This window comes from Kribbella sp. NPDC050820 (genome assembly GCF_040653975.1).
In the GTDB taxonomy this organism is placed as follows: domain Bacteria; phylum Actinomycetota; class Actinomycetes; order Propionibacteriales; family Kribbellaceae; genus Kribbella.
Genome location: NZ_JBFAHB010000009.1, coordinates 1 through 115,343 on the forward strand (window position 1 = coordinate 1; position 115,343 = coordinate 115,343).

The 115,343-nt window shown below is 69.6% G+C and carries 90 protein-coding genes and 2 pseudogenes (1 of these 92 running past the window's edge); 51 read left to right on the plus strand and 41 right to left on the minus strand.

Annotation, left to right across the window (positions count from 1 at the left end):
- Window positions 1–511, plus strand: a pseudogene (locus AB0H36_RS10755) (ATP-dependent DNA helicase RecQ); the annotation flags it as partial.
- A gap of 8 nt (window positions 512–519) precedes the next feature.
- Here the strand turns inward: AB0H36_RS10755 and AB0H36_RS10760 are convergent.
- Complete coding sequence (locus tag AB0H36_RS10760; protein ID WP_360519868.1) at window positions 520–1,326, minus strand: metalloregulator ArsR/SmtB family transcription factor; 807 nt, start codon at window positions 1,324–1,326, stop codon at window positions 520–522.
- A gap of 112 nt (window positions 1,327–1,438) precedes the next feature.
- On the opposite strand from AB0H36_RS10760, the gene AB0H36_RS10765 reads away from it, so the two are divergent.
- Together AB0H36_RS10765 and AB0H36_RS10770 are read left to right on the plus strand one after the other, a co-directional pair.
- The gene (locus AB0H36_RS10765) at window positions 1,439–2,245 is read left to right on the plus strand and encodes a GNAT family N-acetyltransferase (RefSeq protein WP_360519870.1); all 807 of its coding nucleotides are present in this window, start codon (window positions 1,439–1,441) and stop codon (window positions 2,243–2,245) included.
- Window positions 2,242–2,994, plus strand: coding sequence for an SDR family oxidoreductase (locus tag AB0H36_RS10770; protein ID WP_360519872.1), 753 nt, complete (start codon window positions 2,242–2,244; stop codon window positions 2,992–2,994). Before AB0H36_RS10765 ends, AB0H36_RS10770 begins: the two co-directional genes overlap by 4 nt.
- A gap of 116 nt (window positions 2,995–3,110) precedes the next feature.
- Here AB0H36_RS10770 and AB0H36_RS10775 read toward each other — a convergent pair whose 3' ends face one another.
- Genes AB0H36_RS10775 through AB0H36_RS10795 form a run of 5 tightly spaced genes read right to left on the minus strand, consistent with a single transcriptional unit; the run spans window position 3,111 to window position 6,499 of the window.
- On the minus strand, window positions 3,111–3,509 hold the full coding sequence (locus tag AB0H36_RS10775) for a VOC family protein (protein ID WP_360519874.1): 399 nt from the start codon (window positions 3,507–3,509) through the stop codon (window positions 3,111–3,113).
- Entirely contained in the window at window positions 3,506–3,976 is a 471-nt protein-coding gene (locus AB0H36_RS10780) for a MaoC family dehydratase (RefSeq protein WP_360519876.1), read from the minus strand. The genes AB0H36_RS10775 and AB0H36_RS10780 overlap by 4 nt, the downstream gene beginning before the upstream one ends.
- Window positions 3,973–4,743, minus strand: a complete 771-nt coding sequence (locus tag AB0H36_RS10785) for a PIG-L deacetylase family protein (protein ID WP_360519878.1) — start codon at window positions 4,741–4,743, stop codon at window positions 3,973–3,975. Before AB0H36_RS10785 ends, AB0H36_RS10780 begins: the two co-directional genes overlap by 4 nt.
- The gene (locus AB0H36_RS10790; RefSeq protein ID WP_360519880.1) at window positions 4,740–5,306 is read right to left on the minus strand and encodes an OsmC family protein; all 567 of its coding nucleotides are present in this window, start codon (window positions 5,304–5,306) and stop codon (window positions 4,740–4,742) included. Before AB0H36_RS10790 ends, AB0H36_RS10785 begins: the two co-directional genes overlap by 4 nt.
- Window positions 5,307–5,329: 23 nt before the next feature.
- Entirely contained in the window at window positions 5,330–6,499 is a 1,170-nt protein-coding gene (locus tag AB0H36_RS10795; RefSeq protein ID WP_360519882.1) for an NAD(P)/FAD-dependent oxidoreductase, read from the minus strand.
- 108 nt (window positions 6,500–6,607) lie between these two features.
- On the opposite strand from AB0H36_RS10795, the gene AB0H36_RS10800 reads away from it, so the two are divergent.
- Entirely contained in the window at window positions 6,608–9,178 is a 2,571-nt protein-coding gene (locus tag AB0H36_RS10800) for an AAA family ATPase (protein WP_360519884.1), read from the plus strand.
- 45 nt (window positions 9,179–9,223) lie between these two features.
- Window positions 9,224–9,940, plus strand: a complete 717-nt coding sequence (locus AB0H36_RS10805; protein WP_360519886.1) for a MerR family transcriptional regulator — start codon at window positions 9,224–9,226, stop codon at window positions 9,938–9,940.
- On the opposite strand, the gene AB0H36_RS10810 is transcribed toward AB0H36_RS10805, so the two are convergent.
- Entirely contained in the window at window positions 9,923–11,479 is a 1,557-nt protein-coding gene (locus AB0H36_RS10810; RefSeq protein ID WP_360519888.1) for an adenylate/guanylate cyclase domain-containing protein, read from the minus strand. The two genes, AB0H36_RS10805 and AB0H36_RS10810, sit on opposite strands and share 18 nt — an antisense overlap.
- A gap of 69 nt (window positions 11,480–11,548) precedes the next feature.
- Between AB0H36_RS10810 and AB0H36_RS10815 the strand changes: the two genes are divergently transcribed.
- Window positions 11,549–12,964: a CapA family protein gene (locus AB0H36_RS10815; RefSeq protein ID WP_360519890.1), complete on the plus strand. Its 1,416-nt coding sequence runs from the start codon at window positions 11,549–11,551 to the stop codon at window positions 12,962–12,964.
- Here AB0H36_RS10815 and AB0H36_RS10820 read toward each other — a convergent pair.
- Window positions 12,961–13,719 carry a M28 family peptidase gene (locus tag AB0H36_RS10820; RefSeq protein ID WP_360519892.1) on the minus strand — a complete coding sequence of 253 codons (759 nt, stop codon included), beginning with the start codon at window positions 13,717–13,719 and terminating at the stop codon, window positions 12,961–12,963. The two genes, AB0H36_RS10815 and AB0H36_RS10820, sit on opposite strands and share 4 nt — an antisense overlap.
- Window positions 13,720–14,088: 369 nt before the next feature.
- Between AB0H36_RS10820 and AB0H36_RS10825 the strand changes: the two genes are divergently transcribed.
- Both AB0H36_RS10825 and AB0H36_RS10830 read left to right on the plus strand, forming a co-directional pair.
- Window positions 14,089–15,852 carry a M1 family metallopeptidase gene (locus AB0H36_RS10825; protein WP_360519894.1) on the plus strand — a complete coding sequence of 588 codons (1,764 nt, stop codon included), beginning with the start codon at window positions 14,089–14,091 and terminating at the stop codon, window positions 15,850–15,852.
- A 58-nt stretch (window positions 15,853–15,910) separates the two neighbouring features.
- The gene (locus AB0H36_RS10830) at window positions 15,911–16,267 is read left to right on the plus strand and encodes a hypothetical protein (RefSeq protein WP_360519896.1); all 357 of its coding nucleotides are present in this window, start codon (window positions 15,911–15,913) and stop codon (window positions 16,265–16,267) included.
- Here AB0H36_RS10830 and AB0H36_RS10835 read toward each other — a convergent pair.
- Complete coding sequence (locus AB0H36_RS10835; protein ID WP_360519898.1) at window positions 16,262–17,125, minus strand: GNAT family N-acetyltransferase; 864 nt, start codon at window positions 17,123–17,125, stop codon at window positions 16,262–16,264. The genes AB0H36_RS10830 and AB0H36_RS10835 overlap by 6 nt on opposite strands.
- Window positions 17,126–17,223: 98 nt before the next feature.
- On the opposite strand from AB0H36_RS10835, the gene AB0H36_RS10840 reads away from it, so the two are divergent.
- Window positions 17,224–17,904: a GntR family transcriptional regulator gene (locus tag AB0H36_RS10840; protein ID WP_360519900.1), complete on the plus strand. Its 681-nt coding sequence runs from the start codon at window positions 17,224–17,226 to the stop codon at window positions 17,902–17,904.
- Here AB0H36_RS10840 and AB0H36_RS10845 read toward each other — a convergent pair.
- The 10 genes from AB0H36_RS10845 to AB0H36_RS10890 form a co-directional block, all read right to left on the minus strand.
- Window positions 17,886–19,643 (minus strand): gamma-glutamyltransferase, encoded by a 1,758-nt coding sequence (locus tag AB0H36_RS10845; RefSeq protein WP_360519902.1) that lies wholly within the window; start codon window positions 19,641–19,643, stop codon window positions 17,886–17,888. The genes AB0H36_RS10840 and AB0H36_RS10845 overlap by 19 nt on opposite strands.
- On the minus strand, window positions 19,640–20,623 hold the full coding sequence (locus AB0H36_RS10850; protein ID WP_360519904.1) for an oligopeptide/dipeptide ABC transporter ATP-binding protein: 984 nt from the start codon (window positions 20,621–20,623) through the stop codon (window positions 19,640–19,642). Before AB0H36_RS10850 ends, AB0H36_RS10845 begins: the two co-directional genes overlap by 4 nt.
- The gene (locus tag AB0H36_RS10855; protein ID WP_360519906.1) at window positions 20,620–21,630 is read right to left on the minus strand and encodes an ABC transporter ATP-binding protein; all 1,011 of its coding nucleotides are present in this window, start codon (window positions 21,628–21,630) and stop codon (window positions 20,620–20,622) included. Before AB0H36_RS10855 ends, AB0H36_RS10850 begins: the two co-directional genes overlap by 4 nt.
- Window positions 21,627–22,511 carry an ABC transporter permease gene (locus AB0H36_RS10860; protein ID WP_360519908.1) on the minus strand — a complete coding sequence of 295 codons (885 nt, stop codon included), beginning with the start codon at window positions 22,509–22,511 and terminating at the stop codon, window positions 21,627–21,629. The genes AB0H36_RS10855 and AB0H36_RS10860 overlap by 4 nt, the downstream gene beginning before the upstream one ends.
- Window positions 22,511–23,464, minus strand: coding sequence for an ABC transporter permease (locus AB0H36_RS10865; protein WP_360519910.1), 954 nt, complete (start codon window positions 23,462–23,464; stop codon window positions 22,511–22,513). The genes AB0H36_RS10860 and AB0H36_RS10865 overlap by 1 nt, the downstream gene beginning before the upstream one ends.
- On the minus strand, window positions 23,461–25,152 hold the full coding sequence (locus AB0H36_RS10870; RefSeq protein WP_360519912.1) for an ABC transporter substrate-binding protein: 1,692 nt from the start codon (window positions 25,150–25,152) through the stop codon (window positions 23,461–23,463). The genes AB0H36_RS10865 and AB0H36_RS10870 overlap by 4 nt, the downstream gene beginning before the upstream one ends.
- 211 nt (window positions 25,153–25,363) lie before the next feature.
- The gene (locus AB0H36_RS10875; RefSeq protein WP_360519914.1) at window positions 25,364–25,852 is read right to left on the minus strand and encodes an N-acetyltransferase; all 489 of its coding nucleotides are present in this window, start codon (window positions 25,850–25,852) and stop codon (window positions 25,364–25,366) included.
- 182 nt (window positions 25,853–26,034) lie between these two features.
- A complete protein-coding gene (locus AB0H36_RS10880; RefSeq protein ID WP_360519916.1) occupies window positions 26,035–27,198 on the minus strand; it encodes a hypothetical protein in 1,164 nt (387 codons plus the stop codon).
- Window positions 27,195–30,215: a DEAD/DEAH box helicase gene (locus AB0H36_RS10885; protein ID WP_360519918.1), complete on the minus strand. Its 3,021-nt coding sequence runs from the start codon at window positions 30,213–30,215 to the stop codon at window positions 27,195–27,197. Before AB0H36_RS10885 ends, AB0H36_RS10880 begins: the two co-directional genes overlap by 4 nt.
- A 52-nt stretch (window positions 30,216–30,267) precedes the next feature.
- Complete coding sequence (locus AB0H36_RS10890; RefSeq protein ID WP_360520191.1) at window positions 30,268–32,154, minus strand: ABC transporter ATP-binding protein; 1,887 nt, start codon at window positions 32,152–32,154, stop codon at window positions 30,268–30,270.
- Between the two features lie 171 nt (window positions 32,155–32,325).
- On the opposite strand from AB0H36_RS10890, the gene AB0H36_RS10895 reads away from it, so the two are divergent.
- The 4 genes from AB0H36_RS10895 (at window position 32,326) to AB0H36_RS10910 (ending at window position 37,659) form a co-directional block, all read left to right on the plus strand.
- The gene (locus AB0H36_RS10895) at window positions 32,326–33,096 is read left to right on the plus strand and encodes a TetR/AcrR family transcriptional regulator (protein ID WP_360519920.1); all 771 of its coding nucleotides are present in this window, start codon (window positions 32,326–32,328) and stop codon (window positions 33,094–33,096) included.
- Between the two features lie 42 nt (window positions 33,097–33,138).
- The gene (locus AB0H36_RS10900) at window positions 33,139–33,804 is read left to right on the plus strand and encodes a helix-turn-helix domain-containing protein (protein WP_360519922.1); all 666 of its coding nucleotides are present in this window, start codon (window positions 33,139–33,141) and stop codon (window positions 33,802–33,804) included.
- Window positions 33,804–35,537, plus strand: coding sequence for an ABC transporter ATP-binding protein (locus AB0H36_RS10905; protein ID WP_360519924.1), 1,734 nt, complete (start codon window positions 33,804–33,806; stop codon window positions 35,535–35,537). Before AB0H36_RS10900 ends, AB0H36_RS10905 begins: the two co-directional genes overlap by 1 nt.
- 76 nt (window positions 35,538–35,613) lie before the next feature.
- Entirely contained in the window at window positions 35,614–37,659 is a 2,046-nt protein-coding gene (locus tag AB0H36_RS10910; RefSeq protein ID WP_360519926.1) for an ABC transporter ATP-binding protein, read from the plus strand.
- 39 nt (window positions 37,660–37,698) lie between these two features.
- Here AB0H36_RS10910 and AB0H36_RS10915 read toward each other — a convergent pair whose 3' ends face one another.
- On the minus strand, window positions 37,699–38,322 hold the full coding sequence (locus tag AB0H36_RS10915) for a hypothetical protein (protein ID WP_360519928.1): 624 nt from the start codon (window positions 38,320–38,322) through the stop codon (window positions 37,699–37,701).
- A gap of 151 nt (window positions 38,323–38,473) precedes the next feature.
- Here AB0H36_RS10915 and AB0H36_RS10920 point away from each other — a divergent pair, with 151 nt between their 5' ends.
- The 5 genes from AB0H36_RS10920 (at window position 38,474) to AB0H36_RS10940 (ending at window position 43,978) form a co-directional block, all read left to right on the plus strand.
- Complete coding sequence (locus AB0H36_RS10920) at window positions 38,474–40,513, plus strand: sensor histidine kinase (protein WP_360519930.1); 2,040 nt, start codon at window positions 38,474–38,476, stop codon at window positions 40,511–40,513.
- Window positions 40,506–41,156, plus strand: a complete 651-nt coding sequence (locus AB0H36_RS10925) for a response regulator transcription factor (RefSeq protein ID WP_360519932.1) — start codon at window positions 40,506–40,508, stop codon at window positions 41,154–41,156. Before AB0H36_RS10920 ends, AB0H36_RS10925 begins: the two co-directional genes overlap by 8 nt.
- A gap of 126 nt (window positions 41,157–41,282) precedes the next feature.
- Window positions 41,283–42,215 (plus strand): haloalkane dehalogenase, encoded by a 933-nt coding sequence (locus AB0H36_RS10930; protein WP_360519934.1) that lies wholly within the window; start codon window positions 41,283–41,285, stop codon window positions 42,213–42,215.
- Window positions 42,216–42,257: 42 nt separating this feature from the next.
- Window positions 42,258–42,839, plus strand: coding sequence for a TetR/AcrR family transcriptional regulator (locus tag AB0H36_RS10935; protein WP_360519936.1), 582 nt, complete (start codon window positions 42,258–42,260; stop codon window positions 42,837–42,839).
- On the plus strand, window positions 42,839–43,978 hold the full coding sequence (locus AB0H36_RS10940; protein ID WP_360519938.1) for an MFS transporter: 1,140 nt from the start codon (window positions 42,839–42,841) through the stop codon (window positions 43,976–43,978). The genes AB0H36_RS10935 and AB0H36_RS10940 overlap by 1 nt, the downstream gene beginning before the upstream one ends.
- Here the strand turns inward: AB0H36_RS10940 and AB0H36_RS10945 are convergent.
- Window positions 43,975–45,168, minus strand: coding sequence for a M20 family metallopeptidase (locus AB0H36_RS10945; protein WP_360519940.1), 1,194 nt, complete (start codon window positions 45,166–45,168; stop codon window positions 43,975–43,977). The two genes, AB0H36_RS10940 and AB0H36_RS10945, sit on opposite strands and share 4 nt — an antisense overlap.
- Before the next feature lie 110 nt (window positions 45,169–45,278).
- The gene (locus tag AB0H36_RS10950) at window positions 45,279–46,199 is read right to left on the minus strand and encodes a 5'-3' exonuclease H3TH domain-containing protein (protein WP_360520193.1); all 921 of its coding nucleotides are present in this window, start codon (window positions 46,197–46,199) and stop codon (window positions 45,279–45,281) included.
- Window positions 46,200–46,333: 134 nt separating this feature from the next.
- Here AB0H36_RS10950 and AB0H36_RS10955 point away from each other — a divergent pair, with 134 nt between their 5' ends.
- From AB0H36_RS10955 to AB0H36_RS10970, 4 genes are all read left to right on the plus strand, one after another.
- Entirely contained in the window at window positions 46,334–47,518 is a 1,185-nt protein-coding gene (locus AB0H36_RS10955) for an endonuclease/exonuclease/phosphatase family protein (RefSeq protein ID WP_360519942.1), read from the plus strand.
- A gap of 43 nt (window positions 47,519–47,561) precedes the next feature.
- Window positions 47,562–48,002 (plus strand): Lrp/AsnC family transcriptional regulator, encoded by a 441-nt coding sequence (locus AB0H36_RS10960; RefSeq protein WP_360519944.1) that lies wholly within the window; start codon window positions 47,562–47,564, stop codon window positions 48,000–48,002.
- Entirely contained in the window at window positions 47,999–48,667 is a 669-nt protein-coding gene (locus AB0H36_RS10965) for an HAD family hydrolase (RefSeq protein ID WP_360519946.1), read from the plus strand. Before AB0H36_RS10960 ends, AB0H36_RS10965 begins: the two co-directional genes overlap by 4 nt.
- Before the next feature lie 69 nt (window positions 48,668–48,736).
- A complete protein-coding gene (locus AB0H36_RS10970) occupies window positions 48,737–49,627 on the plus strand; it encodes a S41 family peptidase (RefSeq protein ID WP_360519948.1) in 891 nt (296 codons plus the stop codon).
- Between the two features lie 59 nt (window positions 49,628–49,686).
- Here AB0H36_RS10970 and AB0H36_RS10975 read toward each other — a convergent pair.
- From AB0H36_RS10975 to AB0H36_RS10985, 3 genes and pseudogenes are all read right to left on the minus strand, one after another.
- Window positions 49,687–49,938: pseudogene (locus tag AB0H36_RS10975) on the minus strand (MOSC domain-containing protein); the annotation flags it as partial.
- A gap of 21 nt (window positions 49,939–49,959) precedes the next feature.
- Window positions 49,960–51,795: a hypothetical protein gene (locus tag AB0H36_RS10980; RefSeq protein WP_360519950.1), complete on the minus strand. Its 1,836-nt coding sequence runs from the start codon at window positions 51,793–51,795 to the stop codon at window positions 49,960–49,962.
- A 177-nt stretch (window positions 51,796–51,972) separates the two neighbouring features.
- On the minus strand, window positions 51,973–53,436 hold the full coding sequence (locus AB0H36_RS10985; protein WP_360520195.1) for a lysine 2,3-aminomutase: 1,464 nt from the start codon (window positions 53,434–53,436) through the stop codon (window positions 51,973–51,975).
- A 169-nt stretch (window positions 53,437–53,605) separates the two neighbouring features.
- Here AB0H36_RS10985 and AB0H36_RS10990 point away from each other — a divergent pair, with 169 nt between their 5' ends.
- The 10 genes from AB0H36_RS10990 (at window position 53,606) to AB0H36_RS11035 (ending at window position 66,856) form a co-directional block, all read left to right on the plus strand.
- On the plus strand, window positions 53,606–54,649 hold the full coding sequence (locus AB0H36_RS10990) for an L-erythro-3,5-diaminohexanoate dehydrogenase (protein ID WP_360519952.1): 1,044 nt from the start codon (window positions 53,606–53,608) through the stop codon (window positions 54,647–54,649).
- A gap of 3 nt (window positions 54,650–54,652) precedes the next feature.
- Window positions 54,653–56,248, plus strand: coding sequence for an amidohydrolase (locus AB0H36_RS10995; RefSeq protein WP_360519954.1), 1,596 nt, complete (start codon window positions 54,653–54,655; stop codon window positions 56,246–56,248).
- Window positions 56,236–57,801, plus strand: a complete 1,566-nt coding sequence (locus AB0H36_RS11000; RefSeq protein ID WP_360519956.1) for a lysine 5,6-aminomutase subunit alpha — start codon at window positions 56,236–56,238, stop codon at window positions 57,799–57,801. Before AB0H36_RS10995 ends, AB0H36_RS11000 begins: the two co-directional genes overlap by 13 nt.
- Window positions 57,798–58,556: an OAM dimerization domain-containing protein gene (locus AB0H36_RS11005; RefSeq protein ID WP_360519958.1), complete on the plus strand. Its 759-nt coding sequence runs from the start codon at window positions 57,798–57,800 to the stop codon at window positions 58,554–58,556. The genes AB0H36_RS11000 and AB0H36_RS11005 overlap by 4 nt, the downstream gene beginning before the upstream one ends.
- A complete protein-coding gene (locus tag AB0H36_RS11010; protein ID WP_360519960.1) occupies window positions 58,557–58,946 on the plus strand; it encodes a hotdog domain-containing protein in 390 nt (129 codons plus the stop codon).
- A 579-nt stretch (window positions 58,947–59,525) separates the two neighbouring features.
- Window positions 59,526–61,091: an apolipoprotein N-acyltransferase gene (gene lnt, locus AB0H36_RS11015; RefSeq protein WP_360519962.1), complete on the plus strand. Its 1,566-nt coding sequence runs from the start codon at window positions 59,526–59,528 to the stop codon at window positions 61,089–61,091.
- Between the two features lie 55 nt (window positions 61,092–61,146).
- Window positions 61,147–61,926 carry a polyprenol monophosphomannose synthase gene (locus AB0H36_RS11020; RefSeq protein WP_360519964.1) on the plus strand — a complete coding sequence of 260 codons (780 nt, stop codon included), beginning with the start codon at window positions 61,147–61,149 and terminating at the stop codon, window positions 61,924–61,926.
- 3 nt (window positions 61,927–61,929) lie between these two features.
- Window positions 61,930–62,421, plus strand: coding sequence for an FxsA family protein (locus AB0H36_RS11025; protein WP_360519966.1), 492 nt, complete (start codon window positions 61,930–61,932; stop codon window positions 62,419–62,421).
- Between the two features lie 727 nt (window positions 62,422–63,148).
- Complete coding sequence (locus tag AB0H36_RS11030) at window positions 63,149–63,523, plus strand: hypothetical protein (RefSeq protein WP_360519968.1); 375 nt, start codon at window positions 63,149–63,151, stop codon at window positions 63,521–63,523.
- A 669-nt stretch (window positions 63,524–64,192) separates the two neighbouring features.
- Window positions 64,193–66,856: a P-loop NTPase fold protein gene (locus AB0H36_RS11035; RefSeq protein ID WP_360519970.1), complete on the plus strand. Its 2,664-nt coding sequence runs from the start codon at window positions 64,193–64,195 to the stop codon at window positions 66,854–66,856.
- 9 nt (window positions 66,857–66,865) lie between these two features.
- Here the strand turns inward: AB0H36_RS11035 and AB0H36_RS11040 are convergent, their stop codons facing one another.
- Window positions 66,866–68,011: a GDSL-type esterase/lipase family protein gene (locus AB0H36_RS11040; RefSeq protein ID WP_360519972.1), complete on the minus strand. Its 1,146-nt coding sequence runs from the start codon at window positions 68,009–68,011 to the stop codon at window positions 66,866–66,868.
- 107 nt (window positions 68,012–68,118) lie between these two features.
- Between AB0H36_RS11040 and AB0H36_RS11045 the strand changes: the two genes are divergently transcribed.
- Window positions 68,119–69,333, plus strand: a complete 1,215-nt coding sequence (locus AB0H36_RS11045; protein ID WP_360519974.1) for an MFS transporter — start codon at window positions 68,119–68,121, stop codon at window positions 69,331–69,333.
- Window positions 69,281–80,608 (plus strand): MupA/Atu3671 family FMN-dependent luciferase-like monooxygenase, encoded by an 11,328-nt coding sequence (locus AB0H36_RS11050; RefSeq protein ID WP_360519976.1) that lies wholly within the window; start codon window positions 69,281–69,283, stop codon window positions 80,606–80,608. The genes AB0H36_RS11045 and AB0H36_RS11050 overlap by 53 nt, the downstream gene beginning before the upstream one ends.
- Window positions 80,609–80,671: 63 nt before the next feature.
- Here AB0H36_RS11050 and AB0H36_RS11055 read toward each other — a convergent pair whose 3' ends face one another.
- The gene (locus tag AB0H36_RS11055; RefSeq protein WP_130448290.1) at window positions 80,672–81,043 is read right to left on the minus strand and encodes an RNA polymerase-binding protein RbpA; all 372 of its coding nucleotides are present in this window, start codon (window positions 81,041–81,043) and stop codon (window positions 80,672–80,674) included.
- A 289-nt stretch (window positions 81,044–81,332) separates the two neighbouring features.
- Here AB0H36_RS11055 and AB0H36_RS11060 point away from each other — a divergent pair, with 289 nt between their 5' ends.
- From AB0H36_RS11060 to AB0H36_RS11080, 5 genes are read left to right on the plus strand one after another with little or no spacing between them, the layout of a single operon-like run.
- Window positions 81,333–82,646, plus strand: coding sequence for an HlyD family efflux transporter periplasmic adaptor subunit (locus AB0H36_RS11060; RefSeq protein WP_360519978.1), 1,314 nt, complete (start codon window positions 81,333–81,335; stop codon window positions 82,644–82,646).
- Window positions 82,636–83,328, plus strand: coding sequence for an ABC transporter ATP-binding protein (locus tag AB0H36_RS11065; RefSeq protein WP_360519980.1), 693 nt, complete (start codon window positions 82,636–82,638; stop codon window positions 83,326–83,328). Before AB0H36_RS11060 ends, AB0H36_RS11065 begins: the two co-directional genes overlap by 11 nt.
- A complete protein-coding gene (locus tag AB0H36_RS11070) occupies window positions 83,328–84,557 on the plus strand; it encodes an ABC transporter permease (protein WP_360519982.1) in 1,230 nt (409 codons plus the stop codon). Before AB0H36_RS11065 ends, AB0H36_RS11070 begins: the two co-directional genes overlap by 1 nt.
- Window positions 84,558–84,570: 13 nt before the next feature.
- A complete protein-coding gene (locus tag AB0H36_RS11075) occupies window positions 84,571–85,107 on the plus strand; it encodes a hypothetical protein (protein ID WP_360519984.1) in 537 nt (178 codons plus the stop codon).
- 20 nt (window positions 85,108–85,127) lie between these two features.
- A complete protein-coding gene (locus AB0H36_RS11080) occupies window positions 85,128–85,520 on the plus strand; it encodes a VOC family protein (RefSeq protein ID WP_360519986.1) in 393 nt (130 codons plus the stop codon).
- On the opposite strand, the gene AB0H36_RS11085 is transcribed toward AB0H36_RS11080, so the two are convergent.
- The gene (locus AB0H36_RS11085; RefSeq protein ID WP_360519988.1) at window positions 85,513–86,886 is read right to left on the minus strand and encodes an MFS transporter; all 1,374 of its coding nucleotides are present in this window, start codon (window positions 86,884–86,886) and stop codon (window positions 85,513–85,515) included. The two genes, AB0H36_RS11080 and AB0H36_RS11085, sit on opposite strands and share 8 nt — an antisense overlap.
- A 65-nt stretch (window positions 86,887–86,951) precedes the next feature.
- Window positions 86,952–87,704 (minus strand): glycerophosphodiester phosphodiesterase, encoded by a 753-nt coding sequence (locus AB0H36_RS11090; RefSeq protein ID WP_360519990.1) that lies wholly within the window; start codon window positions 87,702–87,704, stop codon window positions 86,952–86,954.
- A 26-nt stretch (window positions 87,705–87,730) separates the two neighbouring features.
- Here AB0H36_RS11090 and AB0H36_RS11095 point away from each other — a divergent pair, with 26 nt between their 5' ends.
- Entirely contained in the window at window positions 87,731–88,867 is a 1,137-nt protein-coding gene (locus AB0H36_RS11095; protein ID WP_360519992.1) for an aminotransferase class V-fold PLP-dependent enzyme, read from the plus strand.
- Between the two features lie 354 nt (window positions 88,868–89,221).
- Here AB0H36_RS11095 and AB0H36_RS11100 read toward each other — a convergent pair whose 3' ends face one another.
- The 4 genes from AB0H36_RS11100 to AB0H36_RS11115 form a co-directional block, all read right to left on the minus strand.
- Window positions 89,222–90,073, minus strand: a complete 852-nt coding sequence (locus AB0H36_RS11100) for a carbohydrate ABC transporter permease (protein WP_360519994.1) — start codon at window positions 90,071–90,073, stop codon at window positions 89,222–89,224.
- Window positions 90,070–90,993: a sugar ABC transporter permease gene (locus tag AB0H36_RS11105; protein ID WP_360519996.1), complete on the minus strand. Its 924-nt coding sequence runs from the start codon at window positions 90,991–90,993 to the stop codon at window positions 90,070–90,072. The genes AB0H36_RS11100 and AB0H36_RS11105 overlap by 4 nt, the downstream gene beginning before the upstream one ends.
- A gap of 6 nt (window positions 90,994–90,999) precedes the next feature.
- Window positions 91,000–92,331 (minus strand): ABC transporter substrate-binding protein, encoded by a 1,332-nt coding sequence (locus AB0H36_RS11110; protein WP_360519998.1) that lies wholly within the window; start codon window positions 92,329–92,331, stop codon window positions 91,000–91,002.
- Window positions 92,332–92,395: 64 nt separating this feature from the next.
- Window positions 92,396–95,218 carry a family 78 glycoside hydrolase catalytic domain gene (locus AB0H36_RS11115; protein ID WP_360520000.1) on the minus strand — a complete coding sequence of 941 codons (2,823 nt, stop codon included), beginning with the start codon at window positions 95,216–95,218 and terminating at the stop codon, window positions 92,396–92,398.
- Window positions 95,219–95,410: 192 nt separating this feature from the next.
- Here AB0H36_RS11115 and AB0H36_RS11120 point away from each other — a divergent pair, with 192 nt between their 5' ends.
- Entirely contained in the window at window positions 95,411–96,307 is an 897-nt protein-coding gene (locus tag AB0H36_RS11120) for an AraC family transcriptional regulator (RefSeq protein WP_360520002.1), read from the plus strand.
- On the opposite strand, the gene AB0H36_RS11125 is transcribed toward AB0H36_RS11120, so the two are convergent.
- Window positions 96,288–96,962 (minus strand): TetR/AcrR family transcriptional regulator, encoded by a 675-nt coding sequence (locus tag AB0H36_RS11125; protein ID WP_360520004.1) that lies wholly within the window; start codon window positions 96,960–96,962, stop codon window positions 96,288–96,290. The genes AB0H36_RS11120 and AB0H36_RS11125 overlap by 20 nt on opposite strands.
- A gap of 100 nt (window positions 96,963–97,062) precedes the next feature.
- On the opposite strand from AB0H36_RS11125, the gene AB0H36_RS11130 reads away from it, so the two are divergent.
- A complete protein-coding gene (locus AB0H36_RS11130; RefSeq protein ID WP_360520006.1) occupies window positions 97,063–98,268 on the plus strand; it encodes an FAD-dependent monooxygenase in 1,206 nt (401 codons plus the stop codon).
- Here the strand turns inward: AB0H36_RS11130 and AB0H36_RS11135 are convergent.
- Together AB0H36_RS11135 and lpdA are read right to left on the minus strand one after the other, a co-directional pair.
- Window positions 98,236–98,694, minus strand: coding sequence for a PGPGW domain-containing protein (locus AB0H36_RS11135; RefSeq protein ID WP_360520008.1), 459 nt, complete (start codon window positions 98,692–98,694; stop codon window positions 98,236–98,238). The genes AB0H36_RS11130 and AB0H36_RS11135 overlap by 33 nt on opposite strands.
- Before the next feature lie 103 nt (window positions 98,695–98,797).
- Window positions 98,798–100,195, minus strand: coding sequence for a dihydrolipoyl dehydrogenase (lpdA, locus tag AB0H36_RS11140; RefSeq protein WP_360520010.1), 1,398 nt, complete (start codon window positions 100,193–100,195; stop codon window positions 98,798–98,800).
- Between the two features lie 156 nt (window positions 100,196–100,351).
- Between lpdA and AB0H36_RS11145 the strand changes: the two genes are divergently transcribed.
- Both AB0H36_RS11145 and AB0H36_RS11150 read left to right on the plus strand, forming a co-directional pair.
- On the plus strand, window positions 100,352–102,478 hold the full coding sequence (locus AB0H36_RS11145) for a peptidoglycan DD-metalloendopeptidase family protein (protein WP_360520012.1): 2,127 nt from the start codon (window positions 100,352–100,354) through the stop codon (window positions 102,476–102,478).
- Window positions 102,479–102,523: 45 nt separating this feature from the next.
- The gene (locus tag AB0H36_RS11150) at window positions 102,524–103,261 is read left to right on the plus strand and encodes a class I SAM-dependent methyltransferase (RefSeq protein WP_360520014.1); all 738 of its coding nucleotides are present in this window, start codon (window positions 102,524–102,526) and stop codon (window positions 103,259–103,261) included.
- On the opposite strand, the gene AB0H36_RS11155 is transcribed toward AB0H36_RS11150, so the two are convergent.
- From AB0H36_RS11155 to AB0H36_RS11170, 4 genes are read right to left on the minus strand one after another with little or no spacing between them, the layout of a single operon-like run.
- A complete protein-coding gene (locus tag AB0H36_RS11155) occupies window positions 103,217–104,641 on the minus strand; it encodes an MFS transporter (protein WP_360520016.1) in 1,425 nt (474 codons plus the stop codon). The two genes, AB0H36_RS11150 and AB0H36_RS11155, sit on opposite strands and share 45 nt — an antisense overlap.
- Before the next feature lie 38 nt (window positions 104,642–104,679).
- Window positions 104,680–105,084 (minus strand): tRNA (N6-threonylcarbamoyladenosine(37)-N6)-methyltransferase TrmO, encoded by a 405-nt coding sequence (gene tsaA / locus AB0H36_RS11160; RefSeq protein WP_360520197.1) that lies wholly within the window; start codon window positions 105,082–105,084, stop codon window positions 104,680–104,682.
- Window positions 105,084–105,839 (minus strand): metallophosphoesterase, encoded by a 756-nt coding sequence (locus tag AB0H36_RS11165; RefSeq protein ID WP_360520018.1) that lies wholly within the window; start codon window positions 105,837–105,839, stop codon window positions 105,084–105,086. The genes tsaA and AB0H36_RS11165 overlap by 1 nt, the downstream gene beginning before the upstream one ends.
- 9 nt (window positions 105,840–105,848) lie before the next feature.
- Entirely contained in the window at window positions 105,849–107,351 is a 1,503-nt protein-coding gene (locus AB0H36_RS11170; RefSeq protein WP_360520020.1) for a substrate-binding domain-containing protein, read from the minus strand.
- Window positions 107,352–107,463: 112 nt separating this feature from the next.
- Between AB0H36_RS11170 and AB0H36_RS11175 the strand changes: the two genes are divergently transcribed.
- From AB0H36_RS11175 to AB0H36_RS11190, 4 genes are read left to right on the plus strand one after another with little or no spacing between them, the layout of a single operon-like run.
- A complete protein-coding gene (locus AB0H36_RS11175; protein ID WP_360520022.1) occupies window positions 107,464–108,822 on the plus strand; it encodes an NAD(P)/FAD-dependent oxidoreductase in 1,359 nt (452 codons plus the stop codon).
- A 43-nt stretch (window positions 108,823–108,865) separates the two neighbouring features.
- Window positions 108,866–109,885 carry an energy-coupling factor ABC transporter permease gene (locus AB0H36_RS11180; protein ID WP_360520024.1) on the plus strand — a complete coding sequence of 340 codons (1,020 nt, stop codon included), beginning with the start codon at window positions 108,866–108,868 and terminating at the stop codon, window positions 109,883–109,885.
- 23 nt (window positions 109,886–109,908) lie between these two features.
- Complete coding sequence (gene cbiQ / locus AB0H36_RS11185; protein ID WP_360520026.1) at window positions 109,909–110,640, plus strand: cobalt ECF transporter T component CbiQ; 732 nt, start codon at window positions 109,909–109,911, stop codon at window positions 110,638–110,640.
- Entirely contained in the window at window positions 110,637–111,407 is a 771-nt protein-coding gene (locus tag AB0H36_RS11190) for an ABC transporter ATP-binding protein (protein ID WP_360520028.1), read from the plus strand. The genes cbiQ and AB0H36_RS11190 overlap by 4 nt, the downstream gene beginning before the upstream one ends.
- On the opposite strand, the gene AB0H36_RS11195 is transcribed toward AB0H36_RS11190, so the two are convergent.
- Complete coding sequence (locus tag AB0H36_RS11195) at window positions 111,408–112,091, minus strand: GntR family transcriptional regulator (protein WP_360520030.1); 684 nt, start codon at window positions 112,089–112,091, stop codon at window positions 111,408–111,410.
- 137 nt (window positions 112,092–112,228) lie between these two features.
- Between AB0H36_RS11195 and AB0H36_RS11200 the strand changes: the two genes are divergently transcribed.
- The 3 genes in view from AB0H36_RS11200 to AB0H36_RS11210 are tightly spaced (at most 31 nt apart) and all read left to right on the plus strand, a layout consistent with a single transcriptional unit that may run on beyond the window.
- Window positions 112,229–113,242 (plus strand): Ldh family oxidoreductase, encoded by a 1,014-nt coding sequence (locus AB0H36_RS11200; RefSeq protein ID WP_360520032.1) that lies wholly within the window; start codon window positions 112,229–112,231, stop codon window positions 113,240–113,242.
- 31 nt (window positions 113,243–113,273) lie between these two features.
- Window positions 113,274–114,533: an iron-containing alcohol dehydrogenase gene (locus AB0H36_RS11205; RefSeq protein ID WP_360520034.1), complete on the plus strand. Its 1,260-nt coding sequence runs from the start codon at window positions 113,274–113,276 to the stop codon at window positions 114,531–114,533.
- A gap of 22 nt (window positions 114,534–114,555) precedes the next feature.
- Window positions 114,556–115,343, plus strand: the 5' portion of a protein-coding gene (locus tag AB0H36_RS11210; RefSeq protein WP_360520036.1) for an NAD-dependent succinate-semialdehyde dehydrogenase. The gene runs 640 nt beyond the window's last position; only the first 788 of its 1,428 coding nucleotides appear in the window; the start codon lies at window positions 114,556–114,558; the stop codon falls past the right edge of the window.

A 115,343-nucleotide genomic window follows, 5' to 3' on the forward strand; every position in this document is an offset into this window, starting at 1 on the left:
CGCCGCCGCCCCCGCCCCCCCCCCCGGCCGGACGATCATCTACGCCGACGCCCCAGAGTGGCGCGAGGTGCTCCGGAGCACGTTCACCGACGGTCCGCCGGATCCCGACGCGCTCGAGGCGCTCAAGGCGGGCGCAGTCGCGGCGCTGTCCCGGTGGCGCGGCTCCTGGTCGAGCCGCCCCGAGGTCGTCGTACCGCTCCCAGCCGCCGGCTACGGCCGCCTGACCGCCGAGATCGCGGATCATGTCGCTGGGGTAGGCCGCCTCGACAAGGCCGAGCTGACCCTGAACCCCGCTGGCTTCACCGACGACCTCTCCTCGGCTGAGGAGGCGAAGGTCTGGCGAGACGGCATCCAGGTGGACGGTCCAGCCGCCCAGGCGGTCGCGGGGCGCACGGTCCTATTGCTGGCCGACGCGTCGTCCTCGCAGTGGCCGATCACCGTCGCCGCCGCCAAGCTCCGCGAGTCCGGCGCCGCCGCAGTCCTTCCCCTCCTCATCCACAAACGTCCATGACGCCGGGCTCAGCTGGCCGAGGAAGCGTCCCGCCGTAGCTCAGGGGTGGACTCGACGAAGGACTTGAGGTCGGAGATCAGCTCGACCCAGCCTTCGCTGACCAGCTCGCGGATCGCGCTGCCCGGTTCGAAGCCGCTGTGGACGACGGTGAGCTTGACCTTGTCGCCGACGGGCTCGAGGTCGAAGCTCGCCTGCGACAGCGGCTCCCGGCTGGCCCGCTGGTAGATCTCGTCGTCCAGCCCGACAGACTTGGCGAATTCCGGCGTGATGTGGTGCCACGTGTACGCGAGCCGCCGGTACGGGTCGTGCTCGAGGACCACCTGGCCCGCTCCGGCCACCGCGACGTCGCCGTGGCGCCAGACGATGTCGGAGCCGACCTTCCAGTCGGTATCGAGCTGGACACCCCAGTACTCCTGGGTGAACTTCGGGTCGGTCAGGGCCTGCCACAGCCGCTCCGGCGTGGTCTTGATGTAGGTGGTGTAGACGAAGTCGGTGTCACTCATGGGTTCGGCCTCCAGAGCCGTCTTGAGGTCGGCGAACAGTTGCACCCGCCGCCGGTCGTACTGGTTGATCCAGCGGTCGGCGATGGCGTTGATCGGCTCGGCGTTGAGGTAGTGCAGCTTCTCCCGGCCGCGCCACACGGTGGTGACGAGGTTCGCGGACTCCAGGACGGTGAGGTGCTTGCTCACCGACTGCCGGGCCATGTCGAGGCCGGCGCAGAGCTCGCGCAGGGTCTGGCCGGTGCGCGCGTTCAGCATGTCGAGCAGTTGCCGGCGGCTCGGGTCGGCCAGTGCGCGGAACACCTCGTCGTCCATCGCCCTCCGATCAAGTCAGGCAGCCAACCGGCTGCATTTCGACAATAGGCAGCCGTGCGGCTGCATGTCAAGCGGACCGCAATGCGGTTGACGGCACGCGGACGATGAACAGGTGAAGATCGAGAACCTGGGATGGCGGACCGAGTTGCTGGTCCTCGAGCTCAGCGGCAGCGTGCTCGAGGACGTCGGCGACCACGTCATCGTGCGCACCCCGGACAACCCCGGCTACTGGTGGGGCAACTTCCTGCTGTTCCGGACGCCGTTCGCGCCCGGCGACTTCCAGCACCGGCTGGCCGCGTTCCGCGCCGAGTTCCCGGCGGCCGGACATGTTGCCTTCGGCATCGACAATGTCGACGGGGTGATCGGCGCCGAGGAGGAGCTGGCCGGCTACGACCTGGAGCGGGACGTGGTGATGACGACCAGCGAGGTCGTGCCACCCCGCCGGCCGAACGAGCGCTCGACGTACCGGTTCCTGAGCAGTGACGACGACTGGGAGCAGTCGCTGCAGCTCAACCTGGCGACCGCTCCGATGCGGGTCGACGACGGCTACATCCGGTTCGCCCGGGCCAAGGTCGCGTCGCGGCGGGCCCTGGTGGACGCCGGGCACGGGCACTGGTTCGGCGCGTTCGACGGTGACAACCTGCAGAGCTCGCTGGGGCTGGTGTTCGACGGCAACGGGCTCGCGCGGTTCCAGGCCGTGCAGACGCATCCGGACCACCGCAACCGTGGGATCGCGAGCACGCTGGTCCACCACGCGTCGACGTACGGCCTGACCGAGGGTGGGGCGACCAAGCTGGTGATGGTGGCGGATCCGGACTACCTCGCGATCCGGCTGTACCGGGCGCTGGGCTTCACCGACACGGAGATGAAGGTGCAGATCACGCTGCCGCCGGACGACGTGGCAGGGTTGGAGACATGACTGAGACAGACGTACGGCGTGGGGTCGTGCTGGTCACCGGTGGGAGTCGAGGGATCGGGGCCGCCGCCGCGGTCGCGCTGGCGGCCGACGGCTGGGACGTCGGCGTGAACTACCGGACCCGGGCCGACGAGGCCGCGCGGGTCGTGAAGGCCTGCGAGGAGCTAGGCCGGCGGGCGATTGCCGTCCAGGCCGACGTGGCCGAGGCCGACGAGATCGAGAAGCTGTTCGACACGGTGACCGCCGAGCTCGGGCCGATCGGTGCCGTGATCAACAATGCCGGCGTGGTTTCACCGGCCGGCCGGGTCGCGGAGTACGACGCCGCCCGGCTGGAGCGGGTGTTCCGGATCAACTCGGTCAGCGCTGTCCTGGTCGCCGGCGCGGCGGTCCGGCGGATGTCCACGGCGTACGGCGGTTCCGGGGGAGTGATCGTCAACGTCTCGTCCCGGGCCGCGGTGCTCGGGTCGGCCGGTGAGTACGTCGACTACGCGGCCAGCAAGGCAGCCGTGGACGCGCTCACCACCGGGCTCGGCAACGAGGTCGCGAAGGAAGGCGTCCGCGTGCTGGGTGTCCGGCCGGGGCTGATCGAGACCGACATCCACGAGGAGGGCCGGTTGGACCGGCTCGGTGCGACTCCGCCGCTCGGTCGACCGGGGAAGCCCGAGGAGGTTGCGGCGCTGATCGCGTTCCTCGCCTCCGATCGGTCGTCCTACATGACCGGGACGACGCTCGACGTGTCCGGCGGCCGGTAGGAGCGACCGGCCGCCCGCCGGGGCGGAGTGCCTGGGGGGTGCGCCGGGTGTGGGGAACCCGGATCGGCGGGACACCGGGCTGTGGGGGCCCGGGGATGGTGGGTGGCAGGTGAGACCTAGCTCGCTGGTGGGGCGAAGAACTCGAGGGCGATGCCGTCGGGGTCCTTGAAGGACAGGCCCGAGCCGTAGTGGGCGTCGACGATGCCGCCGTGCTTGACGCCCAGGTCGTCGAGCCGGTCCTGCCAGCTCACGAGCTCGGCACGGTCGGCACAGGCGAACGAAACGTGGTCGAGACCAGGCCGACGCGGGCTGAACTCACTGGCCCACTCGCCGTCGGGGAAGAAGTGCAGCCCGAACAGCTGGCTGTCGCCGACCGCGTACACCACGTGCCGGAACGGCCCGGTGTCCTCGTCCAGCACGGGGTCGGCCTCGAACAGCTCCGTGTACCACGGGACGCTGAGCTCGAGGTCGGCCACGGTCACGGCCACGTGGGTGATCGCTGGGAATGTGCTCACCGGACAACTCCTGTCTGTCGATCGTTCCCCGGTGCGGTCGCACCGGAGTCGTTGCCGGATCCCGCACCGACGGGCACCTGGTAGACCTGCGCGTCGCCGTCGAGGACGACGACACCGTCGCCGTTGGTGATCGTCGTGCGGATCCGGAAAACCGGCTTGCTGGCGTGGACTTCGAGCACCTCGACCTCGGCGGTGATCTCGTCACCCGGCCGGACCGGCGCCAGGAAGTTCCAGGCCACGCGGAGGAACACGCTGCCGGGACCGGGCAGGTCCTCGGCGACGACGGCGTTCAGCAGGCCGGACGTGACGCCGCCCTGCACGATCAGGCCGCCGAAGCGGGTGCCGGCTGCGAGCTCCTCGTCGTAGTGCAGCGGATTGCGGTCCCCGGTCAGCTCGGTGAACAGCTCGATGTCGCGCCGCGACACGACCCGCGTCCGCCGGGCGGTGCTCCCGACTTGGACTGTCATCGCACACGTCCCACAACCGCGGACGAGGGCTCGGCAAGCGATGCGGTGGCGGCGACGAAGGCTTCGGCGGACCACCAACGGCGGAAGGTGTCGAGGCCGACCAGGTCGACCAGGCCGGTGGCCTGGGAGACGTGCGCCCGCACCGCGTCGATCTTGCGTTCGAGGTCGGTTCCGGCGAGGGCGACGTACAGCGCGAGGTCCTCGTCGGGCGTCTCGGGTGGGCTGCCCGACATCCACAGGCCGACCTGGTCGTTGAGCGGACCCCACTCGGCGTGGAATCCCTGCGTGAGCGTCGCGTACAACAGCCGCGCCCGGGCGCCGGAGGCTCGCCACGCCTCGGTCGTCCAGGCCGAGATCGTGCGATGGTCGGAGTGCCCGGTCATGCCGTCCGGGCCGAACGTCAGGATGGTGTCCGGCTCGACTTCTTCGATCAGCTCCGCGACCGACGCAACCCCTCCGACTGCGTCGGCGCACTCACCGTCGTGGTAGCCGAGCCAGCGATGTTCCCAGACGCCGACGATCGCGAGGCTGCTGACCATCTCGTCCTGCCGGATCTCGGCCAGCCGGTCCGGCGGCATCTCGACCGGGTCCGGCGTTCCGTTCTCGCCGAACGTCGCGGTCGCCACGACGACCCGGTGTCCGGCATCGCGCAGGGCGCCCATCAGGCCGGCGGACAGGTACGCCTCGTCGTCCGGGTGCGCCCAGACCCCCAGGACGGTGCCCAGGTCTTCGGTGACCGGGCGGACGATCTCTTCTGGGACGGTCATGCGGTCTCCACCTCGATCTTGACCGGCACCTGATTGGTGATGACGTCGTAGACGGCTGACCGGGCCTGGGACTGGGCGACCAGCTCGCGCAGCTTCTCCGCCGGGGCGTCGCCCTTCACGGTGAAGCGGACGGTGAGTTGCTGGTAGCCGTTCCGCACGTCCGGGTCGAGGCCGAGGATGCCGTTCAGGTCGATGTCGCCGGCAACGGTCGAGTGCACCTCGGTGAGCCGGATGCCGCGGGCGGCGGCGATGTTGGCGAGCCCCGCGGTCAGGCAGGCGGCGAGCGCGTGCAGCATGTACTCGACCGGGGTCGGGCCGTTGTCGCGTCCGACCAGTACGGCGGGGTGGTCGGCGTCGAAGTGGAACGTGCGCTCGTGCGTGCGCTCCTCGCCGACCCCGAAGTACCCGTGGATGGTGCTGCGGTTGTGGGTGCCGCTGAGCCACTGGTTGCGGGCCCGGAACTGGAACTTGGCCGCCTCCGGCGCGGCCTTGACCGCGTCGAGGGTGGCGAACAGCGTCGCGGTGTCGACACCGTTGCGGGTCGACTCGTCGGTGGTGGTCATGATGGTTCTCCTTGAGGTGTCGGTCAGACTGCGGCGAGCAGGCTGAGGTCAGCGAGCTCGAACGCTTCGGCGTCGAGAGCACGGCTGAGTTCTTTCTGCAGCTCTACGAATTCAGGAGCCGGCGGATAGGCGGCCAGCGCGACGGTCAGCTCGAAGATCGGCCGCAGTGCGCGATCACGTGCCTGCTGGTAGTCGGCCAGCGCCGATTGGTCGCCGTACAGGGCGCGGTCGAGGGCGTCGGCCAGCAGCTCGGCATCGCGGTATGCGTCGGACATGCCGTGACCGGTGACCGGGTCCCGGTGGTAGCCGGCGTCCCCGACCAGCGCCCATCCCGGGCCGGACGCTTGGCGGATGACGTTCGGAGCCCGGAGCATGCCGCGCACAGGCGACGTACGGCGTCCCTCCCAAAGCCGCTCGGCCAGCGTCGGAGCGACCCGCCACAGGTACGACGTGAACGCGTCCTCGCGGGTGGCGGCCTCTCGACGCGACTGGTGCGCGTCCGCGATCGGGCTGCAGATCCAGATGCAGGCCTCGCCGTTGTGGGTCGGAAACACTCCGGTGAGCGCCCGGTCGGCGACGATGAGTTCGATCCCGTCCCACGGCAGCCCGTCGTAGTACGCGTACTGCGCCGCACCCGAGGCACCGCGGTCCTCGGTGATCTCGGCGCCCAGCGAGCGCGCGACGCGGGAGCCGAGTCCGTCGGCCCCGACCACGAAGCGCGCAGCCAACTCCACCGGCGCGCCGGTGCGGTCATGCCCGTGCACCCCGGTGGCGCGACCGGTCTGGTCGACGGTGACGCCGTCGATCGTGACGCCGGTCTGCACAGAGGCGCCGGCGCGGACAGCGGCCTCGATCACGAGCGCGTCGAGGATGTGTCGCCGCGGCGCGAGCAGCATGTCGACGCCCGCCTTCTCCTTCACCGGACGGACGACCGACTCGCCGCCGGCGGTGAAGTGCACCTTCCGGAGCGGCGGCGCTCCACTCTCGAGTACGGCGTCCAGCAAACCCCAGCGGTGCAACTGCACGACACCCGGTCGGGCGAGCTGGTGCGTCGACAGCGTGTCGGACGGGAACTCGTCCCGGTCGACCACAACGACGTCGTGGCCTTGGCGGGCCAGCAGGAGCGAGGTCGCGGCTCCGGCGGCCCGCGCGCCAACGATCACGACGTCGTGACGATGACTGAATGACTGCATGTCTCGTTTGTAGGTCCGCGCCGCACGCCGGCGGATCCGTCACGACTACGTAGATCGGCCACCGGCGCTACCGAGGTCGGGTGCACAATCGGGTGGGGGTGGGTTTGCATGCTCGAACGTGAGCGGGAGCTGGCGGAGCTCGCCGCGGCCGCTGAGGAGGCCAGGGCGGGTGACGGCTCGGTGGTGCTGATCGCCGGTGAGGCCGGCATCGGCAAGTCGAGCCTCGTCGGCGCCCTGCCGAGGGTCTTGCCGTCCGACACCCGCCTGCTGGTCGGGTACTGCGACGACCTCGCCACTCCCCGTGTCCTAGGGCCGCTCCGGGACCTGGTCGGCAGCGTCGGAGGAGCGCTCAGCAGGGCGCTCGAGTCAGGCGACCGGACCGCGGTGAGCGACGCCCTCAGAGCCGAGCTGGACCGGCCCGACGACCCGGCCGTGCTGGTCATGGAAGACATCCACTGGGCCGACGAAGCGACTCTCGACGTACTGCGCTTCCTCGTACGGCGGATCGCCAGTCTGCCCGCCGTACTCGTGCTGTCCTACCGGGACGTGGAGCTGACCAGGGACCACCCGCTGCAGCAGTTGCTGGGGCTGGCGTCGAGCACACCGCGGCTGCGACGGCTGCGGCCGGCGCGGCTGTCGGCGGGAGCGGTGGACCAGCTCGGTGCGCACACTGGGATGGACACCGAGCGCGTGTTCGCGGTGACGGGCGGCAACCCGTTCTTCGTCACGGAGATCTACGCGTCGGGCGACCTGGACGCCGTACCGGACACGGTTGCGGAGGCGGTCGGTGCCCGGCTGGCCGGTCTCGATGGAGCAACCAGGGACGCACTCGAGCTGCTGGCTGTGGTGCCGTCCAGCACAGAGCGCTGGCTCGTCGAGGCAGTCGTCCCCGGCGGACTCGCCTCGCTCGCGGCGGCCGAGCGACGCGGCGTCCTCGTCGTCTCGCCGACCGGAGTCGCGTACACACACGAGCTGGCCCGCCGTGCGGTTGTGGACTCGATGCCTGCCGCCCGTCGGGTGTACTGCAACCAGGCTGTGCTGGCCGCTCTGCTCAAGCGCTTCGACGAATGCGACCTGTCGCGCATCGTGCACCACGCGGCCGAGGCGGGTGCCGCGGAGGTGATCCTCGCCCATGGTCCCGCAGCGGCGCGGGAGGCGGCCGCGGCCGGGTCGCACCGGGAGGCGGTCGCGCACTACCGGCTGCTGCTGGATCAGCGGGACGTGTTCTCGTCGGAGGAGCTGGCCGACATCCTGGACGGGTTCGCGGTCGAGTGCTACACGGTCGGTTCGGCCGATCTCGCCGTACATGCCGAGGAGGAGGCTGTCGCGCTGCGTCGGGAGCTCGGCGACCCGCGGAAGCTCGGGCTGAGTCTGCGGTGGCTGTCGCGGGTGCAGTGGTGGGCGGGTGACCGGGCCAGTGCGGAGGTCAGTGGGGCGGACGCGATCGCCGTACTCGAGCACGCGGGGGACCGGCGCGCGCTGGCGCTTGCCTTGAGCAACCAGTCTCAGCTGCACATGCTCGCCGGGCACTGGACCGACTGCGTCAACGTCGGGCTGCGGGCCGTCGCGATGGCGCGGGACATCGGCGATGCGGGCCTGTTGTCGCATGCCCTGAACAACGTCGGTACGGCGCTCTGGGACCACGGCCGGCCAGAGGGGCAGGGGCTCCTGGAGGAGAGCCTCGCGGTGGCGCTGGCGGCCAACGAGTTCGAGCATGCCTGCCGCGCGTACGTGAACATCATCTGGCACCTGATGGACGTGCTCGCGCTCGCGGAGGCCGAGCACCTGCTGGAGGACGCCATCTGCCTGGCTGGTGACGCCGAGTTCCACGGCTTCCTGCGCTACCTGCAAGTGACGCGAAGCATGGTCTACCTGGACCTCGGGCGCTGGGACGAGGCCGAGCGGGAGGCCGGGTGCGCGGGCGACTCCGAAGTGATCACCCGCGGTCCCGCGCTCGTCGTCGCCGGGATCGTGCGGGCCCGGCGGGGCGAGCCGGACGACGGGTTGCTCGACGAGGCGTGGCAGATCGCGCAGCGTCTCGGTGAGGCCCAGCGGACCGGTCCGGCCGGGGCGGCGATGCTCGAGGCCGCGTGGTTGCGGGAGGAGGACGCGTCCGACGTCGTCGAACCGGCGTACGAGGACGTGTACCGCTTCGGGCGGACCTCATCGGCGGCCGCGTTCGGGTACTGGATGCGCGTCGCCGGGCGGCCGGTGCCGATGAACGCGTCCGACCATCCGTTCCGCTTGCTCGCGGCGGGTCGGTGGCAGGAGGCGGCTCAGGCCTGGCACAAAGCCGGTTGTCCGTACGAGCACGCGCTCGCGCTCTCTCACAGCACCGACCCCGCAGATCTGCTGTCCGCGCTCAGCACCCTTGACGGACTCGGCGCCGAGCCGCTGGCCCGGCGCGTACGCGGCCGGCTGCGAGAGCTTGGCGTCAGTCGCATCCCACGCGGCCGGGTGCAGGCGACCAGGGACAACCCGGCCGGACTCACCGAGCGGCAGACCGACGTCGTACGGCTGCTCGCCGAAGGGCTGACCAACGCCGAGATCGCCGCCCGCCTGGTGCTGTCGGTGCGCACGGTGGACACGCACGTGGCCGCGATCCTGGACAAACTGGGCGCCAAGACCCGACGCGACGCCGCGACCCGCGCCAAGGCTCTCGGCCTCCTGCCCGCCTGAGTGGCAGGCTTGCGGGGAGTCAGAGTCTGAAGACGGAGGTACGGCGTGGGACTGCGGCCGGTGGATCTGGCGCGACGGGCCTCGATCTCGACGCAACTGGTGCGCAACTACGAGGCGGCCGGGATCCTGCCGCCGGCGCCACGGTCGGCGACCGGGTACCGCCAGTACGGCGAGGAGCACCTGTCGGCGCTGCTCACGTACCGGGCGCTCGCGCCGGGGTTCGGTCCGGAGGTCGCGACGGAGATCATGCAGGCGGTGCACACCGGTGACGAGGCGCAGGCCTACCGGTTGGTGGACGCGTCGCATGCCGGGCTGCATCAGCAGCGGCTGGCGACCGATGCGATGAGCGAGGCGCTGGGTGCGGCTGCTGCGGAGTTCCTGGACGAGCCTGCTGCCGCGGGTCCGTCGTTGCTGGTGGGGGAGTTAGCGCACCAGTTGGGTGTGCGCACGTCAGCCCTGCGTGTCTGGGAGGCGGCCGGGTTGCTGACGCCGACGCGGGAGCCGGGGACGAAGTACCGGCGGTACGGGCCGGAGGAGGTGCGGGACGCGCGGATCATCCACATGCTGCGGCAAGGGCGCTACTACTTCGAGCAGATCAAGCCGGTGCTCGACGGACTTCGCCGTACCGGGAGCACCGAGGCGTTGCGGGCAGCGATCGCGGAACGCCGGGCTGCGCACGACAACCGTACCAAGGCGATGCTGTACGGCGCCGCGCTTCTGCATCAACTCATTGAGGAGAAGCGGTCACTGCGGGACGGCTAGCTGAGTCGGCTCGCTGCGGCCGCGCACCGTCACCTGGGAGTCGGGATTCCAGTGCGCTGCTTCGGCCGGCGCCGCCTCGTTGACCGCGGCCATGGACGCGATGAGTCGGGCTGGGGTGGACTTGGCAAGCTCGGTGAGGCGAGCGGCCTCGTTGACCGGGTCCCCGATCACGGTGTACTCGTGCCGCCGTACGTCGCCCACCGTGCCCGCCACCACGATGCCCGCGGTGACCCCGATCCCGGCGGTTGCCTCAGGCAACTCCTCGGCCAGCCGCCGGGCCAGCGCGCGACCGGCCCGCAGCGCACTGCCGGCGGCGTCCGGAAGCTCGGCCGGCGCACCGAAGACGGCCAGCGCGGCGTCACCGGCGAACTTGTTCACGAACCCGCCTTGCCGGACCACCTCGTCGACCACGATCGCGAAGAACCGGTTGAGCAGCTGGACCACCTCGGCCGGCGGCCGCTCCGCCGCGAGCTGGGTCGAGCCGACCAGGTCGACGAACAGTACGGCGGCGAATCGCTCCTCGCCGCCGAGCCGGTCACTGCTCAACGCCTCCTGGACGACTTCCGGACCGACGTACCGGCCGAAGACGTCCCGGATTCGCTCCCGCTCCCGCAGGCCCTCGGCCATCTTGTTGAACCCGGCCTGCAGCGACCCGAGCTCGGTGCCGTCGAACACCGGGATCCGGACGTCCAGCTGCCCGTCGCCGATCAGCGTCAGCGCGTTCCGCACCGAGCGGACCGGCGCGACCACCGACTTGGCCGACAACATGGTGAGCAGCCAGCCGTTGAGCAGCACGACCATGCCCAGGGCAAGGATCATCACCGAGAGCCGGGTAGGGGAGACGTCCTGCTCGATCAGCGCGAGTACGGCGGCCAGCATCAGCCCGGCCACCGGGACGCCCGAGCCGACGGCCCAGAAGAACACGGTCCGCGCCTTCAGCCCGGCCGACAGCAGACGCCTCGGGGGCGGTGAGTCGGCGAGCGCCCGCGCGGCGACCGGTCGGAGGGCGAACTCGGTCAGCAGGTAGGACACCGAGCACGTGATGATTGTGCCGTCGACGATGGTGACCGCGATCCGCAGCGCGTTCTCAGGCTGCAGCGCCAGCGTCATCACGGTGAAGATCAGGCACGCCAGCATCCACAGGAACACCTCGATGAGGGTCAGCCGCAGTGGCAGCTGCAGAGTGGCGATCTGCTCCTTGCGGGTGGCCGGCCGGTCCTCGTCCACCCAGCGGGTCACCCGCTTGGTGAGCCGCACGCTCGACCAGCAGCCGATCACCACGGCGACCAGGAAGTACGAGGGGATGAAGATCGCCTCGAGAACCTTGAGCTGGTCGACGAGCGGCGGCCCCGGCAGCACGAACACCGCCAGCACGAACACGACCACGGCCCCGATCAGGTTCGTCCCGATCGAGAAAGTTGTCATCAGCACCCGAAGCCGCACCCGAAGCAGCCGCGGACTCTGGTCGGCAGGCCCAAGCAGCCAAGACCCGAACGGACGCTGCTTGAGCACCAGCTCAGGCTTTCCCTCGGGCAGCATGTTCACAGTCTGCTAGCAATGGCCCCACATCGTGCAGCCGGCTTACCAGTTGAGAGCTACCGTGGCGCCATGGCTGCTCGGTGGCAGATCCCGCTGGCTGCTCTTGCGGCGGCGGTGCTGGTCGCCTGCTCCGAGAGCGGCTCTGCCCAGCCATCACCGGGTACGACGGCCGGCCCTACGCCAGCCAGCCCCGCGTCCAGCCAAGCGCCTGCCAGCCCGACGCAGCCGAGCACGCCGTCTGCCACCAGTCCGCCCTTGTCCCGGACGACTCCAGCCACCACCCCGGTGCCGACTCAGCCGCTGGTGCTCGCGGTCCACCCGACTCGCGCTGCGCAGGACGTTCCCCTGACCATCGCCCGGTCCATCGCCCGGGGCTCCTTGAAGTCCTGGCGGGGCTTTCAGGTCGGCTCATTGCGTCAGGCGCAACGCTCGACTACCACCCTCGCCCTGGTCCCCGCCTCCGCGGCCGGCCCGTCCGTCCGCCCGCTCACGGTGGCCGGGACGGACCCGTTCAAAGACCCCGCCCGCTACCCGATCCGAACGCCTGGCGCCCAACCGAGGGCGCCCGTCATCGACCTGACTGTCGGTGGCGACGTCATGCTCGGCCGCCGAGTAGCGACCGCCGCTGCGCAGTCCGGCGACGTCTCCCATCCACTGCGTGCCATCGGCCCCCGCCTGGCCGCCGCGGATCTGACCGTGCTCAACCTGGAGAGCACACTGTCCCGAGCCGGTGCACCACAACAGGGAGGCGACTCCTTCGCAGCCCCACCCGGTGTTGTGGCCGGGCTGCGGGACGCCGGCGTCGACGTACTCTCGCTGGCCAACAACCACACCGGTGACTTCCAGCAGCGTGCCCTGCTCGAGACCGTCCGGCTGGTGCGGGCGGGTGGCATCCAGCCGGTAGGGGCCGGGAGCAACCTCACCGGAGCGGCCCGCCCGGCGATCGTCGAGCGCGACGGTGTCCGCTTCGGCTTCCTGGCGTTCAACGCGATCGGCGAGACTCCGCGAGCGACCGCAACGAGCGCCGGAGCGTTCAGCATCCGCATGCCGCCGCGGACCGGTCCGCTGAACACCAGTGACCTGGCCACGATGACGCGGGCCATTCGTACGCTGAAGGCTGCCGTCGACGTGGTCGTCGTACTGCCGCACTGGGGTCAGCAGTACACGCACACGCCGGTGCCGGCACAGCACACCGTCGCGACTGCGCTCACCCAGGCCGGAGCGGACCTGGTGATCGGTGGGCACCCGCACTGGGTGCAGAGCGTGCTGTTCCCGCCGGGCAAGGTGGTGGCGCACTCGCTGGGGAACCTGGTGTTCGACATGGACTTCATGCAGCAGACGCAGGAGGGCGTGCTGCTTGAGCTCACCTACTGGGGCAAGACGCTGAAGGCTGCCCGGCTGACGCCGTACGTGATCGGGAGCGACTTCAGCCCGCGGGTCGTGACCGGTACGCGGGCCGAGCAGATCCTGGCCGACATCCGCTAGCCGGCGAGCCAGGCGCTCACCACTCGCCCCATCCGGCCGAGCTGGGCCGGTGACACGACGCGGGGCAGGTCGCGGGCGGAGTGGTACTCGGCGTACGGCGTGCTGCCGAGCCGGACTCCTGGCAGTCCGGAGCGGACGAACGACCAGTGATCACTCGACCGGTTCACACACGCCCTGCTTGGTACGCCGGCCCGAGCGGCCACCGCACGGACTTCGTTGCGCAGGGCGACGTCGTCGGCTTGTGCGGAGCAGATCGGTACGACGGTGCCGACGCCGACGCGATCGAGCGAGACCATGCCGCGGAGGGCGTTGCGCTGCGCGGGCGGTAGCGAGGCGACGTACGCGCGGGAGCCGTAGTGGTGGCGGTTGTCGCCGTCGCCGCGGGGTTCTTCGGCGCCGAAGGCAACGAACACGGTGGGAGAGCGTGGCGACAACTGGGCGGTGCCGAGGAGTACTGCGACGCCGGAAGCGTTGTCCTCGGCGCCGGGGGCCTGCGGGACGGTGTCGAGGTGGGCGCCGACGATTCGGTGGGGTGCGGCGGGGTTGAAGCCGGGTTTGGTGGCGATCAGGTTCCAGGTGGTGCCTGCGCGGACCGGGACGCCCCAGGAGATGCCGGCTGGGACGCGCAGGGCTTGGCGGCGGGTCTGGTAGCCGGCGGCGCGGAAGCGTTGCTCCAGCCAGGTCAGGGCTTGCAGGTAGGCGGGACTCGTGGCTTCGCGAGGGCCGAGGCCCGCCAGGTAGCGCACTGTGCTCATGGCGGCGGCGCTGTTGAAGGCCGTGGGCCGCGGTGACGGGGGCGCGGTGGCGGAGGTCGGAGGCGGCGCCGCAGCGGTGGTTGGCGGGGGCGGAGCGGCGGTGGTTGGCGGGGGTGGAGCGGCGGTGGTGGGAGGTGGCGCGGTCGACGGGGTCGGGTCGCGCGTGGTGGTCGGGCTGGTGCACGCGGCGGTGGCCAGCAGGGTGAGGACGGCGGCCAGTGGCCGGGTGGCGGCCCACATGCCTCCATGGTGCCTGTCTGATCAAAACTGGGCCTTTTGGCACGGTGGTGCGGATGGCTCAGATTGGCCGCCGGAACCCGGCTCGCCGTGGGTACTGTTCGTCGGACCACCTGACTCGGGGAGCAATCCGTGACGCACGACCGCCACTCCTACGCCGAACCTGCGCTGGTTCGGACCACGCACCTGGAGCTGGACCTGACGCTGGACTTCGAGCAGAAGGTGCTGGCCGGCTCTGCCACGCACACCCTGGCCTGGACCGGAGCCGGTGACCGGTTCGTGCTCGACACCCGTGACCTCACAGTGCTCGCGGTCGAGGGTGCGACGGCGGATGGCTGGGAGCCGCTCGAGTACAGCCTGGCGGTGCCCGACCCGGAGCTCGGGTCGGCGCTGAACATCCGCACCGACCGGCACGAGCGGGTGCGGGTCAGCTACCGCACCGCGCCGACCGCGACCGGCCTGCAGTGGCTGGAGCCGTCGATGACCGCGGGCGGCGTGATGCCGTTCATGTTCAGCCAGTCGCAGGCGATCCACGCGCGCAGCTGGGTGCCGGTGCAGGACACTCCGGGCGTCCGGTTCAGCTACGCCGCGAACGTCACCGCTCCGCCGGAGCTGATGGTGCTGATGAGTGCGGACAACGGCACGATATCCCGCCGTACCGGCTCATACGACGTGGTGATGCCCGAGCCGATCCCGTCGTACCTGCTGGCCATCGCCGCGGGAGATCTGGTGTTCGAGCCGATCGGTGAGCGGTCGGGCGTGTGGGCCGAGCCGGAGATGGCCAAGCGGGCGGCGACCGAGTTCGCCGACACCGAGGAGATGATGCGGGTCACCGAGGCGCTGTTCGGCCCGTACCGCTGGGGGCGTTACGACCTGCTCGTGCTGCCGCCGTCCTTCCCGTACGGCGGGATGGAGAACCCGCGGATGACGTTCGCGACGCCGACCGTGGTGATCGGGGACAAGTCGCTCGTCAGCGTTGTCGCGCACGAGCTGGCGCACAGTTGGTCGGGCAACCTGGTCACCCAGGACAGCTGGGACGACATCTGGCTGAACGAGGGCTTCACGTCGTACGTCGAGAACCGGATCGTCGAGGCGGTCTACGGCACCGAGTTCGCGGTGATGGAGACGGCGATCAAGGAGCACGCGACCGTGGTCAAGCTGGACCCGCTGACCCCGGCCGAGCTGGCGGTGGAGCTGCCCGGGCTGAACCACGGCACGGAGTACCACGGGACGACGTCGTGCGGTCCGCTGAAGGGGTCGTGGTTCCTGTCCTGGCTGGAGGAGCGGTTCTCCCGGGAGGTGTTCGACCCGTTCCTGCGCGGGTACTTCGACCGCTTCGCGTTCCGGAGCATCAACTCCGGGGACTTCGTCGCGCACCTGCGCGCGCATTTGCTGAGCCCGAATCCCGGTGTGGTGACGGATGCCGAGCTGGCGGCCTGGCTGGATGAGCCCGGGATCCCGGCGTTCGCGCGCCGCGCGGTGTCGGAACGGTTCGAGGCCGTCGACGAGGCGCGCGACCGCTGGCTCGCGACCGGTGAGCTGCCGGCCGCGGGAGGCTGGACGACGCAGGAGTGGCTGCGCTTCCTGGACGCGGCGCCGGACGTGCTCGGCGCGAACCAGCTGCAGCAGCTCGACCGCGCCTTCCAGCTGACCGGTACGGCGAACGGCGAGATCGCCCGGCGCTGGTACCAGATCGTTGCCGCCAGCAGCTATGAGGCGTCGTACGCCGATCTGGCGTCGTTCCTCACTCGGGTCGGCCGGATGAAGCTGGTGCTGCCGGTCTACCGGGCACTGGCCGGGACGGACCGGGCGTTCGCGGCGGAGGTGTTCGCGAAGGCGCGGCCCGGGTACCACCCGATCACGACCGCCGCGGTGCAGAAGATCCTGGGCCAGTAGTCGCGTATCCTGACCGGATGAACGAGATCTCTGTCGGGAGGGTCGTCCCGGCCGCTCGATGAGCGGCCCGCAGGTCCGGGTGCGGAGCCCGAAGGACCTCAGACGCCAACGCCGCACCAGGTCCCACTCCTGCTGGGATCACCTGCTGATCGCGCCACTGTGGCCCAAGCACGACGTCAACCTCGGCACGCTGCTGCGCACGTGCGATGCGGTCGGCGCATGTCTCGCCGTACCCAAGCTGCCGTGGGTGCCGGATGCACTCGCCCGCGGCAACACGCTCAAACGGCGCACCTGTGTGCACTGGACCGGCCACGACCCGGTTCGCTGGCTGATCGACCAGAAGGCTCGCGACGGGACCACGATCGTCGGGGTCGAGCTCGCCGAGGAATCGGTCCGCCTGGCCGACCTGCTATAGGTCGAGCCGACGGCGATGGTCGGTGTGGGTGGGCTCGTAGCCGAGGCGTTTGTTGATGCGTTGCATCGGAGTGTTGGTGCTGACGGTGTCGGTCAGCAGGCCGTCGAGGGCGGGGAAGCGGTCGCGCGTCTGGCGGATCTGCTCGGCCTTCATCCACAGGGCGAGGCCGTGGCCGCGATGGGCAGGGAGTACGGCGGTGCCGTAGTGCTGGGCGTCGCCGCTGCCGTCGGCGGGTACGACGAGCTCGGAGAAGCCGGCGAACGCGCCGGTGGACTCGTCGACGGCCGCGACCGTGGTCAGGTGCTCACCGCGCTGCTCGATCACCTGGGCGGCGTAGCGGGTCCGCTCCACGTCCCAGGCGTCCTCGCCGTACTCGATCCCGCCCGTCGGCGCGTCGTCCATCCCGGCCCGCGCATCGGTGAACGTCTGCGCCCACTCGTCCGGTACGACGCCCACCCACGACACCAACCGATAACCCGGAGCCGCGGGTACGGCGGGCTGCGCGTCGGCCAGCCGCAGTCGCGCGTAGATCAGCGTCATCCCGATCGTGAACCCGTGGTGCTCGAGGAAGTGGTCGGCCGGTGAGTCGGCTCGGGCGTCGGCGAGGACCAGGCGGACGTCATGGTCGCGAGCCGCGGCGACGGCTGCGTCGAGCAACTGCGAGCCGACGCCGCGCCGGCGCTCGGCCGGGTGCACGTTGACCTCGAGCTCGGCCAGGTGCTCCTGGGACTTGCGGCTGTTCAGCCGGAGGAACGCCGAGCCGACCGGGTTGCCGTCGGGGTCGGCGGCAAGCCAGCCGATCCGGCGGCTGAACGGCCGGAAGTCGGGATCGGTCAGGGGCGTCAGTCGGATGCTCAAGCCGCCAACATAACGCCGCCCCGGGAGCACGTGCCGGTCCGGCGCCGGATCGGTTAGCGTGCTGCGAACACGGCGAGCGGGGGAGAGGAGACGGTGGGGTGGACCACACGGGCGAGGTACGGACGATCGGCGCCGACCATGTCGCGTTGCGCGAGCAGGTGCTCGCCGAGTTGCGCCGGCGGATCGTGGACGGCGACTACGCCCAGGGCGAGCGGTTGACCGAGACCCGGCTGGCCGACGACTTCGGTGTCTCCCGGAACCCGGTCCGCGAGGCCCTGCGGGTGGTCGAGGCCGAGGGGTTCGTCCGGATCCTGCCCCGGCGGGGAGCCGTGGTGGTGACGCTGGACGAGGTCGCGGTCCGGGACCTGTTCGCCGTACGGGAGCAGTTGGAGACGCTGGCCGCCGGGCTCGCGGCCGAGCGGGCGACGCCGCGGGACGTGGAGCGACTGAGGCGATTGCTCGCCGAGGCCAGCGAGGCGACCGAGGCCAAGGACTTCGACCGGGTCGCCGAGCTGAACAGCGCCTTCCACCGCGCCGTCATCACGGTCAGTGGCAACCGCTGGCTGCTGTCGATGTCGGCCGCGATGTACCACCACGTCCACTGGGTCTTCCGCGTCGGCGCAGCCCAACGTGCCCCGCACTCCTGGGAAGAACACATCCGCCTGGTCGATGCCATTGCCGCCGGCGACCGCGAAGCCGCCAGCGGGGCCGCCCGCCTCCACGTCGAAGCCGCCGCCAAGGCAGCCCTCAACGGCCAGACTTACCGGCCGACCGCGTAGCCCTGCATACCGCGCGGGTTGGCGGCCGCGGCCAGGACGCCGTCAGCTTCCTTGCGTACGGCGCATAGGCGGCCGAGGCTCCACGCGTCGCTTTCGGTGACGACGTGGCCGCGTCGGATGAGCTCATCGCGGATGCCGGAGCCTAGGCGGCTTTCGATCACCAGGCCGCCTGGCTCGGTTGCGCGAGGGTAGAAGGAGGACGGGAAGCCGGTGGTGTGCCAGGCCGGGGCGTCGATGGCTTCCTGGAGGTCCATGCCGGAGCCGAGGTGGCGGAGCAGGAAGAGCAGCTGCCACTGGTCTTGCTGGTCGCCGCCGGGCGAACCACAGGCGAGGACCGGCTGTCCGTCACGCAGCACCAGCGTCGGCGTGAGCGTGGTCCGTGGCCGCCGGCCAGGTGCGAGCGAGGACGCCAGACCCTCTTCCAGCCAGAACATCTGCAGCCGGCTCCCGAGGCAGAAACCGAGCTCGGGAATCGTCGGCGAGGATTGCAGCCAGCCGCCGCTCGGCGTCGCCGAGATGACGTTGCCCCACCGGTCGATCACGTCGACGTGACAGGTGTCGCCTCGGGTCACCCCCTCCGAGGAGACGGTCGGCTCGCCGGTCGTTGCGTCGCCGAGGTCGTTGCTCACAGCAATCGACGGCAAGATCGGCTCGCGACCGTCCGGCCGGCCGGGCCTCAGCTCCTTCGAGGCGTCCGGACCGACGAGCTTGGCCCGTTCGGCGGCGTACGCGCGGGAGAGCAGGGTCTTCAGCGGTACGTCGGCGCCGTCGCCGTACCAGGCCTCGCGGTCGGCGTAGGACAGCTTCATCACCTCGACCGTGGTGTGCACGCCCTCCGCGCTGTCCAGGTCGACGTCACCGAGCTCGTTCAGTACGGCGAGCGACTGCAGTAGTCCCGGCCCCTGGCCCCACGGTCCGGTTTTGGCGACCGTGTACCCGTTCCAGTCGAGTGTGGCCGGCTCCTCCCAGCTCGCTTCGAAGCCAGCCATGTCGTCGCCGGTGATCAGCCCAGCGTGGTCCGCGCCGCTGGAGTCCCGGTGCGGCAGCCGCGAGAACTTGTCGACCGCCTCGGCGACGAAGCCCTCCCGCCACGCCGTCCGAGCTCGTTCGACCTGCTGCACGCGATCCGCACCGGCCGCCTCGGCCTCCGAGACGAGTCGCTCGAGCGTGGCGGCGTACGCCTCGTTGCGGAACATCCCGCTCGGCGGACGCCCACCCTGCAGCCACAGCGCGGCCGACGTCGGCCAGTGCTCTTCGAACAGTCCCTGCACCGTCCCCACCGTCTCGCCGACCCGCGGCACGAGCGGGTGCCCCTTGCGGGCATAGTCGATCGCAGGCTCCAGTACGACGCGCAGCGGCATGCTGCCGTGGTCACGCAGCAGGAGCAGCCACGCGTCGACCGCACCGGGCACAGCCGCCGCGAGCGGTCCGGAGCCGGGGACGAGAGACAGGCCGAGGGACCGGAAGTGCTCGATCGTCGCACCGGCCGGCGCGACACCCTGACCGCACAGCACGCGCGGGGTCGGGTCGTCGGCGGTGGCGATGATTGCCGGCACCTCACCGCCCGGCCCGTTGAGGTGCGGCTCCACCACGTGCAGGACGAACCCGGCAGCAGCCCCGGCGTCGAACGCGTTCCCGCCGAGCTCCAGGATCCGCATCGCCGACTGCGACGCCAGCCAGTGCGTGGACGAAACCATCCCGAACGTGCCGCGCAGCGTGGGCCGGGTGGTGAAGGTCATGGGGCAACTCCTTCTACTGTGCGTACGTCGGGGCCGGTGCCGTCGTCGCGGACCAGATGACAGGCGACCTGGTGTCCACCTTCTCCGATCACGCGTTGCTCCGGCACCACTGTCCGGCATGTGTCGATCGCGACCGGGCACCTGGTGTGGAAGCGGCACCCGGACGGCGGGTCGATCGCCGAGGGCAGGTCGTCACCGAGCAGCACCGGCTTGCGCCCCCGCTGCTCGGCCGGGTTTGGTACGGGCGCTGCCGAGAGCAAAGCCTGGGTGTAGGGGTGGGAAGGCGCACCGAAGATGCGTGCACGCGGGCCGTGCTCGACCAGTTGCCCCAGGTACATCACGGCAACCTCGTCGGCCAGGTACTCCACCGCTGACAGGTCATGCGTGATGAACAGACAGGCAAAGCCGAGGTCCCTCTGAAGGTCAGCCAGCAGATTGAGTACTGCGGCCTGCACTGACACGTCCAGCGCACTCGTGGGCTCGTCCGCCACGAGCAGACGCGGCTCCGAGATCAGCGCGCGTGCAATGCTCACTCGCTGGCGCTGACCGCCCGACAGCTCGTGCGGAGAACGCTGTGCGACCTCTGGTCGCAGCCCGACTCGGCGCAGCGACTCGGAAACCTTTGCTGCGATGTCCCTACGACGCATGAGCCGTAGCGGCTCGCCGACGATGTCGCCGACCGACAGCCGCGGGTCGAGTGAGCCCGCGGGGTCCTGGAACACGATGGACACGTCGCGCCGGTGCGGACGCAGTTGCCGGCGGTTGAGGTGCGTGATGTCCGCACCGGCGAGCCGTACGGTCCCGTCGGTCGGCTCCAGCAGCCGGACGATGCACCGGCCGACTGTGGACTTGCCAGACCCGCTCTCACCGACCAGCGCGACCACAGACCCCTGCCGGATCCGTAGCGTCACGCCGTCCACGGCCCGCACCGGCCCGAAGTGCATGACGAGGTCCTCGACCTCGAGAGCGAGCTCGGTCATGACACCACCTCGACGGGCTCTCGGACCGGGTTCCAGCAGGCGACTCGGTGGTGACCGGGTGTCAGTTGGGGTTGGGACGCCGTACAGGTGTCTGTTGCTCTTGGGCAGCGGTCGGCGAAGGTGCAGGCGTCGGGCTGTTCGGACAGGACCGGCACGAGGCCGGGGATCTCGTTGAGGCGGTGCGTCTCGGCGTGCCGACCGGCGGCCGGTGACGCGCCGAGGAGGCCGGCCGTGTACGGGTGCTGCGGGTGGGCGAACAGTTCATGCACCTCCGCGGTCTCGACGACGCGGCCGGCGTACATGACGGCGACTCGGTCGGCCAGGTCGGCGACGACGCCGAGGTCGTGCGTGATCAGGACGATGCTGGTCCCGAGCCGCTCGCGCAGTTCCCGCAGTACGTCGAGGATGCCTGCCTGGATCGTGACGTCGAGGGCCGTGGTCGGCTCGTCGGCGATCAGCACCTTGGGGTCGCAGGCAACGGCCATCGCGATCATCACGCGCTGCCGCATGCCGCCGGACAGTTGGTGCGGGTAGTCGCCGACGCGGCGCTCGGCGGACGGGATCCCGACCAGTCTGAGCAACTCGATCGACCGGTCCCGCGCGGCCTGGCGGCTGAGGCCGACGTGCGTCCGCAGGACTTCGCCGATCTGGTGGCCGACGGTGAAGACCGGGTTCAGCGACGTCATCGGCTCCTGGAAGATGTACGCCACCTCACGGCCGCGGATCGAGCGCAGCGTCCGCTTGTCGGCGCCGATCAGCTCAAGACCGTCGAGCTTCACTGACCCGTCGACCGTCGCCGTCCGGGGGAGCAGGCCGGCCAGGCTCATCGCTGTGACGCTCTTGCCGCAGCCGGACTCGCCGACCACGGCCAGCACTTCGCTCTCGCCGACCTGGAAGCCGGCCCGGTCGACGGCCGACAACGTGCCGTCCTCGGTCCGGAAGCTGACGGACAGGTCCGTGACCTCGAGAACCGTCCGCATCCGGTCCTTGTTCATCGAGCTGTTCAACGGCGGCTCACTTTCGGGTCGAGCGCGTCGCGCAGGCTGTCGCCGACGATGTTGAACGCCAGCGTCAGCAGCATGATCGCGAGGCCGGGCATCACGGCGGCCCAGGGAGCGCGGGCCGCGAACTGCTGGGCGTCGGACAGCATCGTGCCCAGGCTCGGCGCCGGCGGCTGGATGCCGAGGCCGAGGAAGGACAGCACCGCCTCGCCGAGGATCGCGGCCGGGATCGCGACCGTGGCCTGGACGATGATGACCGAGGCGGCGTTCGGCAGGATGTGCCGGCCCAGCACCCACAGGTCGCCGGCGCCCTCGACGATCGCGGCGGCGACGAAGTCGAGCGACTTCAGCCGCAGCGTCTCGGACCGGACGATCCGGATCACGCCGGGGATCTGGGCGATGCCGATCGCGATCGCCGCGTTGCCGAGGCTGGCGCCGCGGATCGCGGCCAGCCCGACCGCGAGAATCAGGAATGGGAACGCGAGCACCAGGTCGGTGAACCGCGAGATCAGCGCGTCGATCGCCCGGAAGTACCCGGCCATCAGTCCCAGTGGCACGCCGACCACCAGCGACGTGGCGACCGCGAGTACGCCGACGTGCAGCGACGCCCGCAGTCCGTACATGATTCGCGCGAGCACGTCCCGGCCGAGGTCGTCGGTGCCGAGGATGTAACCGGGCGTTCCGGGAGGTGCGAACGCACGGTCGAGCTGGGTCTGGGTCGGCTCGTGCGGTGCGAGCCACGGCGCGAACACCGCGAGGATCACCGCGATCCCGAGGACGACGAGGCCCGTGATCGCGAGCGGGTTGCGGAGCATCCGCCGTACCACTCGGCGCCGGTTGCTGCGCAGCGGCGTGCCTGCGGTGACGGTGACGTCGGTGATGGCCATCAGGCATCACCCCGGACCCGGATCCGCGGGTCGATCACCGAGTACAGCAGGTCGACGAGCAGGTTGATCACGATGTACGCCGTCGCGGTCACCAGGACGACGGCCTGGATGACCGGGTAGTCGCGCTGGAAGACCGCGTCCACTGTCAGCTTGCCGAAACCGGGCAGCGCGAAGATCCGCTCGGTCACCACGGCGCCCGAGATCAGTGCGCCGAGTTGCAGGCCGACGATCGTGATCACCACGATCAGGCTGTTGCGCAGCGCGTGCCGGCCGATCACCGCGCGCGGCGAGAGCCCTTTCGCCTCCGCCGTACGGATGTAATCGGCGCTCAGCGCGTCCAGCATCGACGACCGGGTCTGGCGCATGATCACCGCGGCCAGGCCGGTGCCGAGGATCAGCGCCGGCAGGATCAGGTGGTGCAGGTTGTCGATCGGGTTGCTGAAGAACGGCACGAACCCCGACGCCGGGAACAGGCCGAGCGCGACGGACAGGTAGAGGATCGCCATCAGGCCGAGCCAGAAGTTCGGCACCGACAGGCCGAGCAGGGCGAGCGCGTTGGCGGCCCACTCGGCCGGGCGGCCGCGCCGTACGGCGGCGACGACGCCCGCGCCGACCCCGATCACGCTGGCGATCAGGATCGCCAGGATGGACAGCTCGATCGTCACCGGCAGGGCGCTCGCGATCATCGTGGTGACCGACTCGCCGGTGCGGATCGACTGGCCGAGGTCGCCGCGCGCGGCGTGGCTGACGAACTGCCAGAACTGCACCAGCATCGAGTCGTCCAGCCCGTACTGCTCCCGGATCGCCCGCAGCGACTCCGGGTCCCGGTCCTCGCCGGCCAGGGCGAGGGCCGGGTCACCCGGCAGCGCGCGGACTCCGGCGAACACCACGATCGTTGCCAGGATCAACGTGACGATCGACTGCCACAACCGGTCGAGGAGATACCGATTCACTGGGCGAACCCTGCGAAGGCTGCCCGGAGGACACCGTCGGGGTAGACCTGGATGCCGAGGATCTTCTTCGAGACGCCGGTCAGGTTGCGCTGGCGGTACATGTAGATCAGCGGGTCGTCCTGCTGCAGCTTGGTGACGACGTCGCCGTACAGCTTGATCCGCTCGGCCTTGTCGGTCGACTGGCGGGCGTCGGTGAGCAGCTTGTCGATCTCGGGGCTGCTGTAGCCGGCCACGTTCTGGCTGCCCTCGGAACCGACGAAGTTGTAGATGTTCGCGTCCGGGTCGACCCGGCCGGACCAGCCGAGCTGGAGCAGTTCGAAGTCACCGCGGTCCTGCTGGTCGAGCAGTGAGGCGTACTCGACCGGCTTGATCACCAGGTCGAACCCACCCTCCTTGACCATCGCCTGCAGGGCCTGCGCGAGCCGCAGGCTGTCGGGGTTGTTCGAGGTGATCATCGTGACCTTGTACGGCGTCGTGACGCCGGCCTCGGACAGCAGTTGCTTCGCCTTCGCCGGGTCATGCGGCGGGCAGACCTGGGCCGCCTCCGAGGTGAACTCGCTCTTCGGCGAGACCGGTGAGCAGGCGACCGTGTTCAGGTTGTTGAAGATCGACTTCACCAGCGCCTCGCGGTCGATCGACAGCGCGATCGCCTGCCGGACCTTCGGCTCCTTCGCGATCGGGGTGTCTAGCTGCTTGAGCGGGTTCCCGATGCCGTTCGAGTTGGCGATGTTGACCGTCAGGCCCTGGTAGCCGAGCGACTGCGACTGCAGCACGGTCATGCTGCTGTCGCCCTGCAGCGACGGCGCGTCCTGGGTCGACAGCGAGTCGGCGACCTGGGCGTCACCGGACTTCAGGTTCGCCGAGCGGATGCTCGAGTCGGTGATGATCCGATACTCGATCGCGTCCAGGTGCACCTTCGCGGCGTCGTAGTACAGCGGATCCTTGACCACCTTGATCGAGTTCTGCGCCACCCGGCTGGCGAACTTGAACGGGCCGGCGCAGACCGGCGCGGTGGAGAAGTTCGCGCCCAGCTTGGACACCGCGGCCGGGCTGAGCACCATGCCGGCCCGGTCGGCCAGCGCGGCGGTCAGCGGCGCGAACGGCTTGGACAGCTTGATCACCACGGTGTTCGGGTCGGGCGTCTCGACCTTGTCGATCGGGCCGAGCTCGCTCTTGCGGCCGGAACCGGCCAGGGTCAGGCCACGCTCGATCGAGACCTTCACCGCGTTCGAGTCCATGGTGCCGCCGTCGGCGAACTTCACGCCCTGCTTGAGCGGGATCGTGAGGCTCAGGCCGTCGGGGGAGATGGTCGGCAGCGCCGTCGCGAGCTGGGGCACGATCTTCGCGTCCGGGCCGAGGTCGTACAGCTTCTCGCACATCGTGTGGAAGACGTAGCGCGAGTACAGGCTGCGCGACAGCGTCGGGTCCAGCTTGTCCGGGTCCGCGGACAGGGCAACGGTCAGCGTGCCGCCCGGCTTCACCTTCGCCGGGTCCGCCGGGTCGCCGAAGACGTCCTGCCCGGTGGACGGCTGGGCACTGCCCCCTGAGTCGCTCCCGGCCGGCTCGACGGGGGAGCAGGCGGTCCCGATCAGGGCCAGGGCGATCACCCCGACTGCCGCTCCGGCGTACCGCGGGCCACGGCTCCAGCTGGAGCGGTTCAGCAAGGACAGAAGTCGGCGAGTAGTCATCAGGTGCTCCTGAGTAGGCGGTCTCGTCGACTGTTTCATGTATACAAGGCACGTGCGCAAGTGAAACGGCGAGTTTGTGTGAACCTTTTACCGGTTCCGGCCGTACTTCGTTCTGAACGTTCAAGTGCCGACCGCCGACGGGCCGCCGGAGGGTGGTTCACGCCCTCGCGGCGGCCGTCTCGCGGCCCCAGGGGTTGGCTGGGCGGGTTGGCTAGGCGTTCACCGGATAGCGGAGCTCGCCTTGCGGCAGCGGGGCGCCGGTGAGCGACAGGGCCATCAGGTTCGGCCCGTCGTACTCGGGGTGATGGATGCCGAACTCGGTGGCCTGCCGGAAGCCGAACCGCGGGTAGTACTCGGCGTGCCCGAGCACGACCACGGACTGCTCACCACGATCACGCGCCGTGTCGAGCGCCGCTCGGATGGCCGCGCTGCCGGCCCCTTTGCGCTGGTACGGCGGCAGCACTGCCACCGGCCCGAGTGACAGCACCGGTGCGTCACCGACGTGACAGCGAGTCAGCAACGCATGCGCAACCGGCCGGTCGTCGTGCGTCGCGACGAACGACAGCCCGTCGATCCAGGCGATCGGGTCGGCACGCAACGCGTCGAGGAAGTCAACCTCGAACTGCCGCCCGAACGCCTGCCGGGTCAGCTCCCGGATGGTCTCGATCTCCGCGCTCGTCTCGGCTCGGGTCTTCCACATGAAGGACAACGGAATCCCTTTCGGGCAAGGGGCCCCGCGTCACGGGGCCCTAGGTGAGTTGGATGACCGGAATGGCTGCCGCGCACGCGACAGCGCCCGCTGACACGGTCATCAACCCACCTCCTCGAGACTCCGAAGTCGGGGACAAGTTAGCTGGTCGGGGTGGTTCTGTGCACGTGGTTTTACCAATCCGTCAGCGCAGCCAGTGGGTCGGTGGATGGTGGGGCTGTGGGGGTCCAGGTGTTGTCGATGCGGTGGTAGGGGTGCCAGCGGCCGTGGTGGTCCAGGCGGAGTTGGGTGTTGGCGCCGACGGTGATGCGGTTGTCGCGGATTTCGACGGTGAGCTCGGCGGCGGTGAGCTCGGTGCGGGCGCGGGCCAGCTCTGCCGGGTCCGGGGTCCAGGTGTGTTCGAGCACGTCGAGGCCGGGTGCGCCGCCGTACCTCCAGGCTTGGATGCCCAGAGCAAGTTTCTCGTCGGCGAGCGCGTCGGCGAGCTCGGGGAAGTCGGCGGCCAGGCGTACGCCGTCCTGCCACTCGTCGAGCACCTGCGGCTCCGGCGTCCCGTGCAGCAGCGCGTTGAGCAGCGCCCGCGCTCGCCGAGACGCATCAAGCACCAGCAGTGCCAACGTGCCCGGCGGCATCCCCTGCGGCACCTCGATCCCACTCACCGCCAACTCATCCACCGTCACCTTCCCCGGCAACCCAGGCACCTCAGGCAAAGCACCAACCGACGTGCCAAGCACCTGATCCGGTGACAGCCCCGGCTGCTGGACCTCGGCGGCCGGTGGTTGACTCCGGCTCTGGAGTTGGTTCAGGAGGGATTCTCGGGAGCGGCCGCGGAGGAGGAGTAGGACGAAGGGGTCGGAGTCGAGGAGCCAGGCCGCCTGGTAGGAGAGGCCGGCGGCGTGCTGGCAGGGCAGCTCCCAGCCGTCACACGTGCAGTTGGAGTCGAGATCCCCGATGCCCGGCAGCAGCGGCACCCCGGCATCGGCCGCCGCCTCGACCAGGTCGTGCGGCATCTCGCCGTCCAGCAACGCCGCGATGTGACCGGCGCGTTCGGCGACCTGGTCGAGGAAGCGGCTCCACTCGTCCGCGCTCAACTCGTCGACCGTCACGACGGCTTCATAGGTGTCCTCGGGCGCGTAGACCGTCGCCGCGATCCGCCCCGGGCTGATCGTGATCGTCCCGACCTGCCCGGAGTTCGCGTACCGCCGGCCCTTCCGCAGCTGGTCCGAGTCCAGCGATGTGTCCTCCAGCGCCTGCACCCACGCCCGCGCCCACCACGACCGTCCGCGCGTGCTCCGCCGCTGCGCCTCGAACGGCGGGAACCCTCGTGCCTCAGTCATCGCAGCCCACCTCGCAGCTCGACCAGGTCGGCCAGCTCGGCATCGGACAGCTCGGTCAGCGCAGCCTCGCCACCCGCGAGGACGGCCTCGGCCAGCTCGCGTTTGCTCGCCAGCATGGCCGCGATCCGGTCCTCGATGGTGCCCTCGGCAATCAACCGGTGCACCTGGACCGGCTTGGTCTGACCGATCCGGTACGCCCGGTCGGTCGCCTGGTCCTCGACCGCCGGATTCCACCACCGGTCGTAGTGCACGACGTGATCGGCCCGGGTCAGGTTGAGCCCCGTCCCGGCCGCCTTCAGCGACAGCAGGAACACCGGTACGTCGCCCGCCTGGAACCGCTCGACCATCTCCTCGCGCTTCGGCACCGGCGTCCCGCCGTGCAGCAACTGCGTGCCGATGCCACGGTCGGCCAGATGCCGCTCGAGCAGTCTCGCCATCGCGACGTACTGCGTGAAGACGAGGACGGCGCCGTCCTCCGCCACGATCGTCTCGAGCAGCTCGTCGAGCAGCTCGAGCTTGCCGGAGCGGCCGGTCAGCCGGGCTTCGACGTTCTCCTTCAGGTACTGCGCCGGGTGGTTGCAGATCTGCTTCAGCCCGGTCAGCAGCTTCACGATCAGCCCGCGCCGCGCCATCCGGTCGCTGGCCTGCACCTCGGCCATCAGCTCGCGAACCGTTGCCTCGTACAACACAGCCTGCTCACGGGTGAGCGAGACCGGCTGATCCGTCTCGGTCTTCGGCGGCAGCTCCGGCGCGATGCCCGGGTCGGACTTGCGCCGGCGGAGCAGGAACGGGCGGACGAGCTTGGCCAGCCGCTCGGCGACCTCTTCGTCCTTGTCGGCTTCGATCGGCGTGGCCCACTGGTTCCGGAACGTGCCGAGCCGGCCGAGCAGCCCGGGCGTGGTCCAGTCGAGGATCGCCCACAACTCGGAGAGGTTGTTCTCCACCGGCGTACCGGTCAGAGCCACTCGTGCTTGCGACGGCACCGTCCGCAGCGCCTTCGCCGTACTGGACGATGGATTCTTTACGTGCTGCGCCTCGTCCGCGACGACGAGCGCCCAGGGGTGAGCAGCGAGCCGTACGGCGTCTCGCCGCAAGGTGCCGTACGTCGTCAGCACGAAGCCGTCATCGGCGCCGTCGAGGGACCGAGCCGACCCGTGGAAGCGGCGTACCGGTGTGCCCGGCGCGAAGCGTTGGACCTCGCGCTCCCAGTTGCCGAGCAGCGAGGCCGGGCAGACGACGAGCGTCGGGCCGGCGGTGTCGGGGGAGTTCTGGCGGTGGAGGTGGAGTGAGATGAGGGTGATCGTCTTGCCCAGACCCATGTCGTCGGCGAGGCAGCCGCCGAGGCCGAGCGAAGTCATCCGGGCCAGCCAGCGGAGGCCGCGGAGCTGGTAGTCGCGCAGGGTGGCCCGCAGGTTGTCCGGCGCTTCGATGAGCTCGTCGGCGCGGTCGGGGTCGGCGATCCGGGCGCGGAGCTCCTCGAGCCATTGAGTCGGCTTGACCGCGATCTGGCGGCCGTCGATCTCGGTGCTGCCGGTGAGCGCGGCGCCGAGTGCGTCGATCGCGGTCACCGGTTTGAGGATCCGCTCGCGGGCCTTGCGGGCCAGGTCGGGGTCGATCAGCATCCACTGGTCGCGCAGCCGGACCACCGGGCGGGTCGCCTCGGCCAGCTGGTCCATCTCGGCCGCGGTCAGGGGGTCGTTGCCGAGCGCAACCTGCCAGCTGAAGTCGAGGGTTGCGTCGCCGCCGAAGAATCTCGGGAGATCGCTGGGCGGACCGTCCGACGAGGTGATCGCAGCGCGCGCGGTGAGGGCTCGCCCCAGGCTGCGCGGCCAGTGCAGGTCGACCCCGGCCGCGGCGAGGCGCTGCGCCCCGCCCGCGAGCAGGTCAGCGACCTCTTCGTCGGACAACTCCATCCTATCCGGTACGGCGGAATCCAGCAGCCGGGCCAACGGCGCCCACACCCGCCCGGCCCGCCGAATCGCGAGCGTCGCGTCGATCCGCGCCCGCGGCCCGAACCCGGCGACGTCCTCCGCCCACACGTCATCCGCATCCCGCACCAGCGTCGGATCCTGCAGGCTATGCAGCTGCACAACCGCCCGGAACGCCATCGTCTCCGGCAACTCGACCCGCAACGAGATCCGAACCCCACTGTCCAGCCCGACTGCCACCTCATCAGCCCACGACCGCAGTCGGTCGGCTCGCTGAGGCACGGTGCTGGTGAACAGCTGAGTCTTGTGAGCCTTGGCCGCAGCCGGTGACCGAGGCATCCCATCCGCCACAGCATCGAGAAAACTCCGAACCAACTCCTCAGCCACCGGCAACCGCACCCCGGCAACCCCACCGGAGCCGGAACCACCGCCCTCGCCGGTCGCCGCACCGGCGACACCACCCGTCGTGGAAGCACCGGCCTCGCCAGTTGCAGCACCGGCGACACCGCTCGTCGTGGAAGCAACGCCAGTTGCAGCACGGGTGGTGCCGCCCGTCGGGGACGCACCGGGTTCGGTGGCTGCAGCACCAACAACCGCGTGTGAGGTGGGAGCGCCTGCGGTCGAGCTGCCGACGGTCGCGCCGGGATGTGGTTCCAGGGGGAGGGATCGGGCAGTAGGAGGCATGGCTTCGGCCAGCGACAGCACGCGGTTGATGTCGGTGGTGTCGAGGGGGCCTACTCGCCAGGCGTCGTGGCCGGTGGGGGAGACGCCGGGGAGGAGCTTGCCCCGGGCGACGAGTTGGAGGGCGATCAGGGCGGCGCCGCCCCAGAAGGCTGCTGAGGGATGGGCGGCGGTGGCTTGGCGACAGCGGCCGAGGACCGGGACGGCTTCCGCTACCGGGAGCTCGATCGCGCGGACCGAGCGCAGCTCGGAGTCGACGACCAGTTGGAGGTGGGTCTGCTCGCCGACACCGAGTGGGAGCTCACCGCCGTCCGGGTTCCAGAAGCACACTCGGCCGTCTCGTGGTGGGTCGGCCGGTTTGAAGACCACCGCACAACCCGCCAACTCCTGCTGTCCCGCTACCGCCAACCCCAACACCCTCCTAGCTCATGGCACTCCTGACACCGGATCCCGCCGTACCTCAGACCGTGAGCACCTCCGCGTCGGTCGGACCGGCGCCCGGCTGGTCGAACTGGGTGCGGTACAGCTCCTCGTACCGACCGCCCGCAGCCAGCAGATCCGCATGCGTGCCCTGCTCCACGATCTGCCCGGCCTCGATCACGAGGATCTGGTCGGCCGCCCGGATCGTCGACAGCCGGTGCGCGATGACTACTGCAGTCCGGCCCTCCAGCGCTTCGGTGAGCGCCGCCTGGACAGCGGCCTCGTTGGTCGAGTCGAGCGCCGCGGTCGCCTCGTCGAGAATCACGACCCGCGGCTGCGCCAGCAGGAGCCGCGCGATCGTCAACCGCTGCCGCTCACCACCGGACAACCGGTACCCGCGCTCGCCGACGACCGTGTCCAGCTGATCCGGCAACGACCTGATCAGGTCACCCAACCGGGCCCGAGACAGCGCGTCCCACAGCTCGTCCTCGGCCGCCTCCGGCCGCGCGAGCAGCAGGTTCTCCCGGATGCTGTCGTGGAACAGGTGCCCGTCCTGTGTCACCATGCCGAGCGTCTCCCGCAACGACTCCGCGCTTACATCCCGTACGTCGACGCCCGCCAGCTTCACCGTCCCGGAGTCAACGTCGTACAACCGCGGAATGAGCTGAGCGATCGTCGACTTGCCGGCGCCGGACGAGCCGACCAGCGCGACCATCTGACCAGGCTCGGCGCGGAACGATACGTCGTGCAGCACCTCGACCCCGCCGCGGGTGTCGAGCTTCGCGACCTCCTCGAGCGACGCCAGCGAGACCTTGTCGGCCGACGGGTACGCGAAGTGCACATGCGAGAACTCGACCGAAACCGGTCCGGCAGGCACCTTCCCGGCGTCCGGCTTGTCCTTGATCAGCGGCTCGAGGTCGAGCACCTCGAATACCCGCTCGAAGCTGACCAGCGCGGTCATTACCTCGAGTCGCGCACTCGCCAGCGCGGTCAGCGGTGAGTACAGCCGGGTCAGCAGCAGCGCCATCGACACCACGGCGCCCGCGTCGAGTTGGTCGCGCAACGCGTAGAACCCGCCCAGCCCGTAGACCACGGCCAGCGCGAGCGCCGACACCAGCGTCAGCGAGGTCACGAAGACCCACTGCACCATCGCCGTCCGCACGCCGATGTCCCGCACCCGCCGCGCCCGGATCGCGAACTCCGCCGACTCCCGCGCCGGCCGGCCGAACAGCTTGACCAGCGTCGCGCCCGGCGCGGAGAACCGCTCGGTCATCTGCGTGCTCATCGTGGCGTTGTAGTTCGCCGCCTCGCGCTCCAGCGCGGCCAGCCGGTTCCCGATCCGGCGCGCCGGTACGACGAAGATCGGCAGGATCACCAGCGCCAGCAGAGTGATCTGCCACGACACGCGCAGCATCACGACCAGCGTCAGCACCAGCATCACGAGGTTGCTGACCACGCCCGAGAGCGTGTCGCTGAACGCGCGCTGTGCGCCGATCACGTCGTTGTTGAGCCGCGACACCAGCGCACCGGTCCGGGTGCGGGTGAAGAAGGCGATCGGCATCCGCTGGATGTGGTCGAACACCGCGGTGCGCAGGTCGAGGATCAGCCCTTCACCGATCCGCGCGGACAGCCACCGGGTCAGCAGGCCCAGCCCGGCCTCGGCGACGGCGATGATCGCGATCAGGACGGCCAGCCACAGCACCGTGCTGACGGCCTCCCCACCGACGATCGCGTCGACCACCCGCCCGGCCAGCACCGGCGTGGCGACCGCGAGGACCGCCGCGCCGACACTCAGCAGCAGGAACATGACGAGCGCGCGCCGGTGCGGCCGCGCGAACGCGAGGATCCGTTTCAGCGTCGCGCGCGAGAAGGGTCGCTTCTCGTCCTGTCGGTGCATCGCGTGGTACATCGACGTCCACGCGGTCATTTCCATACTCACGGCGAGACTCCGGCAGCTCGGTGGTCGGGGAGTGCCGATGATCTCGCAGACCACCGACAGTTTCCGACGCTAGAACCTCAACAATCCTTGAGGTCAACTCGGGACCTAACTGGGTACACTGTACGAAGTAACTGTAGCCGGTCCGGGAGAGCCATGCACATGAATACCGAGCACAGCGGCAGCGGCGACCCGGCGAGGAGCCTCGAGCTGCTCTGGCGCCGCCGCCGGCAGCCGACCCGCGGACCCAAGCCGGCGCTCACCGTCGAGGGCATCGTCGAGGCCGCGCTGCGCATAGCCGACGCCGAGGGGATCGGCGGCATGTCGATGCGCCGGGTCGCGGACGAGCTCGGCGTCGGCGCGATGACGCTGTACCGCTACGTCCCGGGCAAGGCCGAGCTCCTCGACGTCATGCTCGACACCGTGTACGGCGAGCTGCCGCGACGCGACGTGGACGGCGACTGGCGCGCCAAGCTCGACGAGGTCGCCCGGGAGAACCGCGAGCTGTACCTGCGTCACCCGTGGCTGCTCCAGGTCGCGATCAGCCGGCCACCGCTCGGCCCGCACGTGATGGCGAAGTACGAGTACGAGTTGTCGGCCGTCGAGGGGATCGGCCTGACCGACATCGAGATGGACGACACGGTCGCCCTGGTCAACGGGTACGTGCATGGCGCCGTACGGACCGCGGTGGAGGCGCGGCAGGTGATCCAGCGGTCGGGGATGACCGACAAGGAGTGGTGGCTGGCGCACGTGCCGCACCTGGACAAGATCGGCGACGCGCAGAAGTTCCCGCTCGCGTCGCGGGTCGGGACCGCGGTCGGGAATGAGTTCGAGGCGCCGTACGACTCCGATCATGCGTTCGAGTACGGTCTGGCGCGGCTCCTGGACGGCGTATCCGCGCTGGTGGAGAACCGGTCTGGGCCGAAAGATTAATTGTAGTTGTGAGTGAGTACTCACTCAGTTAACCTCGAACGCGTGACACCACGAGCGACCCCACTGCCACCGGACGAGCGACGCGCGGCCATCGTCAAAGCTGCGCTGCCGTTGCTCGAGGAGTTCGGCGTGGAGGTGAGCACCAAGCAGATCGCCGAGGCGGCCGGGATCGCCGAGGGCACCATCTTCCGTGCCTTCGGCAGCAAGGACGCGCTCGTCGACGCGGCGATGGCGACCGCGTTCGACAGCTCCGACCTGATCACCGCGCTGGAGCAGGTCGACCGCTCGCTGCCGTTGCGGGAGCGGATGGTTGCCGCCGTCGAGATCAGCCAGAACCGGCTGCGGAGTGTCTTCAAGCTGTTGTTCGCGCTGCGGATGCGGCGCCCGCCGGAGTTCAAGGGCTCGGCGTTCGACGAGGCTCGCCGCAAACGGCAGTCCGACCTGGCCAACCTGGCCTTCGCCGACCTGCTCCGGCCGGACGCGGACCAGTTGCGCTTCCCGCCCGAGGAGGTGGTCCGCCGGATCGGGCTGATCACCTTCTCGGCAACCCACCCAATGATTTCGGGCGGCACGGTGCTGTCCGCCGAGGAGATCGTCGACTTCGCCCTCGACGGTCTTCGGCAGCGCGACAGCGACCGGCCGGCCGCCCGTGAGGTCGCCGAGCTCGCACTCGACGGCCCTCGCACCAACGACTCTGGGGATGCCTGATGTTATTGCGACTCTTGCGTACGCACCTGCGGCCGTACGCGGGAAACCTGACCATGGTGGTCGTCCTGCAACTGATCGGGACGATCGCCTCCCTCTACCTGCCCAGCCTGAACGCCGACATCATCGACAACGGCGTGGCCAAGGGCGACACCGGCTACATCATGGAGACCGGCGGCTGGATGCTTGCCGTCAGCCTGGTGCAGATCATCTGCACGGTGTTCGCCGTCTACTTCGGCGCCAAGACGGCCGCGCTGCTGGGCCGGGACCTGCGCTCCGCGGTGTTCCACCGGGTCGGGGAGTTCTCCGCCCGTGAGGTGAACCAGTTCGGCGCGCCGACGCTGATCTCCCGCAGCACCAACGACGTCACCCAGATCCAGATGCTGGTGGTCACCACCTGCACGCTGTTGGTGGCCGCGCCGATCACGATGGTCGGCGGCGTGGTGATGGCGGTCCGCGAGGACGTCGGCCTGTCCTGGCTGGTGGCGGTCGCGGTGCCGTTGCTGGCGGCGTCGGTCGGCTTCATCGCCAGCCGGATGGTCCCGCAGTTCCGCCGGATGCAGAAGAACGTCGACGGCGTGAACCGGGTGCTGCGCGAGCAGATCACCGGGATCCGGGTGGTCCGCGCGTTCGTCCGCGAGCCGCACGAGGTGGAGCGGTTCGGCGAGGCGAACGAGAACCTCACCGACACCGCGATCAAGGCCGGCCGGCTGATGGCGCTGGTCTTCCCGGTGGTGATGCTGATCCTGAACCTGTCCAGCATCGCGGTGCTGTGGTTCGGCGCCTCCCGGGTGGAGAACGGGACGATGGAGGTCGGCGCGCTGACCGCGTTCCTGAGCTACCTGATCCAGATCCTGTTCTCGGTGATGATGGCGACGTTCGTGATGATCATGGTGCCGCGCGCCTCGGTGTGCGCGGACCGGATCGGCGAGGTGCTCGACACCGAGTCCTCGGTGCGGCCGCCGGTCACCCCGATCCGGACCTTCACCGGTCGCGGGCAGCTGGTCTTCGAGAACGCCTCGTTCCAGTATCCGGGCGCGGCCGAGCCGGTGCTGCGCGACATCAGCTTCGTCGCCTCGCCGGGCCGGACGACTGCGATCATCGGCAGCACCGGCGCCGGCAAGACCACGCTGCTGTCGCTGGTTCCCCGGTTGTTCGACGCGACCGCGGGCCGGGTCCTGGTGGATGGCATCGATGTCCGTGACATCGAGCCGGAGGCCCTGTGGGAGCGGATCGGCCTGGTGCCGCAACGCCCGTACCTGTTCTCCGGGACCGTCGCCAGCAACCTGCGCTACGGCAACCCGGACGCTACCGACGAGGAGCTCTGGACGGCGCTGGAGATTGCCCAGGGCAAGGACTTCGTCGAGGCGATGGCGGAGGGGCTGGACGCGCCGATCGCGCAGGGCGGCACGAACGTGTCCGGCGGTCAGCGGCAGCGGCTCGCGATCGCCCGGGCGCTGGTCCGCAAACCGGAAATCTACCTGTTCGACGACTCGTTCTCCGCTCTCGACCTGGCCACCGACGCCCGGTTGCGGGCAGCGCTGCGACCGGTCACGGCCGAGGCATGCGTGGTGATCGTGGCGCAACGCGTGTCGACGATCGTGGACGCCGACCAGATCGTCGTGATCGAGGACGGCGCGATCGTCGGCACCGGCACGCATGACGAGCTGCTCGAGAGCTGCCCGACGTACGTCGAGATCGTCGAGTCCCAGCGATCCGCGGAGGAGGCGGCGTGAAGGAGCGGAGCGAGTTCACCATTGAGCACAGTGCGCCTCGAGCCTCATCGGCGCCCGGAGCGAAGCGAGGACGTCGATGAGCGAGGAGAAGACGACACCGCCGTCTCCCAATGGGCAGGGGCCGGCCACGGTGAAGGCGACCGAGCGGCCGACGACCGGGCGGGCGTTCGGGCCGCCGGGCGGGATCCCGGGGGACAAGTCGCTGGACTTCCTGCCGTCGGCGAAGCGGCTGCTGGCCCGGCTGCGCCCGCACCGGACCCAGGTGTTCGGCGTCATCCTGCTCGCGATCGGCAGCGTCACGCTGTCAGTGCTCGGCCCGAAGATCCTCGGCCGGGCGACCGACATCATCTTCGCCGGCGCGATCGGCAAGGGGCTGCCGAGCGGAATGAGCAAGGAGCAGGTGATCGAGCAGACCCGGGCCTCCGGCAACGGCCGGCTCGCCGACCTGCTGCAGGGGATCGACCTGATCCCCGGCGTCGGCATCGACTTCGATGCCCTGCGCAATGTCCTGCTGCTGGTGCTGTGCCTGTACGCCGGGTCGTTCGTGCTGTCCTGGATGCAGGGCTACATCCTGAACGGGATCGTCCAGCGCACCATCTTCGACCTGCGATCCGAGGTGGAGGACAAGCTCAACCGGCTGCCGCTGAGCTACTTCGACGGCGCGCCGCGCGGTGAGCTGCTGAGCCGGGTGACCAACGACATCGACAACATCTCGACCAGCCTGCAGCAGACGTTGAGCCAGCTCCTCACCTCGCTGCTGACGGTGATCGGCGTGGTGACGATGATGTTCGTGGTCTCGCCGCTGCTGGCGCTGATCGCGCTCGTCACGATCCCGATCTCGATGATCGTGACCGCGGCGATCGCGAAGCGGTCGCAGACCCGGTTCGTGGCGCAGTGGCGGCACACCGGCGCGCTGAACGGCCAGATCGAGGAGGCGTTCACCGGGCACGAGCTGGTCAAGGTGTTCGGCCGGCAGAAGGAGATCGAGGCGGACTTCGCGAAGAAGAACGAGGAGCTGTACCAGGCCGCGTTCGGCGCGCAGTTCATCTCCGGCCTGATCATGCCGCTGATGATGTTCATCGGGAACCTGAACTACGTGGTGATCGCGGTGGTCGGCGGTCTGCGGGTCGCCTCCGGCACGATGTCGCTGGGCGACGTCCAGGCGTTCATCCAGTACTCGCGCCAGTTCACCCAGCCGCTCACCCAGGTGGCCTCGATGGCGAACCTCCTGCAGTCCGGGGTGGCGTCGGCCGAGCGGGTCTTCGAGGTGCTGGACGCGAAGGAGCAGGTGCCGGACGACGAGACGCCGGAGAAGGTCACCGACGCCCGTGGCCGGGTCGAGTTCGAGCACGTCTCGTTCTCGTACGACCCGGACAAGCCGCTGATCACCGACCTGAGCCTGGTCGCCGAACCCGGCCAGACGGTTGCGATCGTCGGCCCGACCGGGGCCGGCAAGACCACGCTGGTCAACCTGATCATGCGGTTCTACGAGCTGAACGGCGGCCGGATCACGCTGGACGGCGTCGACATCACCGAGCTGACCCGGTACGACCTGCGGTCGCGGATCGGCATGGTGCTGCAGGACACCTGGCTGTTCGGTGGCACGATCCGGGACAACCTGCTGTACGGCAACCTGAACGCGACCGAGGAGGACATGCTCGCTGCGGCCAAGGCGACGTACGTCGACCGGTTCGTCCACAGCCTGCCGGACGGGTACGACACGGTGATCGACGAGGAGGGCAGCAACGTCAGCGCCGGTGAGAAGCAGCTGCTGACCATCGCCAGGGCGTTCCTGGCCGACCCGCAGCTGCTGATCCTGGACGAGGCGACCAGCTCGGTCGACACCCGCACCGAGGTGCTGGTGCAACGGGCGATGGCCGCCCTGCGCTCAGATCGGACCAGCTTCGTGATCGCCCACCGCCTGTCCACGATCCGCGACGCGGACCTGATCCTGGTCATGGAGGACGGCGCGATCGTCGAGCAGGGCAACCATCAGGAGCTCCTCACAGTGGACGGCGCCTACGCCCGCCTCTACAACGCGCAGTTCAGCGGAGCGGTCGTCGACATCGACCAGGAAGCCCCCGCGCCCGCCGCCCCACCCGGCGGCGCAGTCCGGGTCTGATGGCTGAAGGGGGTGCCACCGAGTGGCACCCCCTTCGGCTTACTTCGGGACGACGAGGTGGGGCTTCAGGGCGATCAGGATGCCGAGGGTGGCGTAGCCGATCAGCAGGTGCGTACCGCCTACCCAGCGGGAGGCCTGGTCGCCGAAGAGGATCATGGACGGGACCGTCACGACCGCCCAGCTCTCGGCGATCAGGGGCCACCACCGGAGTACGCCGCGCCAGCGGCCGGCGAAGGCGATCTTCACGGCGATCACCGCCATTCCGAGCATCGAGAGCGGCCAGCAGATGTCCAGCGGCACCAGCCAGGCCGCGTCCTGGTGCGGCTCGGGCAGCACCCCGTGGAGCAGCGACCAGACGCTCGCGATCCCGAGGATGACGGCCTCAACCTTGAGCAGGACGAGTGAGCGGCCGGTGGCGCGCGTCTTGAACTGGATCGCCAGCAGGCAGAACACGCCGAGCTGGAACGCCAGCCCGGTCAGGTCCCCGATCCGCTCGGGCACCCCGTCGTTCACCGTGGTGAACGCGAAGATGCTCGCGGCCCACGTCAGCGTCCCCGCGGTCAGTCCCAGACCCAGTCGCCGGATCGACCGTTCTGCTGGGCCGGTGGTCGAGCGCAGCGTCGGTGCTACGTCGGTGCGAGCCCTGGCAGGCGTGGTAGTCATTGCAGTTCCTCCCCCTGAGGTTTGTCTTGCCAACGAGTCTTCGGGGCCGGCCGACCCGGGAGGCAGGGCCTGCGGTCCCCGGCGGTGTCCCGAGTCGGGACGGGACAGCTGACCCGCGACGGCGGGACACACTCTGGGTGACAATGCAGCGGTGGGGGAGGACACACGGAGGGGATGGGGGCCGGCTGTACTCGGGGCAGCCGCGCTTCTGCTGGTCGCTGCCACGGTGGCGCTCGACCTCCGGAACGCCGATCCTCCGCCCGCGGCCGAGCTGGACGCGGGCTGGACCGCCGCCCTGTCCGGGCTCGCGCAGCTCATACCCGGTCTGTTGCTCCTGCAGCGTCTCCCGCGGCACCCGATCGCCTGGATCCTGACCGGCTCCGGCCTGTTGTGGATCATCGACGGGTTCGCCTCGAGCTGGGCGACGTACGCGATCTACACGTCTCCAGGGCTGCCCGGCGCGTCGGCGGCGTACTGGTTCTACTCCCGCTTCGGTGCGTTCCTGTTGCTTGGGTTGCCGTTGCTCATCCTGCTCTTCCCGGATGGAAGGCTGCCCACCGCTCGGCTCTGGCGGTGGCTGTCGATCGTCAGCCTCGCGCTGACCGTGCTGCTCCCGCTTCTGCTGCTGGTCGCGCCCATGGAGACCTTGGAGCGCTACCACAACGCCGCGCTACCGCCCGAAATCACCCAGCTGTCACTGGACCCGTTCAGCATCGACCTGCCGTACGGTGTCTGGGAGCCGCTGCTGCAGGTCGCCTACACGGCCGTGCTCGTGAGTCTCGTTGTTCCGTTCGCCGTGACCGTGCACCGCTACCGGGCGGCCGCGCGGGAGCGGCGGGCGCAGATCCGCTGGCTGATGTGGGCCGCGCTGGTCGACATGATCGTGCTGCTCGTCCCGTTCGAGAACCCGCCCGCGGTCTCGGCGATCATGTTCGGCCTGGCGATCGCGCTCACCTCGGCCGCGATCGTCGTCGCGGTCAACAAGCACCGCCTGTACGACGTGGATCGGTTGCTCTCGGCGACGTTCCTGTACGGCGTCCTCGCGGTGCTCGTGGTCGGCGTCGACCTGGCTGTGTTCGCGATCGCCGGTGGGGTCCTCGGCGAGCGGGATGCCGCCCTGGTCGCGATCGCCGTCGTTGCCGTGGTCTACGCACCACTGCGGAGCCGGCTCTGGCGATGGGTACGCCGCCTCGTCCGGGGCTCACGCGATGACCCGTACGCCACGATGTCCACGCTGGCCGAGCGGCTGGAGTCGGCCGCCGACCCGGACGAGCAGCTCCGCGCGGTCGCCCGCACGCTGGCCGAGGCGTTCCGGCTGCCGTACGTCCGCGTGGAGATCGAAGGGTTCGCCATCGTGGAGCACGGACGGGAGTCGGAACCGCTGCACGCGCTGCCGGTCGGTTATCGCGGTGAGCCGGTCGGGCGGCTGGTGTTCTCTCCCGGCGGCGGTACGGCGTTGTCCGAGCGGGACCAACGACTGCTCGGTGATCTGGTCAGGCAGGCGGCCGCGGCGGCGCGAGCCAGTGAGTTGAGCACCGAGCTCCAGCAGAGCCGGAGTCGCCTGGTCGCCGCCCGCGAGGAGGAACGCCGCCGGCTGCGCCGCGATCTGCACGACAGCCTGGGGCCGAGCCTCGGCGCGGTCGCGCTGCGGATCGAGACCGCCCGCAACCTGGCGAAGTCCGCGCCGGAGGAGGCCGATCGGATGCTCGACCAGGCGACGACCGAGGTTGCGGCCGCGTTGGCCGACGTACGGCGGCTGGTCTACGACCTGCGTCCGCCGTCGTTGGACGAGCTCGGGCTGGTACGCGCGATCGAGCAGCAGGCAGAGCGCTTCCGGCTCGGCGGGTTGGCTGTGTCGGTCGACGCGGATGCGCTCGGCCCGTTGCCGGCCGGCGTCGAGGTGGCGGCGTACCGGATCGCCTCGGAGGCGTTGACGAACGTTGCCCGCCACGCCGAAGCGAGCCGGTGTGACATCACGCTGCGGGTGGACGGGACGGCGTTGGAGTTGTCGGTGAGCGATGACGGAGTCGGGATCGGTGCGGAGGTGGCGGCGGGCGTGGGGATGCTGTCGGTGCGGGAACGGGCCGCCGAGCTCGGCGGAGTCTGCAGCGTCACGTGCCCGGCGAGTGGTGGCACCGTCGTCCGGGTGACCTTGCCGTTGGACGCCGTACCGGAGGTCGTCCATGGCTGAGCCGGTGCGGGTGCTGCTGGCCGACGACCATCCCGTCTACCGCGACGGGCTGGCCGCGTTGCTCGGCTCGCTGGACGGCGTCGAGGTCGTCGGTACGGCGGCCGACGGCGTGGAGGCCGTGGACCGGGCGCGCGAGCTGCAGCCCGATGTCGTGGTGATGGACGTGCAGATGCCGCGGCTGGACGGGATCGAGGCGACCCGGGCCATCACGGCGGACAGTCCGCACATCGGCATCGTCGTACTCACGATGGCCGAGGAGGACCAGACCCTGTTCGCCGCCATGCGCGCCGGGGCCCGCGGCTACTTGCTGAAGGGCGCGAACCAGGCCGAGATCGTCCGCGCGATCACCGCGGTCGCGCAGGGCGAGGCGATTTTCGGCCCGGCCATCGCCCGCCGGGTCGCCGAGTTCTTCTCGGCCGCCCCGGCCGCGACGCCCGGCAGTCCGTTCCCGCAGCTGACCGCACGCGAGCATGAGATCCTCGCCCTCGTCGCGGCCGGCCGCTCCAACGCTCAGATCGCCGCCGAGCTCTACCTGTCGCCGAAGACGGTCCGCAACAACGTGTCGAACATCTTCGCCAAACTGCACGTCGCCGACCGCGCCGAGGCCATCATCCGGGCCCGCGACGCTGGACTGGGTCACTGAAGGGTTGCTGACGACAACCTTAGGTGCGAGCTGCGTCACAAGCCGGCCCGGCGATGTCACACCGGGCCGCCGTTTTCCCTCTCAGGACGCGTCAACTGAGAGAAGGGAAGCGAAATGATGACGGTGGTGCGTACACCTGAAGAGCGGTTCGCGGAATTGCCGGACTACCCGTTCGAGCCGCACTACGCAGAGGTCAGGCTCGGCAATGGGTCCGGCGACGTGGTGCGGATGCATTACGTCGACGAGCGCCCGAGCGATCCGGCAGAGGCATCGGGCGAGACCGTGGTGCTGCTGCACGGCAACCCGTCGTGGAGCTACCTGTACCGGCACGTCATCCCGCCCTTGGTCGCGGCCGGGCATCGCTGTGTGGCCGTCGACCTGATCGGCTTCGGCAAGTCGGACAAGGTGGTCGACCGGTTCGCCTACACCTACGCGAACCACGTCCGCTGGCTGCGCGAGACCCTGTTCGACCACCTCGGGCTGCGAGACGTGACCCTGGTGTGCCACGACTGGGGCGGGACGCTCGGACTGCTCCTGCTCGCGCAGAACCCGACCCGCTTCCGTCGTGTGGTCGCGTCGAACACCGGTCTCCGGGCCGGCGGCGGCGACCTCGGCCCGGGCTGGCGGTCCGTCGCCGAGTGGCTGCAGTACACCCAGCGCACCAGGGACTTGCAGCCGGGCCTGATCGTCGACGGCTTCGCGCAGACCGCGCTGGCACCGGCCGTGCGGGCGGCGTACGACGCGCCGTACCCGGGCGACGAGTACCTGCACGGCGTACGCCGGTTCGCCGTACTCATCCCGATCACGGCCCAGGACGACTCGAACCCGCTGATCGTGGACGCGTGGAAGGTGCTGGAGAAGCTGCGGACACCGTTCCTGTGCGCCTTCAGCGCGCAGGACCACGTCAGCCGCGGCAACCATGAAGCGTTGTCCGGCCGCATCCCAGGGGCGCAGGGCCAGCCGCACGTCGCCATCCCGAACGCCGCGCACTTCGTGCAGGAAGACCGGCCGGCCGAGTTCGCCGCGGCCGTCACCTCGTTCATCGCGGCTACCCCCTGAGAGTTTTTGACTGAACAGTCAAGAATGGGTTAGCGTCGGGTCATGGCCAGGCCCCGGAAGTTCAGTGACAGTGCCGTCCTCGACGCGGCGATGGAGGTGTTCTGGGAGAAGGGGTACGAAGCGACCACGACGCAGGACCTGTGTGAGCGCACCGGGTTGCAGCGGGGGAGTCTCTACAATGCGTACGCGAGCAAGCACGCGATCTACGAAGAGGCGATCAAGCGGTACGCCGCCACGCGCGCAGCACAGCAGCTGGACGAGCTGGCGCCCACCGACGGCTCGGTTCGCGACCGGCTGCGGAGCCTGATGCTCAGCATGGTCGAGCTCGACCTGAACGATCCCGGTCGGCGTGGCTGCCTCGCCCTCAACGCCGCGACCGAGACCAGCGGCCGGACCGGCGAGGTCGCCGGGCTGGTCCATCGACAGTTCAAGGACCTCGAGGAGGCACTTGTCGCCCTGATCACGATCGGGCAGGAGTCCGGTGAGCTGTCGGCGGACCGGTCGCCGACGCAGGTCGCTCGCATGTTCCAGAGCGCGTACTACGGCCTGCGCGTGCTGGCCAAGGTCACCGACGACCGGCAGGCGCTGCTCGACGTGGTCGACGGCACCGTCGCAGCGCTCTGATGCGCGGCCCGCTGCCGGCACTGCTGGTCTGCGTCTTCGGCGTCACCACCGGCGAGTTCGTCCTGGCCGGGATCCTGCCCGCGGTCGCCGACGACCTGGCGGTGTCGATCCCCGCCGCCGGTTTGCTCGTGACGGCGTACGCGCTCGGCATGATCGTCGGGGGACCGTTGCTCACGGCCCTCACTGCAGGCCGGCCACGCAAGCCGGTGGTGCTCGCCCTGCTGGCCGTCGCGGTCGCCGGCAACCTGCTCTCGGCGCTCGCTCCCGGGTACGGCGTCCTGTTCGCGGCGCGGATCGTGACCGCGCTGGTCACCTCGACCTTCTTCGCCAACGCCATCGTGATCGCCGTCTCCGCCGCACCCCCGGAGAAGCAAGGCACCACAGTCGCGAAGCTTGCCTTCGGCATGAACCTGGCCATGATCCTCGGTGCGCCGCTCGGCACGTGGATCGGTGCCGCCTTCGGCTGGCGAGCCACCTTCGGAGGGATCACTCTCGTCTGCGCGGTCGGCCTGTTGCTGGTCAGCAGGCTCGTGCCGTCGGATCAGCCCGGGACGCGAGGTGGTGCACTCACCGAGCTCGCTGCCTTCCGCCACCGCGATCTGCAGTTGGCGATCGCGGTGACCGCGGTTGCCAACATCGGGCTCTTGATGGTGTTCACCTACCTCTCGCCGCTGCTGACCGAGGTCAGCTCGTTCGGCGCCGGCGCGATCGCTCCCATGCTCCTGCTGTACGGCGTCGGCGCCACGGTCGGCAACCTGGTCGGCGGCTGGCTGGCCGATCGTGCTCTGCTGCCGTCACAACTCGGTGCCTTGACCGTGCTCGTCGCGATCTTCCTCGGGCTGTGGATGACCACCGGCACGACGATGACGGCGGTCCTGGTCTTCGCCGCGGGGGCGGTCGGCTTCTCCGTGATCCCGGGCATGCAGACACGCGTCCTCGCCACCGCAGTCGCGGCGCCGACGCTGGCGATTGCCGTCAACGCCTCGGCGTACCAGGTCGCGGCCGCCTTCGCCGGGTGGCTCGGCGGACGCGTGATCGGCGGGCCAGGGCTGTCGACGGTCTACCTCGCCGCGGCGCTGACCACGGTGCTGGGCATCGGCCTGTCCGCGCTGGCCTGGACTCGCGCGAAGGCGGGTTAGCCGCGGGCGAGGCGTCGTACGGCGAGCTCGGCCAGCAGGGCGGACGCGTCCGGGAGGATCGAGTCGTCGAAGTCGGCCAGCGGCGAGTGGTTGTCGGGAGCGGCGTCCGGGTCGGCGGACCGGCAGGCGCTGATGTTGAGGTAGACGCCGGGGACCTCTTGCAGGACGTACGACATGTCCTCGGCGCCGCACCGCGGATTGGGACGCTCGCGGAACCGGTCGGCGCCGAAGAGGTCGACGATCGTGCTCCGGGCGAACTCGTACTCCGCGGCGTTGTTGACCGTCACCGGGTAGCCGAGCTGGTACTTCACCTCGGCTGTCAGCCCGTGCGCGGCCGCCATCCCCTCGACCAGCTGGGTCGCGGCTTGCTGGACCTTGGTCCGGGCCGCCTCGGAGAAGGTCCGGACCGTCGCGTCGAAGAACGCGTCGTCCGGGATGATGTTCTCCTTCGTCCCGCCCGCGATCCGCCCGACGGTGAGCACGACCGGGTCGAACACGTCGAACTGCCGCGTCACCATGGCCTGCAAGGCGCCGACGATCTCGCAGAGCACCGGGATCGGGTCCTTGCCGCGGTACGGCGTCGCGCCGTGCGTGCCGGCGCCGACGACGCGGACGTGCAACTGGTCGGCCGCGGCCATGAACGGGCCGGGCCTGCTGCTCCACATCCCCAGCGGCTGGTTGGCGGACCCGACATGCAGCCCGTACGCCGCGTCCGCACGCCGTCCGGCCGCGTCGAGGACACCTTCGCGGATCATGATCGGCGCGCCGCCGCTGGTCTCTTCACCAGGCTGGAACATGAACACGACGTCGCCGGGGAGCTCGTCCTTCAACGCGGACAGTATCTTCGCCGCGCCGACCAGGCCGGCAACGTGCAGGTCGTGGCCGCAGGCATGCATCATCCCGGGGTGCTGGGAGATGTACGGAACGGCGGTCCGCTCGGTGACCGGAAGCGCGTCCATGTCTCCACGCAGCAGCACGACCGGCCCTGGTCCACGGCCGCCGCGCAGCACGGCCGTCACCGAGGACAGCTCCTTGCCGAGGGTGATCTCGAGCGGCAGGCCCTCGAGCGCGTTCAGGACCAGCTGCTGCGTCTTGGGCAGGTCGAGGTCGTACTCCGGGACCTGATGCAGGGCACGACGCAACTCGACGATCTCACCGCGGAACTGCTCGGCGAGCTGGCGCCTGGTCATGGGGCCTCCCGGCCTGGACTGAGGAACGGAGGGAGCGAAGCGACCGGAGAGACGAGGGAAGGCCGGGAGGCCCCATGACCCGCCGCGACGGAGTCGCGGCATCAGCACAGTCATGCCTTGGGACCCAGCTTCAGCGCGGACATCACGCGTTGCGCGCTGCTGCCGAGCTCGAGGAGCTCGACCAGGTCGAGCCAGCGCTCGGGGTCCTTCACCTCGTGCGGAATGGTCGCGTCGAACGTCCCGACCGGGGCGTCCTTGGCCACCGCGACGACCTTCGTGGCGACATCGAGGTAGTCGCTCGCGTCCAGGATCTTCCGTTTCACCGACGGCGCCATCGGTGTGCTCGGGTCGGCGGCCGCCGCGCGGATGCCGTCCAGGTCGCCGTACGCGGTGACGAGGGAGGCGGCCGTCTTCTCACCGACGCCCTTGACGCCGGGCAGGCCGTCCGAGGCGTCGCCGCGGAGCGTGGCGAAGTCGGCGTACCGGTTGGCGGGGATCTCGTACTTGGCGAGCAGCGCCTTCTCGTCGTACACGTCCGCCCGGCCGACGCCGCGTGCGGCGGTGTAGACGACGCGGATGCCGCGGCTGTCGTCGATGAGCTGGAACAGGTCGCGGTCACCGGTGACCACGTCCACCGGCATGGTCGCCTGGTGGCACAGCGTGCCGATCACGTCGTCCGCCTCGTGGTCCGCGGCGCCGACGACGGCGATCCCGAGCGCCTCCAGGCAGGCCCGGATGTAGGGCACCTGGACCTCGAGCCGGTCCGGCACGTCCTCGACCTGCTCACCCTTCGCGGTGACGAACTCGACCCGCTGCGCCTTGTACGACGGGATCAGCGCGACCCGCCAGGACGGCCGCCAGTTGTCGTCCCAGCAGGCGACCAGGTGGGTCGGCCGGTGGTTCTCGGTCAGCCGGGCGATGAAGTCGAGCAGGCCGCGGACCGCGTTGGTCGGCGTCCCGTCGGCGGCCTTCATCGTGTCCGGCACGCCGAAGAACGCGCGGAAGTACAGCGACGCGGTGTCCAGCAGCATCAGGCGCTGCGCCGTCTCAGCCATGGGGTGATGCTTTCACAGCCCTCCGACAGACCGCGATCACCGCCACGAGCCCTTGCCAGAACGCCGCGACGCCCCAAGGATCAGTTCAGGGTGTCCGGGGAGGGGATCGCATGCACAGGTCGTTGCCGTCCAGATTGATCGGGCTCGCGTCGGCGTTGGCGTTGCTCGCCGTACCGCTGCACGCCGCTCCCGCCCTGGCCGAGCCGAACAAGCCGGTCACCGTGATGACCCGCAACATCTACCTGGGTGCGGACATCCAGCGGCCGATCCGGGCCACCGCCGGACTCACCGGGGCCGCGGCGTTCGTCGCGCTCGGCAACGCGAACCACGTCACCCGGCAGATCGTCGACCGCACGAACTTCCCGCGCCGCAGCGAGTTGCTCGCGGCGGAGATCGCCGGCGCGAAGCCGGACCTGATCGGCGTCCAGGAGGTCGCGCTGTGGCGGCACGGGCCGCTCGAACTGCCGGGCGCGGGAAGCCCGGGGGCGCTCAACGCCACAACGGTCGACTACGACTTCCTGGCGATCCTCCTCCAGGATCTCCGCCAGGCCGGCGTACCTTACAAGGCTGTCGTCGTACAGCGGGAGTCCGACGTGGAGGCGCCCGCCTTCGTCGGCAACCCGTTCACAGGTATGGCGACCCAGGGGCGCGATGTGCGACTCACGGTCAGCGATGTCGTGCTGCTCCGGGCCTCCAGCAATCTCCGCGTCATCGACTCGGGCAGCGGACAGTACGACGCCCGGCTCGTGCTCGACGTCGCGGGTCTGCCGGCCACGACCATTCGTGGTTTCAACTGGGTCGACGTCGCGCACGGGTCGGGCCGGTCGTTCCGGTTCGTCAACACCCATCTGGAGGCCTTCAGCTCCGACCTGGCCCTGGCCCAGGCGATGGAGATGCTGAGCGGTCCGGCGGGCGACCGCGGACGGACCACGATCATCGGCTGCGACTGCAACTCCGATCCCCTGAACAGCACCGTCAAACCGACCGATCCGCTCGGCACGCCACACAACGGGCCGTACAACTTCATCACCGGACCGGGCGGGTTCACCGATCTCTGGCTGACCTGGCGACCTGCGGAGCAGGGGTGGACGTCCGGCCTGAACGAGACCGTCGACGAACCGGCGCCACCGTCGTTCGACCACCGGATCGACATGATCTTCGCCCGCCCGGCGCCCGGCGAACAGGTCCGGGTCGTCGCCGGGGAGGTCACCGGGGCCACCAGCGCGGCCAAGGATCCGGTCACCGGGCTCTGGCCCTCGGACCACGCCGGGGTGGTGCTGACCCTGTCCCGGTGAGAACGTCTGCGGGCGGGCGCCTTGCTCCAGTAAGGTCATCACCGTGGAGGACCTGGACCGCAAGATCGTGGGGTTGCTGGCGACCGACGGCCGGATGAGTTTCACCGACCTGGGCAAGGCGACCGGCCTGTCCACCTCGGCCGTGCACCAGCGGGTCAAGCGGCTGGAGCAGCGCGGCATCATCCAGGGGTACGCGGCAACGGTCGACCACACCGCCCTCGACCTGCCGCTCACCGCGCTGATCTCGATCCGGCCGATCGACCCCTCCCAGCCGGACGACTCGCCCGAGCGGCTCCGCGAGGTCCGCGAGATCGAATCCTGCTACTCGGTGGCCGGCGACTCCAGCTACATCCTGGTCGTCCGGGTCGCCTCACCGGCCGCGCTGGAGAACCTGCTGGCCGTCATCCGCGCCCGCGCCAACGTCTCGACCACAACCACAATCGTCCTCAGCACGCCGTACGAACGCCGTCCCCCGGCGCTGTGAAGGCGCTGCTGGTTGATCTGTTCAGCACGCTCGTGCCGGGTGGGGACGCCGAGCGCGAGGTGGTGAACCAGGCGATGTGTGAGGTGCTCGGGGTGGATGCCGAGGCGTTCACGCGGGAGTTCGCCGCGACGTCGTACGAGCGTTTCATCGGCGCGTACGGCGACCTGCCGAGCACGTTGCGCGTGATCGCCCGCCGCACTGGCGCCGATCCGTCGGACAAGCAGGTGCTCGACGCCACCGCCATGCGCCGCGACCTGTCCCGGCGCCTGCTCAGCGCCGCCCCTGCGGGCACCCTGGCTGCGTTGGAGGCTTTGCGTTCAGCGGATTGGCGGCTCGGTCTGGTCAGCAACATCACGTCGGAGACCCAGCTCCAGTGGGCCCACAGTCCGCTGCCGCCGTACTTCGAGACCACCGCCTTCTCCGCCGAGGTCGGCGCCGCCAAACCGGAGCCCAAGATCTACCTGGCCGCCTGCAACGCCCTCGAAGTCGAGCCGACCGACTGCATCTACATCGGCGACGGCAACGACAAGGAACTCCCCGGCGCCGCGGCCCTCGGTATGCACGCCATCCGCACCACCGAGCACTCCGACAGCGACCCCACCTGGACCGGCCCCACGGTCAGGTCCTTCACCGAGTTGCCCAGCCTGATCGGCGCACCTGCCTGACCTTCAACGACTCGGTCCGCTGGAAATTCGGTGGCCGTGCGGCTGGTTCACGGTCTAGCGTGGCTCGCCGTGCTCACAAACGAACAGATCGTCGGTCAGGCTCTGGACAGAATCGAGGCTGGGTATGTCTTTCCTGAGCTGACCGCGGACATCGACGCCGCGATCCGGCACCGTCTCGCGGCTGGGGAGTACGACAACCTGGACGGACAGGTGCTCTGCGAGCTGGTGACCACGCACCTTCAGGAGGTGTGCCCGGACAAGCATCTGCGGCTGCTCTGGGTGGACGAGCCGCAGTCACTGGATCCGGCGGACGCAGATGAAGGGCGAGCCGCGTTCCTTGCGCTCCTCAGGGCAGAGAACCAGGGGATCCGCCGGGTCGAGCAGTTGGACGGGAACGTCGGGCTCATCGACGTCAGGCGCATCGCGTTCGCCGACGAGGGCGCCGGCGCGATCGGCGCGGCGATGCAGCTGGTCGCCCACAGCGCTGCACTCATCCTGGACCTGCGCGCATGTCGCGGCGGTGCACCGGAGGGGGCAGCGATGTGGTGCAGCTACTTCTTCCGCGACGACCAGGTGCACCTCAACGACATCTACGAGCGGTCCACCGGCACCACCCGCCAGTACTGGACGAGCGCGCACCTTCCTGCGCCGCGCTATGTGGACCACCCGGTCTATGTACTCACCAGCGAGATCACGTTCTCTGGGGGCGAGGACGTGGCGTACACCCTTCAAGCGCACGGCCGAGCCGTCATCGTTGGTGAGACGACACGCGGCGGCGCGCATCCGACGGCCCGCCACGCGGTGACCGAACATATCCTCGTGACCGTGCCGACCGCCCGGACCATCAACAGCGTGACCGGCACCAACTGGGAAGGCGTCGGAGTGATCCCCGATGTTCCCGTCCCAGCCGACCACGCACTCGACACGGCCCTCAAGGCTGCACTGGAACGACTCGGCTGATAGACCACGTCGAGCGGCACGTGCGGGGCGGCGGGTAGGTCCACCACGATCGGGTCGTCGGGGTGGATGACTCCATCGGTCACCACGACGGACATGATGCCGGTTTTGCGCACGACGGCGCCGTCGGGGTCGGTGTGGATGAGCTCCTTGAGCAGGCCGGGGGTGAAGGTGTTGATCTGCTGACACGAGCTGCGGAGGCCGGTGACTTCGAGGACTGCCGCGGGGCCGATGCGCAGCCGCGTGCCCTGGGGGAGTCCGAGGAGGTCGATGCCGCGGGTGGTGATGTTCTCACCCAGTTCGCCCGGCTTCACGTCGTCCCACGGGGCGGACCGTCAGTAGCCGCCGGCGTCGATCAGCTGGGACTCGAGGGAGACGAGCCGGATCTTGCCGCCGCCCTTCGGCGGGATCAGCAGCGCGGCATCGACGAGGGACTTCTTCGTCAAGGCGTTGTCGTGCCGCACCGTGCTCGGGCTGAACGCGACGACCGGCCCGCTCACCCACCTGAGCCAGGAGTTCGGTTGAGCCGTCGCGAGGTAGTCCCTGGTGAGATAGACGAAGACCAGGGCGGTGCCGGACTTGGTCACGAAGGACGTCGGCGGTTCGCTGACGGTGGTGGTGACGGTGGCGGTGCGGAAGTACTGCGGCTCGTCGAGCGCCTCGGCCTTGTCCCGCGCGACATTTGCGAGGTATTCGGTGATCTCCGTGGAGGGTGCGAACGACGCGGCGCGGGCGGACTTGGCGCCGGCGGTCAGGTACTCGGCGAGGGCCTTTGCGGCTGCTTGTGGAGCGGCGACGAGTTTGGCGTCGTCGGACTTCGTTGCCGGCCGGACGCCGGCGAGGTCGGGTAGCTGGACGGCCTTCTTCGGGCCCGCGGAGAACGTGAGCAGCCAGGGGCTGCCGGCGGTCTCGCGTTCCCAGACACCCAGGTGCCTGTACTCCGAGGTGCCGGACATCTCGGCCGAGGAGACGAACCGCATCGGGTAGCTGCCGAAGGACGGCGCACCGACCACCGGCTCGGTGTAGGGGTACGGCGTGGTCAGCTCCTTGCCGGCCTTGTCGAGGGCCCGGCTGATCGTGAAGCTGGCCTGGCTCTGGCGGAGCACGTTGCCGCCTTCGACGGTGGCGATCAGCTTGCCGTCGCGCTTGCTGCTGGCGGCGTTGTTGACCTCGTTGTAGTGCTCGATGACGGCAGTTGCGGTCTCGTCGGTGACCGCCGGGCGGGTCAGCGTCCGGACGGTGTTCGGCTCCGGGATCGCCGCGCAACCACTGACCAATGCGAACACCGCCGTCAGCGCCACACCCCGGCGGAGGGGACCGGCCGGCGACTGCTGAGGCGGAGGCTGCGGACCGGGGTACTGCGGACCGGGGTACTGCGGACCGGGGTACTGCGGACCGGGGTACTGCGGACCGGGGTGCTGCGGGCCGGGGTGCTGCGGGCCGGGGTGCTGCGGACCGGGGTACTGCGCGCCGGAGGACCAAGGACCGGGCGACTGCGGGCCGTGCTGCGGCGGGCCGTAGCCGCCCTGCGCGGCGGGGACCGGGTTCGGGGTGGAGGTACGGCGGCCGCGGAACAGGATCAGGAAGATGCCCAGGGCAAGCAGCACCAGCCCGACCGCGAACACGACCAGGGAGGTCAGGAACGCGTCCGGGATCTCGATGCCCAGGTCGGCCTGGACGTCGGGTGCGGTTTTCCCGTCGGCGCTCATGATCACCACGGAGTACGGTCCGTCGGCGATCGGCCAGGTGAGCTCCTGGGTGCCGGCGCCCGAGGCCTTGGCGACCCACCAGTCGAGAGTGTCGGGGGCCGCCAGCGGACCGGCGGCGCCTTTGACGTCCTGGGTGGAGAGCGAGATCGGGTACTCGACCTGCACCAGTTCGGTGTGGGCGCGCCCCTTGAGGTAGCTGGCGGCATCGAAGTCGCGAGCCACGCCGACGAACACCGGTTTGCCGTCGGTCGACCGTGCGTTGACGTGCAGTGTGGGACCGTGCCGGTCCAGCAGCGAGGGAGCGGAGGCGATGGCCAGGCCCTTGCTGGTGAGGTGCTGTTCACCGGAGTAGATCGTGTCGTCCGGACCGACCAGCCAGAAGGCGGCAACAGCTCCGGCGGCACCGATGATCAGGCCGAGCAGGGCGAATAGGACACCAAGAACAGAGCGGACTACCCGCACACGAACTCCCGAGATCGCGGCAAGCCCCAGGCCGGCCGGACGGTTGACCAGCCGCGATGCTAGCGGTTGTGCAGGGCACTGGAGCGGTTCGGGTCTCGGGTCGCCGGAAGTTGCCGCGCCCAGCGGAACGCCTCCGATGCCACCCCCTGCATTGGTGGCACCGAAGACGGGATCGGGTTAGTTGATCTGCAGGAGCTTCTGGGACTCGGCGGCCTCGCGGGAGGCGGCGGCGCGCTTCTCGGCTTCGGCGAGGGAGGTGCCGGCGTGCTGCTTCCACCACTCCTGGCCGGCGGCGGGCAGGGAGTCGATCGGGTCGTAGTACTCGTAGGTGCGGTTCAGTGCCTCCGGGTCCTGGTGCTCGATCCCGGTGCGGTAGTTCTTCTTCCAGTACGAGATGCCGCGGACCTCGTCGTACTCGGACAGTTGGTGCACCCAGCGCTTGCCGACGTACGGGACGTCGCAGACGATGCGCGGGGTGGCGAAGCCGGGCAGGTAGCCGAGCATGCCGTGCTGCAGGTGCTGCGCGTCGCGCACCGACACTCGCCAGTGCTCCGAGAACGGGATCATGTCGCACATGTAGAAGTAGTACGGCGTGATCGTCGCGCCATCGAGCAGCGCGAAGCACAGGTCGAGCAACTGCGGCACCGAGTCGTTCACGCCGCGCATCAGCACACCCTGGTTGCGCACGTCCCGGATGCCGGCCTCGAACATCGCCTTCGTTGCCTCGGCCACCAACGGCGTCACCGACTGCGCCGCGTTCACGTGGGTGTGGATGGCCATCATCACGCCGCGCTCGCGCGCGGTCCGGCTGACCCGCTCGACACCCGCCCGGACGTCGTCCGACAGCCAGTGCTGCGGCATCCCCATCAGCGCCTTGGTGGCCAGCCTGATGTCGCGGATGTTCTCGATCTCCAGCAGGCTGCTGAGGAACGCCTCCAGCCGCGGCCACGGCATGTTCGCCACGTCACCGCCGGACACGACGACGTCGCGGACTCCCGGCGTACGGCGCAGGTAGTCGAGCATCGCGTCGAGCCGGGCCTGCGGCTTGGCGACGAACTTCAGCTTGTCGATGACCGGCGTGGAGTTGCCGACCAGGTCCATCCGGGTGCAGTGACCGCAGTACTGCGGACAGGTCGGCAGGACCTCCGCCAGCACCTTCGTCGGGTAGCGGTGGGTCAACCCCTCCGTGGCCCACATCTCGTGCTCGTGCAGCGAGTCCCGAGTCGCGTGCGGGTGCGACGGCCAGTCGGTACGACGGTCACTGAACACCGGAAGCATGTAGCGGCGGACCGGGTCGGCGTAGAACGCGTCGGTGAAGGTCCCCGCGTAGTCGTCGTCGGGAACGATCGTGTTGAGCATCTGCGGCGGCAGCAGCATCGACATCGTCGCCCGCTCGGCCTGGTCCCGGGCGAGGTCCTCGTAGAGCCGCTCCTCGAGCAGGTCGCCCATCACGTCGCGCAGCTGCTTGACGTTCTTCACGCAGTGCGCGCGCTGCCACTGCACCGACCGCCACTCCTCGGTGGTCACGTCCTTCCATCCCGGGATGCGAGTCCAGTCCGGCTCCACCAGCTCGGCTCGCCGGTACGCGTACGGCTGGCCGGCGAGGTCGTCCGGCTGCGGTACGGCGCCACCCTCGGGCAGCACGGCGGGGCTGATCAGGTCGGTCACAGAGGCCTCCGGGGCTTCAGGGGCGATGCGGTCTAGTGTGAGGATAGCGATAGAACTTCCCTCAGATCCAACAGTACGCCGCAAGAATTCTCGTCATACCGCGATCTGAGTAGTATTTTGCCTTACTCGTGAAGGAGGCCCCGTGTCGTCTAGCCCGGTAGGACTGCACCGTGTGATCACCCCGTCCGGCGTGTTGCCGCAGGCGGCGGAGAAACTCGACGCGCGTCCCGAGATCTGGCCGGACGAGGTCCGCATCGCGGTCGAGCGGCTGAACCTGGACGCCGCGTCGTACCGCCAGCTCGCCGAGGCGCACGGCGGCGACGGTACGGCGGTCCGCCAGGCGGTGCTCGACATCGTCGAGGCGCGCGGCAAGATGCAGAACCCGGTCACCGGGTCCGGCGGCATGCTCGTCGGAGTGGTCGACGAGGTCGGCCCGGAGTCGCCGCTCGGCGTCGCGCCCGGTGACCGCGTCGCGACCTTGGTCTCGCTCACGCTGACGCCGCTGCAGATCACCGACGCACTGGCGAGCTGGGACGGCAAGAGCGAGCAGGTGCCGGCCCAGGGACACGCGATTCTGTTCGCCCGGTCGATCGTCGCGAAGCTCCCGGACGACCTGAAGCCGGAGCTGTCGCTGGCTGTCATGGACGTATGCGGCGCACCGGCGCTGACCGCCCGCGTGGTGCGCCAGTATGTCGACAAAGGCACAAAGCCTGTCGTGTCAGTAATTGGCGGCGCAGGTAAAAGTGGGTCGCTGTCGCTTGCTGCAGCGCGGCACGCGGGTGCGGCCCGGACTATCGGGATCGTGCCGGTCCAGCACGAGGCCGAGAAGCTGAACGCAGCAGGGCCGGCCGACGTGGTCGCGCTTGCCGACGCGCGTGATCCGGTGGCCCTCGCTGCAGCGGTTGAGCAGGCCGGGGGACCGGCGGACATCACCGTGGTGTGCGTCGACGTACCAGGGTGCGAGCATGGCGCCGTACTGGCGACTGCGGCTGGTGGCACTGTGATCTTCTTCTCGATGGCGACGTCGTTCTCCGCCGCTGCGCTCGGTGCGGAAGGCCTGGCGGCGGACGTGACCATGCTGGTCGGCAACGGGTACGTGCCGGGGCATGCGGACTACGCGATGGAGCTGTTGCGCAGTGAGCCGGGTGTCCGCGAACTGTTCGAAAGCAGGCTGGCGGAGGATTGAGCCGTGCGCACACTTCTGACGAACGGTTCCGTCTACTCTCCCGCCGACCCGCACGCGACCGCGATCGCGTTCGACGACGGTGTGGTCACCTGGCTCGGTGACGACACCGGCGCCTCGTCGTACGCCGACGGCGCGGACGAGGTGATCGACCTCGACGGCAAGCTGGTCACGCCGGCCTTCGTCGACGCCCACGTCCACACCGCCCAGACCGGCGCGCTGCTGACCGGCCTCGACCTCACCGGTACGGCGTCGCTCACCGAAGCGCTCGACAAGCTCTCGGCGTTCGCGGCCAACCTGCCGGCCGACGCGGTGATCGACGGCGCCGGCTGGGACGAGACCAACTGGCCCGAGGGCCGCCCGCCGACGGCGGAGGAACTGGACCGGGCGGCCGGCGGTCGCCGCGTCTACGTCTCCCGAGTCGACGGCCACTCCGGCGTGATCTCGTCGGCTCTGGTGCCCGCCGCTACAGGAGTTGGGTACGACGCGACCGGCCGTGTGGAGCGCGACGCGCATCACGCCGTACGTGATCTGCTGAGCGAGCTGATCGGGCCCGACCAGCGGCGTGCCGATGTGAAGGCGGCGCTGCAGGTGATGGCGTCCCGCGGCATCGGGGCATTCCACGAGATGGCCGCGCCGCACATCGGGCCGCTGTGGGAGCTGCCGATCATTCGCGAGGTGGCCGACGAGGTCGGCCTGTCGGCGACCCTGTACTGGGGCGAGCCGGGCGCCTTCGAGCACGTGGCGACGTACGGCCTGGCCGGTCTTGCCGGCGACCTCAACGCGGACGGCGCCCTCGGATCACGTACGGCGGCCCTTCGCGAGACGTACGCCGATCGCGCCGACCACCGCGGGCATGCCTACCTGACGGCCGAGGAGATCGCCGAGCACGTCATCGCGGCGACCGAACGGAACGTGCAGGCGGGCTTCCACTGCATCGGCGACCAGGCCCTCGACAACATCGCGCGCGGCTTCGAGCTCGCCGCGGAGAAGGTGGGCGTGCAGGCTCTCGTCGCCGCGCGGCACCGGCTCGAACATGTCGAGATGCCCAGCGCGGACGTGATCGCGACGCTCGCGCGCTGTGGTGTCGTCGCGAGCGTGCAGCCGATGTTCGACGCGCACTGGGGTGGGCCGGACGACATGTACGCCGAGCGCGTGGGGGACCGGTGGCAGGGGATGAACCCGTTCGGGTCGCTGGCCCGCGCGGGCGTCGTACTGGCCTTCGGGTCGGACGCGCCGGTGACCGAGCTCGGCGGCTGGGAGGCTGTGCGGGCGGCCGCGTTCCACCACGAGCAGAGTGAGCGGATCACCGTGCGGGCGGCATTCCAGGCGCACACCCGTGGGGGTTGGCGGGCGGCCGGTATCGACGATGCCGGCGTACTCGCGCCCAGCACCGCGGCGACGTACGCGATCTGGGAGAGCGATGCAGAGCTGGTCGTCCAGACACCCGACTCGCGGGTCGCGGCCTGGTCGACTGATCCGCGGGCGGGCGTGCCGGTGCTCCCGGACCTGACTGCGGGAATTCCGACTTGCCTGCGGACGGTCGTCGGTGGCCGTGTCGTCTACGAAGCCGAGGGATGGTCCCAGAAGTGGTCACAGTGAAGAAGCTCGACCTGGATCCGGTCACCGTCCGGAAGGCGCGCAGCCTGGCGCGCAAGGCCGGGCGGCCGATCGTCAACCTGGCGCGGCAGCACACCACGGTGTCTGTCGAGCGGGCGGTCCTGCGGCTGGCCGGGCTGGCCGGCGCCGACTCCGAAGGCATCCCGTGGGTCAACCGGCTCGCGGACACGGTCCGTGCAGATGTAGGGCTCGAGCACGGTATCGCGCTCCCGGTGTGGGACGCGCTGGTGCGTGGTGACGCCGAGGACCTGAGTGTCCTTGCGCAGAAGGCGGCCTCGGGGTCCGTGACGTTCCGGTTGCCTGAAGGGCGGGACGCCGTACGGGCGCGGTCCGCGGCGCGGAAGGCGGCGGCGGCCGGGCTGAAGCGGATCGACGCGCGGCGGCGGGAGCGGGACCGGCTGATCAAGCGGCACGGGGATCCGGAGCAGCGGCCGTGGATCTACCTGATCGTTGCCACCGGCGACATCTACGAGGACATCCCGCAGGCGCAGGCGGCCGCGCGCGAGGGCGCGGACATCATCGCGGTGATCCGGTCGACCGGGCAGTCCCTGCTCGACTACGTGCCCGAAGGGGCCACCCGGGAGGGGTTCGCCGGGACCTACGCGACGCAGGAGAACTTCCGGCTGATGCGGGCCGCGCTGGACGAGTCCTCGCGCGAGCTGGGGCGGTACGTCCGGCTGACCAACTACGCGTCCGGGCTGTGCATGCCAGAGATCGCGACGCTGGCCGGGCTGGAGCGGCTGGACATGATGCTGAACGACTCGATGTACGGGATCCTGTTCCGCGACATCAACCCGATCCGCACTTTCGTCGACCAACGGTTCAGCCGACAGATCCACGCCCGCGCCGGGATCATCATCAACACCGGCGAGGACAACTACCTGACCACCGCGGACGCGGTCGAGGCCGCGCACACCGTGACCGTGTCGCAGCTGCTGAACGAGTACTTCGCCAAGGAGGCCGGGCTCGAGGACTGGCAGCTCGGGCTCGGGCACGCGTTCGAGATCAACCCGGACCTGCCGGACTCGTTCCGGCTCGAGCTCGCGCACGCGATGCTGGCCCGGCAGCTGTTCCCTGCCGCGCCGCTGAAGTGGATGCCGCCGACCCGGCACATGACCGGCGACGTGTTCCGCGGCTACCTGCTGGACGGGTTCTTCAACCTGGTCGGGGCGATGACGGGGCAGGGCATCCTGCTGGTCGGCATGATGACCGAGGCGGTGGTGACGCCGTGGATCTCCGACCGCGACCTCGCGCTGCAGAACGTCCGCTACGTGCTGGGTGCCGCCGGCAACCTTCACGAGGACTTCCGGCCGGAGCCGAACGGGTTCATCGCCTCCCGCGCCCGCCAGGTGCTGGCCGAGTCGGTCGAGCTGCTGGAGGAGATCGTCGACGACGGCCTGCTGAACGCGATCGGCGACGGCACCTTCGGCCTGATGAAGCGCCCCTCCGACGCGGGCCGCGGCCTGGATGGCGTCGCGCGCAAGTCGGGGGAGTACTACAACCCGGCGATCGAGCTGATGGAGGAGACCCAGTGACCATCATCCGGCCGTACGGCGACACCACGGGCGACGGCATGGTGCAGCTGTCGTTCACGTTGCCGGTCCCGCACGACAAGCGGGCCGAGGGCGCCGCCGTACAACTGGCGAACAAGATGGGCATGGACCCGGCGCTGGTCGTGCATGCCAAGGCGATGGGACCGGACTTCACCTTCTTCGTCGTGTACGGGCCGGTGAACCACCTGGTCGACACCAGCAAGGTCGAGGTGATCGAGCGCGACTATCCGCTGCTGTCGCCGAAGGAGGTCAACCTCGCGATCCGCAAGACGCTGCGCCGCCGGCTGACCATCGTCGGCGCATGCATCGGCACCGACGCGCACACGGTCGGCATCGACGCGATCATGAACATCAAGGGATTCGCCGGCGAGAAGGGCCTGGAGTACTACCGCGAGCTGAAGGTGGTGAACCTCGGCGCACAGGTCGCCGTACCGGAGCTGGTACGGCGGGCCCGGGCGGAGAAGGCGGACGCGATCCTGGTGTCGCAGGTGGTCACCCAGCGGGAGGCGCACGTGCTGAACACCAAGGAGATGTCGGCCGCGTTCCGCGAGGCCTACCCCGAGGACGCCCGGCCGGTACTGGTTGCCGGTGGCCCCCGTTTCACCGAGCAGATGGCCGGCGAGCTCGGGGTGGACCGGGTGTTCGGCCGCGGCACCACCCCTGGCGAGGTGGCCAGTTACCTGGTCGACGCACTCGTGACCCGACGCAAGCAGACGACCGGCAAGAGGAGCGCATAGGTGTCAAAGGCAACTATCGGGTTGAGTGTCACGCACCGGCGGTACGTGCCGTACAGCCACGCGCACTACGCCGGCAACCTGGTCGACGGCGCCTACGTGCTCGGCCTGTTCGGTGACGTCGCGACCGAGGTGTGCATCCAGGCCGACGGCGACGAGGGGCTGTTCGCGTCGTACTCCGACGTGCAGTTCCTGCAGCCGCTGCGAGCCGGCGACGTGATCGAGGTGACGGCGACGATCAGCCGGGTCGGGAACCGCAGCCGGGAGCTCGACTTCAGCGCGTCGGTGGTCTGCCGGGGCCGGCCGGACGTGTCCGAGTCGGCGGCCGAGGTGCTGGCCGAGCCGCTTGTGATCACGCGCGCAAAGGGGACCGTCGTCGTACCGGTTGGGTGACGATTGGTTGCCGTGGGTAACGGTCACGTGGAGTGCCAAGACGGCTCTGTAACGTGACTACGCTGACGGATTCTCGTTTTATCCGTACCGGGCTGGTTTTATCCGTACCGGGCAGGCGAATGTGTTACAACGGCCTCAAGGAGCCGCTGGAGAGGTTGACACCGTCGCCGCCAGCGAGCATCGTTTTGGGAGTCGTCATATCCCGTTTTATCAACGGTCACACGAAGTTCGGCCACCGGATGATCCCGCGACGCTGACCAGGCCAGTGCCAGGCCTGAGTCGACGGGGGCTGAGATCGCCGGTGGTTAGCCCCCCGCGGGGCAGAGGTGGAAGAGGCTCGGCGGCCAGTAGACAACAGCCGGACGGTGCGCAGCCAGTGCATCGACGGTTGGTCCGAAGGCGCGCCGAGCCTCTTTCCTCTTTTCTGAGACGGATTCACTTCCTCGCCCTGTGTCTATTGGTGTTCACTTTCCGCGATCGCCGCCTCCCGGCTACTGACCGGATACATTTGCTTGTCCGGGACGTTGTACGGTCGAGCGACCGGCGTCCGCCGGGTCAGTGAGGACAAGGGGTTACCGCGTGGACCGGTTGAAGGCTCTGGGACGGGTCCTGCCGCGGGTCGCCGTGGCCGTGCTCGCGGGCGCGCTGCTCGGCTTCGCCTTCGAACCGCACGACTACCCCTGGCTGACGGTCGTCGCCGTACCGCTGTTCCTGGCCGCGCTGAACGGCGCCTCGGCCAAGGCCGGATTCCTGATCGGCGCCGGGTTCGGCATCACCTACTACCTCGTCCTGGTGCCGTGGCTCAGCGTGATCGGCGGCGACGCCGCGATCGCGCTGGCGATCCTCGAGGGCCTCTTCTACGCGGTCTTCGGGGCGTTCGCGACCCAGGTGCTGAAGCTGAAGTGGTGGCCGGTCCTGATCCCGTGCCTGTGGGTCGCGACCGAGTATGCGACCGCGTCGATCCCGTTCGGCGGGTTCCCGTGGGGCCGGCTGGCGTGGGCGTTCGCCGACTCGCCGCTCGGCAAGTTGGCGTCCCTGGTCGGCATCCCGGGGCTGAGCTTCGCGATCGCGGTGCTCGGCGTGCTGGTGTACGCCGTACTGAAGCCGAAGAGCTCGCTGAAGCTCCGGGCCGTCGCGCTGGTCGCCGGGGTCGCGATCGTCGGCGGCAGCGCGCTGATCGACCTCTCGACCGAGGGCAACGGCAAGGTCGTGACCGCGGCGATGGTGCAGGGCAACGTGCCGGGCAAGGGCCTGGAGTTCCTCGGCCGCGCCCGGACCGTGACCCGCAACCACCTGAACGCGACCCTCGACCTGCAGAAGCGCGTCGCGGCAGGCACCGAGGAGAAGCCGGACATCGTCATCTGGCCGGAGAACTCGACCGACATCGACCCGTTCAAGGACGCCGAGACGAAGGCCGACATCGAGGAAGCGGTCAAGGCCGTCGACGTGCCGATCCTGGTCGGCGCCGTACTCGAAGGCCCCGGGCCGAACGAGCGGCAGACCACCGGCGTGGTGTGGGACCCGGTCAAGGGCGCGGGGCAGATCTACGCGAAGCGGCACCCGGTGCCGTTCGGCGAGTACATCCCGTTCCGCGAGCAACTGCTGCCCTACATCAAGCGGCTGGAGATGGTCGGCAGGCAGACCGCGCCCGGCACGGTGCCCGGCGTGCTGCCGATCAACGGCGTCACCTACGGCGACGTGATCTGCTTCGAGGTCGCGTACGACGACGTCGTCGAGGACGTGATGAAGGGCGGCGCCCAGATCCTGGTCGTCCAGACGAACAACGCGACGTACGGCGACACCGGCCAGCCCGAGCAGCAGTTCGCGATCACCCGGATGCGGGCGATCGAGACCGGCCGGACCGTGCTGATCGCGTCCACCAGCGGGATCTCCGGCGTGATCCAGCCGGACGGCACCGTCGAGCACAAGTCGTCACAGTTCGTGCCGGACGTGTATGTCGCCTCGGTTCCGGTGCGCGATACCAATACGCTGGCCACCACACTCGGCGGCTGGCCGCAGTGGATCCTGACCGGCCTGGGGATCCTGGGTGTGGTCCTCGCGCTGGTGGCTCGCCGCCGCCGGGCGGACCACGGCCCGGACACCCCGCCGGCGCCCACGCGCAGCCGCGAAAAGGTCCCGGCCTGAGTCAGGCCCCTTTCGGAGCCCGGTGACAGAGTTGTCACCGGGAGGCAGGAGCAGCGTGAGCACGACCCCCTTCGCGGATCTCGGCAGGATCCTGGTCATCATCCCGACGTACAACGAGGCCGAGAACATCGAGCCGATCGTGAGCCGGCTGCGCGACGCCGTACCGGAGGCCGACGTCCTGGTCGCCGACGACAACTCGCCCGACGGCACCGGTGAGCTCGCGGACAAGCTGGCCGCCAACGACGACCACGTGCACGTCCTGCACCGCAAGGGCAAGGAGGGCCTCGGCGCGGCGTACATCGCGGGCTTCCGCTGGGGCATCGAGCGCTCGTACGGCGTCCTGGTCGAGCACGACGCGGACGGGTCGCACCAGCCTGAGCAGCTGCCCCGGCTGCTGACGGCGCTGCGGGACGCGGACCTCGTGCTGGGGTCGCGGTACGTGAAGGGCGGCGAGGTGCAGAACTGGCCGAAGTCGCGCGAGATCCTCAGCCGGGGCGGCAACATCTACACCCGGCTGGCGCTCGGCGTGCCGCTGCAGGACGCCACGGGTGGGTATCGGGCGTTCCGGCGCGCAACACTGGAGGGGATCGGACTGGACGAGGTCGCCTCCGCGGGCTACTGCTTCCAGGTCGATCTGGCGTGGCGGGCGATCAAGTCCGGGTTCCGGGTGGTCGAGGTGCCGATCACTTTCGTGGAGCGCGAACGAGGTCAGTCCAAGATGTCGCGGGCGATCGTCGTCGAGGCGATGGCCCGGGTCGGCCGGTGGGGCGTTGGTCACCGGGCACGTCAGCTCCGGAGTCTTTTCAGACTGCCTTCTTCAGGCAGAAAGGGGTAGGACATGCCGTGGTTCGTGGCGCTGGCGCTGCTGGTGGTGCCGATCCTGGAGATCTACGTGATCATCCAGATCGGCCAGGTGATCGGTGGCTGGCCGACGGTCGGCCTGCTGCTCGTCGAGAGCGCGCTCGGCGCCTGGATCATCAAGCGCGAAGGCCGACGGGCCTGGAACGCGCTCCAGTCCGCGCTGCAAACCGGCAAGATGCCCGGCCGCGAACTCTCCGACGCCGCCCTGGTGCTGGTGGGCGGCACGCTGCTGCTCACCCCCGGCTTCGTCACCGACATCTTCGGCTTCTTCTTCGTCCTCCCCTTCACCCGCCCCATCGCCCGCCGGGGCTTGTCCGCCTTCCTCAGCCGCCGCCTCACCACCCAACTGGGCAGCGTCAACCTGACCGGCTTCCCGCCCGCCTCGGGCTTCGACCCGGGCACGCGGCCCACTCCACCCTCCGACGATGTGATCCAGGGTGAGGTCATCGACCCCGACCAGAAGAAGTAGTCCTTCCCACGCGCGCTACGCACGCGCACTTCGTCGCTCCGCTCCTCAACGCACCTGCTACGTCCGCTCCCACCCACCCTCCGACTTGTCGCCGGCACCTACTTGCCGGCTACCGCCGCCGACTTCCGGGCTGCCGCCCGGAGTCGCGGGGCTGTCGCCCGCTTGCTGCGCGCTGATCGCGCACGGTCGAATACCTACGCCAGCGCATCGGCGTGAGGAACTGGTGAGTGGGGCCCGCGAGGGTGTGGTGATTGGGGCCAGCGCAGTGGGCGCGTGAGCGACTGTGTTGAGTGGGCGCTCGTGGGAATGTCGTGAGTGAGGCTGTCCAGCGACCGCGTGAGCACCCGATATGGGCACAGCAGTTGCAGCTCGCCGAAACCGGACGCTGGGTGGGTAGAACGGAGTCATGGGACTGAGTGGCGATTGGCGAGACACGCGCTGGGGGCACGCTATCTATGGCGGGATCGTGCTCATCAGCGCAGGTGCCGCTGTCGCCACTGACGGTCAGTTCAGCGGGGTGGTCCGAGTGCTAGGCGTGGGCGGAGGGGCTGCTGGGGTTCTCCTGGTGGTCTATTCGGTGCTGCGACTGACGAGGCTGCTGCCGCGGCGGGGCCCAGGTCGGCGAAGGCTGGGAAAGGACGCTGATCCGCGCGAGTCCGGGCAGTAGCCGACGCACTTGTGCGGAGGCTGATTTATCCTGCCGTTGGGGCTGATTGAGGCGGGCGACATGGAGAATGCCGAGACGATTTTCCTGATCGGTCTGGGCGTGCTTCTTGTTGTGCGAGCTGTCTGGCAGTCCGTTGCGCACCGGCGGCACCTTGCCTGGATCGCCGCCTTCTCCGGCCCGGTTGCGTTGGTCGGGTTCCTGGTTGAGCGGGATTGGCCCTTCGTCGTCGGCGTTGGGCTCCTCGTGGTCGGTGAGTTCTTGTACCAGACGAACGACGAGCTCAGCCCAGCCGACCTCAAAGAGTTCCGCGAGGACATTCACATCGGCAACCGCCGGCGACGCCTGAGGCGCAGCACATCCAGCAGGGGCCGCCACACCGTCCGCGACGCGGGAAGAGGCAGGGGCCGCCACAACGCCCGTGCCGCGGGACGCTAGGCCCGCTCGGCTACCGGTGAGCGCGGCGTGGTGACTCGAGCTGGCGCAGGCGTGCGGGGATCACCGATAGTGAGTCTCGTTGGGTGAAGGTGGGATCGCTGACACGACTGGGGTGGTGCTGGTCCAAGCCTCGACCCGCGGCGCCTGGCGCGGCGCCGTGTTGCCAGGTACTGCTGGACTGATCTTCGTTGGGCTAGGCATCGTTGTCGCCTCGTCTGGCTTGATTCTGGCCGGCTTGGGCTTTGGGCTCGTTGCAACGGTGCGCGCTGTCTGGTGGGCGCGGGTTTGTTCCACGAGCCGGCTGCTGGATCGTGACGGTGCTCTGGTGTGGATGTACGGGGATGAGCTGCGAGACGCGGTGCCGTGGTCGGACCTTCGGCACGTTCTGTTTCAACGGTGGACGCGTCGGGTGATGTGGGCGGTGGGTCCACATTCAGGCGGGCCGTTCCCGTATCTCCTGATCGACTCACGGGCCGACCGGCGGCCCCCAGGGTTCCGGCATTTCGCAGAGGTCATGATCGTCGACCAATCGGGCAATGGCTGCTGCATGCCATCGGCATCGAGTGACGTACCACGGGATCGAGTCGGACTGGTAAGCCGGTGAGTCCCGTTGGCTGAAGGGGTGCTCCGGGGGCGGCCAGCGCCGTATCGTCCTGTTGGGGGTGGGGTATGGCACAGGCGTCGGGTGCGTGGTCGGGGTCGGTGGGGGAGGCCTTGCGGTGGGGGGAGGCTTCGGCGGCGTTGCGTGGGGTGGGGCAGGTGGTGGGGGAGGCGGATCTGTTTCTGGGGACCCTGCTGGCTCATCCTGATGCGGATGGGGAGATGCGGCGGCTCATCGGGTACTTCGGATTGACCGCGCGCGATCTGCTGCCGGATGACTTTCCGAAGGTGACGTTGGAGAGCCTGCGGCAGGCGGCTGCCACGGTCGGGGCGCAGAGCACCTCCAGCCTGGATCAGCGAGTCAACCAGATCTTGTCCACGGCGGATCGGCTGTCGGGCGGCAGTCGGTCGACGATCCTCGCCGATGTCGTCGGCGCCCTGCTGAGCGAGTCGACGTTCTTCAGGCAAGCTCTCCAACGGCCGATGGATCGGTCCGGGCTCTCGGTCGGCGTACTCGCCGATCGGTACGGGACCTTCCTCCGGGATCTCGACCCGCAGACCGAGGTTGCGGGGAAGAAGCTTGGTGAGTGGCTGGCAGAGAACTTCCCGCGGCGGCCGGCCAGCCTTGCCGCGTTCAGCAGTGACGTGGTGGACCCGACGGCCGACTTCATCGACATCAGCGTCGAGGCCGACGCGTTCGCCTACCTGATCTCGTCCCGCACGCTGGTGCCGCCGCTCGCGATCGGGCTGTTCGGTCAGTGGGGGAGCGGCAAGAGCTTCCTGATGGCGAAGATCCGGCACCGGATCGAGCAGCTCAGCAGCTTGGCCCGGACCAGCGACCAGGCCAAACTCGCAGTCTGGCCGAACGTCGCGCACATCGAGTTCAACGCCTGGGAGTACGTCGAGACCAACCTCTGGGCCTCGCTGCTGGACAAGATCTTCGACGAACTGGATCCGGTGGCACGGCAGAAGCTGTCGGATCGGCGGCGGCAGGCAATCCTGGCGAAACTGGACGCCAAGCAGAAGGACGTCGTCGAGGCGGAAGAGGCGCTAGAGACCCTGCAGGCCACCGAGGCCAAGGCCGCCGATGTCGTCCGGAAGAAGCAAGAGCACCTCGATGCGGTGGAGCGCACGACCGCCCAGCTCCGGGACAGCCTGATCACCCGTGAGCTCGAGGCCGGTGCCCGAGCCGCGCTGGTCGAGACGGCGGTTGCTATCGGCAAGGAAGAGCTCGGTGACGAGGTAGCGGAAGCAGTCGCCGAGGTACGGCGTGCCGCGCTGGCGAGTCGAACCAGTCCATGGCTGCAGCAGCGGTTCTGGACGGCCAAACGCATCGTCTACGTCGCACTGGCGGCGATCGCCGTACCGGTGGTGGCGTATGTCATGGACCTGCTGTCGGCTCCGCCGATCACGAGTGTGGTGGCGAGCCTCGCGCCTCTGATCCCGTTGGCGGCGCTTGCGCTCAAGGCGGCGGCAAGCTTCGCCGCGAGCCAGCAGGAAGCCTTGGTGCAAGCAGAGGAGAAGATCGACGCACAGCTCACCAAGGCCGTCACCGAGGTCAAGCAGAGCCTGACCACAGCCAACAACGAACTCGTGGCAACGCGAGAAGCCTTGACCGAGGCAGAGGCGGCGGCGGGCAAGGCTCGCGACGAGCAGGCGGAGCTGAAGCGGAAGAGCGACGCCCTGACAGTCGGGAACACGTACGTCGAGTTCCTGGCCGATCGCAAGGCCAGTGACGACTACCGCAGCCACCTCGGCCTGATCAGCAAGGTTCATGAGGACCTGCAGGATCTCGCCGACCTGACGGCCGACTTCAACAAGGAGACACGGCGGTCGGTAGGCGGTCCGCCGAACCGGATCGTGCTGTATATCGACGACCTGGATCGGTGCCCGCCGAAGAAGGTGGTCGAGGTCCTCGAGGCGGTGCATCTGCTGCTCTCGTTCCCGCTGTTCGTGGTGGTCGTCGCGGTGGACACCCGATGGCTCAGATCGGCGCTGCACGAAGCGTTGCCCGCGCTCGACGCGAGGCTCGGTGAGGCCGGAGATCAGCCGAAGGCGATGGACTACGTGGAGAAGATCTTCCAGATCCCCTTCTGGGTGGAGACCCTCGACGACGACGCCCGGCGACGCCTGCTGCGCGGCCTGCTGCTGCCTTCGGTGGCGGCGCAGCCGACCGATGCGGGTGGCGGTGGAATGAGCACTCTGAACGTCGGCAAGCGCGAGGAAGAGCTCGTGCGAACGATGCTGACGGATTTCGGCAGCTTGCTCGACCTCGATGCCAGGCCGCTTGCGCTGACTGTGGACGAGCTCGCCTTCGTCGAGTCGCTCGCGCCGCTCATGGGCGGGACTCCGCGCCGGGTCAAGCGCTTCGTGAACATCTGCCAGCTGCTGCTCGCGATGGCACCGCCGTTGTCGGCGGACGGCGACCAGCCGACCGAGCGGATGGCCACGTGTTTCATGGCAGCGCTGCACGAAGGTACGCCGTACCTCGCAAGCCGTCTCGCCCAGGTGTCGGCCGGGTTGCCGTCGAGCCCACCGGCCACGCTCTTCAGTGCCCTTGCCGCGCTCGACCCGGTCGAGCTGACTGTTGAGCGCGAGCGGGTGCAGGCGTGGTTGCGGAAGCGGCAAGAGGTCGCGGGTCCGGGGGCGGTCCCGTTCGGGATGACGCCGATGAGCAAGTTCCTGATCCGCTTCGACCTGATCCGCCGGCTGACGTTCGAAGCTACCGCCTGACGTTCGAAGCTAGTTGAACGCGAGTTTGGCGAAGCGTTCGGCCATCCGTTGGTGGGTGGGGCCGTCAGGGTGCAGGTCGTCGGGCAGGGGAAGCTCGGCGTTGTCGGCCTCGCCGTACAGCTCGCGGCCGTCGAGGTAGCGCAGGTTCGGGTCGTCGGCGGACCGTTGCGCGACGATCCGGGCCAGTTCCTCCCGGATCACGCCGAGCGTCAGCTTCCCCATCGGTACGTCGGCCGGGTCACCGGTGGCCTGGAACCGCAGCTCGCCCCGGCTCAGCGCTTCAAGGTCCCACATCGTCGGGCCGGGCGTGTCCTCGTGCATCGGACAAAGGATGGGGGAGACGACCAGCAGCGGCGTGGTCGGATGGCCGTCGCGAATGGTGTCCAGGAAACCGTGTACGGCGGGGCCGAATGCACGTCGCCGCATCACGTCGGCGTTCACCACGTTGATGCCGATCTTGACGCTGATCAGGTCGGCGGGTGTGTCCCGCATGGTGCGGGCCACGAACGGCTGGAGCAGCGCGCTGCCGCCGAAGCCCAGGTTGGTCAGCTCCAGACCGGCCAGCGAAGCGGCGCGGGTCGCCCACGTGCCGGTCGGGCTGGTCGCGTTCGAGCCGTGGCTGATCGAGCTCCCGTGGTGCAGCCAGGTCCGGCGGCCGGTTGGCGGAGCGGGTTCGACCGGCGCATTGGTGCGGAGGGCAACGAGTGCGGTGGTTTCGGTGTGCGGGAGCCAGATCTCGACAGTCTTCGACTCGTCGCTCAGGCCGGTCACGCGGACGGTTCCGGGGTCGCCGGGCTGCGTGTCGGTGGCCCCGGTGGTGAGGTCGATGGTCAGTACGTTCCCGCCTGGCACGGTCGCCTGGTCGACCAGCTTGCCGTCGACGAGCACGTCGTACACTCCATCCGGCGTACGCGGTGCGCCGGTGTAGACGCGCTTGGTCGGCAGCGTGTCGAGCTCGATCGCCGTAGCACGCGTTTGAAACAACAACCGGACTCCTGACGGCTGCGACTCCACCATCTCCAGCTGCGGATCGTCGTACTGCGCCCGAGCCCAAGCCGGCAACCGATGCGGCAGCACCCCTGCCGGCGTCCGCTCCAGGTCCAGCGCGCCACGCAGCAGGCCGTCGGTCACGGGGGTGGTGATCCAGTTCTGCATCGCCCCAGTATCGAGGACTCACCGATATTCGTAGCCACCTGACCGGAATGTGCCTAAGCTTCCAGCCACCCGGGTGCCCGCCCAACCCGGGCAGGAGGGAGCCGGGGATGCCGCCTGCGCGCGCACTCTGGCTGCTGCTCAGCGGCTACGCGGTCTCGTCGTACGGGAACTACCTGAACCTGGTCGCGCTCGGGCTGTTCAGCTTCCACTGGACGCAGAGCACATGGGCGACCGGTGCAGTGATGGCGATCCGGCTCGGCGCCGGGTTCGTGGCTGGGCTGGTGTCCGGCCGGGTTCTGCTTCGGGTACGGCGCCGGCCGTTGCTGATCGGACTCGATCTGCTGCAGGCCGCGGTGATGGTGGTGCTGGTGATGGCGCCGAGTCTCGCCGTACTCGTGCTGGTCGCGCTGGTCCTCGGGGTCTGCAACACCACGGTGGTAGTCGCGCTGCGCAGCGGGATACCGGAGCTGGTTGGTGCGGATCAGCGGACGCGGGCGAACGGGCGCCTGGTGACGGCGCGTTCGCTGGCCAGCGTGCTGGGATTCGGCACCGCCGCGCTGGTGATCGACCTCGGTGGATACGACGCGGCATTCCTGCTGAACGCCGCATCGTTCGTGGTCTCGGCGACGGCACAGGCCTTCGTGACCTGGCCGTCGCGGGGCACGGAGGCAGCACCCAGCTCGCAGGCGTCTGGGGGCGTTGGGCGCCGGTGGCCGTGGCATTACCTTCCTGCGTTGATCGTCGGCATGATCGCGGTGCGCGGGATCGACGCGCTCGCCTCGGCCGGCCACAACGTCGCGCTCCCGATCTACGCCACTCTGACCGCGCCGGACAACCCGGCCGCAGTCAGCACCCAGTTCCTGACCGCGTGGGCGATCGGCAGCGTCAGCGCCCACCAGTTGGTCAGCCGGTTCCTGAAGCAGCTCGACCACCGGGCGTTCGCTGTGGCGACCTGTGCCATGTCGGTGTCGTTCGTGCTCGCCTTCACTGGGCTGCCCGCGGCCGGCCTGATCGCCGTCTCGCTCCTCGCCGGGATCGCCGACGGGGTGAGCGAGATCGGCTACCTGTCCACGCTGCAAACCCGGCCCGAGCACCAGCGGACCCGGCTCTTCGGGTTCTCCGCGAGCGTGGAGAACTCTGCTTTCGCCGGCGGGATGCTGCTCGCCGGCGGCCTGCTCGACGTGCTGCCGCCGCTGCCGGTGGTCGCCGGGCTGCACGGCGTCGCGGTGGTCGGCGTACTGGTCTTTCTGTCGCTTTCGAGGAGGCATCATGCCGAGAACGTCGATGATCCACGGTCCCCAGCCGGCGCCGACCGCGGCTGACTCGCGGGACGCGGTCCAGGCGCTGCTGCGGGCGGCCGCCGAGTTCCCCTCGGCCGGTGTACGGACGCCCGCGGGCTTGCTGACCTATCCGGAGCTACTCGACCGGGCGCGCCGGATCCTGACCGGTCTTCGTACGCGCGGAGCCGCGAGCGGTCACCACGTGATCCTGCACGGGCTTGCGCTGGATGCGTTCTTCCCGGCGTTCTGGGCCTGCCTCCTGGGTGGGATGCGGCCGGCCGTCATCTCCGACCCGGCCGCGAGCGAACGGCTTCGGCATACATGGGAGCTGCTCGATTCGCCACTGATCCTGACCGATCGGGCCGACCTGGAACTGCCCGCGGTGGCGATCGAGGATCTTGGCCGGCTGGATCCGGCGGAGGAGTTGTATCAGCCGGACCCGGCTGAGGTGGCTGTCGTGATGTTGTCCTCGGGGAGCACCGGCGCGCCGAAGGCCGCAGCGCTTACGCACCAGGCGCTCGCCGAGTTCGCTGCCGGATCGCGGGTGCTGCTCGATCTTCGGCCCGGCGAGAGCATGCTCAATTGGTTGCCGGTGGACCACAGCGGGGCGCTGCTGCTGTATCACGTGCTGCCGGTGTTTGTTGGGGCAACGGGCGTGCACTTGCCGACTGCCGACGTACTTGCGGATCCGCTGTTCTGGTTGCGGGAGGTCGAGAGGCACGAGGTACAGCACACCTGGTCGCCTACGTTCGGGCTGCAGCTGGTTGCTGATGCGCTATCTGCTGGAGTGTCGCTCGACCTGGGGCATGTGCGGTCTTTGGTGTGCGGTGGCGAGCAGATCGTATTGCCGGTCCTGGACCGGTTCTTTGCGGCAACCGCCGGGTCGGGTCTTGATCGTGCGTGCTTGCGGCCGGCGTGGGGCATGGCGGAGACGACGACTGCGATCACCTTCGGCCGGCTGACTGATGAGGGCAGCGTTGTCCGGGTGCTCAAGTCCACGTTGGACAGCGACCTGGTGACGGCGGGGCCGGACTCGGACTGTCTGACCTTCGTCGCGGTCGGCTCGCCGGCGCCGGGTGCCTCGATCCGCGTGGTCGGCGAGAACGACGAGGTGCTTCCTGAGCTTCGGATCGGGCGGTTGCAGGTGCGATCCAACCGGGTGACCGCCGGATACGTGAACAACGCCTCGGCAACCGCGTCCGCGCTGCCGGACGGCAAGTGGTTGCGGACCGGCGATCTGGCGTTCGTCTCCGGCGGGCAGGTGGTGATCACCGGCCGCGAGGGGGACACGGTGGTGGTCAACGGGAACACGGTGTTCTGCCACGAGATCGAAGGCGTCGCCGCCGAGGTTGGCGGTGTCGACTTCCACGCGGTCGGCGCGTGCGGCGTCCCGAACGCCGCGACCGGGACCGAGGATCTAGTGGTCTTCGTCGAGGCAGACGACGCGGTCGCGCCGGCAGTGAAGGCGCTGATCTTCGAGCGCCTCAGGCTGACCGCCGAGGTGGTCGTCGTACCGGCCGGGGACTTCCCACGGACACCCAGCGGCAAAATCCGCCGAAACGAGCTACGACAGCGATACCTGACCGGTCAGTACGGCGCCCCCAACACCGCGACCACGCCAACTGCTGCGCCCCAGGCGACCGCGGTCCCTCGGATGCCTTCGACGGCTCGAACGGTCTTGGGGGAGTCGCCGGATTCGCCGGGGCCGTCGGTCCGTGCGGTAGCGGCCGAGGTGAGCAGGTTTGTTGCGGAGTTGGCGGGTCAGCCGACGGCTGACGACGTACCGTTCTATGAATTGGGTCTGACGTCGATCAAGATCACGCGGCTTCGGGCGATGCTGTCAGAAGAATTCGGGATCGAGGTGCCGGCGACGGCGCCGTTCGAGCACCCGACCGCGGCTGCGCTCGCCGCCTGGCTGACCGAGGCCCAGCGGGTACAGCCCATCGTGGCGGTCGTCGCAGACCCCGACGATGCGGATGCCGACGGTACGGATCGGCGGGTGGCTGTGGTCGGTATGGCCGCCCGTTTTCCGGGGGCGCGGACGGTCGACGAGTTCTGGGCGAACCTGTGCCGGGGAGTCGACAGCGTGTCCACTGGCCCCGGTGCGGATGGATGGGTTCGTGCGGGTGGGGTGCTCGACGATCCTGAGGCTTTCGACACGGAGTTCTTCGGGATGTCGCCGAAGGAGGCCGCGCTCACCGAGCCGGCCCACCGACAGTTCCTCGAGGTCGCGCACCAAGCCCTGGAACACGGCGGCTACGCAGGACCCGGCTCATCCGCCCTACGAACCGGCGTCTACGCCGGCTCCGGCATGAACCTCTACGGCCACCAGGACCTACTGCCCCCCGCCTCCAGCAACCAGCCCGCCGCCGCGGTTGGCGACCGATCCAACGTCCAGCCCGGCGACGCGGTTGGCGACCGGTCGGGCAACCGGGCCGGCGATCAGCTTGGCGACCGGCTCGGCGGCGGGCCTGGCGACCGGCTTGGCGATCGGGTTGGCGGTCGGGCTGGCGACGTGGCGACCGCGATGCAGGCGACGATTGGCGCCGCGCCGGACTTTCTTGCCAGCCGGGCCGCGTACCGGCTCGGGCTGACTGGGCCCGCGATCGGGGTCCAGACCGCATGCTCGACGTCGCTGGTCGCCGTACATCTGGCCGTCCAGGCGCTGCTCGCGTCGGACACCGATCTGGCCATCGCGGGCGCTGCCGCGGTTCGTCTCCCGCAGGACGCCGGGTACCAGTACGTGCCCGGCTCGATCCTGTCCCGGACTGGACGCTGTCGCCCGTTCGACGCCGAAGCGGACGGCACCGTCGGGGGCAACGGCGTGGCAGCAGTCCTGTTGAAGCGTCTGGACCGCGCCCTGGCCGACGGCGACACGATTCACGCGGTGATCCTCGGCAGCGCGGTCAACAACGACGGCACGAGCAAGGTCGGTTTCACCGCGCCGAGTGTTTCTGGTCAGGCAGACGTGGTCCGTCGGGCCCTGGAGCGGTCCGGCGTCGGCGCCGACACCATCTCGTACGTCGAGGCGCACGGGACCGGGACCGCGCTAGGCGACCCCATCGAGTTCGCGGCGCTCTCCCAGGTCTTCGGCTCACCAGACGACCGTACGGCGAATTGCGGCCTCGGCTCGGTCAAGGCAAACGTCGGCCACCTCGACTCCTGCGCCGGCATGGCCGGCCTGATCAAAACAATCCTCATGCTGAGCCACGCCCACCTAGTCCCAACCCTCAACCTGACAAGCCCCCACCCAGACCTGCACATCGAGCAAAGCCCCTTCGAACTCATCACCACAACCCGCCCCTGGCCCCGCACCGCCGCCCCCCGCCGCGCCGGCGTAACCGCCCTAGGAGTAGGCGGCACCAACGCCCACCTAATCCTCGAAGAACCCCCACCCGCCGCTGTGGCACCCGGTGCGACGGAGCCGTCGGCAGCCGTGCCAGCCAGCGTGACGGAACCGCTGGCTGACCGGGCAACCGGCATGACGGAGTCGTCCGAGGGTGCCCGGCCGGCAGCGCAGTACGGCTCGGTGGCGTCGTCTCGCGGGCGGGCTGCTGGGGACGGCGTTGCGCCTGAGCCGGTGGTGGTGCCGGTTTCGGCGACGTCGCCGGCCGCGCTTGAGGAGTTGGTTGGCTCTTTGCGTGAGCGGCTCGTGGCCCGCCCCGGGCTTGCGGCATCAGATGTCGCCACCACACTCGCCCTCGGCCGTCGGCACCACCAGCATCGGATCGCGGTGGTCGGCACCGATGCGAGCTCGCTTGCCGCCGCCCTCGTCCAGGCGACACCCACCGAACCAGGGAAGCCGAGTCCGCTGGCGTTCGCGTACTCCGGGCAGGGAGCGTCGTACCCAGGAATGTCCGGCTGGCTTGCCGCACGCTTCGAGGCGGCGCGGAAGGTGTTCGCCGAAGTGACGGACGTGCTCGGCGCGGAGATCGTGGACATGCCGGGGGAGGAACTCGCCCAGGTGAGCCTGTTCGCCAACCAGGTGGCGTGGACCGAGGTCTGGCGGGCGCTGGGCGTCCGGCCGGACGTGGTCATCGGGCACAGTGTCGGCGAGTACGCCGCCCTGTACGCAGCAGGCGCGCTGTCGCTCACCGACGGCGTGCGGCTCACGGTACGGCGTGGCGAGCTGATGCGGACGCGGATGCAGCCCGGCGCGATGATCGCGGTCGCGGCGGACCTGGCAACGGCGGACAAGCTCGCCGCCGAGTGCGGACTGGAAGTTGCTGCCGTCAACGGTCCTGACCGGTTCGTGCTGGCCGGGTCCGAGGATGCTGTGGCCGGCGCGACGGAGGTACTCGATCGCCTCGGGGTGAGTTGGCGACGCATGCCGGTCGACCGGGCGTTCCACTCCGTCATGGTCGAGCCAGTGCTCGACGACCTCCGCGCAGCCGCCGCCGACTCCGCCACCTTCCAGCCCCTTCAGCTGCCCTTCTTCAGCGGGCTCGACGGCTCACTCCTGACCCACATCACCAGCCAGTACGTCGTGGACCACGCACGCCGCCCAGTGCGCTTCGACCTGGCGACCACCGCTGCCGCCGAACTCGGCGCCACCCGCTTCCTTGAGCTAGGCCCCGACACCGTCCTCACCCCACTAGGCCGCCGAGCCGCCCCCGGCACCACCTGGCTGCCCACCCAACGCCGCGACTCCACCACCCAGTTCCCTGAAACCGTAGCCACCCTCTACCGCACCGGCACCACCCTGACCTGGCACCCCTTATTTACCGGCCACCGAATCCCCCTACCAGGCCACCCCCTAACCAAACGCCCCATCCCCACCCACCCCGCTGTACCCCTCACCTCACGAACCACCACCCCACCCCCTTCCGAACCAACTGACCTCCCGCCAGCCCTGACCGAGGCCGCATCAGCTTCCGCAGCTGCTGCAGTCATGCCGGCTCCCGCCAGAGCCGCGGTCGTGCCAGCTCCCGCCGAGACCGCTGCCGCGCCGAATCCTGGTGGTGGCGCGACGGTGCCGGTTCCCGGTGGTGCTGGGGTGCTGTCTGCTCCCGGCGGAGCCGCGGTCGGGCAGGCTCATGGTGAGGCTGGGGTGGTGCCGGCTTCCGGCGGGGCTGTCATCCCGGCCGCCCCCCGTGGGGGCGGGGTCGGGCATATCCCTGGTGGGGTTGGGGTGGTGTCGGGTTCCGGTGGAGCTGTGGACATGCCCGCGCCTGGAGGTGCTGGCGCCTCGCCGGTGGCTGCGGGGGAAGGGGTTCTGGGGACGGTGCGGGAGTTGATCGCGCCGGCGCTTGGGATGGTGCCGGATGAGATACCGGCGGACGCTCCGTTCCTCCGCCTTGGGGCGGACTCGCTTTCGCTCATGCGCCTGGTCGGCGATCTGACCGATACCTTCGGCGTCACCGTGTCCGTTCGCAGTCTCTTCAGCAACGTCGATACCCCCGCCAAGCTCGCCGACCTCATCGCCAACTCAACCGCGACACCACCCCAACCACAGCCCAACAACACACCTCCACCAGCCACAGCCGCCGTGCCGGATGCACCGGCGGCTGGCGTCGTACTGGCTCCACCGGCCGCAGCTGTCGTACCGAGCGCGCCGGCGGCTGGCGTCGTACCGGGTGCGTCGGGTGCTGGCGTCGTACCGGCTGCTCCGGCGGCTGGCGTCGCGCCGGGTGTGTCGGGTGTTGGTGTGGTGCCGATTCCAGCGCCGATATCCGGTCCGGCAGGTGCGTCGTCGCAGGTGGCGGCCGGGGCTTCGGTGGCTGGGGGGCTGCAGGAGGTTGTGGAGCGTCAGTTGCAGGTGGTTGAGCGGATGATGGATCGCGTCAGCAATCTCATGTCTGAGCAGTTGGCGGTGCTCGGCGGTGCATCCGACTCAGGCACGCGACTGTCGCCCCCCGCACAGGTCGCGTCGGGGGAGGTCGCGGCAGGACCGGTCGCCTCGGGGGAGGTCGCGGCAGGACCGGTCGCCTCGGGGGGAGTTGCGTCGGCGGAGGTCGGGTCAGGGCAGGGCGTGTCCGTGCAGGGCGCGCGGGTGCAGGCGGCGCCTGTGCAGGGGGCGCCTGTGCAGGGTGCGCGGGTGCAGGGGGTGGCTGGGCCGGGTGGGGCAGGGGTGGGTGGGCGGGGGGTTGGGTGTGATTTCAGTTTGTATTTTTTTGGGGATTATCCGGATTCGGCGGCGGAGGACAAGTACGGGTTGATTCTTGGGGCGGTTGAGTTTGGGGATCGGCGGGGGTTTCACTCGGTTTGGTTGCCTGAGCGGCATTTTCACTCGTTCGGGGCGTTGTTCCCGAATCCTTCGGTGCTTGCTGCGGCGCTGGCTACGCGGACCGAGCGGATTCGGCTCAATGCGGGGTCGGTGGTGTTACCGCTGCATCATCCGATTCGGGTTGCCGAGGAGTGGTCGGTGGTGGACAACCTGTCCGGCGGGCGGGTCGGGCTCTGTGTCGCCAGCGGCTGGCACGCACGGGACTTCGTTCTCGCGCCTGATGCCTACGGCAACCACCGGACGGAGATGTACGACCGGCTCGACACAGTCAGAAAACTCTGGGCCGGTGAGGCGATCACCGCGACGGCCGGGAACGGCGAGCCGACCGAGGTACGGCTGCACCCGAGCCCGTTGCAGGACGAGCCTCCGCTGTTCACAGCCGTCGTGGGGAACCCGGAGTCGTACAAGCTGGCTGCCCGCAACGGTCTCGGCGTCGTCACCAACCTGATGGCGCAGTCCGTCGAGGACCTGGCGGCGAACATCGCCCTCTACCGCGCGACCCGCGCCGAGCACGGGCTCGACCCGGACGCCGGTCGCGTGGTCGTCCTGCTGCACACGTACGTCGGCGACGACCTCGAGACCGTCCGGGCCGAGGCGTACCAGCCGTTCTGCGACTATCTCCGCTCGTCGCTGTCGCTGTTCGGGCAGGTGACGAACAGCCTCGGCTTCCAGATCGACCTGGAGAAGACCGCCCCGGACGACGTCGACTTCCTGCTGGGCCAGGCCTATCGCCGGTACTGCGAAACCCGCGCGCTGATCGGTACGCCGGAGACCTGCCGCCCGATCGTCGACCAGCTGATCGCGATCGGCGCGAACGAGCTCGCCTGCTTCGTCGACTTCGGACTCGGCCCCGACGAGGTGATGCGGAGCCTGGCCGCGGTCGACGAGCTGCGAGCGGAGTACGTCGCCACCGAAAGGCCAGCGGATCGCGCTCTCACGCCGCCGGAGAAGCGGATCTGGTTCCTCGAGCAGCTGAACCCCGGGGCGAACACGTACCACGAACCGAAGGCGATCGAGCTTCGCGGTCCGCTGGATCCGGTGGCGCTGCAAGGCGCCCTGCAGCGGGTCGTTGACCGGCATCCTGCGCTCCGGACCGAGTTCCGGGAGGTCGACGGGGAGCCGCGGGCGTTCGTCCGGACAGCGGTCCGGGTCGAGTGCCCGGTGGTTGATGCTGAGGGCAACGACATCGAGTCGCTGCTGCACGACGTACGGCTCGGTGCTCTGGATCTGGACACCGCCCCGCTGCTGCGCGCCCGCTTGGTTCGGCTGGCCGACGATCACCATGTCTTGCTACTGGTCGGCCACCACATCATCTTCGACTCGGCCTCGACGCCGATCGTCGTCCGCGACCTCGGCGCCTACTACCGCGCCTGGCCGGCCGACCCCGGCCTGCCACCGGCTGCCGACGGCTTGCCACCGGCCCACAACGGCATGCGGCCCGACTCGACCGCAATGGATCGTGACTTCTGGCTCGACGAGCTGGCCGACGCCCCGGAGCTGCGGCTGCCCACCGATCGGCCGCGGCCGCCCACCTGGAGCGGCACCGGCCGCTCACTCACCCACGAGCTGAACACCAACCGGCTCGGCGAATTCGCCGCAAGCTCCGGTGTGACGGTCTTCAGCCTGCTGCTGGCGGGACTCGGCCTGGTGCTGTCCCGGTTCAGCGGCCAGCGTGACTTCGTCATCGGCACCGGCGTCTCCGGCCGCAGCAGGTCCGCCGCGGAGTCCGTCGGCATGTTCGTCGACACGTACCCGCTCCGGGTCCGGCTGGCCGACGACGCCGACTTCCCGGCGCTGGCCCGCAGTCTCGGCCTGTCCCTGATGGATGCGATCGACCACGGCGACGTACCGTTCGAGGACATCGTCGCCGAGCTCAACCCGGACCGGTCCACCGGACGCAACCCGCTGTTCGGGGTGGCGGTCGAGTTTGAGAACGCGGTCGACGAGATCGACTTCGCTCCGACGGTCTCGGTCAACCTCCGCGACCTGCCGAGTAACCGCGCGCCGGTCGACCTCCTGCTGTACCTGAGCTACACGCCATCAGGTGTCCGGTGCGTGGTCGAGTACAACAGCGACCTGTACGACGAGTCCACGGTCCAGCGACTCCTCGACTACCTGGAGCTGACGCTGGAGGTCGCGACCGCCGCGCCGAGCGTCCCACTCACAGCACTCTCCGAGCTGACCGCGAAGGACGAGCAGCGGCTCGCCCGCTTCGAGGGCGAGCCCGGTCCAGAGTCCACCGCGTGCCTGCACGAGTTGTTCGAGCAGCGCGTCGATCTCCACCCGGACGCCATCGCGATCGATGGCGACTTCGGGCAGGTGACGTACGACGAGTTGGACCGCCGCGCCAACCGGATAGCGATCGAGCTGCTGTCCCACGGCGTACGGCGCGGTGACCTCGTCGGGAGCTGCCTGCCTCGCGGTGTCGACCAGCTCGCGGTCGTGCTCGGAGTGCTCAAGTCCGGCGCCGGCTACCTGGCCCTGGATCCAGCAGTGCCGATCGAGCGGCTGCGGTTCCAGTTGAACGACTCCGGGGCGACCGTGCTGGTCACCGGCGAAGGGATGCCGGACCTCGGCGACCTGCCGACGATCGTCGTCGACCATCTCGACCCGGTCGCCGCGGACCGGCCGCATGTCAAGGTGACGCCCGATGACCTGGCCTACTGCTTCTACACCTCCGGATCCAGCGGGACCCCCAAGGGCGTGCTGATGCCGCACCGGGGTCCGGTCAACAACCTGCTCGGCTTCGCCACCCATCCGCTGACGACGCTGCAATGGGCCTCGTCGATGTTCGACATGAGCCTGCACGAGACGTTCACGACGTTCATCACCGGTCAGACCCTGATCCTGATCGAGGACAGCAGCCGGTACGACGCGGAACAGCTGGCGCGCCGGATTCGCGAGCACGGGATCCAGCGGATCGTGATGCCGTTCAGCGCCGTCCACGCACTGCTGGCGACGCGGCCGGAGCTGCCCTCGCTGCGGGTGATCTGCTCCGCGGGCGAGGCCACGACCCCTACCGCGGTCGAGCACGCATTCCTCGCGGCGCACCCGGACTGCGTTCTCTACAACGGGTACGGCCCGACCGAGACGTCGATCGGGGTGACGGACCACCCGGTCGAGCCGGGGGAGAAAGTGCCGCCGATCGGCAGGCCGCTCCCGGGAGTGCGGATCCGCCTCCTCGATCCGGATCGTCGGCCGGTGCCGGTCGGAGCGGTCGGTGAGATCTGCATCGGCGGTGTCTGCGTGGCGAACGGGTACCTGAACAGGCCCGAGGAGACGGCCAAAGCGTTCTACGAGCCCGGCTGGTACGCAAGCGGCGATCTCGGGCGCTGGCGGGCCGACGGAGCGCTGGAGTACCTCGGCCGGATCGACGATCAGGTCCAGTTGCGTGGTGTCCGGGTCGAGCCGGGCGAGGTCCGCGCCGCCGTACAGGGGCATCCGGCGGTGACCGAGGCCGCGGTCGTCGTACTCGATGGTGAACTGGTCGGATACACGGTCGGCGCCGTCAATCCTGAGGAACTGATGGAGTACCTCGCGGCGCGGCTGCCCAGGTACCTGGTGCCGCGGCGCTGGGTCTCGCTCGAACGGTTGCCGCTGACAACCACGGGGAAGCTCGACCAGGCCGCGCTACCGGCGCCGGTTGCCGTCGAGGCGAATGTTCCGCCGGCGACGCCGCTGGAGAGTGCGGTCCATGCGGTGTGGTGTGAGGTCCTGGAGCGGGCCGAGATCGGGGTGACCGATTCGTTCTTCGATCTGGGTGGGCACTCGCTCCTCGCCGTACGCCTGCTGAACCGGCTGCGGGATGCCACGAGCATCGAGCTGACGCTGTCCGAGTTCTTCCGCTCGCCGACGATCCGCGGAGTCGCAGGCGGGAGCGAGGTCGCGCCGGTGACGGTCGCCCAACGGCGGTGTCTGGAGCTGGTACGGCGTCGCGCGGACGCGTCGATCTACAACACGCCAGCACGCGTCGACATCCACGAGCCCCTGGATCCGGAACGACTCCGGCGCGCTCTGGAGCGCCTGGTCCAGCGCCACAGCGCCCTGCGGACCAGGGTCCTCGAAGACCGGCAGGAGGTGCTGGCGTCGGTCGAGGTCGCACTGCCAGTCGAGGACCTGCCGGATGACGAGGACCACATCCACGCCTGGTGTGTCGCGACCGCCCGACCCGCACTCGAGCCCAGTCAGGCCCCGCTCTGGCGCGCCCGCCTCGGACGGGTGTCGGCCAACCGCTGGGTGCTGGTCGTCGCAATTCACCACATCATCTTCGACGGCTGGTCGGCGCGGCTGTTCTGGGACGAACTGTCTGCCTTGTACGGCGACGCCGAGCTGGCACCACCGACCGCGCAGTACACCGATTACGCCCGTTGGGAACACGGGACCCTCAGCGGGCCCACCCGTGGGGAACTGGACGGTTTCTGGCGTGCCGAGCTCGCCGGCGCGACCGTCGAGCCAGCTCTGCCCGTCGATCACCCGCGCCCGGCGACGCTGTCCGGCCGCGGTGCGACACATCACGTGGAGCTCCCGGAGAGCCTGGCCAAAGAAGTCCGTACGGCGGCCGCGTCCGCCGGGACCACGCCGTACGTGCTCATCGCCGCCGCCTTCGCCGAGTGGCTCGGTGCCCTCTGCGGGTACGACGAGGTCGTCCTGCCGGTGTCCAGCGCACGTCGGCGCCAGTCCGGCCACGAGGGGATCATCGGGTTCATCGGAGAAGCCGTCCCGGTCCGGATCAGGCTCGACACGCACGACCTGCTCACCGAAACCGCCCGCGCCCTCTACTCAGCGCTCGACCACGAGGCCCTGCCGTTTGCGGAGATCCTCCGCCAGGTCCTCCCAGACCAGACCCAAGCCATCCTCTTCACGGTCATCACGACCCCGCCGGCCACCCTGACCCTCCCGACGGGCAGCTACCCGGTCCGTGCGCTGCCCTCGCCGGACCTCGCCCGCCGAGAGCTCTACGTCGTCTTCACCCTCACCGAAACCAGCTTCACCCTCGACATCGAGTACTCCACCGACCTCTTCACCCCCGCCACCATCACCGCCTGGTCCACCAGCCTGCTCGAGGCTCTGGCAGACCGCAGTCAGGTGTGATTCTGGGCACAAGAAACGGGCCCTTCGCCGCGTCGTTGCGGTGAAGGGCCCGTCGAGCCTGTGTCAGGCGGTGCGCTTGGTGCGGTGCAGGTGAGCCGGGCCGATCTCGCCCTTGCGGAGGAGCTCGACGCGCTCGGCCAGGAGCTCTTCCAGCTCCGAGATGCTGCGGCGCTCGCGCAGCATGTCCCAGTGCGTACGGGCGGGCTTCTCCTGCTTCGGCTCCGGCTTCTCACCGGTCGACCGTGCGGCCTCGCTGCCGCAGTGCGGGCACTCCCAGACCGCGGGCACCTCGGCGTCGTGCGCCATCGTCACCTCGACCACGTGACCGCGGGGGCAGTCGTACGTGATCATCTGGCGCGGCGCGAACTCGACACCACGGTCATCCTCGAAGCTGACCCCACCCAGCCCCGAACCACGCAGTACGCGATTAGACATGTCAAACCTCCGAGATCGTCATCCGTGCCAACGGTCGGCCGGCCCGGATCATTCCCATTTTGGCATGCCCGAGCCATATGTACGCACCTGACAGCACCGTCGTGACCGCCTGTCATCAGGCGTTCACACATCACGGTGTGTCGCGGCCGACCGCTGATCAGACGCGTCAGGTTCACAGCGAGTTGCCAGGTTTCGAGAATCGATTCCTCAGCAAACGTCCCTAGCGTCACCGTCCATGGTGCTACCCCGCCACAAGCTCCGTGGCCTCAGCCTGCTAAATGTGGCCCTGGTGGCCATCGTCCTGGCCATCGCCGTGACGGCGTACTTCCTCTTCTTCCGCAAGGACCAGCCGACCGCTGCCGCCGCCCGCCCGACCGTGGCCGTCGCCCGCGGCGAGGTGACTGCGAGTGTCGGCTCCAGCGGCACTCTGCAGAGCTCCCGGACGGCCTCACCGCAGTTCGAGACCTCCGGGACCGTGACGCAGATCATGGTCAAGGTCGGCCAGGTGGTGGCCAAGGGTACGGCGATCGCGAAGATCGACCCGTCCGCGGCCGAGCGCCAGCGCCGGATCGCCGAGCAGAACCAGATCGCCGCGGCGAACTCGGTCGACGCCGCCGAGGAGTCGCTGACCGACGCGCAGGAGGCCCTCGAAGCGGCGGAGGAAGCCTCGGAATCGCCGACCCCGACCCCGACCGACGGCCAGCAGACCCAGAACAGCCAGACCCAAGCCAGCCAGACCCAGAGCAGCCAGGGCCAGAGCCCCGAGGTCGCCGTCAGCAACGCCGAGGCCAGCCTGGCCCGGGCGAAGGCGGACAAGGAGCAGGCCGACCAGGACGTCGAGGCCGCTGAGGCCGCGGTCGCCGCGACCACGCTGAAGGCCCCGATCGCCGGCACCATCACCGCGATCAACGGCTCCGTCGGCTCCGTCACCGGAGGGTCCAGCTCAGGGACTGGTTCAGGCGGAACAGGCTCGACCTCAGGTCAAGGTTCAGCCTCCACCGGAACCACGACGACCACAACCTCAGGTACAGGTTTCGTCGACCTCGCCGACCTCAAGTCGCTCCAGGTGGTCGCCGCCTTCGCCGAGGCCGACGCGATCAAGATCAAGGCCGGCCAGTCCGCCACCGTCACCCTCAACGCCGAACCCGGTACGACGCTGACCGCCTCCCTCGCCTCCGTCTCGCCGACCCCGACGACCACCAACGGCGTCGTCTCGTACTCGGCCACCTTCTCGCTGACGAAGATCCCGGCGAACGCCCGGATCGGCCAGACCGCGAACGTCACCGTGCAGACCGCCAAGGCCGCCAACGCCCTCTACGTCCCGAGCACCGCGATCGCCACCAGCGGTGCGACGTACACGGTGACGATGGCCGACGGCGGCGGGACCCGCGAGGTGCAGGTCGGCGTCCGCGGCGACAGCTACACCCAGATCACCTCCGGCCTGGACGAGGGGGAGCGGATCGAGCTGCTCCAGGGCTCCATCGGCACGACGGCCAACCAGAACGGCCAGGGCCGGCAGGGTCAGTTCGGTCAGGGCCAGCTCCCCGGCGGCGGCCAGTTCCCCGGAGCGGGCACCGGAGCCGGGGGCAACCGTGGCCGCTGACGCCCTGATCGAGATCCGGGACGTCACCAAGACGTACGGCGCGGGGGAGACGGCCGTGCACGCGCTCCGGGGCGTGTCGCTGCGGGTCGAGTCCGGCGAGTACGTCGCGGTGATGGGCTCATCCGGATCCGGCAAGTCGACGCTGATGAACATCCTCGGCTGCCTCGACGTCCCGAGCCGAGGTGAGTACTGGCTGGACGGCCGCAACGTGGCCCGGCTGTCCGAGGACCAGCAGGCGCTCGTCCGCGGCCGCAAGATCGGCTTCATCTTCCAGTCGTTCAACCTGATCCCGCGCACCACGGCGATCGCCAACGTCGAGCTGCCCCTGACCTACGCCCACCTTCGCCGCGCCGAACGCCGCAGGAGGGCTGCCCGAGCGCTGGAGCTGGTCGGCCTGTCGGACCGCGCCGGCCACCGGCCGAACCAGCTGTCCGGCGGCCAGCAGCAGCGCGTCGCGATCGCCCGCGCACTGGCGACCGGCCCGCGGATCCTGCTCGCCGACGAGCCGACCGGCAACCTCGACGCGCATTCGACCGAGGAAGTGCTCGGCATGTTCGACCAGCTGAACGCCGACGGCCGCACGGTTGTGGTGATCACCCACGAGAACGAGGTCGCGGCCCGGGCCCGCCGCCTGATCCAGGTCGCGGACGGCCGGATCGTTGCCGACGAGGTGACCCGCTGATGTCACCCCGCGACCTGTTCGGAGCCGCCCTGCGCGGCCTCAGCGCGAACAAGCTGCGCTCGCTGCTGACCGTCCTCGGCGTGTCCATCGGCGTCGGCGCCGTCATCGTGCTCGTTGCAGTCGGCAACGGCTCCGGCAGGGCCGTCCAAGACCGGCTGGAGGCGATGGGCACCAACCTGCTCACTGTCTCGACCACCGGCGGTGGTGGCGGCTTCCAGCGCGGTCAGGCCGGCCCGTCGGCCCAGCAGTACAGCCTGTCGCTCGACGACGCCGAGGCGCTCGCCGACAAGAATCTGGCACCCGACATCGCCTCGGTCGCTCCGGTGATGACCAGCTCCGGTACGGCGACCAACGGCGACACCAGTTACACGGTCAACCAGGTGATCGGTACGACGCCCGAGTATCTGCCGGCCACCAACACCCCGGTCGAGACCGGCCGGTCGTTCACCCAGCAGGACATCGACACCTCGCAGCGCGTGATCCTGCTCGGCCAAACGGCCGCCACCGAGCTGTTCGGGCGGCCTGGGACCGCGGTCGGCCAGACGATCAAGCTCGGCGCCGTCGACTTCGTCGTACTCGGGGTGCTGGCGAGCAAGGACAGCACCGGGTTCTCGGACCCGAACGCGACCGCGGTCGTGCCGATCAGCACGCTGCGCGCGACCCAGGCCGGGTACGGCGCCTTGAGCCAGATCGTCGTCCAGGCCGCGGACAAGGACCGGGTCGACGTCGCGCAGGCCGAGGTCACGCAGTTGCTGACCGCGCGCCACGAGGTGCCGGCCAACCAGACGTCGCCGTTCCGGATCACCAACTCGGCGCAGATCCTGCAGACCAGTCAGGACACCGCGGCGACCTTCACCGCACTCCTGGCGACCGTGGCCGCGATCAGCCTGGTCGTCGGCGGGATCGGCGTCACGAACATCATGCTCGTCACGGTCACCGAGCGGACCCGCGAGATCGGGATCCGCAAGGCGCTCGGGGCGCGGCGACGGACGATCCTCGGCCAGTTCCTGATCGAGGCGACGCTGCTGAGCCTGATCGGCGGCGCGGTCGGCGTGGCCACGGCGCTGGTGATCACCCAGTTCCAGCTGGCCGGCGTCGCGCCGGTGCTCGTCCCGTCGTCGATCGCGCTCGCCCTCGGGGTGTCCGCCGCGGTCGGCCTGTTCTTCGGCAGCATGCCCGCGCACCGGGCGGCCGGTCTTCGTCCCATCGACGCACTACGACACGAGTGAGAGGCACGACCTGATGAGCAACCAGACGCCCGACGAGTTCGCCCAGATCGGGTCCGACGAAGAGGTCGACGCGGCGCTGAAGCCGAAGAAGAGCCTCAGCCTGCCGCTGGCGACCGCGATCCTGGCCGGCGTCGTCGTACTGGCCGTCGGCCTGGCGGGTGGCGCCGGACTGCATGCGGCCTTCGCCTCGGACAGTACGACGCCGCAGCAGGCGGGCCGTGGTCTCAACGGCGGCGGGTACGGCGGCTTCCGCGGGCAGAACGGTCAAGGTCCTGGCGGGCAGGGCAACGCGACGATCGGCACCGTGGTGTCGGCGAGCGGCTCGCAGTTGGTGGTGAAGACTCAGAACGGCGATGTCACGGTCAAGCTGACCGGCGAGACGATGTACGACATCTCCAAGCAGGGCACCGCTGCCGACCTGAAGACCGGTGAGCAGGTCGTGGTCAGCGGCCAGAACACCGACGGAACGATCACCGCGACCACGGTCCGCCAAGGCACCGCCTTCCCGAGTGGTGGCTTCCGCAGCCCAGGTGCCACGCCGTCGCGTTGATCGTTTGTAGGGTGGTCGGCATGGCCAGTAAGTTCACCGAGCTTGCGATCGACTGTGCCGACCCCCGTGGTCTCGCGCAGTTCTGGTGCGCGGTCCTCGACTATGTGGTGCAGAACGAGGAAGAAGGCGGAGTGATCACGATCGGCTCCCCATTGGTGCCAGAGGGCAAGAAGCGGCCCGGTCCGGTGCCGCCGACGCTGACCTTCGCGCCGGTGCCCGAGGGCAAGATCGTGAAGAACCGGCTCCACATCGACGTGAACGCGACCGACCGGGATCAGGACGACGAGGTTCGTCGCCTGCTCGACCTGGGCGCACGGCACGCCGATGTGGGCCAGACCGGCGAGGAGAGCTGGGTGACCCTGGCCGACCCGGAGGGGAACGAGTTCTGCGTCCTCGCCGGCCGGTTCAGATGAGCGTGGGCTGAGCGTTGCCGGCCTCGCGGATGCCCCGGCGCATGTCGACGCGGGACAGCAGCACCAGGCCGACCACGAAGAACAGGCCGAGGGCAACGATCGCCGGCCGGTAGGAGCCGGTAATCTGGTGGACCAGGCCGAACACGAGGGTGCCCAGCCAGGAGGTGCCGCGCTCACCGGCCTGGTAGAGCGAGAAGTACTCGGCTTCGCGGCCCTCCGGGATCAGCTGGCTGAACGCGGACCGGGACAGCGCCTGGGTGCCGCCCAGGACGACGCCGATCGCCACACCCATCGCGAGGAACGGCACGATCTGCTTGGCCGGCAGCATGAAGCCGGCGATCACGATCAGGATCCAGAACACCAGCCCGCCCATGATCGTGCGCTTGGTGCCGAACCGGCGCGCGAACCGCCCGAACGCGAGCGCCCCGAAGAACGCCACGAACTGGACCAGCAGGATGGTCGCGATCAGGATCTGCGTCTCGAACCCGAGCTGCTTCTCGCCGTACGTCGACGACACCGAGATGACGGTCTGGATGCCGTCGTTGAAAAACAGGTACGCGACCAGGAACAGCAGCGTCATCGGATAGGTCCGCATGTGCTTCAGCGTCGCCGCGAGCTGGCCGAAGCTCTGCCGGACCAGGCTCCCGCTGCGCACCTGGACGACGTGCGTCGGCGGCCGGTTCCGCAGCTTCACGAATGGGACGAACGTGAACGCGCCCCACCAGAGCCCGGCGGACAGCAGGCTGAGGCGGACCGCCGTACCTTGGCTCATGCCGAGCGCATCGTGGGCGGTGACCACGGCCAGGTTGATCGTGAGCAGGATGAATCCGCCCAGGTAACCGAACGCCCAGGCGCGGGACGAGACGTCGTCGCGGTCGTCCGGCCCGGTGATGTCGATCAGGATCGAGTCGTAGACGACCAGCGACGACCCCAGACACAGGTTGCCGATGAACAACAGCAGCGCGCCGAGCTCCCAGCGACCACCGCCGACGAACACCATGCAGGAAGCGGCCAGCGCGCCGGTCCAGGCGAAGCCGCACATCAGCAGCTTCTTGCGCTCCAGCCGGTCCGCGATCGCACCCACCACGGGCAGGAACAGCGCCGACACCAAGGTCGCCACAGTGACGACGTAGAAGGCGAGCGAGCCGGGGGAGATGCCCAGTCCGAGCACGTCCAGGTTGGTGTCGCACGGCTTGTCCGCCGTACCGACGTGCCCGCAGGCGGCGGTCTCGGCGACCGAGGTCAGGTACGGCGCGAACAGCACCGTGCCGACGGTGGTGACGTAACCGGAGTTGGCCCAGTCGTAGAGGCTGAACCCCCAGTACTCCCGTTTGTCGACCGCCGCCGGGGCGGAGAGAAGTCCCATGCGCAGGAGTGTGTCAGGTCGCGGGTACGAAGCGGCGTACCGGCGGATAACACTTCAGTGCCCGATTAATGCCACTCACCCCGTTCGATCAGGACCTCGCGGAGGATGTCGGTCCGGTCGGTGATCAGGCCATCGATCCCCGCGTCCAGCATCCGCCGCATCGCGGCCGGGTCGTCGACGGTCCAGACGTGCACTTGCTTGCCCGCGGCATGCGCTCGCCGGATCAGTCCCGGGGTCAGCACCCGGAGTGGGCCGTACCGCTCGGGGATCTGCAGGCAGGCCCCACCCGACTTCAGCGCGAACGGCAGGAACCGGATCAGCGCGGTCTCCCAGTCGCCGTACCCGGTGCAGAGCCGGGGGCCGAGCTCGCGGCGGATCCGCCGGACCCGGGACTGGGAGAACGACGAGACGCAGACCCGGTCGATCGCGTTCGCGGCCCGCAGCACGTCGGCCGCCGGGGCGAGCCCGTTCTCGGCCTTGATGTCGAGGTTGAACTTGGTCTGCGGGAAGGCCTCGAGCAACTCGTCGAGCCGGGGGATCGGCTCGTGCCCATTGATCTTGGCCTTGCTCACCTCGGACCACGGCAGCTCCGCGACCACGCCGGTGCGGTCGGTGACCCGGTCCAGCCGGCTGTCGTGGAACGCGATCACCACCCCGTCGCTGGTCGCGTGCAGGTCGGTCTCCAGGTAGCGGTAGCCGAGTTTCACCGCGTGCTCGAAGGCGCGCAGCGAGTTCTCGTAGCCGAGGTTGTCCGGGTGCAGCGCGCCGCCACGGTGGGCCATCGCGATCGGCCCGTCGTGGTCGAGGTAGGGGTACACGTCGGAAAGTATGTACCGTTTGGGTGGTGACGGTACTCAGCCCCCGCCCCGACCTGTGGACCCTCGACCCCGGCGTCCTGCACCTCAACCATGGTTCGTACGGCGGTGTGCCGCGCCGGACCCAGGACGTGATGGCCGCCTTGCGCGCCGAAGCCGAGGCCAACCCGATGCTGTGGTTCCGCTCGGTCGCCGCCCGGCTGACCACGAGCCGCCTCGAGTTGGCGTCGTACCTGCAGACCGATCCCGACGGCTTCGCGCTGGTCCCGAACGCCAGCGCCGGGGTGACGGTCGCCCTCGCGACACTGCCGATCCCGGCCGGCAGCCGGATCGTCCTGACGAACCACACGTACGGCGCCGTGCGGTACGCCGCCGAGCGGTTCGCCCGGGCGAACCAGGCCGAGATCGCGATCGTCGACGTACCGCTGGAGGCCGACGACGAGACCGTCGTGTCGCTGATCGCGGCCGCCTTGGACGATGCCGCCGTACTGGTTGTGGACCAGATCAGCTCGGCGACCGCGATGGTGTTCCCGATCGGCGACCTGGTCGCGGCCTGCCGGGAGCGCGGCGTCCCGATCGTGGTGGACGGCGCGCACGCGCCCGCCCTGATCGACGCGCCGGCCGAGGATGGCGCCGACTTCTGGACCGGCAACTTCCACAAGTGGCCGGCCGCGCCGCGCGCGACCGCCGGTCTGGTGGTGGCCGAGAAGTGGCGTACGGCGGCCCGGCCGCTGATCGTCTCCTGGTCCGAGTACGACGAGCGCCTCCCGGAGCGCTTCGACTTCCAGGGGACGTACGACTACGTGCCCTGGATCGCAGCCCCCGAGTCGCTGCGCGTCCTGGCCGAGCTCGACTGGCCGGTACGGCGTTCGCAGCTGGGCGACCTGGTCGAGGAAGGCGCCCGCGTGATCGCCAAGGCCCTGGCGACCGGGGTCGCCGAGATCGCGCGCCCGGCGGCCACGATGCGGCTCGTCGAGCTGCCGTCCTCGGTCGACCTGACCAACGGAGAGGCGTTGAAGGCGCGGGTGTCGCGGGAGCTGAAGGCCGAGATCACCCTGACCGGCTTCGACGGCCGCGGCTTCATCCGGCTCTCCGCGCACGCCTACAACGCGCCGCACGACTACGAGCAACTGGCCGAGCGGCTGCCGACAGTGCTCGCGGGGTAAGACGGGTCGTGGTTGCCGCGGGGAGCTCTAGCCCGATCAGCTGATCCCGGTGGGTGGGCGTGGACCCGGGGCGGCGGGGTCGGTCGGCTGTGGGGGCGAGGGTGGTTCGGGGCCTGGAGTCGGTCAGGTGTGGGGCCGTGAACACCATCTGGGGACCGTGAACAATCAATAACCTGTTCACGGTCCCGCGACGGTGGCCACGGCCGGGTGTTTGGCGCCGGAGTCCGCTATACGGACGGATCTGGCCACATCCCGGGATCTTGGCCGCCCGCGCCGTCGAGTCGTGGATTCTCGTTCGGATCGGGTCCGATGAGTCAGCCGATTTCCACGACTCGACGCCCCACCCGCGCCACGTCACCCCTTGATGGCGCCGGAGGTCATGCCGGCGACTATTTGGCGGTTGAAGAAGAGGAACATGATCAGGGGTGGGATCGTGATCAGGAGGATGTTCATGAACAGCAGGTTGTACTGCGTGCTGAACTGACTCTGGAAGTTGTACAGGGTCAGCTGGACGGTCGCGTTCTTGTCGCCGGGCAGGAAGTACAGCGGGTTCACGAAGTCGTTGAACACGTTCACCGACTGGACCACCACCACGGTGATGATGACGGACCGCAGCAGCGGGAAGATCACCCGGAAGAACAGCCGCAACGGCCCGGCCCCGTCGATGATCGCGGCCTCGTCCAGCTCCCGGGGGATCGTCGCGACGAACGCCCGGAACAACAGGATGCAGAACGAGAGCCCGAACGCGATCTCGATCAGGATCAGCCCCGGCATGGTCCGGAACAGCCCGAGCTTCTGCAGCACCCAGATCGTCGGCACCACGGCCGGCGGGATGATCAGCCCGGACAGCACCAGGAAGTTGATGAACGGGTTCCACCGGCTCTTGCGCCGCTGCAGCACGAAGCCGGCCATTGCCGCCAGCACCACCATGCCGGCCACGCTGGCCACGGTCAGGATCGTCGAGTTGATGAAGGCGATCACCAGCATGAAGTCGCGGGCCTTCACCACCTCGACGAAGTTCTGCACGATCCGGAACTGGTGCGGCCAGGAGAAGTCCAGGTCCGCGGCCTGCTGCCGGTCCTTGATCGCGGTCAGCGCGATGAAGGCGAACGGGATGACGAACACCACGATCGAGGACACGATTGCGACCGCGCTCAGCAGGTAGCTGCGGCCCGGCTTGTGGTTGACGAGCTCCGCGGTGCTCACAGGTCCACCTCCTTGCGGTTCAGGAACCAGTTCAGCGGCAGGACGATCGCGGTGACCACCAGGAACAGGATCACGTTGCCGGCGGTCGACAGGCCGTAGAACCCGGCCTGGTACTGCTTGTAGATCACCGACGCGATCACGTCCGAGGTGAACCCGGGACCGCCCCGGGTCATCGCCCAGATCAGCTCGAACGACCGCAGGCCCCCGATCAGCGACAGGATGATCACGGTCACCGTGGCCGGCTTGCACAACGGCAGCACGATCCGCCGGAACGTCTCCCACGACCCGGCCCCGTCGACCCGGGCCGCCTCCATGTACTCCCGGGGGATCGAGACGATCCCGGCGATGTAGATCAGTGTCGCCAGGCCCACGCCCTTCCACACGTCGACCAGCGCGATCGACATCAGCGCCCACTTGGGATCGGTCAGCCACCCGGGCCCGTCGATCCCGACCACGCTCAGCGCGCCGTTGATGATGCCGCGCTCGGGATTCATCAGGACGGTGAAGGTGATGCCGACGCCGATCGTGCTGACCAGCACCGGGAAGAAGACCACCGACCGCAGGTAGCCGCGGCCGACGATCCGCGACGTCAGCAGTACGGCGAGCAGCAGCCCGAGCACCACCTTCGATCCGGACGTCACGACCGCAAAGACCAGCGTGTTGGTGAAGCCTTTGACCAGGGCCGGCTCCTGGAAGAACATCACGAAGTTGTCCAGCCCGATGAACTTCGAGTCGAACAGCGTCCACCGGGTCAGGCTGTAGTAGAAGGACGCGAACGTCGGGATCAGGAACAGCACGCTGTAGAGCAGCGCGGTCGGCAGGTAGAACCAGAACGAGTACGGCGAGTAGACCTTCCTCCCGGCCGCCGAGGCGGCCGGGATTTCAGCGCGGGACTTCGGACGGGCCGAGGTGATGGTCACGAGGCCTCACCAGCCCGCCAGTCCGAGTTGCTGCGCCTGCTTCTTCACATCCTCGTCGTACCGCGCCGCGCCGTCCTTGGCCTTACGGATCCCGGAGCCGACCTCGACGGTGATCTGCTCCAGCGACGGGCCCTTCACCGGCGAGACGAACTCCAGCGCCAGGCTGGACCCGCCTTCCTTGTCGAGGTACGGCTGCATGTCCTTGATCGACTGCGGTACGTCGGCCGGCAGCTCACAACCCTTGACCGCGTACGGCCCGGTCGGCACGCCGGCGCTCGCCAGCGACTTGCACCCGTCCGGGCTGGCCACGAACGCGAGGAACTTCTTCGCCGCCTCCAGCTTGTCGCCCGTCGTGGTGGTCGGGATGTAGATGCCGCCCGGGGTCCAGACGGTCAGGCCGTTCTTGCTCGCGTCGTCACCAGGCAGCGCGAACAGACCGACGTCCTTGGCAGCGCTCGGGTTGGTCGCGACCATGTCGTTGACCACCCCGGACAGGATCGGGTAGTGCGCACCCTTGCCGGTGGCAAGCATCTTCAGGCCGTCCGGCAGCTTCGCCGAGGCGAAGTCCTTGTTCTCGTAGCCGAGGTCGTGCACCTGCTGGGTGTGCTCGAAACCCTTCAGGGCGGCCGGCGAGGTCGCGTACTTCGCCTGGTTCTTGGTGTACTTGTCGGCGAAGTCCGGCTCGGCGGCGGCCACGTTGTGGAAGTCGCCGAGGACGAACAGCTGTGACGTCCAGGTCTCGCCGTAGGTCTGGATCACCGGCGCGACCCCGCCCCCGGCCGCCTTGATCTTGGCGTTGTTCGCCATGAACTCCGCCCAGGTCTTCGGCACCTGCAGCCCGAGCTTGGTGTAGATCGGGATGTTGTACAGGACTGCCCCGCCCATGAACCCGCCGGACGGTACGCCGTAGACCTTGTCGCCCGACGCCACCGTCTTCTTGAAGTTCTCGTCCAGGTCGCCGATGTAAGGCTCATCGTTGATCGAGGTGAGGTTCTTGTCCGGGGCGATCGCCTGGAACAGCGACCCGGTGTTGTAGGCGAACACGTCGGTCATGTCGCCGGTGGACAACCGGGTCTTGACGATGTTGTCGCCCTCGCTGCCGGCCGGCCGGGTCTCCAGGTTGACTTTGATGCCGGGATTCTTGGCGGTGAAGTCCTTGCTGAGCTGCTGGGCTTCCTTGAGATCCTGCTCCTGGTTGCCGATCAGGTAGGTGATCTCGACCGAGCCACCACCTCCCGCGTCGTCACTCGAGCCGAGACTACCCGCGCTGCACGCGGTCAAGGCGAGCGAGCAGACCGCGAGCACGGCCACTCCTCTCGTACCTGGGCGGAACGTCATCATGACCTCCAAGGGTGTTACTTCAGGGCGTTGGCGTCGGGGCGGGGGTCGGTGTCGGGTGTGGTCAGTTGTTGTCGAGGACGGCGTCGAGCTTGGCCTGCAGGGCTTCGGCGCTAGGGGTGAAACCGCGCGGGCTGATCGCCTCGACCAGTTGGGTGGCCGGCTGGTCGAGGTACCGCTCCAGCCGGGCCGCGAGCTCGGCGTCGTCGGTGGCGACCTCGGTTTCCTTGGCTGCGGCAACGATCGTGGCCCAGCTGGGCTCGTGGTCCATCAGTTGCCGGATGCTCGGATCCGCGGGCAGCGCCGGCGTCTCGGCGGCCGGGTCGTCGCAGGTCCACTCGTGCGTGCCGTGACCGACCTCGACCGGTGCACCTTCACCCGGTACTTCGACCTGCGCCCGCGAACCGACCGGGACGGTCACGCTGAGCCGCACCTGGCCGTCGGACCGCGTCCACGACACCGCGGCCTCGCCGTACGGCGTGAGGTGCTTGGCCGATGCACTCGTGAGGTGCGCCGTGTAGAGCGGACGGACGACGATCGTGCGATAGCCGGGATCGCCCGCCGCCAGGCCGGCGACGCGGCGGTGCATCCAGTCCGCGACCGCACCGAGCGCGTAGTGGTTGAACGACGTCATCTGGCCGGGGTTGATGCTGCCGTCGGGCAGCATGCTGTCCCAGCGTTCCCAGACCGTCGTCGCGCCCATCGTCACTGCGTACAGCCACGAGGGGCAGCCTGTCTCTAGCAGGAGCCGGTACGCGAGGGCAGGATGTCCGGAATCGGCCAGCGCGTCGGCCATCAGCGGTGTCCCGACGAATCCGGTGCTGATCCGGAAGCCCGCCGTACGGACCAGGTCGGCGAGCCGCTCGGCGGCGCGCTTGCGCTGGTTCTCGGTCGGCAGCAGCGCCCACTGCAGGGCCAGCGCGTAGTTCGTTGCCGCATCACTCAGTACGCGGCCTCCCTCGGTCGTGTACTCGGCCGCGAACGCCTTGCGGACCCGGTCGGCCAGGTCGGCGTACTCGCGGGCGAGCTCGGCGTCGCCGACGACCTCGGCGGCCTGGGCGACCACCTCGGCCGACCGGGCCAGGTGTGCGGTCGCGAGCACGTCCGGGTCGGCCTTCGCGCGGAACGGGTTGTCCGGCGGCGCGGTCGGGTCGAGCCAGTCACCGAACTGGAACCCGCCGGACCACAACAGGTTCTCGCCGGCCAGCTCGGCCATCCGGTCCACCCAGGCACGCATGCTCGGCAGTTGCCGAGCGAGCAGCGCGGCGTCGCCGGTGCGCTCGTAGATCACCCACGGCACGATCGTTGCCGCGTCACCCCATGCGGCCGTGGCCGGACCGGTGTGCTTGAGGATATCCGGTACGACGAACGGCACCGAGCCGTCCTTCTGCTGCTCGGCCGCCAGGTCGGCCAACCAGTTGGTCAGGAACCCGGCGGTGTCGAACAGGAAGCTCGCGGTGGGGGAGAAGACCTGGATGTCCCCGGTCCAGCCGAGGCGCTCGTCGCGCTGCGGGCAGTCGGTCGGCACGTCGACGAAGTTGCCGCGCATACCCCACACGACGTTCTCGTGGAACCGGTTGAGCAACTCGTGCGACGACTCGAACCAGCCGGTCCGGCGCAGGTCGCTGCCGACCACGACGGCCTCGAGGTCCCCGACCTGCAGGTCGTCGACCCCGGTCACCTCGGCGTAGCGGAAGCCGTGGAAGGTCAGCTCCGAGTCGAGCGTGACCTCGTCCGCGCCGGCCAGCACGTAGGTGTCGGTCGCCTTCGCGGTCCGCAGCGGGCGGACCCCGAGCTCGCCGTTCTCCAGCACCTCGGCATGCCGTACGACGACCTCGTCGCCGTCGGCGCCGCCGCGGACCTTCAGCCGGACCCGGCCGACGACGTTCTGGCCGAAGTCGACCAGTGTCTTGCCGGACGGCGACGTGCTGATCTCGACCGCGGGCACAACCTCGGTGATGCGGACCGGCGGTCCGTCGGGTGCGACGAGCAGGCTGAGGTCGGCTTCGACGACCTCGACCGGCGTCGCCTCACCAGGGGTGCGCCGCAGGTCCGTGCTCTGGCCGTCGTAGATGTCGTCGGCGGTGATCGCGCTCTCGCGGGAGGTCCAGGTGTCGTCGCTGGCGAACGTGTGGACCTGGCCGTCGGCGGTGGTGACCTCGAGCTGGGCGAGGACTGCGACGTGGTCGCCGTACAGGGAGTTGCGGCCGTGGAAGCCGAGCCGGCCGCGGTACCAGCCGTTGCCGAGCAGGAACTCGAGCCGGTTCTCACCGGGCCGGACCAGGCCGGTCACGTCGTACGTCTGGTAGCGCAGCCGGGCCTGGTACGCCGTCCAGCCGGGCGCGAGCTCCTCGTCGCCGACGCGTTGGCCGTTGAGCTCGGGTACGTTGACGCCGTGCGCGGTGGAGTAGAGGCGGGCCTTCACGATGTCGGCGGGCAGCTCGGCCACGCCGGCCACCAGGGGAGCGGGGGAGCCGTAGCTGTGGCCGCGCGGGCCGACGAACTGGGCCGACCAGTCGGAGGCGCTGAGCAGACCCGCCTCGACGGTCGCGGGCTCGCTCCAGTCACTCCAGTCGTCGTTGCTGCGCACGCGGACCCGGACCTCGGCCGACTCGCGCGACTTCAGCGGGTCGCCCGGCCACGGGACGAGGATCTGATCGGGTGACTGCACGGTGAACACCTGACGAGCCGTCACGGGGCTGGATTCCTTCCCCGCCCCACCACCCAAGTGGCTGATCTCGACTTCGTACGCCGCCTGCGTGTACCCGGCGTCAGCGGTCGGGATCTGCCACGACAGCCGGGGCGTCGCGGTGCCGATGCCCAGCACGGGCCCGGCGTCGGTGCGATGTTCGAAGCGGAGAGCGGTGGGTGCGGCGAGGTTCGACATGTGACTCCAACCGACGAGGAACCGACGAGTGAAACGATTCAGTGACTGCTGTGGCAAACGGCCTCGGTCTGTTTCGGATGGATGGCGAGGACGTTTCGCCTGTCCCCCGATCCTGAAGGTGGTAATCGCCGGGGACTAGCCCGAAGTGCACTCGTGGTAGCACAAAACGCACCTCGGCCCCTATCGTGAGGCATGGCCGACGAGCCGGTGACACATTCCGGGACGCTGCTGCACTTCGTCGAGGGGACGGTGGTGCACGCGGGTCCACACCTGCACCAGAACGTTCATCCGCTGCACACGCACAGCTTCTTCGAGATCGCTCTGGTGACCGGCGGCCAGGGTGTCCACCACAGCCTGGCCGGCCGCCAGCAGCTCGAGGTCGGCGACGTGATCCTGCTCCGCCCGGGAGTCTGGCACCAGTACGACGAGTGCCGTGCACTGCAGGTCTACAACTGCTGCTTCTCGGCCGACCTGGTGCAACGCGAGCTGGCCTGGACCCGCGAGGACCCCTTGCTGGGATACCTGTTGTGGACTGGACCGTTCTCCGCCCAGCGCCGCGGCATGCTGACCACGCGCCTCGACCCGGCGGCCTTCAAGGAAGGCCTCGAGCATCTGGAAGAGCTGCGCAAACTCCGGAGGCTGTCACTCAGCCGGCATCGTGGCGACCTCGTCGGCTGGCTGTCGCTGTACCTGAGCTGCTTGGCCCGGACAGTCGCCCAGCACGACGACCGCGGTGAGCAGACGCATCCCGCCGTACTGGATGCGATGCGGATGATGGAGGCGGATCCGGCGCGGCAGTGGACGCTGACCGACCTGGCGCAGGCGTTGCACCTCGCGCCGGGATACCTGGTCCGGCTGTTCAAGTCGGCGACCGGGTTGCCGCCGATGGCGTACCTGTCGCGGCATCGGGTCGAGCTCGCGGCCGACCGGCTGCTGCACACCGACCTGCCGATCAGCCGGATCGGGGAGTCGGTCGGCTGGCCGGACCAGAACTACTTCGCCCGGCGGTTCAAGTCGCACTACGGGTTGAGCGCGTCCGCCTATCGGCAACGTTTCAACACCCGGCGGCTCAGCCCTTCCGTGCGCTGATCAGCACCTCGAGACCGTCGAGGATGCGGTCGAGGCCGAACTCCAGGCCCTGGTTCTCGCCGCCCGCGGCCGTCTGCATCGCCGCGGCCAGGTGCGGGAACCGGGCGGCCTCGGTGCTCAGGATCCCGGCCAGTGCCTGGTTGATGTAGTCCTCGGTCAGACCCGTCGTGAGGGTCTGCTGGGCGAGGTTCCGGACGTGGCTGCTGAGGACCAGGATCGAGTCGAGCTGCTCGCCACCGTCGAGTCCGGAACCGGCCAGCTTCTCGACGCCGCGATCCATCCAGGCGAGCTCGTTCGGGCCGAGCAGGCGGCGTCCCACCGTGGACTGCAGCAGCCACGGGTGCTTGGCGAAGGCGGCGTACAGGTCGAGGGCCCAGGTCTTCAGTGCGTCCCGCCACGGCATCGCGTCGTGGTCCGGAGGCGGGCCGAAGGCGAGGTCGCTCATGACGGCGACCAGCTCGCTCTTGCCGGGGACGTGCCGGTAGAGCGCCATCTTCGTGACCGGCAGGTCGTCGGCCACGCGTTGCATGGAGACGGCGTCCAGGCCCTCGGTGTCGGCGATCCGGATCCCGGCCTCGGCGATGCCGGCCAGCGTGATCGCCGGCTTGGGGCCGCGGCTGCGCTGTGGCTGGCCGCCCCAGAGCAGTTCCGTCATCGCCGCCCCTCCCAATGATGACTGGCCTGATCGCTTGAACTGTGTCTATCATACACTTTATTGTGTCCGACGGACACAGTTACGATGACGGAGGAGATCGATGAAGGTTCTGGTGTCGGGGGCGAGTGTGGCCGGTCCCTCGGTGGCGCACTGGCTCGGGCGGTACGGGTACGACGTGACCGTGGTCGAGATCGCGCCGGCGCTGCGCGAGGGCGGCTACGCGGTCGACTTCCGCGGGCCGGTGAACCGGGAGGTGCTGGCCCGGATGGGCGTGCTCGACGACCTGCGGGCGCGGCAGACCGGTGGCAGTCCGATGCGGTTCGTGGACGCGGCGGGCCGGCAGCTGATGCGGCTGCCTGGTGAGTTCGCCGGGGGAGAGCTTGAGGTGCTGCGGTCGGATTTGTCCCGGGTGTTGTACGAGCACTCCCGCGACAAGGCGACGTACCGGTTCGGGGACTCGATCGCGGAGCTGACCGAGCGGGTCGGCGGGGTCGACGTGGTGTTCGAGAGCGGGATCGAGGAGACGTACGACCTGGTGATCGGGGCGGACGGGCTGCACTCGGCCGTGCGGCGGCTGGCGTTCGGGCCGGAGCGGGACTACGTGCGCCACCTCGGGTACTACATCGCGTGCTGGGATCTACCGAACACGCTCGGAATCTCGGGGGATGCGTTGATGTACAACGTGCCGGGACGGATGGCGAGTGTCGCCGCGGACCGGCGCGATCCCACGATGGCCGGGGCGATGGTGCTGTTCAAGTCACCGGCGCTGCCCTACGACCGGCGGGACGAGGAGCAGCAGAAGGCGATTCTCGCCACCGCGTTCTCCGGCCTGGGCTGGCACGTCCCGGCGCTGCTCGAGGGGTTGCCCGCGGCAACGGACCTGTACTTCGACTCGATCAGCCGGGTTGACGTCGATCGATGGTCCAGTGGCCGGGTCGTGCTGCTCGGCGACGCCGGGTACGGCGCCACGGTCGGCGGCATGGGGACGAGTACGGCGGTGGTCGCGGCGTACGTCCTGGCGGGGGAGCTGGCGACGTCCGGCGGTGACTACCGGTCGGCGTTCGGGCGTTACGAGGCGCAGCTGCGCAAGCCCGTGTCGAAGACGCAGGGCGGCGGCAACCGGACCGGCAAGTTCCTTGCCCCAGGCACCCGGTTCGGCATCGCCGCCCGTAATCGGTTGCTCTCGCAACCATTCCTGCTGAACCGGATGCTCGAGCTGGGCGAGAAAGTCAGCAACCTGGTTGAACTGTCGCCCTATGAAATCCAGCACCGCTCAGTTGAGCAGGGGGAGCTTGTGCAGGAATGACTCCCAGGAGTCGGGGAACCACCCAGGGACACCGAGCACGGCCAGGTAGAGCCAGACCACGACCAGCACGCAGAGGAACAGCGCGAGGGTGCCGAGCGCCTTCAGCCAGCCCGGCTGCTTGCCGGTCCAGGCGGTGAGGTCCTTGACCCAGTCCTTCACCCGGTAGAGCAGGCGCTGCGCCCACTCGAACTCGCTGGCCAGGATCGCCAGACCCGCGATGAACAACGGGATGCCGCCGGGCCCGGGCAGCCACCCGGTCAACGGCGCCGCAATGATCAGCACCCCGCCCACCACACCCACACCGATCCGGTAGATCAGGTGCTTCTTCGGATCCGCCCGTATCCGCCGCCGCCACTCCCACCGGTCGTCCTGAGCGTCCAGCGTGATGTTGTGATCAGTGCGGTCGGGACCCCTCTTCTCGGCCACGAGCCCAAGCGTACGTGAGGGGTCAGACAATCCCACGCCGGACGCGGTAACGAAACGACGGCAGACCCCCGTGCGGGATCTGCCGTCGGACGGTGCCGGTGGGTCAGAAGTTGATCATGTGCCCTTCGAGACCGTGGAAGGCCTCCTGCAGCGCCTCGCTCAGGGTCGGGTGGGCGTGCACGTTGCGGGCCAGCTCCTTGGTGGTCAGGTCCCACTTCTGGGCCAGGGTCAGCTCGGGCAGCAGCTCGGTGACCTCGGGACCGATCAGGTGCGCGCCGAGCAGCTCGCCGTACTTGGCGTCGCTGATCACCTTGACGAAGCCGGTCGGGTCGCCGAGGCCGTGCGCCTTGCCGTTCGCGGTGAACGGGAACTTGGCGACCTTGACGTCGTACCCCTTCTCCCGGGCCTGCTCCTCGGTGTAGCCGAAGCTGGCCACCTGCGGCTGGCAGAAGGTGGCGCGCGGGATCATCACGTGGTCGAGCTCCATCGTCTCGACGCCGGCGATGGTCTCGGCCGCGATCACGCCCTGGGCCTCGGCCGCGTGCGCGAGCATCAGCTTCGCGTTCACGTCGCCGATGGCGAAGATGTTCGGCACGTTGGTGCGCAGGAAGCCGTCGGCCTCGATCGCGCCGCGCTCGGTCAGCTTGACGCCGATCTTGTCCAGGCCGTAGCCGTCCACGCGCGGCTGGAAGCCGATCGCCTGCAGCACCTTGTCGGCCTCCAGCGTCTGCTGGCTGCCGTCCTTGCCGGTGACGGTGACCTTCACCGTGTCGCCGGAGTCGTCGATCGCGTCGACCCGGGTGGAGGTGAGCACGTCGACGCCGAGCTTCTTGTAGGCCCTGGCCAGCTCCTTGGACACCTCGGCGTCCTCGAGCGGCACCATCCGGTCCAGGAACTCGACGATGGTGACCTTCACGCCGTAGTTGGCCAGCACGTAGGCGAACTCGACGCCGATCGCGCCGGCGCCGGCGACGATGATCGAGCCCGGCAGCTCCTCGGTGAGGATCTGCTCCTCGTAGGTCACCACCCGCCCGCTCAGCTGGGTGCCGGGGAGAAGCTTGGTGGTGGCGCCGGTGGCGATGATGCAGTGGTCGAAGGTGACGGTCTCGGAGCTGCCGCCGTTCAGGCTGACGTCGAGGGTGTTCGCGTCGACGAAGCTGCCCCAGCCGTCGAACTCGGTGATGTTGTTCTTCTTCATCAGGAAGTGGACGCCCTTGACCCGGCCGTCGGCGACCTTGCGGCTGCGCTGGACCGCGGTCGGGAAGTCGAAGCTGACCTCGCCGCTGATGCCGAAGGTCTTGGCGTCCGCGCGGAAGATGTGCGCGAGCTCGGCGTTGCGCAGCAGCGCCTTGGACGGGATGCAGCCCACGTTCAGGCAGACACCGCCCCAGTACTTCTTCTCGATGATGGCGGTCTTGAGCCCGAGCTGGGCGGCGCGGATCGCCGCGACGTACCCACCCGGACCTGCGCCGAGGACAACAACGTCAAAGTGCGAGGCCATGAAGTGAACTTTAGTAGGTCGCGCCAGCCGTCCCGACCGGTGGATGGTCGTCACAGCCCGTGAGTGGACTTTCGCGTGGGCCGATCGCCGCCTAGGCTGGGTTGGCGCGGGGCCGCTACCCTCTGCGCGCGTGAGGCATACGAGGATGGGGGCCTGATGGTTGTGGGGAGCCGTCGGGGGCTGCGGTTCGCGGCGCTCGGCACACTGCTCGCGGTGTTCGCGGTGCCCGCGTACGCCGACAACACCCCCACGCCTCCGCCGCCGGCGTCGGTCACGGACGTGAACAAGTCGCTCGAGCAGCTCCAGGCCGAGGCGGCCGCCGTCCAGGCCGACTTCGCGAAGGCGACGATCGCCTACACGACCGCGCTGAAGGCCGCCCAGACCGCCGAGGCCGCGGCGAAGGCCGCGGAGACGTCGGCGACCGCGTCGAAGGGCAAGGCGGACGAGGAGCGCCGCCGGCTCGGGCTGCTGACCGCGCAGGCGTACCAGACCGGCATCCCGACCGTGCTCGGCGCGGAGTCAATGCTGTGGTCGCTCGCCCCGGTCGCGGAGAACCTGCAGGAGATCGCCGACCGGCAGACCGCGATCCAGCAGCTCGGCAGCACGCAGGTCACGCAGTACCAGACCGCGATGACGGCCGAGAACGAGGCAGGCAAGGCGAAGGCCGAGGCGACCAGCAAGCGTGCCGCCGCCAACGAGGCCGCCGCCAAGGCCAAGCAGCTCGCGCAGGAGGTGCAGCAGAAGGCGGCCGACTCCGCGCTGATGGCCGAGAGCCAGTACGCCGATCTGGACGGCGCGTCCGAGTTGTCGAAGCAGCTGCAGCTCGCCCGGAACCAGCAGGCGCTGGCGCGCTGGCAGGCGTACCTGACCGAGCTGGCGACGTCCAAGATCAAGCCGCCGGCTGCCGCCGTACTGAAGAACCCGGCCAAGCTGCCGGCCGGCCTGCAGCCGCTGACGGCCGCTGGTGCTCCGGTCGCCGGCGCGGCCGCTGTGGTCCAGGGCACACGGACGATCAAGGTGTTGTCGGCCGAGACGATCCGGGCGGTGAACCAGGCGTTCAGCCTGCTCGGGAAGCCGTACGGCGTCGCCGCGACCGGCCCGGACAAGTACGGCTGCCTCGGTGCCGCCCGGGTCGCGTGGCAGCCGTACACGACCCTGCCGAACCTGGTCGGCAAGGTCTACCCGAACTACCAGGCCGTCAAGGCGTCTCAGGTCCAGCCCGGCGATCTGCTCGTGATGGGCAGCAAGTCGCTCGGCCTGGTCCACATCGGGGTCGCCCTCGACAACGGCGAGATGATCGCCGCCGACGAGGCCAGGGGCTCGGTCGTCGTCACCCGGGTCCCGGACAACCTGTACGCCGCCCTGCGCCCGACCCTCGGCCCGCCGGCCAAGCCTCAGGTCGCCCCGGTCGCGACCTCCGAGGCCTACGCGTTCCGGTGCGGCAACACCGCGACGTCGTACAACGTCGGCTCCGGCGACTGGACGTGGCCGCTGGCCGACGGGACGTACGAGATCGGTACGTCGTTCGGTCAGGCCGGGGCGCTGTGGACAACCGGCTACCACACCGGCCAGGACTTCCCGGCCGCTGTCGGGACCCCGGTGCGCGCGGTGACGTCAGGAACGGTCCGGGTCGAGCACCCGGCCTGGGCGGGCAACCTCGTGCGGATCGACCACGGCAACGGGCTGGAGACGCTGTACGCGCACCTGAGCTCGATCGACGTGGCCGACGGCGCGCAGGTCACCGCCGGGCAGCGGATCGGCGCTGTGGGCTCGGAGGGGAACTCGACCGGCCCGCACCTGCACTTCGAGGTCCGCCTCGGTGGCGACCCGGTGAACCCGATGCCGTTCCTCGCGACCGGTAGCGCCACGATCGGCTGGGGCGGCTACAGCAACGGCATGATCCCGGCGAGCAAGCTGTGTGGGCTGGGCTCCGGTCACATGCTGCGCTGCGACGCCGCAGCGGCGTACCTGCAGCTGGCTCGGGCCTACCGTGCCCAGTTCGGCAAGACGCTGTGCATCACGGACTCCTACCGCTCGTACTCCTCCCAGGTCAGCCTCTACGCCCGCAAGCCGTCTCTGGCTGCCCTGCCTGGCACGTCCAACCACGGGTGGGGTGTCGCAGTCGACCTCTGTGGCGGCGTGGATCGGTTCGGCACGGCGCAGTACCAGTGGATGAAGCGGCACGCCTCGCAGTACGGCTGGGTGCACCCGTCGTGGGCCGACCAGGGCGGCTCGCGGGAGGAGCCGTGGCACTGGGAGTTCGGGAAGCCGGCCGTCTCCTAGCAGCAGAACGGGAACCGCCGGGTGGTGGTCGTTCGTGGGACCTGCATGAAACCCAGGTACGACGACGTGGCCGCCGACTACGACGAGTGGGTCGGAGCGGGGGCCGCCCTCGACGATCCGACCTTCGCCGAGCTGGTCGGCGACGTGACCGGTCGGACGGTGTGCGTCGTCGCCTGCGGTCAAGGACGTGAGGCCCGCTACCTGGCCGCTCAGGGGGCGGCCGTCACCGCGGTAGACCTGTCGGAGAAGCTGCTCGAGAAGGCCCGCGCGCACGAGGAGACCGCGCCGCTGGGCATCTCGTACCAGCAGGGCGACGCGCACACCCTGGACGGCGTCGCGACCGACTCCTTCGACGGCGTCGTCTGCTACATGGCGCTGATGGACATCCCGGACCTGGACCGCGCGCTGCACTCCATGGCGCGCGTCCTCCGCCCAGGCGGTTGGTTCGTCGTGTCGATCACCCACCCGTGCTTCAAGACCCCGGCCGCCGGCGAGCTCGTCGACCACGTCGACCAGAGCGTCCGCCGAACGATCGGCAAGTACTACGTCGAGGGCTACTGGGACGGCCCAGGCGCCCACCGCAACGCGCTGCCGGTCGGCGCCTACCACCGAACCCTCAGCACCTACGTCAACACGCTCACCGCAGCCGGCTTCACCATCGACCAGTTCCGCGAACCACCCCAGGACACCCCGGTCTGGCGCGAGGTCGCCCAACTCCTGTACATCCGCGGCCGGCTGTCAGCGCCGCAGGAACCTCGCCGCGCCGAGGGCGGTGAGGAGTAGGAGTACGGCGCTGACAGTCGCCGACACGTGGAAGCCGGTGGTGAAGGCTTCGCGGGCGGTGGGGGAGGTCAGGGCTTCTCGGGTCAGCTCGGCTTCGTGGCCGAGCTGATTGCGGTAGACGGCCGTGATCAAGCTGCCGAGGAGGGCGATGCCGAGGGCGCCGCCGAGTTGGGGTGCGGTGGATGAGATCGCGGCCGCGCCGCCGGCCCGTTCTTCGGGGGAGGCGCCGATCATGAGGTTCGTGGCCAGCGCCATGGTGGGGGCGAGGCCGGCCGAGATGATGATCGAGCCGGTGACGAGGACGCCGAGCGGGCCGATCTGGGTGAGGACGACGAAACCGGCGACGGCGAGCAGGAGTCCCACGGCGATCACCCGGCCGGGGCCGAAGCGGTTGGCCAGGCGTGGCGCGAGCAGCGAGCCGGCGATGGTGCCGGCCGCGGAGGGCGCCGTCCACAGGCCCGCCTCGAGCGGGTCGAGTCCGTGGGCGAGCTGGAGGAGCTGGGCGATCGCGTAGTTGACGCCCCAGAGCACGAAGATCGCCAGCGCCAGAGCGATCGCCGACGCGCTGAACGCGCGGCTGGTGAACAGGCCGAGGTCGAGCATCGGATCGTCCAGCCGCCGCTGCCGCCGGACGAACACCCCGCCGAGCACGACGCCGGCCGCGATCACCGCGACCCACCGCCAGGCGAACCCGTCCGCCGCGATGTGCTTCAGGCCGTAGACCATCGGCAGCACAGCGGCCATCGACAGCACCGCACTCGACAGATCGAGCCGCTTGCCACCCGGTGCCTTGTACTCGGGCAGCAAGCGCGGTCCGACGACCAGCAAGGCCGCCATCACCGGTACGCCGACCAGGAACACCGAGCCCCACCAGAAGTTGTCGAGCAACCACCCTCCGACCAGCGGACCGATCGCCGTACCGCCGGACACGCTCGCGACCACGATGCCGATCGCGACCCCGCGTTGCCGGGCGTCCTTGAACATCGATGCGACCAGCGAGACGACCGACGGCATCAGCGTCGACCCCGCGATCCCCATCAAGGCACGCGTGCCGATCAGCATCGCGGGACTGACCGAGTACGCCGCCAGCACCGACGCGACGCCGTACACGGCTGCACCGCCGAGCAGCAGCCGGCGGCGTCCGATGCGGTCGCCCCACGCGCCCATCGTGACCAGCGAGCCGGCCAGCAGGAACGCGTAGATGTCCACGATCCACAGCAGTTCGGAGCCACTCGGCCGCAGATCGGCTGCGATCGACGGCAGTGCCAAATGGGTCACGGTCAGCTCGAGCGAGGCGAGCAGCGCGGGCAGTGCAAGCACCGCCAACCCCATCCACTCGCGCCGGCCGGCGCGGCAAACCTCATCCTTGGTTGATGTCACGCCCGACAGTCTCGAACCTCAACAAAACTTGAGGTCAACTACCGTTCGGAGACCTCGCGCAGCACCGGTTTCACGTCGACGACGGGCGTGCCGTCGAGGGCTTCGAGCCGGTCGACCTGCAGGCGCAGGCCGTCGGTCGCGACGATGGTGACCTGGTGCAGGCCGAGCGGGTTCGGCCGGTCGGGGGAGCGGGTGCTGAAGACGCCGGTCTGCGGACGGGTGTCGTCGCTGCGCGGATGTACCGCGAGCACGTCCCGATCGGCCCGGTCGAACCAGGTGATGACGATGATCTCGTCGCCGACGGCCAGGTCGCGCAGCGCGTCCCGGACGGACTCGTCGAACACCAGCCACGCGCTGGGCGCGCCTTCGTCCGGCTGACGCGGGGCTTCGTCGCGAGTCCGGAGCACCGACTCGACTCGACCAACTGGTTTGAGTACGAACATCACGCCGGGTACCTGTACACGGTCTGCAGCGGCTCGCCCGGGACATGCACGTGCAAGGCCAGGCCGGGATGGGCTCGGGTGTCGACGACGCGGCCGTCCGGAGCCGGCGGTTCGAAGGGGAGTGGCACCGTCGAGCGGATGCCCGGGGCGCCGAGAACGGGATGACCGGCGAAGGTGGTGACGATCGCGTTGTGCACGTGGCCGGTGAGCAACGCGGTGATGGCCTTGCCTCGCAGCACCGCCTCGAACGTCTCCCGGGACTGCAGCATCCACTGGTCCATCACCGGATGATGCAGCTCCAGCGGCGGATGGTGGAAGGCCACGAACACCGGTCCGTCGAAGGGCTCACGCAGTACGCCGTCCAACCAAGCCAGCGACTCCTCCGACAGCAGGCCGTGGTCCGCGCCCGGCACCGTGCTGTCGACCAGCACGAACCGCGCCGCGCCGACCTCCCGCACCTGGTGGACCGGGTGCCCGTCGCCCGAGATATCGACGTACGCCTTCAGCCCAGTCCGCAGCGGTGCACTCACGTCGTGGTTGCCGGGCAGCACCAGCGTCGGGATCTCGGACTGCAGCTCCGCCGCGAGCTCGGCGTACTCGGACTCCAGCCCGTGGTCCGCGAGATCCCCGGTGACCAGTACGACGTCCACCGGCCGGCTGAACTCGCCCAGGTACGACGTGATCCGGCGCAGCCGGGACAGCGCCTCCTCGGAGCCGTCGAGATGCGGATCACTCAAGTGCGCGATCACGTACATGCGGAAACACTAACCGCAGAAGCCGCCCGGAAGGTCGTTGCACGGGACGAGCCCACCCCGCGCCAGCACCGGCCGCACCTGTGGCGAGCGCAGGTACTCGAGGAAGGCCGCGGTGAGCGAGTCGGCCGCCGGCGTCTTGTAGGTGTAGGCGTGCTCGACTTCCCAGAACTTGTACGTCCCGTCCGCCACCTTCGCCGCATCCGGTACGACGGCGTCGATCGAGGCGACCGCGATCTCCGGGTACTTCCGGGTCCCGCCGAGCTCGGCGTACCCGATCGCGCCGTCGATCTCGTTCACCCGGGTCAGCAGCTCCTCCGTCGTGCCGACCTCGCAACGGTGGAACTTGGCCGCCGGGTCGTCGCGGCGGCAGTCGTCGGAGGAGATCCCGAGCTCCTGGTCGCCGTCGAGCACCTTGTCCCGGAACACCCGCCGCGAACCGGAGTCCGGCCCGACCCGGCTGACCATCCGGATCGGCAGGTCGCGCCCGCCGAGCTGCTTCCAGTTCGTCACCCGTCCGCTGTAGACGTCTTGAAGCTGCGCGGTCGTCAGCCCGGTCACGTCCGCCGACCTGTTGACCGCGACCGCGAAGACCACGACCGCGACCGGCTCGCCCCACAGGTCCGGCGCGTCCTCCGCCGTACCGTCGGACATCGCGATCAGCTTGCCGGCCGCGCCCGCGTCCTGCGTCCCGGTCTCCTCGAGGGTGCGGATGCCGCTGCGGCTGCCGTTGGCCGCGATCGTGATGTCGGCGTCGGTGCAGTCGGCCGCGTACGCCGTACGGACCTCGCGCATGGTCGACTCGACCGCGGTCGACCCGATGATCCGCACCTGCCCGGAGGCGCAGTTGTCCGGCGGCTGCAGGACGTCGACCACGAACAACGCGACCAGCGCGCCGACGAGCAGCAGCGACATCGCGCCGAACAGCAACGTACGGCGACCCGGCCCGCGCGGCCGGGGTTCGTGGTAGACGCCGCCACCGGTCGAGCCGCCGGCCAGGTAGCCGGAGTGCGTCACGCCCTTGCCGGTGCCGGACAGCACCAGCAGGAACTTGAAGTGGTCGCCGCGGTTGATCGCGATCCGCGGGACGACCAGCTTGCTGGTGTCGACGTAGTTCGCCGGGACGATCCGGCGCTGCAGCATCTCGCCGAGCGACTTCGGCTTGGACTCGGTGACCTTCAGCCCGACGATCTTGCGGTCCGGGAACGCGAACGACACCTTCTCGTGCATGTCGTGCGGATCGATGTCCATCCCGCCGGCGTTGTCCAGCCGGAGCAGCACGATGCTCGGGTTCTCCACCACCGCACCCTGGTGGCGGACCTCGACGTCGACCATCCGGTGGGCCTTGTCGGTGCTCGGGTAGACCCCGATCGGGGCGTCCACCTGCACCCGGTAGACGAGCCGTTTGCGCCGCAGGACGTAGCGGTCCACCAGCCAGGCGACCGCCGTACCGATCAAAGCGATGGCGGCGATGATCGTTTCGAGATTGATGTCGCCGAGACCCGAGAAATCCAACGTTCCCTCCCGCCGAAAACGCTATCCACCCGCGGTGAACGGATGCTTACCGCACGATGACGCGCCGGGGCTGACCTTGGCCGGGACCGGACTGTCTGCGAGATTGGGCGGCATGGCTGAACAGGTGGATGTGGTCGTGATCGGACTCGGCGTCGGCGGCGAGGAGGCCTCCGGCCGGCTGGCGGAAGCAGGGCTGAACGTGGTCGGTCTCGACCCACGGCTGGTCGGCGGGGAGTGCCCGTACTGGGGCTGCATCCCGAGCAAGATGATGATCCGGTCCGCGAACCTGCTCGCCGAGACCCGCCGCGTCGACGGCATGGCCGGTACGGCGACCGTGCAGCCCGACTGGGCTCCGGTCGCGAAGCGGATCCGCGAGGAGGCCACCGACACCTGGAACGACCAGGTCGCGGTCGACCGGCTGGTGAAGAAGGGCGTCACGTTCCTGCGCGAGCGCGGCACCATCACCGGCCCGCGCACGGTGAAGGCGGGCGACCGGGAGTTCGAGGCGTCCCGCGGCATCGTCATCGCGACCGGCACGGTCCCGGTGGTCCCGCCGATCGACGGCCTGGCCGGCACCCCGTTCTGGACGAACCACGAGGCCATCGAGGCGGACACGCTGCCGGCCTCGATCGTGGTGCTCGGCGGCGGCGCGATCGGGCTCGAGCTCACCCAGGTGTTCGCCCGGTTCGGCGTCGAGGTGAAGGTCGTCGAGGCGGCCGACCGGGTGCTCGCGATGGAGGAGCCCGAGTCGAGTGACCTGGCCCGGGAAGTGCTCGAGCGCGACGGCGTCACCTTCCACACCGGCACGCCGGCCAAGCAGATCTCCCACGACGGCGACGGCTTCACCGTCACCCTGGACGACGGCACCACGGTCACCGGCGAGAAGTTGCTCGTGGCAACGGGCCGCCGGGTGGACGTGAAGGGCCTCGGCCTCGACCAGGTCGGCATCGATCCCGGCGTCCGGCGGGTCGAGGTGGACGAGCACGTCCGGGCCGGCGACGGCGTCTGGGCGGTCGGCGACGTGACCGGCGTCGGCGCGTTCACCCACAACGCGATGTACCAGGCCAACATCGCGGTGCACGACATCCTCGGCAGCAAGGGCGCGCCGGTGGCGAGCTACCACGCGATGCCGCGGGTGACCTTCACCGACCCGGAGATCGGCGCGGTCGGGATGACCGAGAAGCAGGCGCGCGACGCCGGCCTCGACGTGAAGATCGGGTCGTCTCAGCTGCCGTACTCGTCGCGGGGTTTCATCCACAAGCCGGGCAACGACGGCTTCATCAAGCTGGTCGTCGACAACGGGCGCGGGGTGCTGGTCGGTGCGACCAGCGCCGGACCGACCGGCGGCGAGGTGCTCGGCGCCCTCGCGGTCGCGGTCCATGCGGCGGTTCCCGTTCACACTCTGCAACAGATGATCTACGCATACCCGACATTCCACCGCGCGATCGGGGACGCGCTGAAGACTTTGTGAGACGTTGTTGCGATCGGGTCGCAAATAGATCAACAATGTCGGGGTGCACGTTCCTGATGGCTTCTTCGACGCACCGACCTCGATCGCGACCGGCCTGATCGCCGCCGGCGCCGTCGGCTTCAGCCTGCAACGGGCCAACCGGGAGATCCGCGAGGCCGGCCCGGCGCTGGCCGGGCTGACCGCGGCGTTCGTGTTCGCGGTGCAGATGGTGAACTTCCCGGTCGGCGCCGGGACCAGCGGGCACCTGCTGGGTGGCGCGCTGGCGGCCGCGTTGGTCGGGCCGTGGAGCGCCGTACTCGTGATGTCGACGGTGCTGCTGGTCCAGGGGTTGCTGTTCGCCGACGGCGGCCTGACCGCGCTCGGCACCAACATCACGCTGATGGGCATCATCACCGTGCTGGTCGGCTACTTCCTGACCCGCGCGGTGCTGCGGGTACTGCCGCGGAAGGTCGGCAGCGTCGTGCCGGCGGCGACCGTCGGCGCGCTCGTGTCGGTCCCGGTGGCCGCGCTCGCGTTCACCGGGCTGTACGCGATCGGCGGCGCGGTCGACATTCCGCTCGGGAAGCTCGCGACCGCGATGGTCGGCTGGCACATTCTGGTCGGGATCGGCGAGGCGGTCATCACGGCTGCGGTTCTGAGTGCAGTCGTCGCGACCCGGCCGGACCTGGTGTACGCCGCTCGCCACCTGCAGAAGGACCTCGTGCTTGTCGACGCCGACGGCAACACGTCCACGGTGTCGCCGGACAAGCCGGTCGCGGCCAAGCCGGCCGGGCGGACGCTCGGGGTCGGCGTCGCGGTGACGCTGCTCGTGGCCGGTGGTCTGAGCCTGTTCGCGAGCGCGCACCCGGACGGACTGGAGTTCGTCGGCGCCAAGCTCGGCTTCGACAGCGCAGCCAAGGACTCCGCGGTCGCGGGCAGCCCGCTGGCCGACTACGGCGTCAGCGGGATCGGCAACGCGGAGGTCTCCGGCGCGCTGGCCGGCATCATCGGCGTCCTGGTCACCATCGTCGTCGGCCTGGCGATCGCCAAGCTCGCGTCCCTGCGGTCGAGTAGAGCTTCGTGAACGGTGACGGTCTTCTCGTAGCGGTGGACAGCCGGGTGCATCGCATCCCGGCCCAGGTGAAGATCGTCGCGCTGTTCGTCTTCGTCCTCGCCGTCGTCTCCACGCCGGCGCATGCCTTCTGGGCCTTCGGTCTGTACGCCGGGATGCTCGTGGCCGCCGTGTTCGTCGCGAGACTGCCTGGGCTGGTGGTGTCTCGCCGGCTGGCCGTGGAGACGCCGTTCATCGTGTTCGCGCTGGTGCTGCCGTTCGTGGCGACCGGGCCGCAGATCGACGTACTCGGGCTGGAGTTGTCGCAGTCCGGCGTACTCGGGGCCTGGAATGTCTTGGCGAAGGGCACGCTCGGGGTGGTCGCGGCGATCCTGTTGTCGGCGACGACCGCGCCGCGGGACCTGCTGGCCGGGCTCGAACGGTTGCGGCTGCCGTCGACGCTGGTGGCGATCTTGTCGTTCATGATCCGCTACCTGAGCGTCGTGTCCGACGACCTGCAGCGGATGCGGATAGCCCGGGAGTCACGTGGGTACACCGGCGGCCGGGCCGGTCATCTGAAGGCGGTCGCCGGGGGAGTGGGCGCATTGTTCGTCCGCAGCTTCGAGCGCGGCGAGCGAGTCCACCTGGCGATGCGCTCGCGCGGCTACACCGGGCGGATGCCGACGTTGAGCGACCAGGGTGCCACCTCGGCGCAGTGGCTCGAGGGGCTGACGATCTCCCTGGCCGCCGTACTCGTCGCGGTGGCGGTTAGGGTGAGTGGCTTGTGAGCGGTCCCGCGATACAGGTCGAGCGTCTCGTCTTCGCCTACCCCGACGGGAGGCAGGCGCTGTTCGGCGTCGACTTCACCGTGCAGCCGGGGGAGCGGGTCGCGCTGCTCGGGCCGAACGGCGCCGGCAAGACGACCCTCGTGCTGCATCTCAACGGCATCCTCGGCTCGGTGGCCGGCGGGACCGGGAGCGGACGGATCCAGATCGGCGGCACCGGCCTGCACCGCGAGCACCTTCCCGAGGTACGGCGGAAGGTCGGGCTGGTGTTCCAGGATCCCGACGACCAGTTGTTCATGCCGACCGTCCGGGACGACGTCGCGTTCGGGCCGGCGAACCTCGGCCTGCGCGGGTCCGAACTCGACGACCGGGTGCACGAGGCGTTGGTCCAGGTCGGGATGCAGGACCACGCGGACCTGGCGCCGCATCACCTGTCTTTCGGCCAGCGTCGCCGGGTTGCGGTCGCGACGGTACTCGCGATGCGCCCGGAGGTGCTCGTGCTCGACGAGCCGTCGAGCAACCTGGACCCGGCCGCCCGGCGGGAGCTGTCCGACATCCTGGCCGGGCTCGACGTGACGCTGCTGATGATCACGCACGACCTGCCGTACGCGCTGCAGCTGTGCGAGCGCAGCCTGCTGATGGACGGCGGCCGGATCGTGGCCGACGGCAAGACCCGGGACCTGCTCGGCGACGCCGAGCTGATGCGAGCGCACCGCCTGGAGCTTCCCTACGGCTTCGACCCGCTGTCCGTCCCCGGCCCGGAGCGCTGATCAGGCCTCTTCGAAGGCAGAGCGCAACCGGCCGCGGGACGCGGTCAGGTGCGCGTGCATGGCGGCGTCGGCCGCCTCGGTGTCACGGCGCCGGATCGCGGTGACGAGCAGGTCGTGCTCGTCGAGCGCCTTCTCGGTCACCTGGGAGTCGCGCAGCAGCCGGAACAGCTGCAGGTGGCAGTGCAGCTTGGCGAAGATCTCCGCGAAGTAGCTGTTCCCGGTCGCACCGATGATGGCCTCGTGGAACTCGGCGTCCTTGCGGGCGAAGGCGCCGTACGACATCGCCCCGGCCTGGTGGCGGGCCCGCATCTCGGCGGCGATCCCGGCGATCCGCTCGATCTCGACCCGCTGGTGCCGGCCGGCGGCCAGGCCCGAGCAGTACGGCTCGATCAGGAACCGGGCCTCGAACAGATCCTCGAACCGTTCCGGGGTCAGCTTGGGGCTGGCGGAATATCCGATCAGATGTGTCTTGGTGACCAGGTCCTCGGCCTCGAGCCGGTTCAGCGATTCGCGGACCGGGGTCTGGGAGACGCCGAGCTGGCGGCTGATGACGTCCACCCGGATCCGCTCGCCGGGCTGGATCGCGCCGTCCAGCAGGAGCGTCTGCAACTGCTCGTAGACGACGTCACTCATCCGCGCCCGGCCGGGACGGTCGGACACACGCTCGATGGCACGCTCGCTCATGGGCTTCCCTCGGATCGCGATCGAATCTGTGAATTCGTATACACCAACCATTGCAAATCGTATCCGATCTGATCTAGCCTCCCAGGAACCGCCCCGATGTATACGAATTCATCGCCTCCACCCCTGGGATGGCCGACGTGCACACTGACCTCGCAACCGCACAGTCACTGGCCGAACGACTCCTGATCACCGCGGGCGTGCCCGGCCCGGCGGCCGTCCGGCAGGCCGAGCTGCTCCTCGTCGCCGAGGCGAAGGGCGTGCCCTCGCACGGCCTGCTCCGGCTGCCGAGGATCCTGCGCCGGCTGGCCAACGGCACCGCAAGCCCCACGAACACCGGCAAGCACGACTGGCTCAGCCCGTGCTACCTGTCCGTCGACGGCGAGCAGGGGCTCGGTCCGGTGGTCGCGCTCCACGCCCTCGAAGCGATCGTCCCGGCTGCCGAGCGGCACGGCGTCGCCGTCTGCTCGATCACGAACAACAACCACCTCGGCATGCTCGGCTACTACGCCGGCCGGATGGCCGAACGCGGCCTGGTCTGCCTCGGCGTGACGACGAGCGAGGCGCTGGTGCACCCATGGGGCGGCACCGAGGCCATGCTCGGCACGAATCCGCTCGCACTCGGCGTCCCGGCCCAGCCGCACCCGCTGGTGCTCGACATGGCGACCTCGCAGATCTCGATGGGCAAGGTCCACGACCACGCGCTGCGCGGTGTGCCGCTGGAAGCCGGCTGGGCGCTGGACGCGGCCGGCCATCCGACTGTTGATCCGGTCGCGGCCAAGTCCGGGTCCATCGCGCCGTTCGGCGGCCCGAAGGGCTACGGCCTGGGGCTCGGGCTGGGCGCGATGGTCACGTTCCTGACCGGTGCCGCCTACGGAACGGCGGTCGGCGGGACGCTGGACGACGACCGGTTGAGCAACAAGGGCGACGTGTTCATCCTGCTCAGCGGCGGCGGGCACTCCGTCTCGGGCTACCTCGACCAGGTCCGCGGTAGCCGGCCGGCCGATCCGGCCCATCCGGTCGCGGTGCCCGGCGACGGCGCCCGGGCCCGCCGGCAGGAGTCGGTTGCCAACGGCATCGAGATCGCCGACGACCTGTGGCGTGAGCTGACCGCGCTCGACGCCGTACGCCGGGAAGCAGCGCTGGCCGAATGACCCGCCCCTCGACCGGACAAGGACTGACCAGATGACGACAACCGCAAGCCCATCCGGGAGTCCCGCGATCACCACCGCCGGCTTCGGCGTTCAGCGAGCACCGCGCACGGTCGTCTTCGGCGCCGGGCAGCGCGCGCTCCTCGGCCGGCACGCCGCGGAGTACGGGAGTACGGCGCTCGTCTGCACCGACGGCCGGCTCGCCGAATCGAACGTGTTCGCCGCGATGGTCACCGACCTCGAGGACCACGGGATCACCGTGAAGCTCTGGCGGGACACCGCGCCCGAGCTGCCGATGTCCGACATCGACGCCTGCTTCGACGCGATGGAGTACGCCGGGATCGACGTGGTGATCGGGATCGGCGGCGGCAGCTGCCTCGACCTGGCCAAGGCCGTCGCGCTGCTGCTCAGCCACGGCGGTCCGATCGACCGGTACTACGGGGAGAACGCCGTACCCGGTCCGGTGCTGCCGATCATCGCCGTACCGACGACCGGCGGAACCGGGTCCGAGGTGACGCCGGTGTGCGTGCTCAGCGACAGCCGGCGGGAGCTGAAGGCCGGGATCTCCTCGCCGCACCTGATCCCGTCGGTGGCGATCTGCGATCCGGAGCTGACCTACAGCTGCCCGCCCGGGCTGACCGCGAGCGCCGGGGCGGACGCGCTGTCTCACCTGGTCGAGTCGTTCACCGCGATCCAGCGGCCGCCGGCGGCGGTCGGCGAGGGCCGGGTCTTCATCGGCAAGAACGTGATCAGCGACTCGTACGCGCGCTGGGGACTCGGTCTGCTGGCCCGCGCGCTCCCGGAGGCGTTCGAGCATCCGGACGACGAGCATGCCCGTTCCGACGTGATGCTGGCCGCGAACGCCGGCGGCTACGCCCTCGGCGTGGCCGGGACCGCCGCCGCGCACGCCTTGCAGTACCCGCTCGGCGCTCTGACCCACACCGCGCACGGTCTCGGCGTCGGCGTACTCCTGCCGTACGTGATGCGCTACAACGCACCCGCGCGGGTGCAGGAGTTCGGCGAGATCGCCACGATCTTCGGCGTACCGGCCACGGGGGACGCCGAAGCCCAGGCGCTCGCCGGCATCGAGGCCGTCGACCGGCTCCTGGACCGGATCGGCATCCCGCCGACGCTCGCGGAGCTCGGACTGGCCGAGGACCAGCTGTCCTACGTCGCGGAGCTGGGCCTGAAGTCGGCCCGGCTGGTCGCCAACAACCCGCGTCCGCTGGACGCCGGCGCGCTCTACGAGATCACCCGTGCCGCGTTCACCGGCGACCGAAGCAACCCGTTCTGACCAGGTGTTGGGAGCACACCAGATGATCACTCCGCACGATCTGTTCATCGGCGGTCAGTGGCGGCCGGCCGCCGACGGCCGGCGGTTCGCCGTCAACGACCCGGCCGACGGGTCCGAGCTGGCCCGGTTCGCCGCGGCCACCGAGGCAGACTGCCTGGCCGCTGTCGACGCGGCGGCCGACGCGCTGGCCGGCTGGTCGGCGACGCCACCGCGTCGGCGTTCCGAGATCCTCCGGACCTGTTTCGAGCTGCTGACCGCCGAGCGCGACACGCTCGCCGGCCTGATCGTCGCCGAGAACGGCAAGGCGTACGCCGACGCGCTCGGAGAGGCCGCCTATGCCGCCGAGTTCTTCCGCTGGTTCGCCGAGGAGGCGGTCCGGATCGGCGGCGACTTCCGGCTCTCGCCGTCGGGTGACAAGACGATCGTCGTCCGGCGCGACCCGGTCGGGGTGGCGGTGCTGATCACGCCGTGGAACTTCCCGGCGGCGATGGCGACCCGCAAGATTGCGCCGGCGCTGGCGGCGGGCTGCTCGGTGGTGCTGAAGCCGGCGACGCAGACGCCGCTCACCGCCGCCTACGTCGTCGACGTTCTGCACCGCGCCGGCGTCCCGGCCGGGGTCGTCAACCTGGTGACCCCGACGCCCGCCGGACCGGCGGTGAGCGCGATGCTGCACCACCCCGCCGTACGGAAGTTGTCGTTCACCGGGTCGACGGAAGTCGGTCGACTGCTGCTGCGGGAGGCCGCCGACCAGGTGCTCAGCTCGTCCATGGAGCTCGGCGGGAACGCGCCGTTCGTGGTCCTGCCCGGTGC

What these genes read in the sequence shown, in the direction of transcription:
- AB0H36_RS10760 (WP_360519868.1), bottom strand. Translation starts at nt 1,326, where the DNA reads ATGGACGACGAGGTGTTCCGCGCACTGGCCGACCCGAGCCGCCGGCAA.
- AB0H36_RS10770 (WP_360519872.1), top strand. Translation starts at nt 2,242, where the DNA reads ATGACTGAGACAGACGTACGGCGTGGGGTCGTGCTGGTCACCGGTGGG.
- AB0H36_RS10780 (WP_360519876.1), bottom strand. Translation starts at nt 3,976, where the DNA reads ATGACAGTCCAAGTCGGGAGCACCGCCCGGCGGACGCGGGTCGTGTCG.
- AB0H36_RS10785 (WP_360519878.1), bottom strand. Translation starts at nt 4,743, where the DNA reads ATGACCGTCCCAGAAGAGATCGTCCGCCCGGTCACCGAAGACCTGGGC.
- AB0H36_RS10790 (WP_360519880.1), bottom strand. Translation starts at nt 5,306, where the DNA reads ATGACCACCACCGACGAGTCGACCCGCAACGGTGTCGACACCGCGACG.
- AB0H36_RS10795 (WP_360519882.1), bottom strand. Translation starts at nt 6,499, where the DNA reads ATGCAGTCATTCAGTCATCGTCACGACGTCGTGATCGTTGGCGCGCGG.
- AB0H36_RS10800 (WP_360519884.1), top strand. Translation starts at nt 6,608, where the DNA reads ATGCTCGAACGTGAGCGGGAGCTGGCGGAGCTCGCCGCGGCCGCTGAG.
- AB0H36_RS10810 (WP_360519888.1), bottom strand. Translation starts at nt 11,479, where the DNA reads ATGCTGCCCGAGGGAAAGCCTGAGCTGGTGCTCAAGCAGCGTCCGTTC.
- AB0H36_RS10815 (WP_360519890.1), top strand. Translation starts at nt 11,549, where the DNA reads ATGGCTGCTCGGTGGCAGATCCCGCTGGCTGCTCTTGCGGCGGCGGTG.
- AB0H36_RS10820 (WP_360519892.1), bottom strand. Translation starts at nt 13,719, where the DNA reads ATGAGCACAGTGCGCTACCTGGCGGGCCTCGGCCCTCGCGAAGCCACG.
- AB0H36_RS10830 (WP_360519896.1), top strand. Translation starts at nt 15,911, where the DNA reads ATGAGCGGCCCGCAGGTCCGGGTGCGGAGCCCGAAGGACCTCAGACGC.
- AB0H36_RS10845 (WP_360519902.1), bottom strand. Translation starts at nt 19,643, where the DNA reads ATGACCTTCACCACCCGGCCCACGCTGCGCGGCACGTTCGGGATGGTT.
- AB0H36_RS10850 (WP_360519904.1), bottom strand. Translation starts at nt 20,623, where the DNA reads ATGACCGAGCTCGCTCTCGAGGTCGAGGACCTCGTCATGCACTTCGGG.
- AB0H36_RS10860 (WP_360519908.1), bottom strand. Translation starts at nt 22,511, where the DNA reads ATGGCCATCACCGACGTCACCGTCACCGCAGGCACGCCGCTGCGCAGC.
- AB0H36_RS10870 (WP_360519912.1), bottom strand. Translation starts at nt 25,152, where the DNA reads ATGACTACTCGCCGACTTCTGTCCTTGCTGAACCGCTCCAGCTGGAGC.
- AB0H36_RS10875 (WP_360519914.1), bottom strand. Translation starts at nt 25,852, where the DNA reads ATGTGGAAGACCCGAGCCGAGACGAGCGCGGAGATCGAGACCATCCGG.
- AB0H36_RS10880 (WP_360519916.1), bottom strand. Translation starts at nt 27,198, where the DNA reads ATGACTGAGGCACGAGGGTTCCCGCCGTTCGAGGCGCAGCGGCGGAGC.
- AB0H36_RS10890 (WP_360520191.1), bottom strand. Translation starts at nt 32,154, where the DNA reads ATGACCGCGTGGACGTCGATGTACCACGCGATGCACCGACAGGACGAG.
- AB0H36_RS10895 (WP_360519920.1), top strand. Translation starts at nt 32,326, where the DNA reads ATGAATACCGAGCACAGCGGCAGCGGCGACCCGGCGAGGAGCCTCGAG.
- AB0H36_RS10905 (WP_360519924.1), top strand. Translation starts at nt 33,804, where the DNA reads ATGTTATTGCGACTCTTGCGTACGCACCTGCGGCCGTACGCGGGAAAC.
- AB0H36_RS10910 (WP_360519926.1), top strand. Translation starts at nt 35,614, where the DNA reads ATGAGCGAGGAGAAGACGACACCGCCGTCTCCCAATGGGCAGGGGCCG.
- AB0H36_RS10915 (WP_360519928.1), bottom strand. Translation starts at nt 38,322, where the DNA reads ATGACTACCACGCCTGCCAGGGCTCGCACCGACGTAGCACCGACGCTG.
- AB0H36_RS10925 (WP_360519932.1), top strand. Translation starts at nt 40,506, where the DNA reads ATGGCTGAGCCGGTGCGGGTGCTGCTGGCCGACGACCATCCCGTCTAC.
- AB0H36_RS10935 (WP_360519936.1), top strand. Translation starts at nt 42,258, where the DNA reads ATGGCCAGGCCCCGGAAGTTCAGTGACAGTGCCGTCCTCGACGCGGCG.
- AB0H36_RS10940 (WP_360519938.1), top strand. Translation starts at nt 42,839, where the DNA reads ATGCGCGGCCCGCTGCCGGCACTGCTGGTCTGCGTCTTCGGCGTCACC.
- AB0H36_RS10945 (WP_360519940.1), bottom strand. Translation starts at nt 45,168, where the DNA reads ATGACCAGGCGCCAGCTCGCCGAGCAGTTCCGCGGTGAGATCGTCGAG.
- AB0H36_RS10950 (WP_360520193.1), bottom strand. Translation starts at nt 46,199, where the DNA reads ATGCTGCTGGACACCGCGTCGCTGTACTTCCGCGCGTTCTTCGGCGTG.
- AB0H36_RS10955 (WP_360519942.1), top strand. Translation starts at nt 46,334, where the DNA reads ATGCACAGGTCGTTGCCGTCCAGATTGATCGGGCTCGCGTCGGCGTTG.
- AB0H36_RS11025 (WP_360519966.1), top strand. Translation starts at nt 61,930, where the DNA reads ATGCCGTGGTTCGTGGCGCTGGCGCTGCTGGTGGTGCCGATCCTGGAG.
- AB0H36_RS11030 (WP_360519968.1), top strand. Translation starts at nt 63,149, where the DNA reads ATGGAGAATGCCGAGACGATTTTCCTGATCGGTCTGGGCGTGCTTCTT.
- AB0H36_RS11035 (WP_360519970.1), top strand. Translation starts at nt 64,193, where the DNA reads ATGGCACAGGCGTCGGGTGCGTGGTCGGGGTCGGTGGGGGAGGCCTTG.
- AB0H36_RS11040 (WP_360519972.1), bottom strand. Translation starts at nt 68,011, where the DNA reads ATGCAGAACTGGATCACCACCCCCGTGACCGACGGCCTGCTGCGTGGC.
- AB0H36_RS11045 (WP_360519974.1), top strand. Translation starts at nt 68,119, where the DNA reads ATGCCGCCTGCGCGCGCACTCTGGCTGCTGCTCAGCGGCTACGCGGTC.
- AB0H36_RS11050 (WP_360519976.1), top strand. Translation starts at nt 69,281, where the DNA reads ATGCCGAGAACGTCGATGATCCACGGTCCCCAGCCGGCGCCGACCGCG.
- AB0H36_RS11055 (WP_130448290.1), bottom strand. Translation starts at nt 81,043, where the DNA reads ATGTCTAATCGCGTACTGCGTGGTTCGGGGCTGGGTGGGGTCAGCTTC.
- AB0H36_RS11070 (WP_360519982.1), top strand. Translation starts at nt 83,328, where the DNA reads ATGTCACCCCGCGACCTGTTCGGAGCCGCCCTGCGCGGCCTCAGCGCG.
- AB0H36_RS11075 (WP_360519984.1), top strand. Translation starts at nt 84,571, where the DNA reads ATGAGCAACCAGACGCCCGACGAGTTCGCCCAGATCGGGTCCGACGAA.
- AB0H36_RS11080 (WP_360519986.1), top strand. Translation starts at nt 85,128, where the DNA reads ATGGCCAGTAAGTTCACCGAGCTTGCGATCGACTGTGCCGACCCCCGT.
- AB0H36_RS11085 (WP_360519988.1), bottom strand. Translation starts at nt 86,886, where the DNA reads ATGGGACTTCTCTCCGCCCCGGCGGCGGTCGACAAACGGGAGTACTGG.
- AB0H36_RS11110 (WP_360519998.1), bottom strand. Translation starts at nt 92,331, where the DNA reads ATGACGTTCCGCCCAGGTACGAGAGGAGTGGCCGTGCTCGCGGTCTGC.
- AB0H36_RS11115 (WP_360520000.1), bottom strand. Translation starts at nt 95,218, where the DNA reads ATGTCGAACCTCGCCGCACCCACCGCTCTCCGCTTCGAACATCGCACC.
- AB0H36_RS11120 (WP_360520002.1), top strand. Translation starts at nt 95,411, where the DNA reads ATGGCCGACGAGCCGGTGACACATTCCGGGACGCTGCTGCACTTCGTC.
- AB0H36_RS11125 (WP_360520004.1), bottom strand. Translation starts at nt 96,962, where the DNA reads ATGACGGAACTGCTCTGGGGCGGCCAGCCACAGCGCAGCCGCGGCCCC.
- AB0H36_RS11130 (WP_360520006.1), top strand. Translation starts at nt 97,063, where the DNA reads ATGAAGGTTCTGGTGTCGGGGGCGAGTGTGGCCGGTCCCTCGGTGGCG.
- lpdA (WP_360520010.1), bottom strand. Translation starts at nt 100,195, where the DNA reads ATGGCCTCGCACTTTGACGTTGTTGTCCTCGGCGCAGGTCCGGGTGGG.
- AB0H36_RS11145 (WP_360520012.1), top strand. Translation starts at nt 100,352, where the DNA reads ATGGTTGTGGGGAGCCGTCGGGGGCTGCGGTTCGCGGCGCTCGGCACA.
- AB0H36_RS11150 (WP_360520014.1), top strand. Translation starts at nt 102,524, where the DNA reads ATGAAACCCAGGTACGACGACGTGGCCGCCGACTACGACGAGTGGGTC.
- tsaA (WP_360520197.1), bottom strand. Translation starts at nt 105,084, where the DNA reads ATGTTCGTACTCAAACCAGTTGGTCGAGTCGAGTCGGTGCTCCGGACT.
- AB0H36_RS11165 (WP_360520018.1), bottom strand. Translation starts at nt 105,839, where the DNA reads ATGTACGTGATCGCGCACTTGAGTGATCCGCATCTCGACGGCTCCGAG.
- AB0H36_RS11175 (WP_360520022.1), top strand. Translation starts at nt 107,464, where the DNA reads ATGGCTGAACAGGTGGATGTGGTCGTGATCGGACTCGGCGTCGGCGGC.
- AB0H36_RS11195 (WP_360520030.1), bottom strand. Translation starts at nt 112,091, where the DNA reads ATGAGCGAGCGTGCCATCGAGCGTGTGTCCGACCGTCCCGGCCGGGCG.
- AB0H36_RS11205 (WP_360520034.1), top strand. Translation starts at nt 113,274, where the DNA reads ATGACGACAACCGCAAGCCCATCCGGGAGTCCCGCGATCACCACCGCC.